Here is a 106,723-nt window from a genome sequence, read left to right on the forward strand (position 1 = left end):
AGCGGTGCGGCCAGCCGGGCGAGGCGCCGCGCGCGGCCCGCCCGCGCAACGGCCGGTACGAGCGCGGCTGCGGCGAAGAACGCCGTGCCGGGAAGCCCGAACAGGTAGACGCGGAACAGCATTTCGCCGCCGTAGTCGTTGACGGCGAACAGCGGTACGGGCGCCACCGCGGCCAGCAGCAGCGGCAGCGCGCTGTGGGTGAGCCTGCGCCGGAGCAGGACGGCGGCGCCCGCCAGCACCCCGAGGACCGCGACCATCAGGATGTTGGCGTGCCCCACCAACTCGGGCCCCGGCCCGGAGGGGTTGCCGGCGAATCCGGGGCGGGAGTTCTGGAGCAGGTCGCCGAGCGAGTTCCGCAGGGTGCCGAGCGTGTCCAGGAACAGCACACGCCCCATCGTCAGATCCCAGATGATCATGATGATGCCGGTGACCACCAGCAGCCCGATATTGCGGTAGCGGCGGGTGAGGCAGAGCGCCATCAGCGTCATGCAGAGCATGACGGGGGTCAGTTGGTGCGAGGCGTTGATGGCCGCGATGAGCGGAGCGAGGACCGCCACCCCGACCGCCCGCTGCCAGCGCCGGGTCGACGGCGGCACGGCGGCGGCCGCCGGGTCGAGCATCGCCCGCTCGCGCAGCCGTCCGGCGGAGCCGGGGCGCACGAAGTGCCGTACCAGCACGGCGAATACGGCCAGGAAGACCAGATAGGCGAAGGCCTGCGGGGCGAGGTAGTCCTGCCCCACCCAGTTGGCGAGCTGGAAGATCCAGACGGCGGTCCAGACGAGGCGCCAGTCGTCGGTGAAGGTGCGGTAGATCAGCACCAGGACCGGCAGCATCAGCAGACCGAAGGCGACGGGCGCCCAGTTGGTGTAGACGAACGCGCCCTCGATCCCGAAGGCCCTGATCAGCGCGGCGTTCAACGAGAAGAAGCCGGGCCACTGGTCGTACGCCGACATGCCGCCGGACAGGGTGAGATGGGGATGTACGGTCCCCTCCGACAGCAGTCGCGCGATCACGTCGTCGTGCTTCGAGGCCCAGGCGTAGCGCACGGAGTCGTACAGCAGCGCCGGTGGCGCCTTGAGCGCGAGCAGCATGGCGACGCAGTAGGTCAGGGGCCACCACGGGGCGGTGCCCGCGCGGCGGAGGGTGACGAGGAAGCCGGCGAGAAGGACGATCAGCGCGGCGTAGAAGGCGATCGGGAAGCGGTCGAGGAGTCCGTACTCCCCGATGTCACGGAACCCGATCCTCGGTAACGACCAGCCCCAGAGTGCTCCCGCCACCACCAACGGCAGCCAGCAGAAGAGCAGTTGGGGTCTCAGGAGCGAGAGGGGTCCGGCTCGGCGGCGCGCGGGCCCCGAGGCGTCGTCCGGCGCCTCGTCCACCTCCGCGCCCTCGGTCCGGGCGCCGGTCCCGTCCGCTGCCTCACGCACGGCCGGTGGTTCGCCGCTCTCCGTGACCGGCGTGGGCATACGCTGCTGCACCGTGCGACTCCCCCCACATATGTGGTCGCGGCCGTCACGCCGCTGTCCCCTGAAGCGAAGTATAAGAAATCTCGTCGTGTTTGCGTTGCTCTCGTACACCTCTGTTGCATAAGGGAGTTACGCCATGACCGGCCCTGGCCGATACCCACCGCTCCCGCCGCTCCTATCCGGCGAACTCGGTGCCGCGTACGCGGGCCCGCGCCCTGCGCAGCAACCGCCACCCCACCGTGGGCAGCGCGTCCGGGAACGGGGCGACCTTGGCCCGTTCCCCCCGCATCCATGCCTCGACGTCCGCCACGGTGTGGCCACGGCGCAGGATGAGCCGCGCGATGCGGTACGTGTCGTCCGCCGCCGAGCTGAACGCGTGCCGGACAGCGGCGGCCGAGGCGTATCCGGCCGCCGCCGCGGCCCGGCGTACCGCACGGTTGTTGTAGCCGTGCGGATAGGCGAGATGCGCCACCTCGTGGCCGAGCACGTCCTCCAACACCGCTTTGGACTCGTGGAGTTCGGCACGGAGCGCCCGGGCCGGGAGGGTGTCGAGCTGCGGATGGGTGACGGTGTGGGCGCCCACCTCGATGCCGTACGCCTCCAGTTGGCCTGCCTGCGCCAGCGTCATCATCGGGGCGGGCGGCAACAGGCTGGTACGGCCGGGGGTGATGGCTCCGGTGGTCAGATACGCCGTGGCGGGCAGCCCGCGCGCGGCGAGCGCGGCCGCCGTCGAGCGGGGCAGGTCGGCGAAGCCGTCGTCGAAGGTGAGAACGACGGGCCGAGGCGGCAGCGGGGCGCCGCCGGCGAGATGGTCGACAAGGGCGCTGATCGGGATCGCGGTGCGCCCGCCGGCCACGACGGCGTCGAGCTGGGCCTCGAAGTCCCTTGGTGTGACGGTGAATTCGGCGATCCAGGCCGGTGGGTCGTCCATCACGGCGTGGTAGAGGAGGACGGGCACTGGCGGGTCCGACGTCATGGCCGGCCTCCCCGTGACGTACCGCCCTCCGACGCCTGTGCCCCCTCCGACCCCTGTGGCCCGGCTCCCGCCGCGCGGCCACGGCGTACCCGGAGCCGGGCCCTGGCGTATCCGAGCGGTCCGTAGAGCATCCCGCGCCGTTCCAGCCGGGAGAGGCTGCGCGGCCAGGGGTAGGTCTGGGCGCCATGTGCCCCCGGTGTCCCTGGTGTCTGGGGTGCCCCGGGGGCGTCCGAGTCTTCCGGGCGGTGCTCCGTGATCGCGCGGGCGCGGGCGAGACCGGCCGGCAGCCTTCTGAGCAGGGCGGGCAGCAGCGCGGGGCGGCGGACGAGGATGGCGGTGAGGTACGCGGTCAGGCCGGCGCCGTATCCGTACGCCTGGTTCCGCAGGTCCTGCCACGTCTCGCGGTGGTGGTGCCAGACCAGCGCCTCCGGCGCGTACCGCAGCCGGTGTCCCCCGGCCAGGATCCGGACGAAGGCGTAGAGGTCGTCGCCGCCCTTGGCCGGGGTGCCGGTGCCGGTGGCGGGGTCGAAGCCGCCGACGGCGCGCAGGGCTCCGACGCGGAACGCCATGTTGGCGCCGGAGCCGAAACTCCCTGCCGTGAACGGGAAGAGCGGCTCGTCGGCGGGTGGTTGCGCCGGGTCGTACACCCGTGGCCGAAAGCCTTTGGCGAAGCCTCCGTGGCTCTCCAGCAGGATCTGCGCGGGGGTTGTCAGCCGGGCAGGCAGGATCAGGCCCGTGACGCAGCCGAGGCCGGGATCGGTCGCGAAGGGCGAGGTCAGGGCGGTGAGCCAGTGCGGATCGGCGATGACGTCGTCGTCGGTGAACGCGACGATCCCGTCCTCGCCTGCCGCCTCCACCCCCCGGTTGTGGGCGGTGGCGAGACCGGGCATGGGTTCGGGGACGTACGCGACGCGGCCTCCGTAGCGGCCTTCGACGAGGTCGCGGGTCGCGGTCGTGACGGGTGCGTTGTCCACGACGACCACGCGGAAGTCGGGGTGGTCCTGGGCGAGGAGCGAGTCGAGGGCGCGGGCGAGTTGGCCGGCGCGTTCGCGGGAGGCGACAACGACCGTCGTACGGGGCGGAGTCGTGGCGTCGACGGGGGCGACGGGTGCGACGGGTGCGACGGCCGGTTCCCGCGCTGAAGCGTTCTGTGCGCGGAAGGCCTCGGCGAGCACCTCGGCGGGCTCCTCGTCCGGTCCGACCGTGCCGAGCACGGTGGCCACCGGCCGGCCCCGGAGCCGTATCAGCGCGAAGACGACCCGCGAACGGCCGGGATCAGCCGGGCCGAGGGGCGGCCCTCCGGGCGCGGGCGTGAGCGAGAGCACCGCCCCGTCCTCGCCTTCTTCGAGGTCGAGTTGGGCGATGCCGATGGCTTCGGCCCGTAACGGTTCCCCCTGGTGCGCTTCCGTACCTGTCGCTGCTCCCGCGTCCACCATCAGCCTTCCCCCCACTCACCGCCGACTCCGGCCGCCCCCCACCCGCCACGTCACTTGCCGACGCGCAGCCGCCCCACCGTGCTGAGCGTCCGCTGCGCGAGCCCCGCCAGCCTCGGCCGGTCCCGTACGAAACTGTGGGCCCTGCGGCTCGGCTCGCGGCTCGCCCGGTAGAGCGCGCCGCGCGCGCCCGGACGTATCGCCGTGCCCTCGTACACCGCCAGATCGCCGGTCTTCAGCGAGTCCTTGTACTCGGCGGCCCCGCGCCCGAGATCGAGCATGCCGATCCCTGCCGCCGCAGCCGACTCGGCCATCCGCAGATGCAGGATCAGGCCCGGTGAGAACTTGGCGAACTCCGGTTCGTACGCGGGGAACCAGCAGGACAGGACCGTGCGGGAGCGCAACCCGAAATGCGCGGCGACGGGCCGGTCGGCGACGTACAGCACGGAGAGCACGCCCGAGCACCCCGGCGTGCGCGTCGCCGCCAACTGCCGTACCAGCGCCCGGATCCACGGCTTGGCGAACCGGTCGCTGCGGCCCGTACGCCGGTACTGCGCGGACTTCCACTCCATGAGCGTGCTCAGCGCGGCCGGATCGCGTTCGTCGAAGACGAAGCGCACCTCGCCGGCCTGGCGTCCGAGCTTGCGCTCCTTGGCCGTTGTCGTCCTCAGGAACTTCGGCGAGCGCTCGCGCAGAGCCGCCACATACGCCTCGTACCCCTCCCCCACGTCGATGACCGGGGAGGCGAACTTCTCGGCGGCGGCCGGGACGAAGAGCTTCTGCCCCGACTCCAGATTGTCGAACTCCCAGGAGGACAGCGCGCAGGCCTTCAGCAGCTCCCGCGCCGTGAGCCGCGATCCGGTGCGGAGCACCGCGCCCTGGCTGTCGGACACGCCGAGGCCGATCGCCCTGCCGTGCCCCAACGGGCCTGCCTCATAAGGAAAGAAGCCGACCGGCTCGTGCTCGCCGGCCCGGCCGTCCCGCACGACGGCGACGCGCGCCCTGGGACGTACGAGGCCGACGGCGCGGGTGAACTCCGGCTCCATGAAGGCGTTCGCCGGCGCCCCTGACGTCGCCCGCAGCTCCCGCCAGGCCTCGGTCTCCGCTTCAGTCAACTCCCCCGGTGCGACGACCCGGATGCGGGCGGACTCGCGTACATCACTCAACTCGACCCCCCGGTCAATCCACGCGCTCGACAGGACGGTACCGGCCCAAAACGCTCCGGGACAGGGCGCGTCGGACCTGCGGGGCGGCGGAGGAGGCGGAAGGAGCGGGAGCGCTACGAGGAGGCGCCGGTCAGGGCCTTCTGGTAGCAGAGGGCGTACTTGTCCTGGTCGTGCGGCGGGTAGATCGGGATCGGCTGATAGCCGGCTCCCTCGTACATCCGGATCGCGGCCGTCTGCCTGATGCCCGTCTCCAGCCGCATGGACGTCCCGCCGAGACTCCGTACGAGGTCCTCGGCGCGCGCCAGCAGCCCGGTGGCGATGCGCGCGCCCCGGCCGGCCGGGGACACGTACATGCGATTCAGCTCCCAGAGGCCGTCGCGTCCGGTGTCGCGTATGGGCTGTACGGCGCAGCAGCCGACGGCCTGCCCCGCGCGCCGGGCCAGCAGATACCGGGCGCCGGGGGCGAGCGGCGAGAGCCGCGCCTCGGGCCCCAGCTCGTAGAGCGCGACCACTTCCACGGTCATCGCCTCGATCAACGACAGCAGCTCGGGATCGTCGGCGGCGCAGGCGGAGGCAGTGAACATGACCTCCATCCTGGCCGATCTCCCCGGCGGACGGCGACCATTCCCTCCAGGGAATGGCCGAGCCCGGACGGCGGGGGTAGAACAGGCCGGGTGGACTTCCCCCAGGCTCTCCGGGAGCGCCGGACCCGCCGCCGGCTCAGCCAGCTCGACCTCGCGCTGCGAGCCGGTACCACCCAGCGGCATGTCAGCTTCCTGGAGAGCGGCCGGTCGGAGCCCGGCCGGGCGATCGTCGTACGCCTGGCGGAGTCGCTGGACCTGCCGCTGCGGGAGCGCAACAGCCTGCTGCTCGCCGCCGGTTACGCTCCCGCCTACCCGCGGACCCCGCTGAACGACCCGGCGCTGGCGCCCGTAGGGACCGCACTGCGGCACGTCCTGGCGGGGCACCTGCCCTATCCGGCGGTCGTCGTCGACCGCCATGGCGACCTGGTCGCCGCCAACGCGGCGTTCGGCGTCGTCACCGACGGCGCGGCGCCCGATCTGCTCGAACCGCCGGTGAACGTCTACCGCCTCGCGCTGCACCCCAGGGGTCTGGCGCCACGGATCGTGAACTTCGGCGAGTGGGCGCAGCACGTCCTTGAGCGGCTCCACGCCGAGATCCTGCGCAACCCCGACGAGCGGCTCGCCGCCCTCCACGCCGAACTCAGGGAGTACGTGCCGGACCGCCCGCTGGACCCCGGCCATCTCGGCTTCGCCGTCCCGCTGCGGCTCCGCTCGGCGGAGGGCGAGCTGAACCTCATCACGACCATCACGACCTTCGCCACCGCCGTCGACATCACCCTGGCCGAACTGAAGCTGGAGGCGTTCCTCCCGACGGACGAGACGACCGCCTCGATCCTGTCGCGCAGGGCGCGGCGACCGGACCACCCGGACACCCCTCAGGGCTTCGGGCCTTCAGGTGACAAGAACCAGTCCTGAGTTCGCGGATCGCCCGCTCAGGATTCCGTCCCTTCCCGGACCAGGATCCGCGCCAGCTCGCGCGGCTGGGAGAACATCGGCCAGTGGCCGGTGTCCATCTCGACCAGCCGCCACCGCTCGCCCTTCAGCAACTCGGCCACGTCCTCGGCGGGTTCGTCCCCGTCGAGCAGGCACTTGATGTACGTCGCCGGAAGGTCGGCGAGCGAGCCGGCCAGCTTCGCGGGCTCGGTCAGCGAGGCACCGGGGTGCGGCGTCGAACCGTTCACGAGCCGGGTGATCTGCTCGTCGGTGAGGCCCTGGCCCGCGAAGTCGTCCGCGGCCAGGGGCGGCCAGCGGCCGTCGTTCTCGGCTATGGCCGCCTCCGCCATCGCCCGGCCTGACGGCCAGGCCGAGACGAACGACTCGCCGTCGGCCGGGACGTTGGAGTCGACGAACACCACGCGCGCCAGCCGGTCGCCGATCCGCTCGGCGGCCTGACCGGTCGGGATGCCCGCGTAGCTGTGCCCGACCAGGACGACATCCCGCAGGTCGAGGCGCTCGATCTCGCCCACGATGTCCTGTACGTGGGTCCCCTGGCCCGCCGGCACGTTGCCTTTCTCGGCGAGGCCGGACAGCGTCAGCGGGTGGGCGCCGTGCCCGGCCGCACGCAGCTCGGGCACCACCTCGTCCCACGCCCGCGCTCCGAGCCATGCCCCCGCCACCAGTACGAATTCAGTCATGGGCGAGAAGGTAGCGCGGGGGTCTGACAATCGGCCTCGGGCCGACGCGGCGGCGGTACCCGGGTCTCTATGCGCCACGAGGGGCGCCGTACCAGCGCCAGGTCGTGAGCCGGGGGTGTCCCGGCAGGTCGGCGCGTCCGGTGGCCCACAGCAGCGTGGCCCAGGGGTCCGTCCCGTCAGGGGCATCAGGGAAGAGACGCCCGAGCACCCGCGCGCAGATGTCCGGGGGCGGGGCCCAGCGGAGGCTGAGTCCTCCGGCCAGGTCGTGGGTGTGCACCAGGGTCTCGACGATGCCCATCGCCGCGAAGCCCTCGGGGTCCGACACGCCGTAGCTGTGGTACGCGCGGACCCGCGCCGGTGTCGTACGCGCCATGGCGACCAGCAGCGCGCCGCTCGCTTCGAGCACCCGCAACAGCCCGGCGGGGCCCGCGGCGCGGTCGGCGTGGATGGCGTTCGCCGGGCCGCCCGGCCGTCTGCTCTCCCAGACGAACGGGACTTCGCCGGTCAGCGGCGGGGTCCTCGGGCCGAGTTGGGCCGCGTACGCGAACAAGTCGTCACTGAGGTGCTCGACGGTCTCCCAGCAGTCCCACTCCAGCGAACCGGCCTTTCGGTCCCAGGCGTCCGGGGGCGCCTCGCCGAGCGTGGCGACGGCGAGCTGGACCGCCCGGTCGAGGTCGTCAGGGGTGACGGGGGCCGGCTGGGCTTGTGCTGAGGGGGACATGGCCGGAACCGTAACGCGCGCCGGGGGCCATCGCCCGATCATTTCGGCGCACGCCCACGCACATCGGCTCGGCTCTGCTCAGCTCAGCGCACGCGCTCGCCGCCCCTCCAGACCGCCGAGACCAGCGGGACCCCGGGGCGGTAGGCGAGGTGGACATGGCTCGGGGCGTCGATGAGCGCGAGGTCGGCGCGCGCGCCCGGGGTGATCCGGCCGATGTCGTCGCGGCGCAGGGCCTCGGCGCCGCCCGCCGTCGCCGACCAGATCGCCTCGTCGGGGGTCATGCCCATGTCCCGTACGGCGAGGGCGATACAGAACGGCATCGACGAGGTGAAGGACGAGCCGGGGTTGCAGTCGGTGGACAGCGCGACGGTCGCGCCCGCGTCGAGGAGGCGGCGGGCGTCGGGCCACTCGGCGCGGGTGGAGAACTCCGCGCCGGGCAGCAGCGTGGCCACCGTACGGCCCTGGGCCAGCGCGTCGACGTCGGCGTCGGCGAGGTGGGTGCAGTGGTCGGCGGAGGCCGCGTCGAGTTCGACGGCGAGCCGCACGCCGGGGCCGTACGAGAGCTGGTTGGCGTGGATCCGGGGGTGCAGGCCCCTGGCCTTGCCCGCGGTGAGGATCGCGCGGGCCTGGTCCCCGTCGAAGGCGCCCTTCTCGCAGAAGACGTCGATCCAACGGGCGTACGGGGCGGCGGCGTCGAGCATCTCGCCGGTGACCAGGGCGACATAGGCGGCCGGGTCGGCGGCGTGCTCGGGCGGGACGATGTGCGCGCCGAGGTAGGTGACCTCGTCGGTGTGCTCGCGCGCGATACGCAGGGCGCGGGCCTCGTCGGCGGTGGTCAGGCCGTAACCCGACTTGGTCTCCAGGGTGGTGGTGCCCTGGCTCAGCGCCTCGGCCATGTAGCGCGCCACGTTGGCGCTCAGCTCGGCGTCGGTCGCCGCGCGGGTGGCGGCGACGGTGGTGCGGATGCCACCGGCCGAGTAGGAGCGGCCCGACATCCGGGCGTTGAACTCCTGGGTCCTGTCACCGGCGAAGATGAGGTGGGAGTGGGAGTCGACGAAGCCGGGGATCGCGGCTCTGCCGCCCGCGTCGACGGCGTTGTCAGTGGCGGGTGCTTTGCTTGATTCACCGACCCAGGCGATGCGGTCGCCGTCGATGACGACGGCCGCGTCCTGGATCAGACCGATGGGGGATCCGTCACCGAGGGAGGGGTCGTTGGTGACCAGAGCGGCGATGTTGGTGAGGACAGTGGTCGCGTTCGTGCTGCGTGCGTTCGTGCTGCTCGCGTTCGCGGTCATCGCTGGGGTGCTCTCCTTCAGCCGCGCGGGCGGGGGCGGTGGGGGTGGCGGCGTCAGCCGCGCAGGGCACCGATCGAGTCGGCGAGTGCGGCGGGGACATCGGGGACCAGGGTATGGACCCCGTCGCGTACGACATGACGGCCGCCGACGACGGTGTGCCGCACATCCGCTGCCGAGGCGGCGAATACGGCGGTCTCGGCTCCGAGCCGGGGCAGCGGTCCCGCTGTTCTGACGGAGTCGAGGGCGATCGTGACGAGGTCGGCGAGCGCGCCCTGCTCGATCCGGCCGGCGTCGGGGCGGCCGAGCGCCTCGTGACCCGCGGCGGACGCCGCGTGGAGCAGCGCTGCGGCGGTCCAGTGGCCCCGGGTGCGAGAGCGCAGCCGTTCGTCGAGTTCCATGGCGCGGGCCTCTTCGAGGATGTCGATCACGGCGTGGCTGTCGCTGCCGAGCGACAGCGGGGAGCCCGCCTTCTGGAGGCGGGTGGCCGGGCCGATGCCGTCGGCGAGATCGCGTTCCGTGGTGGGGCACATGCACGTGCCGGTACGGGTGGAGCCCAGCAGGGCGATGTCGTCGTCGGTGAGGTGCGTGTTGTGGACGCCGGTGGCGCGGGCGCCCAGGACACCGTGGTCGGCGAGGAGGCGGGTGGGGGTGCGGCCGTGGACGGCGAGACAGGCGTCGTTCTCGGCGGTCTGTTCGGAGAGGTGCACATGGAGGGGGGCGTGGCGGGCCTCGGCCCATTCGGCGACGGTGGTGAGCTGATCGGCCGGCACGGCGCGTACGGAGTGGATGGCGGCGCCGATCCGGGCGTGGGGGCTCTCCTTGAGCGCCGAGACGCGTTCGGCCCAGGCCTGGGCCGAGCCGTCGGAGAAGCGGACCTGGTGCCGGTCGGGCGGGGCGCCGCCGGGGCGGTCGGAGATGCCGGAGGCCAGATAGGCGGTGTCGAGGAGGGTGATCCTGATCCCGGCCTCGGCCGCCGCGGAGATCAGGGCTTCGCCCATCGCGTTCGGATTCGCGTAGGGCACCCCGCCGGGCGCGTGGTGCAGATAGTGGAACTCACCGACGGAGGTGATCCCTGCGAGTGCCATCTCGGCGTAGGTGGCGCGGGCGAGGTCGTGGTACGAGTCGGGGGTGAGCTGGGAGGCGACGCGGTACATGACGTCGCGCCAGGTCCAGAAAGTGCCGGAGCCGAGCTGGACGGTGGAGCGCAGGGCCCGGTGGAAGGCGTGCGAGTGCGCGTTCGCCAGGCCGGGGAGGGTGAGGCCGCGCAGGGTCGTCGCCCCGGGCGGCGGGGTCGGCACCTCGGTGCGGACGGCGCTGACGCGCTCGCCCGTGACCTCTACGGCCACGCCGGGCTCGACGTGGGTGCCGAGCCAGGCGTGCTCCAGCCAGTACGTGCGGTCCGCACGGTCCGCGCCCTCGGTCATGCGCACGCCAGCCCTTCCAGTACGTCGGCGAGTGCCAGGATCCCCGCCACGCAGTCGTCCTCGGCGGCGGATTCGGCCGGGGAGTGCGAGATGCCGGTGGGGTTCCGTACGAACATCATGGCGGTGGGGATGGAGGCGGACAAAATACCCGCGTCATGGCCGGCGCCGGTGCCGAGCACGGGGACCCGGTGACCGTCGCTTCCGGCCGACAGGATGCCGGCCACTTCGTCGCGCAGGGCGTGCTGGAACTCGACCACGGGGGTGAACGATTCGCGTACGACCCGCACATCGACGCCGTCGCGCTCGCCGCGCTCGGTGGCCGCTGCCTCGATCGCGGAGACCACGGTGTCCAGGGAGGTCTGGTCGGCGGCCCGTGAGTCCAGCCAGCCACGGACGAGGGATGGGATGGCGTTGACGCCGTTGGGCTCGACGGAGATCTTGCCGAAGGTGGCGAGAGCACCGGCGAGTTCGGCCTCGCGGCGGGCGGCGAGGACGGTCTCGGCGTAGGTGAGCATCGGGTCGCGGCGGTCGGCGAGACGGGTGGTGCCGGCGTGGTTGGCCTCGCCCTGGAAGTCGAACCGCCAGCGGCCGTGCGGCCAGATCGCGGACGCGATGCCGACGGCGTCGCCGGACAGGTCGAGGGCGCGGCCCTGCTCGACGTGGAGTTCGACGAAGGCGCCGATGCGCGCGAGGCGTTCGGGGTCGGGGCCGATGGCGGCCGGGTCGTGGCCGGCCGCCTCCATCGCCTGGGGCAGCGAGACGCCGTCGCCGTCGCGCAGTTCGCGCGCCCGGTCGGCCGTGAGCTGTCCCGAGGCCAGCCGGGAGCCGACGCACGCGAGACCGAAGCGGGCGCCCTCCTCGTCGCCGAAGTTGCTGATGGCGAAGGGCTTGGTGAACCGCGCTCCCCTGCGGCGCAGTTCGTCGAGCGCCGCGAAGGACGACACGATGCCCAGAGGTCCGTCGAAGGCCCCGCCGTCGGGTACGGAGTCCAGGTGCGACCCGGAGACGACGGCGTCACCGGCGAGGGGGTCGCCGAGCCAGGCCCACTGGTTGCCGTTGCGGTCGACCTCGTAGGCCAGCCCCCGGGTCTCGGCCTGCGCGCGGAACCAGGCGCGGCAGTCGGAGTCGGCGGCCGTCCAGGCGTAGCGGCGGTAGCCCTGGGTGCGCGCGTCGCGCCCGACGGGTCCGAGATCGCGCCACATCTCGTGGAACGACACCGAACCCGTGCGCGCGGCCGGCCGGGAGTCCTCGGTCGCCGTCACGCCGCACCGCCCGCGCCCGTACCCGTACCCGTACCCGTACCGGCGCCCGTACCCGTTCCCGTACCTTCGGGCTTCTCCTCGCCCTCCCGCATCGGCACCCGCACCCCGCGCTCCGCCGCCACGTTCTCCGCGATCTCGTAGCCCGCGTCGACATGGCGGATGACGCCCATCCCGGGGTCGTTCGTCAGTACGCGGCGGATCTTCTCGCCCGCCAGCTTCGTGCCGTCGGCCACCGTCACCTGCCCCGCGTGGATCGAGCGGCCCATGCCGACCCCGCCGCCGTGGTGGATCGAGACCCATGAGGCACCGGAAGCGACGTTGACCATGGCGTTCAGCAGCGGCCAGTCGGCGATCGCGTCGGAGCCGTCGAGCATCGCCTCCGTCTCGCGGTACGGGGACGCCACCGACCCCGCGTCCAGGTGGTCACGCCCGATGACCAGCGGCGCGGCCAGTTCGCCGCTCGCCACCATGTCGTTGAAGCGGTCGCCCGCCTTGTCGCGCTCGCCGTAACCGAGCCAGCAGATACGGGCCGGCAGGCCCTGGAAGTGGACGCGTTCGCCGGCCATCTTGATCCACCGGTGCAATGACTCGTTCTCCGGGAAGAGTTCGAGGATCGCCTTGTCCGTCTTGTGGATGTCGGACGCCTCGCCGGACAGCGCCGCCCAGCGGAACGGCCCCTTCCCCTCCGAGAACAGCGGCCTGATGTACGCGGGCACAAAGCCGGGGAAGTCGAACGCCCGCTCGTACCCGGCGAGTTGGGCCTCGCCCCGGATCGAGTTGCCGTAGTCGAAGACCTCGGCGCCCGCGTCCATGAAGCCGACCATCGCCTCGACGTGCCGCGCCATCGCCTCCCGCGCGCGCAGCGTGAAGTCGGCGGGCTTCTCGGCCGCGTACGACGCCATGTCGTCGAAGTCGACGCCCAGCGGCAGGTAGGCGAGCGGATCGTGCGCGGACGTCTGGTCGGTGACGATGTCGACCGGCGCGCCCTCGGCGAGCATGCGCGGCAGGAGTTCGGCTGCGTTGCCGAGCAGCCCGATCGACAGCGGACGGCGCGCGTCGCGCGCCTCGACCGCGAGGCGCAGCGCGTGCTCCAGGCTGTCGGCGCGCACATCGAGGAAGCGATGCTCGATCCGGCGCTCGATCGCGCGCGGGTCGCAGTCGATACAGATCGCCACGCCGTCGTTCATCGTCACGGCGAGCGGCTGCGCGCCGCCCATCCCGCCGAGCCCGGCGGTGAGGGTGATGGTCCCGGCCAGCGTTCCGCCGAACTTCTTGGCGGCCACGGCGGCGAACGTCTCGTACGTGCCCTGGAGGATGCCCTGCGTGCCGATGTAGATCCAGGAGCCGGCGGTCATCTGGCCGTACATGGTCAGGCCGAGGGCCTCCAGCCGCCGGAACTCCTCCCAGTTCGCCCAGTCGCCCACCAGGTTGGAGTTGGCGAGCAGCACGCGCGGCGCCCACTCGTGGGTCTGCATCACACCGACGGGCCGGCCGGACTGGACGAGCATCGTCTCGTCCTGCTTGAGGGTGCGCAGCGTACGGACCATGGCGTCGAACGAGCGCCAGTCACGCGCCGCCTTGCCGGTGCCGCCGTAGACGACCAGCTTGTCGGGGTGTTCGGCGACCTCGGGGTCCAGGTTGTTCTGGAGCATGCGCAGGGCGGCTTCCTGCTGCCATCCCAGGGCGCTCAGTTCCGTACCGCGCGGTGCCCGTACGGGGCGGGGTCCTGACATGGCGGAGCCTCCTCGGCAGTGTTGGGGAATCTATTCACATCCTGACTTGATGAATAGAACTAGTCAACCACTGGGTGGCCGCACCCCGGCCGTTCGAGGGTGATTGGCTGGTACGCATGGTGAGCACGGAGAACGCCGGAAAGCCAGGAAGCACAGGAACCAGCGGAACCGGGAACGCGGAAACCGGGGACACAGGAGCCGGGGACACAGTGAGCGAAACAGCCAGGCACGCGGGGGCGCGGCGGGACCAGGCCGTACGCGCGGCCGTCGAGCAGGGCCTGATCAGCGAGGCGCGGCCGGTCGTCGGCCTGCTGGACGTGGCCGGCATCCGTTCCTCGGCGGCCGAGCTGCGCGCCGCCTTCGCCGAGGTCACCCCGCCGGGGACGGCCGTCCTGCACGCGTTCGCGGTGAAGGCGGCGTCGCTCGTACCCGTACTGCGGCTGCTCTACGCCCAGGGCATCGGCGCCGAGGTCGCGAGCCCGGGCGAATCGGCGCTCGCGCGCGCCGCCGGCGTACGCCCCGAGTACACCGTCCTCGACTCGCCCGCCAAGACCGCGGCCGAGCTGCGCGAGGCACTGGCCCTCGGGGTCTCCGTCAACGCGGACAATCCGCAGGAGCTGCACCGGATCGACGCCCTGATCCGGTCGGCGGCGAGCCGTTCCCCGCTCGGGCTGCGGGTCAACCCGCAGATCGGCGGCGGCTCGATCGGGGCGCTGTCGACCGCGACGGCGACCTCCAAGTTCGGTGTGGCGCTGCGCGACGAGGGCGCCAGGGCCTGGGTCGTACAGGCGTATCTGGACCGCCCCTGGCTGACCCGGCTGCACACCCACTCCGGCTCCCAGGGCCTCCCGCTCGCGCTGATGGCCGAGGGGGTGCGCGAGGTGTACGAGCTGGCCGAGGAGATCAACGCGGCCGTCGGCCACCGGCAGATCGACACGATCGACATCGGCGGCGGGCTCCCGGTCAACTTCGCTTCGGACGACCATTCCCCGACGTACGCGGCGTATGCCGCGCTGCTCAAGGAGACCGTTCCGGGGCTGCTCGACGGGCGCTACGGCCTGGTCACCGAGTTCGGCCGCTCGCTGCTCGCCAAGCACGGCACGATCCTCGCCCGGGTGGAGTACACCAAGGTCTCCGGCGGCCGGCCGATCGCGGTGACGCACGCGGGCGCGCAGGTGGCGACCCGTACGGTCTACGACCCCGCGTCCTGGCCGCTGCGCATCGCGCCGTACGACGCCGAAGGCCGGCCGAGGACCGGCCCCGGGATCGCCCAGGACGTCGCGGGACCCGCCTGCTTCGCCGGTGACCTGCTCGCCGAGAACCGGACGCTGCCGCTGATCGAGCAGGGCGATGTCGTGGCCGCGCTGGACACCGGCGCGTACTACTTCTCCAACCACTACGCGTACAACAGCCTGGTGCGGCCCGGCATCCACGGCTTCTCGGCCGGTACGGGAGACGGGGACCGGGTGCGTTTCGCGACGGTACGGGCGCCGGGAACCGTCGAGGAGATCGTCACCGAATCCGGCGGCGGCCTGGCGGACGGGCTGCTGAAGCTGAACGTCTGACTCCCCGCCCGTCCGACTCCCCGCCCGTCTGACTCCCCGCCCGATCGACTCCCCGCCCGATCGCGAACGGACACAGCCGGTCATTTTGAGGCTGCGAATCTGTCACTACCGGGCATGTTCCGCTGGAACATGCCAGAGCCTCCGCCGGCCACCGAACCTTACGTAGCCTCTCGCTCACCGCCGCACAACCGTGCAGCATCCGCACACCCGGCTGGTGGGAGGGGAGTCCGCGTGCCCGGTATCGACGCCTGCCTCCAGGAGGCCATGGCCCTACCGGGAGCGCGTGGAGCGGCGATCGTCGACTGGACGAGCGGACTCGCCCTCGGCACGGCGGGCGAGTCACCGAGCGGCGATCACGAGACGGCGGCGGCGGAGACTGCGGAGCTGGCGCGGGCCGCCGCGGAGTACGAGGGGTTCGGCGCGGGCGCCGACAGCACCGGCCACACGGACAGCGCCGACGGGGGCGCCGGGGACGCAGAGAAGCGCCCGCCCGTCGAGGACCTCATCGTCACCACCCGTACCGACTACCACATCCTGTGCTTCGTCGAGACGACCTTCGACAGCAGCGTCTTCCTGCACCTGTGGCTCGCCCGCGACACCGGCAATCTCGCGCTCGCCCGGCTGCGGCTGCGGCAGCTCGCCGAACGACTGGTGCTCGGATGACCACAGTCCCACCGCCGCCCTCAGGCATACCGCCGGCCCCTGCCGGGCCCCCCGCCGTCTCCCCGATGCTCGTACGGCTGGCGGCGGAGCGCGCCACCGGCGCACTGCTGCGCGACCACGGCACGCTCTACCTCGCCGAGGGACGCGTCGTGCACGCCGAGAGCCCGGCCGCGCCGGGACTCGACGTACTGCTGACCGCGAGCGGCCGGCTGGAGCGCGCGGGCTGGGAGGAGGCCGTCGACCGGGCGGGGGCGCGCCGTGAGGTCGGCCGGTATCTGGTCGACAGCGGCGGGATGGCCGACGGGGAGCTGGAGATATGCCACCTCGGCGCGCTGTTCGACGCCGCGTTCTTCGCGCTGGCACCGGGCAGCGGCCCCACCCGCTTCCGCTACGGCGTGGGGCACTGGATAGGCCCCGTACGCCCCGTGTCCGCAGCCGCCGTCGAACGGGAGACGCGGCGCCGCCGCGCACTGCTCGACCATGTCTGGCCGTACGCCGCCGTCGACACCGCGCCCGTGGTGGCGCGCCCGCCCGCCGCCGGTCAGACCCTCACCCGCAGACAGCGCGCCCTGCTCGCCTCGGCCGACGGTACGAGGACCCCCGCCGGCATCGCCTGGGCGCTCGGCCGCCCGGCCTTCCACACCCTCCTCGACATCCGGCGGCTGGCCGCCGCCGGATTGGTCGAGACACCCCAGGAGCCGCCGGCTGTCACGTCGGGCGCGGTCCCCTCCTGGATCGCGACGGTCGCGGCCGATCCGGACATCGCCCTGCTGCGCCGGCTCCGCGACGCACTGGAGGCAAGTCTGTGACAGCCCGTTTTCCGCGCCGGGCGGACCGCCGCCCGGCCACCCGCCGGGACCGCCGCCCGGCCACCCGTACGGCCACCCGTACGGCCATCCGCCCGGCACTCCCCACGGCGTCATGAGACGCGCTCTGCGGCAGCGCGCCGAGAGGAGACAGCTCATGACGGCGGAAGCCGGCGTACTCAGTGAACTCAGGCGGCTGCGGGCCCGGTTGCCCCAGCTCACCGGCGCGCTCGCGGCCAGCGCCGACGGTCTCGTCCTCGCGCAGGACACCGCGGGCGCCGAGACCGAGTCGGTCGCCGCGCTCACGGCGGCGGCGCTGGGGGTCGCGCAGCGGCTGACGGACGTCACCGGGCAGGGCGGGTTCATGGAGCTGCTGGTACGGGGCGAGTCGGGCTATGTCGCGACGTACGCGGCGGGCTCGTCGGCCGTACTGACCCTGCTGGCCGAGCCCCGGATCAATGTCGGCCGGCTCCATCTGGAGGCCCGTCGCTCCAGCACGCGCATCGGCGAACTGGTCGACAGCGCCCTCGACCGATCGGAGAGCGCCTGACCCATGAACCAGCCACCTCTGTCACCCGCGCCACCCCCGCCGTCCTCTCCACGCACCGCCCGCTCCCCCAGGGCATCAACGAGACGAAAAGGAAGTGCGACATTCATGGCCAACACCGAAGCGGCTCTCAAGGAAGCAACGACCCTCATCGACGGTGCCATCGGGGCCGCCCTCGTCGACTACACCAGCGGCATGGCGCTGGGCACGGTCGGCGGCGGCAAGGACCTCGATCTGACGGTCGCGGCGGCGGGCAACACCGACGTGGTCAGAGCGAAGGTCCGCACGATGGAGATGCTCGGTCTGAAGGACGAGATCGAGGACATCCTGATCACCCTCGGCTCCCAGTACCACCTGATCCGGCTGCTCAAGGGGCGCGGGAACAACGGTCTGTTCCTGTACGTGGCGCTGGACAAGGCGCGGGCGAACCTGGCGATGGCACGCCATCAGCTCTCGAAGATCGAGGGTGAGTTGGAGGTCTGAGGAGCAGCGGAAGCAAGAGGCACGGGAGCAGCCGGGCCCGTCCCGCCCGTCTGCCCGCCCCTCAGCGACCGCTCGCGCTGCCGCTCAGGCTCCGGCGGCGCCGTGCCCCGCCGGGCACGGCGTCGCCGGCCCCGGTCCCGGTCGTCCGGTACCCCTTGATCTGCTTGCCGACCGGCCGTCCGGTCCCGGCCCAGTCCGTCCGTACCCACAGCAGCACCTCGTCGCGGTGCTCCCGGCGGCCCAGCCACACGGCCTTCAGCCACAGCCCGGCGCCGGCGCCCGCCAGTACGGCGCCGCCCGCCCCCGGCATCGCGAACGAACTCGCCACGGCCACGACGAACCCCGCCAGCAGCCACCAGCGGTGCGCCCTGCGCCAGTTGCGCGTCGTCAGGGACCGGTCCTGGAGGAAGTCGAACTTGCCCGCGCGCGAAGCCGCGTCCGCCCACGCCGTATAGCGGCGGCGGCGCGCGAGCGCGACCACGGCGGCGGACACCACGAACAGCACCACTCCGGCGTACGCGCCGATCCTGCGCCCCGTAAGTCCCGGGACCAGCGCCCCGATGGCGGCCGCGAGCACCCCGAGCCACCACAACGGAACCGCACCGGCCCGCACGATCACTGCCACCCGAGCCAGAGACTGCCCACCGCGCCCCACGACCCGCCTCCTCACCCCTGTGTACGGCGTACCGCCCGTGTCCGGGTCCGGCAGCTCCGCCTGCGTGTTGGGCGGGAGAGTAATAGCGCTCTCTGAACTTTTCCTGAGAGCACCCCGAGAGCATCCCGGCGCTGGCGGACATCGGGCCACTTCCAGGCCCCCCTTGACCCGAGCACCTCAGGCAACTACTTTCCTTACAGGAAAGTAGTTCTACCGAGAAAAGCTCTTGCCTCGAAGGGGCAAAGGCTCAAGGAGGTCGACTGTGTCCACTCAACCCACTCGCCCGACGCCCGCCGAGGCGGCCCGCGCACTCGACAGCGTCGGCCGGCGCGAAGACCAGGCCCTCGACTCCGTACGCGACTCCCGCTGGGTCCACGTGGTCTTCGGGATCGTGATCTTCGCCTTCCTCGCGGCACCCGACTTCCTCGGCGCCGACGCCTCGACCTGGACATCCCTGGGATTCACGGTGCTGGTTGTCGGGTACGCCGTGATGCTGCGTACGCGGCGAGGGGCCGCGATGCTGGGCCGTCCCGCCAAGGTGCGCCCGGCGGCCGTACCCCGGAAGTTCGCCCGCTACGCGCGGCTGGTGATCCTCGCGGTCGCAGCGGTCGGCCTGGTCGGCCTCTTCGTGCCCCACCCGGACCTGGGCTTCTCGTACTGGGGCACCGCCACGGGCGCTGTGCTGGGCCTGCTGCTGATCTTCTTCGGCCGGCAGCTCCAGAACTCCCTTCTGCACCTCGCCAGGTACAGCCGTGACGACCGCACCGGCAGCCTCCATGGCACACGCTGACTTCGACCCCCTCCTGCTGGACCCCACGCGCCTGTCGGTGGTGTCACTGCTCGCGGCCACGGACTGGGCCGAGTTCGGTTGGGTGAGGGACTCGGTGAGCGTCTCGGACTCGGCCCTCTCCAAGCAGGTAGCGACCCTGGACAAGCAGGGGTACGTGGAGGTCAGGAAGGGGTACGTGGGCAAGCGGCCGCGTACCTGGCTGAACCTGAGCGAGTCGGGGCGCGAGGCGTTGGGCAATCACGTGGCCGCCCTGCAACGCATCGTCGACGACTCACGGCAGACCGGCGAGGCGCACCGCAGGGAGCAGGCCGAGAAGCAGGATCTGGATCCGGCTCGGGATCCGGCGGAGAAATCCCCCAACGGCGCGTGAGCGCGCGAGTGAACGGTTCTCGGCAGGGCCCCGCCCCAGGCGGGGCCCTCCGCCGCGCAAGCCCCGCACCCCGAAGGTCACCGCACCCGCGAGGTCACTCCACGAACAGCCCCCGCGCCACCGCCCCCGCGTCGAACTCCTCCAACCGGGCCTGCGCGTCCGGCAGGTCGTCGCACATGGCCTCCAGCAGCACCCGCCCCAGCAGCATCGGCGCGCACACCGTGTCGAAGGCGAGCCCCGTACCGACGGCGGCCGGGAGCAGCAGATCACTGTGGGCGGCGACGGGCGCGAAGGCGGAGTCGGCGACGGTCACCACGGTCAGCCCGCAGGACCGCGCGTACGCCAGCCCGTCCACGACCTCCCGGGGATGCCGGGGCAGCGCGAAGCAGAGCAGGGCACTCGCGCCGGCCCGCCGGGCGGCGTCGACGCGGTCGGCGAGCATGGTGCCGCCCTCGTCGAGCAGCCGTACGTCGGGGTGCACCTTGGCGGCGAAGTACGCGAAGCCGCGCGCCTGCGAGGAAGCGGCGCGCAGTCCGAGGACGGGCAGCGGGCGGGAGGCGGCGAGCAGCCGCCCGGCCCGTTCGACGGGGGCGGGGTCGGCGAGCAGTTCGGCGAGCTGCCGCAGGTTCTCGATCTCGCCGAGTACGGCCTGCTGGTACTCGTTGAGCGCGGACTCCTCCCCCGCCGCCGCGCCGCCGGGCGCGACCTCACGCAAGTGCTTGCGCAGCGCCGGGTAGCCGTCGAAGCCGAGGGCCACGGCGAAGCGGGTGACGGACGGCTGGCTCACCCCGGCGAGTTCGGCCAGCTCGACGCTGGACAGGAACGGCGCGTCGGCGGCGCGGCGCACCATGCTGTGCGCGATGCGCCGCTGGGTGGGGGTGAGCCGGTGCCCCTCGAAAAGCCGCTGGAGCCGGGCGGCAGGGCTGTCGCTCATGCGATCCCCCTCATCGATTCGGTGATGGTGCTGCGGTCGCTGGTCCGATCCATGATCCGTGCAGCGGAGGGGTCCCAGGACCGCCCGTCGGGCAGGGGGTCCACCATGCGGGACGACATACCACCCGTACCCCCGCCATCCAGACACTCCATGCCGCTCCTCGACCATCCGTAACGAGTGTTTTACGCCAGACCATTGACAATCTATTCAATTACCCAGAACTCTGCATGACTATATGCAAGAGCGCCAGGGACAGACCGGCAGGTTCCGTGCGCGAGTAGCGCGAGAAGACGTGACAGGCGCGAGAAGGCAGTGGAAGGAAGGCAGCAGCATGGCGGAGTCCCTGATCGAACGCCGGTCCATCGACGTCGTACCCGACAGCGAGCGGCACGGCACCGCCTTCAGCCAGTTCACGCTCTGGCTCGGCGCGAACCTCCAGATCACCGCCGTGGTGACGGGCGCGCTCGCGGTCGTCCTCGGCGGCGGCGCCTTCTGGTCGGTGGTGGCTCTGGCGCTCGGCAATCTGGTCGGCGGCGCCGTGATGGCGCTGCACTCCGCGCAGGGGCCGCGCCTCGGGCTGCCGCAGATGATCCAGTCCCGGGCCCAGTTCGGCGTCAGGGGCGCGGTCGTACCGCTGGTGCTGGTCGTCGTGATGTACGTCGGCTTCTTCGCCAGCGGCAGCGTGCTGGCCGGTCAGGCGGTCGGCGATCTCACCCATCTCGGTGACACGACGGGGATCGTGATCTTCGCGGTGGTCACCGCGGTCACGGCGGCGATCGGCTACCGGGTCATCCACACCCTCGGCCGGTTCGCGAGCGTCGTCTGCGCCCTGGCGTTCATCTATCTGGGTGTCCGGCTGCTGGACCGCATCGACCTCGGCACCGTCTTCCACGACCGCGCCTTCGACCTGCCGATGTTCCTGCTGGCCATGTCGCTCGCCGCGTCCTGGCAGCTCGCCTTCGGCCCGTACGTGGCGGACTACTCCCGCTATCTGCCCCGTACGACCAGCGCCCGCGCGACCTTCTGGTGGACGCTCGGCGGCACCGCGATCGGCTCGCAGTGGTCGATGGTGTTCGGCGTCCTGGTGGCGGCCACGGCGGGCGGCGCGTTTCTGGACAACCAGGTCGGGTACGTCGTCTCGCTCGGCGGGGTGGGGCTGATCGCGTCGTTCCTGTACTTCGTGATCGCCCTCGGCAAGCTCACGATCAATGTGCTCAACACGTACGGCGGCTTCATGTCGATGGTGACGAGCGTCAGCGGCTTCCGTGGCCAGAAGGTGCTGTCGCAGCGCGGCCGGGGGTTCTACATCGCGGGCATCATGGTGGCCGGCACGGTCGTGGCGCTGCTCGGCAAGGACAGCTTCCTCTCCTCGTTCGCGGACTTCCTGCTCTTCCTGCTGACCTTCTTCACCCCGTGGTCGGCGATCAACCTGGTCGACTACTACCTGGTGTCGCGCGAGCGCTACGACATCCCCGCGCTGTCGGACCCGAACGGCCGCTACGGCGCCTGGCGGTGGGACGCGCTCGTGGTGTACGTGGTCGGCGTACTCGCCCAACTGCCCTTCCTTTCCTCGGACTTCTACACGGGCCCGATGGTCGGGGTGCTGGGCGGCGCCGACATCTCCTGGATGATCGGCCTGGCGCTGCCGGCCCTGCTGTACTGGCTGCTGGGCCGCCGCGACACCAGCCACATCCCGGACACGACGATCCTCGCCGCCGCCCCGCGTCCGGAGCCGGACATGAGCGAGGCCACACAGCCGCGCTGAGCACCCCCGGGCGCAAGCGGCATCCGGACCGGCCGGTGTTCCGCCGCCCGGACGTGGTGCCGGGCGACCTCGGATGCGCACTCATCCGCCGGCGACGCCAGAAGTCGTCGCGCCGGCAGTCATCACCGCATGTCGGAGCAGTCGGAATCAGGGTTCCGCGCGATGGCGATCACGTTGTCGAGCCGGTCGGTCGAGATCGCGGTGGCTCAGGGCGCCACCGTGATCGGGACGGCCGGCGAGCGCAACCACGGGTCCCTCAGCTCTCTCGGAGCCACTCCCACCACCTACGGCACCGGCCTCGCTGAGCGTCTCGCCACCCTGGCTCCGGACGGTGTCGACATCGCGCTCGACACCGCGGCCTCCGCTTCCCTGGCCGACCTCGTCGCGATCGTGGGCGACCCCGCTCACGTGTCGACCATCGCCGACCACACCAACGCGCAGCGGCTGGGTGTGCGTCTGGTCAACGCGGAGAACGACTCCACGCTCCTCGCCGAAGCGGGCGAACTCGGCCGGCAGGGCCGCTACACACCGCGCGTCGAGCGGGCCTACCCCTTCGAACAGATCGCGGAAGCGCACGCGTACGCCGAGCAGGGACACACCCGGGGGAAGATCGTGGTCCGCATCTGAGCCCGTACCTTCGGATCACCGGTCCCGGAGTGACCGGAGTGATCCGACCGCCTCGAAGATCATTTCCTCAGGAGTCGTACACGTCACGAGTCGCAAAGAGGGGGGCTAGCACCAATGTCCGCGGCGCGGCCCCCTTCGTACCGTTACGCGCATGGAAGCCCGTGACCCTGAGCTCAAGAAAGACCTCGACGCCACACTGAAGGCCCGCAGCGAACTGGGCGCGGAGTACGAGTCCGCACTCATCGAATCGTTCCTGGAAAAGGTCGAACAGCGCCTGGACGTCACGGTTGACCGCCGCCTGCGCCGTCAGCTCGCCGAACAGCAGATGATCATCGCCCGCGGCGCCGACGGCCCGGCCGGGGCCGAGGGGTTCGGGGAGCGCTTCGGGTTCGGGATCATCTCCCTGATCCTCGCCATCCCGCTCTCGGCCATCGCCGCCACCCAGACCAACTTCGCCGGACTGCTCGTCTGCTGGGTGGGCGTCGTCGGCGTCAACGCCGTCCACGCGGCCAGATACTGGCCCTGGTCCGCCCGCCGCTCGGCCCGCGAGGCCGCGTCCGACTGGGAGAGCTGAACCCACTCCCGCCCGGGCCCACGCGGGCCCACTACCGCCCGGCCTCAATCAGGCCTGCCTGGTGGGCAGTACGACCACCTGGCGCAGGTTGATGTGGCGCGCGCGGCTCGTCGTGTACGCGATGAGGTCGGCGATCTCCTCCGAGGCCGGGGCGCCCGTGGCCGCGACCATGCCGTCCAGTTGTGCCGTCAGGTCGGAGTTGTCGACGTGTTGGGCCAACTCGCTCTCGGTGAGGCCCGGTTCGATGTTCGTCACCCGTACGTCGCGGGCACCCAGCTCGCTGCGCAGTGACTCCGAGAGGAACGTGAGCGCCGCCTTGGTCGCGCCGTACACCGCGTAGTTCGGGAAGATCCGGTGCGCGCCGATCGAGGAGATGTTGACCAGGTCGGCCCTCCCGCCCCCGTCGGCGGCGGCCAGCAGGTCGGGAACGAAGGCGCGGATGACGCGCAGCGCCCCGGTCACATTGGTGTCGATCATGCGCGCCCACTCGTCGGTACGACCGTCCTCGATGGGGTTCGGCAGCATCACGCCCGCCGACTTGACCACCAGGTCGACCGGCCCGTACGCCTCGCGCACCCGCGCCGCCACGGCGGCCACCGACCGCTCGTCCGTAACGCGCTCGTCGGCGAACTGTCGCCGAAGGACGAGGATTTCGGGCGGCTGTGGGCCGATCACGAGGTCAAGGAGAAGTCGTACGGCGTCAAGCGCATAGCCCATCCGGTGGTCGGCGCGCTGGTCCTGCCGTACGAGACGCTCACGCTGCCCGGAGACCCGGACCAGCACCTTGTGGTCTACACCCCGGAGCCGGGATCGGCGACGGCCGAGCGGATCGCCGTGCTGGGGAGCTGGTCGGCGGCCCCGGCCGGCTAGGGCCTGTCCGGCGGATCACGTGGCTGTCGGACTGCCAGCTCGTTATACACAGCATGGGGCGGGGTGATCTGACGCATGCCGAGTGGGTCCGGCTGGAGCCGTACTTGCCGGCGTCTGGACAGCGTGGCGGACGGTGGAACGACCACCGCAAGGTGATCAACGGCATCTTGTTCCGGGTCCGGACGGGCATACCGTGGCGGGATCTTCCGAAGCGTTTCGGCAGATGGAAGACCGTCTATGAACGGCATCGACGCTGGTCAGCGGACGCCACGTGGGACCGGATCCTGCGGGCCGTCCAAGCCGACGCTGACCTTGCGGGGCGGATCGACTGGAGTATGGTCAGCGTCGACTCGACATCCTGCCGGGCCCATCAGCACGCGGCCGGCGCCCGGAAGAAAAAGCCGAGTGTTCCGAAAAAAAGGACAACGCCCCGTCACCATCGACCCGACGAAGGACTCGGACGATCCCGTGGCGGCCTGACGTGCAAGATCCACCTTGCCGGTGAGGGCGGATGCCGACCCATGGCCTTCCTGATCACGCCCGGCCAATGGGGCGACGCGCCGCAGATGATCGGCGTCATCGAACGCATCCGCGTTCCCCGCCCGGAGGGCGGTCACCCCCGGACTCGACCCGACCACCTGGGCGGCGATAAGGCATACAGCTCACGTCGTAACCGCCGCTACCTGCGAAGACGGAAGATCAAGCACACCATCCCCGAGCCGAAGGACCAGCGAGCCAACCGTAAACGACGCGGCAGCAAGGGTGGTCGGCCCACCAGTTTCGACAGCGCGAAATACAAGCGCCGCAACGAAGTCGAGCGTACGATCAACCGGCTCAAGAACTTCCGGGCCGTCGCTACCCGCTACGACAAGAGGGTCTACATCTTCCACGGCACCGTCGCGGCCGCGGCGATTCGGCTCTGGCTCAGGCCCTGACCATCAAGGTCATGGAACAGCGCAGGCGCCGCCTCACCGCGTGCGGTTCAGAGTCCGGCGAAAACAAGGCTCCCCGCCCCGACGAGAGCGAAAACGCCCCCCATCACTCTGCACGTCATGACACTCCCAGGCCATGATCGGTAGGCGTAGGACATCGCCTGGAACCGGTCGGCTGCCCCTCGGACATTGGCAGCCAGGAGCCCCCCACCCACGAGAGCGACACCTCCCCACATCAGCTCGAACGCGTGACTGTTCACAACAAAAGGATAGTTGCCTCTGTCGTCGGCGGGAGCTCTCTCAGTGATCCGCCGGACAGGACCTAGTGCTCTGACCGGATGGGTTCGCCGGGTTGGAGGGCTGGTCGGTTGGATGGTGACATCCGTTCCGACCGCTGGAGGGTGCGGTGGCCGACCTGTCGGTGTGCTCAGACCGACCAGGGGTGGCACCCGCCCAACCATGCCTCAATCGAACGAGGAAGAGTTCCCGCAGGCGGCTTGAGGCGGCGCAGCAGCCTTGAGGCTGTCCCGCAACTACTGGAAGACCGTGCCTCGAAGAGGGTGGGAGATTGAGGAACGATCGTTCTTGACTGGTCGTTCCTTAACTGTCTACTCTAGTGGCCATGGGCAGGCCAAGAGCATTTGACGAGGACGAAGCAGTGCGTGCCGCTGTGGATCTGTTCGGCGGACGCGCGTATGACGGTGTGTCCGTTGACGATCTCGTCAGCCACCTCGGCGTGCACCGCAACAGCCTGTACAAGACGTTCGGCAGCAAGCGCGGCCTCTACCTGATCGCTCTGCGCCGCCACCTCACCGACGACGTCCGCCCTTTGCTCGACGCCCTCGCCGGCGCATCGGATGCCGCGGCCGCGCTGCGGCTCGTCACGTCGGCCGACCTCCGCCTGCTGCTGCTCGCGGCGATCGAACGCGCACCGGCCGACGAGGAGGTCGCCTGCGAGGTGAAGGCCGCGTTGGCCGCCGTCGACCAGGCGATCGCCGACGCCCTCGGCGTTCCCGCCGACCTGGCCGCCGCCCTCACCGCCGCCGCGCTGGGCATCCTCCTGCGTGGCAACCCCGACAACGCCACCACCGCGCTGAGCCGACACCTCGACCCACTCCCCTGAGACGGAGACCGACATGGCACTGATACGTATCGACGGCGAGGACCTCGTCGTCGTGATCGAGGGTCTCGACAAGCTCTGGTCCTTCAAGGGCAGCCTGACCATCCCGCTGGCCAACGTCCGTGGCGCGACCGCCGACCCCGGTATCGCCGCCGACCCCAAGGGAATCCGCGCGCCGGGCTCCCACGTACCCCGTGTGATCACCGCCGGCACCTTCCATCAGGATGGCGAAAAGGTCTTCTGGGACGTCAGAGATCCATCGAAGGCTGTCGTGGTGGAACTCGCCGACGAGACGTACTCACGCCTCGTCCTCCAGGTCGACGACCCGCGCGCCACTGTCGCCCTGGTCGAAAACGCCCTTGCCTGAAAGGAGGTAGCCCAATGTTTCGCCACTTGGCAGCGGCTCTGATGGCACTGGCCGTCGTCACCGCCACCCCGGCCGCGGCGACGCCCGGTCTCGTCCCTGCCGCCGACCGCGAGATCGTCTTCACGGCCGACGGTACGACCGTGTACGGCACCCTGCACGTTCCCGAGCATCGTGCCGGGCAACGGCTTCGGGCGGCACTGCTGCTGCCCGGCAGCGGACCCACCGACCGCGACGGGAACCAACCGCCCGCGTCCACACCGGGCACCCTGGCACAGGTGGCCGACGCGCTCGACGGGGACAAAATCGCCACGCTGCGGTTCGACAAGTACGGCACCGGCCGCACCGGACTCGGCGCCTACCAGGACCACCCGGAAGGACTCGACTACCCAGCATTCGTCCGCCAGGCACGGGCCGCCTACGAATCGTTGCGCGATCAGCCGGAGACCGACCCGCGCGGGCTGCTGCTCGTCGGGCACAGCGAGGGCGCGATGACGGCACTGCTGCTGGGTGGCACCGTCCGCCCGCGCCCGGCCGGCGTGGCGCTTCTGCAACCGCAGGCGATCCGCATGCTGGACCTGGTCACGCTCCAACTCAAGGCCCAGATCGCCGAAGCGACACGGCAGGGCCAGTTGACACCGGAGCAGCAACGCGCGGTCAACACGGCCGTCGACGCTGCCGTCACCTCCCTGCGCGAACACCGACCGGTCGACACCACCGACCTGCCCCCCGCGGTCGCCCAGCTCTTCGAGGCGTTCCAAGGCCCCAACGGCCGGTTCGTGCTGAGCGACGACGCCGTCTACCCACCGGACACCGCCGCCGCACTCCGGCCGGGAACCAAGGTGCTGCTGACATGCGGCACGAACGACGCGCAGGTCCCCTGCGTCACAACGAACGCCCTGACGACCGCCCTGCGTCACGCGCATGCCGGTGGACCGGGCCGAGTGACGCTGCCGGGAGTGGACCATCTGCTGCACGACGCCGACCACCCGGACACGCTCGCGCCGCCCGTACTCGACGCCCTGCGCCGGTTCGCTCGACACTGACGCCGGCCGAGGACGTCCCCCTGGAAGGCTTGGACGGGCGAAGCCTTTCAGGGCCCTGTCCGGCGGAACACAGAAAAGTCGCGGGGACCGCCGCACCCCCGTTTCCGGGGGGCGGGACGACGGCGGTCCCCGCGAGAGACACGTTCCGGGTCAGGGCCGGCTTGCGTGTCCTGGGCGTCAATGGAGGTCCGGGAGCCGCTCCGTTGTCCGTGACGCCGACAACAACCAATGTGCCTGACGCGTGTTAAGCGTGTGCTGCGTCGACGTGTCGCCCTCGTACCACTTTCACGAATCGGCGAAACCACGACCGGCGGCCCCCGGCGGCCCTCAGCGACCATGCCACCGTCATGCCACCACCCCGCACACCACCACGCGCCGGCTCACGCCGTCGTACGAACCTGCTTCACGCCCGTCGACAGGAACGCCAGCAGATCCTGCCTGCTCACCACACCCGTCGGCTTGCCCTCGATCAGTACGATCGCCGCGTCCGCCCCGCCAGGACCACTCAGCGCCGTCATCAGATCCGCCACCGGCTCCCCCGAACCGACCTGCGGCAGCGGGGCCGACATGTGCTTCTCCAGCGAGTCGGTGAGCGAGGCGCGCCCGCTGAAGAGCGCGTCCAGCAGTTCGCGCTCCACGACCGATCCGGTGACCTCGGCCGCCATCACGTCCGGGTGTCCCGCGCCCGGCTTCACGATCGGCATCTGGGACACGCCGTACTCGCGCAGGACGTCGATGGCCTCGCCGACGGTCTCCTCCGGGTGCATATGGACAAGGTGCGGCATGGTGCCGCCCTCCTTGTGCTTCAGCACGTCGATGACCGCCGCCGCGTCGCCGCCGTGGTCCAGGAAGCCGTAGTCGTTCATCCACTCGTCGTTGAAGATCTTGCTGAGGTAGCCGCGTCCGCTGTCCGGCAGCAGCACCACGACCACGTCGTCGGGGCCGAGCCCCTCGGCGACCTTCAGCGCCGCCATCACCGCCATCCCGCAGGAGCCGCCGACGAGCAGCCCCTCCTCCTTGGCGAGCCGGCGCGTCATCCGGAACGAGTCCTTGTCGGACACGGCGACGATGTCGTCCGTGACCGTGGCGTCGTACGCCGTCGGCCAGAAGTCCTCGCCGACGCCCTCGACCAGGTACGGCCGACCCGAACCGCCCGAGTAGACCGACCCCTCGGGGTCGGCGCCCACCACCCGTACCCGCCCGTCGCTGACGTCCTTCAGATAGCGGCCGGTGCCCGAGATGGTGCCGCCGGTGCCGATGCCCGCCACGAAGTGGGTGATCTTCCCGTCCGTCTGCTCCCACAACTCGGGACCGGTCGTCTCGTAGTGCGAGCGCGGGTTGTTCGGGTTGCTGTACTGGTCCGGCTTCCAGGCGCCCGGCGTCTCACGCACCAGCCGGTCGGACACGTTGTAGTACGAGTCCGGGTGGTCGGGGTCGACGGCGGTCGGGCAGACCACGACCTCGGCGCCGTAGGCGCGCAGCACATTGATCTTGTCGGTCGAGACCTTGTCGGGGCAGACGAAGAGGCACTTGTAGCCCTTCTGCTGCGCCACGATCGCGAGGCCGACCCCGGTGTTCCCGCTCGTCGGTTCGACGATCGTGCCGCCGGGGCGCAGTTCACCGCTCTCCTCGGCCGCCTCGATCATGCGCAGCGCGATCCGGTCCTTCACCGAACCGCCGGGGTTGAAATATTCGACCTTGGCCAGGACTGTCGCCTGGATGCCCGCGGTCACATTGTTCAGCTTCAGCAGCGGGGTGTTGCCGACGAGGCTGATCATCGAGTCGTGGAATTGCACCGTATGTCTCCGGGGTCTCCGTGATGGTCCGGTCAGCGTATGCGTAACCGGGCAAGATTGGGTGACAGTCCTTTCGGGGCAGTTAGCTCGTGTACGCGGGGACGCACTGCGCGGCGCGGACGTACGGCTAGGAGGAGGTGGCTCGGACTGTGTCGAGAGCGAGGGTGGCACGCCGGATCGCGGCGGGTGCCGCGTACGGCGGGGGGAGCATCGGCCTGATCGGGGCTGCGGGCGTCGGCATTCTGCTGGCCGAGGTCCAGCTCGCGAAGCGGTCGGTGGGCAACGGCGACGCGCCGGTGCCACCCAACGGGGACGGATGGTACGGCCTGGCCTTCGGCCGTACGGAACCACTGCGCATGGGCATGCTCGGCGATTCACTCGCCGCAGGACAGGGAGTACGCCGTACGGGCCAGACCCCGGGCGCGCTGCTCGCCTCGGGACTCGCCGCGGTCGCCGAGCGCCCCGTCGACCTGCGGAACGTGGCGCTGCCCGGCGCCACCTCCGACGACCTGGACCGGCAGGTGACGCTCCTGCTGGCGGAGTCCGGCCGTACGCCCGACGTCTGCGCGATCATGATCGGTGCCAACGATGTCACCCACCGGATGCCGGCCACCGAATCCGTGCGCTGCCTCTCGTCCGCCGTGCGCAGGCTACGGACGGCGGGCGCCGAGGTGATCGTGGCGACCTGTCCCGACCTGGGCACGATCGAGCCCGTGTACCAGCCGCTGCGCTGGCTGGCCCGGCGTACGAGCCGGCAGCTCGCCGCCGCGCAGACGATCGTCACGGTGGAGCAGGGCGGCCGTACGATCTCGCTCGGCGACCTGCTGGGGCCCGAGTTCGAGGCGCATCCGAGGGAACTGTTCGGGCCCGACAACTACCACCCCTCGGTCGAGGGGTACGCGACGGCGGCGATGGCGGTCCTGCCGACGCTCTGCGCGGCGCTCGGCCTGTGGCCGGAGACGGACCACCTGGACGTGTCGCGCGACGAGGACATGCTGCCGGTCGCGAAGGCCGCTTCGGCCGCCGCTTCCGAGCCGGGTACGGAGGTCTCCGCCGCGCGGGCGCCCTGGGCGCTCCTCAAGCACCGCAGGCGCAGGCACCCCGTGCCGGGCGAGACGGGCGAGTCGGGGGAGGCCACCCCGTCGGAGGCGCACCAGATCTGACGGCGGACGGCGGACGGCAGGCGCGGGGGTACGGGGGCGATACGACGGGGGCACTACGCGGGACGGGGTCCGCCGTACCCCGCACCCGCGATGAGCAAGCGCTTAGAATAGAGGCCCGCATCACACGTCGGGCCCGGTGACCCAGGCGCTACGTGCGGGTAACTTCCCAGGGAGTCCTGTCCCCACCACACCCGTTCCGCACCCGTTCCGCACCCGCCTCACCTCAGCCTCTTGGAGCCGTGATGCCCGAAGCCGTGATCGTCTCAGCCGCCCGCTCCCCCATCGGCCGGGCCTTCAAGGGCTCCCTCAAGGAGCTGCGCCCCGACGACCTGACTGCCACGATCATTCAGGCCGCGCTCGACAAGATCCCCGCCCTCGACCCCGCCGACATCGAGGACCTGATGCTCGGCTGCGGCCTGCCCGGCGGAGAGCAGGGCCACAACCTCGGCCGGATCGTCGCCGTGCAGATGGGGATGGACCACCTCCCCGGCTGCACCATCACCCGTTACTGTTCCTCGTCGCTCCAGACCTCCCGGATGGCACTGCATGCCATCAAGGCGGGCGAGGGTGACGTCTTCATCTCGGCCGGTGTCGAGATGGTGTCCCGCCAGACCAAGGGGTCGAGCGACGGCATGCCCGACACCCACAACCCGGTCTTCGCCGACGCGGAGGCGCGTACCGCCGCCGTCGCGACGAGCGAGGGCGCGGGCTGGCACGACCCGCGCGAGGACGGGCTGCTGCCCGACGCGTACATCGCGATGGGGCAGACCGCCGAGAACCTGGCCCGGCTCAAGGGCGTCACGCGCCGGGACATGGACGAGTTCGGCGTACGTTCCCAGAACCTCGCCGAGGAAGCCATCAAGAACGGCTTCTGGGAGCGCGAGATCACTCCCGTGACGACCCCGGACGGCACGGTGGTCGCCAAGGACGACGGACCGCGTGCGGGGGTCACCATGGAGGGTGTGGAGGGCCTCAAGCCCGTCTTCCGCCCCGACGGTCTGGTGACGGCGGGCAACTGCTGCCCGTTGAACGACGGCGCCGCCGCGCTCGTGATCATGTCCGACACCAAGGCGCGGGAGCTGGGCCTGACCCCGCTGGCGCGGATCGTCTCCACCGGCGTGACCGCCCTCTCGCCGGAGATCATGGGCTACGGCCCCGTCGAGGCGTCACGGCAGGCGCTCTCGCGCGCCGGTCTGACGATCGACGACATCGACCTCGTCGAGATCAACGAGGCGTTCGCCGCGCAGGTCATCCCGTCCTACCGGGACCTGAACATCCCGCTGGAGAAGCTGAACGTCAACGGCGGCGCGATCGCGGTCGGCCACCCCTTCGGCATGACCGGCGCGCGGATCACCGGCACGCTGATCAACAGCCTCCAGTTCCACGACAAGCAGTTCGGCCTCGAAACGATGTGCGTCGGCGGCGGCCAGGGCATGGCGATGGTGATCGAACGCCTGAGCTGAGCCGCGCGGCGGCCTGCGGACCCGAGCCGCACCTCACCGCACCGCACCGCACGCGACTCGACCAAATCAGCCCGCACCAGGCCCGGTTGGGGCGGACCGGCACAGACCGGCCGACCCGAAGGGTGGACGGTAACCGCCCGTAGCCGAAGTTAACCCTTCCGATCTCCAGTCGTGACTGAATCTCCCCCAGGATGTGACCTCAACCAGGGGGAGATTCGTTTGCCCAGGTCAAGCCGTTGCGACGAAAAACCTAAGGTCGAAAGACCTGTCCAATTCATGACGTAATGCACTGACGGCAGGCGCGCGCCCGCGACAAGCTGAGGTAGGAAGTCGGGGGATCGAAATGCAATCGGGAGTAGTCAGTGAGCGCCATGTCTCTTGCCCTGCTGCTGACCACGGCCGCCGCCACGGCCGTGGGCGCCGCTGCCCTGCACGCCGCTCACGGGCTGCGTACGCAGGTCAGCGCACTGCGCAGCGAACTGGCCGCGGCGAACCCGAGCGGCGTCACCGCCGCCGTACCGGGCGCCAGAAACGCCTCGCAGACCGAGGAAATACGCATCGCCGTCTCCGAGGCACTCGCCGAGGAGCGCGAGCGGGAGCTGGCCGAGGCGCGCGCCTTCTGGGCCGCCCAGGAAGCCCGTGACGCGGCGGACACCCCGTCGCTGCTGGGCGGCCTCGGCGCACCCGGTGTCGACGAGGGCCCGTTCTACGTGCCGCGCCAGGCGGACTTCGCCGGCTTCGAGGCGCTGGCCTTCAACGGGCACGACGGGACCGACGGCTACGACGGGATCGACGGCTACGACGACTTCGCCACGCTTCCCGACCTCTCCGAGGTCAGTGAGGTGAGCGAGATCAGGAGCGAGGCCTCAGATGCCTCCGAGATCTCCGAGACCGGCGAGGTCAGTGAGGTCAACGAGTTCGCCGAGGACTCGCCCGAACTGGCCGCCGCCCGCCGCCGCCACCCCTCGCACCCGGACTTCGTGCCGGTCCGGACGCCGGTCGTCACCGACCACGAGCGTACGGTCGCGCGCCTCGAAGAGCTGGCCGAGACCCGTACGACACTCTCCGACGTGCGTCCCGGCCCGCTGGGCACGCTCGACGTGTACGTCTTCGCCGACGGCACGACGCTCTGCATGACCCCCGGCCACCGCGAGACCGCCGAGCGGCTCGCCGAGGCCCTGCGCGAGGGCGGCGCGCCGTACCTGCTGGGCGGATCCGGTGTCTCGGGCGCGTACACGCTGACCTTCGCGTGCGGCGGCGACGCCGCGACCGGCACCGGAGCCGACGCCGACGACAGCGCGGCCGACCCGGGCTCAGGCAGCGGCGAGCACGTCTACATCCTCGCCGACCGCGTCATAGCCTCGATGTAGTCGCGACCCGCTCGACCGATCTGACGGCCTCGTCCAGTTCCACCACGGACGGGGCCGTTCGCAGTGCCTCGGCCAGATCGACGGCCGCGACGGTGAGCTGGTCGGCGACGGCGAAGACCCCCGCGTCCGGCATGATCCGCGGCTCGCCGTCCGAAGCGCTCGCGCCGCCCCCACCACTCGCGGTGTCGGCCGCCTCCAGCCGCTGGGCCCGTACGGAAAGTTCCCTGGCCAGCGCCAGCGCCTGCGCCGCCACGCCCCGCTGGAGCTTGCTCTGCGGGGCGCCCCGCAGCCGGTCGGCGAGTCGGTCCACGGCGGCCGTCAGAGGCGTTGTATCGAGCACGCCGCGACCCTACGCGCCTGTCCGTGACTGTTGCCAACGGGCCGACGCTGATGCACGGTGGCGGGAAGGACCAGTACGCGCGACATATGTCCGGAGGCGCCGATGTCCCTTGTCTTCTCCGAGGAGACCCATCGCAATCTGCTCTCCCGAATCCCGAAACGCACCGGTCGTGAGATCTCCGACTGGCTCCGCGCCGTCGATGACGGCCCCGGCCTCCTCCGCTTCGAGGACAAGGTCAGTTGGCTGAGGAGCGAGTACGACCTCGCGTACGGCCACGCGAAAGCCATCGTCCACGAGTACGACCTGAGGCGCGCCGCGCGCCGGCTCGGCTGAGCGCCGGCAGCAGGCCACCCTCCGCCACCCGCACGACGCGGCCCGGCACGCCGAAGGGGTCCGTGGGCTGACCGCCCACGGACCCCTTCGCGTTCGCGCACCGCCCCGCCGGGTCACCCCGGCCGGGGGTCAGGTCAGTTGTTGCCCTGGAGGAGCGAGAGCAGACGCAGCACCTCGGTGTAGATCCAGACCAGGGTCACCGTGAGCCCGAAGGCGGCGAGCCAGGACTGCTCGCGCGGAGCGCCGTACGCCACGCCGTCCTCGACCTGCTTGAAGTCGAGCGCCAGGAAGCACGCGCCGAGCACGATCCCGATGACACCGAAGAGGATGCCGAGCCCGCCGCTGCGGAAGCCGAGGCCGTCGCCGCCGCCGAAGACCGCGAAGAGCAGGTTGACCGCCATCAGCAGGACGAAGCCCATCGCCGCTGCCATCACGAAGCCGTAGAAGCGACGGGTCACGCGGATCCAGCGCATCTTGTACGCGATCAGCACACCGGCGAACACCGCCATCGTGCCGAGCACCGCCTGCACCACCACACCGGGCGAGATGTAGGTGCTGACGGTGTTGCTGAGCGTGCCGAGGAAAACGCCCTCGAAGGCCGCGTACGCCAGGATCAGCGCGGGTACGGGCTTGCGCTTGAAGGACTGGATCATCGCGAAGACGAACGCCACCAGCGCGGCGCCGACGGCGATGCCGTACGACTTGCCCAGGTTGGCCTGGTCGACCGGCAGCAGCACCCACGACAGGACAGCGGTCACCACGACCGTGCCGAGCGTGAGAGCCGTGCGTGAGACGACGTCGTCGATCGTCATCGCTCCGCCGCGCGCCGGCGCCTGCGGAGCGCCCTGCTGCGGCGCGTACGGGTTCGTCGCGTACGGGTTGGCCCCTGCGGTACCAACGGCGGGGCCCCCGGCCTGTGGCGCCGCGTTGAAGCCCGCGTAACCGTTGTCGCGGCTGAAGCCCCGTCGCGAGAAGACCGGGTTGCTGCTCCTCATCTCACTCCTCCATGGCCACCCTGCGCGGCCTTGGGTAAAGAGTAATGCGGGCGCAAAGGGAAGACCCTAGTGCTCGGGGAGGATCTTTCCAGGATCGTGACGCACCGGGACTATTCCGAGACCGCGACATAGAAGTGCTCCGCGCCGCCCGAGTCCGTCCATGATTCGCCCCGCGCCGACTCGATCCGCACCCCGTTGGGCTCCAGTGCGCTCCGGAGCTGTTCCTCGACCGGGGCGGTCAGGTAGTTGTGGCGCAGGTCGAGCAGGGCCAGATGGGTCAGCGACTCGCCGTCGCGGAGGGATTCCGCGCCGGCGTCGGTCAGCAACCCCATGGAGAGCGACAGCGATTCGAGCCGCGCGACAACGGGCGCGGCGGCGACCGCGGCGGCTATCGCGTCCTGTGACGCGCTGTTCTGGAGGCCCAGATGGCGGAGCCGGGGGAAGCGGTCCCCGGACAGCAGAGGAGCGAGATCCTCGATGGTGGAGTCACCGCCGTACTCGTCGATACCGAGCCAGAGCTCCAGGTGCTCCAGGGCGGGCAGTTCGCTCGCCCCCACCGCCTGGACCACGCCGCGCGGCAGTCCGCCCGACTCGAAACGCAGCACCCGCAGATGGTCGTGGCGCACCGGACTCAACCGCAGACCGGCGTCTTCGTAGTGGCCACCGCCCCGGACGCCCAGTTCCTCCAGCAACGGGAAGGCCTTCAACACGGGGGTGATGTCACTCATTTCGAGCCAGGACAACTCACATTCCTCGCTGATCACGTCGGCGATGAACAGCGCGCGCAGGCCCGGGAAACGATCCGCGTCCGCGACGATCAGCCGCAGCGTCGCTTCTATGTCCTCGTATTCGTCTTCCCACCAGGGCCCGATGATCAGCGCACGAACCTCCGCCGTGTCGACGGCCTCGACGAACTCGCCCCACACCATGGGGAAGGGTCGGTCTTCCTGCCACCCGGCATCCAGCCGCCACGCGACCGAGCCGGACCGGGGCAGCTCGAGATCCGCCAGCGGTTCGTCCCCGACGGTATGCACGGGCAGCCCGTACAGCTCCTCGAGGTGGCGGACGTCGAGCAGCAGGTCCGCCGCCCCCGCGCGGTCCTCCTCCGGCGCACCGACCGGTCCCGGTGCGTCAACGTTCTCGAACTCCACGCGCTTCTCCCCTTGTGCCGCGCCCCGGACGGTTCCGGAGACATGATCCGGAGCAGGGCACCACCGTGCCGCCTTCTCGGCGGGACCACTGGTCCGAAGGCGGGAAGCCTATCCAGGCCCACCGACAACGCCCCCTGGGGCAGGAACCGGTGACGGTCCCGGATTGACGGGGTCGGTGACCCAGCGGCGACGGGGCCGCGCACCCACGACGTATCCACGCAGACAGAAAGCGAAAGCGAGAAACGGTCGTTTCCGCTGTCGACATGTGTGCAGCAATATGTGCCCGGAGCCGGACTTGAACCGGCACGCCCGCTAAGGGCAGCGAGGTTTAAGCTCGCCGTGTCTGCATTCCACCATCCGGGCGTGGCGCGCGGCTCCGCGTTGGCACACGAGCCTATCGGGACGCGCCTCCCCAACAGCGGCGGTGTAACCCGATGTTGTCTTATTTTATTGGCGTCTGAGGGGTCGTCAGCACTCGGGGGACGCCATCGGCACATGCCGGAGGCGGGCCGTGGCGCTGTACCGAGTGGTACAGGAATGACGAAAAGTCGCCGTCCGATCACGCATCCGGACCTTCACTCCCTCTTCCAGCCCTCTTTCCCGCCCCCCGGGGTGGCTCGCGGGGTGGCCCGCGGGGTGGCGCGGCGGCGGCTCCGGCGGCGGTCATCCCCTCGGCGGCGCCCGTCATACCGGAGGAGGAGAGCGGGGCCCTCCGGTCAGCCCCAAGAGGGCCCCGCGAACGGGCAGCGGGAGTGACGACTCAGGTGGCCCCCGGGATGAACGATGAGGCCGTCCCCCCGTACCTCTCCCGTACGCCGCGTGAGCCGCGTACGTCCGACAGGAGCACCCACCCGTGACCACCATCACCCCGATCGTCCGCCGCACCCCCACGACCGGGGTGGCGGCCCGCGCCCACGAACTGTCGAAGGTCTACGGACAGGGCGAGACCCAGGTGGTCGCCCTCGACCGCGTCTCCGTGGACTTCCGGCGGGGGGAGTTCACCGCGATCATGGGCCCTTCGGGGTCCGGCAAGTCGACCCTGATGCACTGCGTGGCGGGCCTGGACAGCTTCAGCAGCGGCTCCGTACAGCTCGGCGACACCGAGCTGGGCTCGCTGAAGGACAAGCAGCTCACGCAGTTGCGCCGCGACAAGATCGGCTTCATCTTCCAGGCCTTCAACCTGCTCCCGACGCTGTCGGCCCTGGAGAACATCACGCTGCCCATGGACATAGCGGGCCGTAAGCCCGACAAGGAGTGGCTGGAGCAGGTCATCTCCCTCATCGGCCTCTCCGACCGGCTCAGCCACCGGCCGACGCAGCTCTCGGGCGGGCAGCAGCAGCGGGTGGCCGTGGCCCGCGCCCTCGCCTCCCGTCCCGAGATCATCTTCGGTGACGAGCCGACCGGGAACCTGGACTCGCGCGCCGGGGCCGAGGTGCTCGGCTTCCTGCGCAACTCCGTACGCGAGCTGGGGCAGACCGTCGTGATGGTGACGCACGACGCGACGGCCGCCGCGTACGCGGACCGGGTGATCTTCCTCGCCGACGGCCGGATCGTCGACGAGATGGTCGGCCCGACCGCCGACGGGGTGTTCGACCGGATGAAGGCCTTCGACGCCAGGGGCCGCACGAGCTGACGGCAGCCGCCGCGCCGCGCACCCCCTGCCGCCACCCCACCCACCACCCCAGGACTCCCACCATGTTCCGTACCGCCCTGCGCACGGTGCTCGCGCACAAGGCCAGGCTGCTGATGACCGTGCTCGCCGTCATGCTCGGCGTCGCCTTCGTCTCCGGCACCCTGGTCTTCACCGACACCCTGGGCAACGCCTTCCACAACCAGTCGGAGAAGAGCTACAAGGACGTCGCCGTCGCCGTGTCGTCCTACGACGAGACCCTGAACCCCGCGAACACCGTGAACTCCGGTACGGGTACGGGCGACGGAAAGGACGCCGCCGGCGCCAAGAAGCCGTCACCCGGCATCGACAAGCCGACCTTCGACCGGATCGCCGCAGTCCAAGGCGTCGCCTCGGTCACCGGACGCGTCGACGGCTTCGCCGGTGTCGCCGACCGTAAGGGCAAGCTGATCGGCGAGGGCTGGTCCACCAGGGGCGGCAACTTCGCGCCGGGCAAGGACGGCAAGGACCTCTCGTACGCGTTCACCGCTGGCTCCGGGCCCGCGAGGGCCGGACAGATCGCGCTCGACAAGGACTCGGCGGCCAAGGGCGCGTACAAGGTCGGTGACCGGGTGCGCGTGGCGACCAACGGCCCGGTGAAGACGTACACCCTGACCGGGATCTTCAGCACCGAAGAGGGGTCGGTCAACTCCGGCGGCAGCCTGGTCCTCTTCGACACGCCGACCGCGCAGAAGCTCTTCCTCCAGCCCGGCTACTTCCAGGACGTCACGGTAGTGGCGGCGCCCGGCTCAGCGCGCTCCGACGCCGCGATCCTCACCGACGTCAAGAAGGTGCTGCCGGAGAACGCGGACGCGCGGACCGGCAGGCAACTCGCCGACAAGCAGGCCAAGGACATCGAGGCCGGTCTCTCGGGTCTCAACGAGATGCTGCTCGCCTTCGCGGGAATCGCCCTGTTCGTCGGGGTCTTCCTGATCTCCAACACGTTCACCATGCTGGTCGCCCAGCGCACCAGGGAACTGGCGCTGCTGCGCGCCGTCGGCGCCTCCCGGCGCCAGATCAAGCGCTCGGTGCTGACCGAGGCCGCCGTGGTCGGGGTCATCGCCTCGCTCATCGGCTTCGTCCTCGGTGTCGGACTCGCGACGGGGCTGCGTTCGGCGATCGGCTCGTTCGGCGCCAAGATGCCCGCGGGACCGCTGATCGTCTCGCCGACCGCGGTGGGTGCCGCCTTCGGTGTCGGCGTGCTGATCACCGTCATCGCCGCCTGGCTGCCCGCGCGCCGCGCCGCGAAGATCCCGCCGATCGCCGCGATGAGCAGCGTGCACGGTCTGGCCACCGTCAAGTCCCTCGTCGTACGGAACTCGATCGGCGCCGTCCTGACGCTCGCGGGCGCCGCCCTCATCGTCGGGGGCGCCTCGGCCGGCGGCGACAACGGCCGGGTGATGATCGCGGCCGGCGCCTTCCTGGCGCTGGTCGGCATCATCGTGCTGATCCCGCTGCTGTCGCGCCCGGCCATCGCGCTCGTACGTCCGCTGCTGGAGCGGGTCTTCGGGGTGGCGGGCAAGCTGGCGGGACAGAACGCGGTGCGCAATCCGCGGCGTACCGGAGCCACCGCTTCCGCGCTGGCCATCGGTCTCACCCTCGTCACCGGTCTCACGGTGCTCGGCGTCACCATCGGCCAGGCCGTCGACAAGTCGACCACCGACAACATCAAGGCCGACTACATGGTCACGATGGCGAGCGGCGACGGTCTCGACACCTCGGCGCTGGAGGCGCTGGAGAAGGCGCCCGGCATGACCGCGGTCTCCCCGCAGCAGGACGCGAGCATCCGGGTCAAGGGGGAGTTCCACTCCGCCTCCGGGGTCACCCCCGGCGATGTGGCGAAGGTGCTCAGCTTCAGGACGGTCACGGGATCGCTGGACTCGCTCGGCAAGGGGCAGCTCGCCGTCGCCGAGAAGACCGCCGCTTCCAACAAGTGGAAGGTCGGCGACGTCATCGAAGTGACCTACGACGACGGGAAGCAGGGCCGGCTGAAGGTCGGCGCCACCTACCAGGACAACGAGTTCCTGTCGCCCCTGGTGGTCTCCACGGACGTGATCGCCCCGCACGAGGCGAAGGCGTACATCCCCCAGGTGTTCGTGAAGGCGGACGGCGGCCCGAGCCAGGTCAGGGAACAGGCCCTGGTGGACGCGCTGGGCGACAACCCGGCGGTCAGCGTCAGCGATCAGCAGGACATCAGGAACACCTACGGCGGCACCATCAACACCGCGCTGAACATCATGTACGGCCTGCTGGCGATGGCCCTGCTCATCGCGGTCCTCGGGGTCGTCAACACGCTCGCGATGTCCGTCTTCGAGCGGCAGCAGGAGATCGGCATGCTGCGGGCGATCGGCCTCGACCGCGGGAAGGTCAAGCGGATGATCCGGCTCGAAGCGGTGGTCATCTCGCTCTTCGGAGCGGTGGTCGGGGTGGCGCTCGGCACGTTCCTGGCCTGGGCGATCGGCCAGACGCTGAGGACGCAGATCCCGCAGTACGTACTGGTCATCCCGTGGGACCGGATCGCGGTCTTCCTGGTGCTGGCGGGGCTGGTGGGGGTGCTGGCCGCGATGTGGCCGGCGCGGAGCGCGGCGCGGCTGAACATGCTGACCGCGATCAAGACGGAGTGACCGAGTGACAGCGTGAGGGGACAGCAGGACGCGGCGTGGGCCCCGTAACCGATGCGGTTACGGGGCCCACGCCGCGTTCAGTTCACCTCAGCGCCAGTCGCGGGCGCGCAGCGGGACCCCCGACCCGCCGCCCTCCGGGGTCTTCACGGCCAGGATCTGGTTGACGCCGATCCGGTTGCGTTCGAAGGAGAGCGCGGACGCCGCCATGTAGAGCCGCCACACGCGGGCGCGCCCGGGCGAGGTCGCCCGTACCGCCTCGGTCCAGTGGGCCTCCAGGTTCGCCACCCAGCGGCGCAGGGTCAGCGCGTAGTGCTCCCTGATCGACTCGACGTCCCTGGCCTCGAAGCCCGCCTCCTCCAGCGTGGCGACGGTCCGGCCGAGCGGGGCCAGTTCGCCGTCCGGGAAGACGTACGCGTCGATGAAGTCGTCGATCTTGTACGCGTCCTCGTCCTTCTCGGGGCGCCGGGCGATCTGGTGGTTCAGCAGCCGGCCGCCGGGCTTGAGCAGGGCGTACAGATCGTCCGCGTACTCCCGGTACCGGACGGAGCCGACGTGCTCGGCCATGCCGATGGACGAGATCGCGTCGTACGGTCCGTCCCTGACGTCGCGGTAGTCCTGGACCCGGATCTCGATCCGGTCGGTGAGGCCTTCCTCGGCGATCCGCTTACGGGCGTACGCGGCCTGCTCGCGCGAGAGCGTGACACCGGTGACGCTCACCCCGTACTCGCGGGCGGCGTGCATGGCCATCGAGCCCCAGCCGCATCCGACGTCGAGGAGCCGGTCGCCCTCCTTGAGGGCGAGCTTGCGGCAGACGAGGTCGAGCTTGTCGCGCTGGGCGTCCTCCAGACTGAAGCCGGAGGCGTCGTCCCAGTAGGCGCACGAGTAGACCATGGAGGGGCCGAGCACCATCTCGTAGAAGTCGTTGCCGACGTCGTAGTGGTGGCTGATGGCCTGCTTGTCGCGGCGCCTGGTGTGCAGCGCGCCGGTCCGGCGCCTGATCTCCTCGGCGGGCGGAGCCGGGGGCGGCCAGGGTCCCGCGATCTGGGCGATCCCGCGCGCGACGGCGCGCATACGGGGGTCGAGTACGGGGTGCACCGCCTCCTTGCCCGGGTCGCCGCGCTCCCAGATGAGGGCGGCGAGGCGGTCGAGCACGGCGTAGAGGTCGCCCTCGACGTCGATCTCACCGGCCACCCAGGCGCGCGCGAGGCCGAGTTCGCCGGGCTTCCACAGGAGGCGGCGCAGGGCACGACGGTTGCGGATGATCAGGGTCGGCGCGTCCGGAGGACCCGATTCGCTACCGTCCCAGGCGCGAAGTCGCACCGGGAGCGGGGCCCCCAGCAGCTCTTCGGCAAGAGTGGTCAGCCGCAGCGCGGCGTCGGCCATGGCGCACACCTCCGTCAATGGTGAATCCCAGAATGCTCAGCACCACGTAAACACCCGGCGGGTCGTGATGCAGTCCCGACGGCGCGCAACGGTACGGCAAAATACCTGCATCCACCACGCATTTTGGCTTCCAGGTGGCCCATCTCTCCCCTGCGGAAGCTTCAGCTCCGGGGGTCGGCGACGGTGGCCCGCGAGCAGTGCCACGGGCCGCCAAAGGCGCACAACGCACCGTGACCTGTTGAGCCGTCAGGGCGACGGCGTTCGGTGCGGATACGCGGGTACGTAGTGGGCCTACGCAGACGAGAGGGCCGCCCGCACCACGGATGGCGGGCGGCCCTCTCGGGACGTACGGGTCGTGCGCGGCCGAGCGGCCCGGGATGAGGCGATCAGGCCGTCGGCCGGTCGGCCGGTCAAGCAGTCGTGCGGTCAAGCCGTCGTGCGGTCAGGAAGCCTTGGCCTTCTCGGGCTCGTGCCGCGGCTCCGCCTGGGCGACCACGGCGGCGGCCGGACGGGGCGGCCTGGCGGCCTCGTAGAACTCCTCGCGCGGCGTCTCCATGGCACCGAGCGAGACGACCTCACGCTTGAGGAACATCGCGAGGGTCCAGTCGGCGAAGACGCGGATCTTGCGGTTGAAGGTCGGCATCGCCATGCCGTGGTAGCCGCGGTGGGCGTACCAGGCGAGACGGCCCTTGAGCCTGATCTTCATCTTGCCCATGACGATCATCGCGACGCCCTTGTGCAGGCCCAGACCGGCGACCGCACCCTTGTTCGCGTGGCTGTATTCCTTCTGCGGGAAGCCCCGCATGCCGGACATCACGTTGTCGCCGAGGACCTTGGCCTGGCGCAGCGCGTGCTGGGCGTTCGGCGGGCACCAGGCGTTCTCGACGCCGGCCTTGCGGGCGGCCATGTCCGGGACCTGGGCGTTGTCGCCGGCGGCCCAGATGTAGTCGGTGCCCTGCACCTGGAGCTTCTCGCTGGTGTCCACGTGACCGCGCGGGCCGAGCGGCAGACCGTAGCGGGCGAGCGCCGGGTTCGGCTTGACGCCGGCGGTCCAGACGATCGTGTTGGAGTCGACCTCAAGGCCGTTGTTGAGCTTCACGTGACCGTCGACGCAGGAGTCCATGCCGGTCTTCAGGTAGACCTCGACACCGCGGCCCTCAAGGTGCTCCTTGCCCCAGGCGCCCAGCTTCGGGCCGACCTCGGGGAGGATCTTGTCGGCGACGTCGACGAGGACGAAGCGCATGTCCTCGCGCTTGACGTTCGTGTAGTACTTGGCGGCGTCCCGCGCCAGGTCCTCGACCTCACCGATGGTCTCGGCGCCCGCGAAGCCACCACCGACGAAGACGAAGGTCAACGCCTTGCGGCGGACGTCCTCGTCGGTCGTCGAGTCGGCCTTGTCGAGCTGCTCAAGGACGTGGTTGCGCAGGCCGATGGCCTCCTCGATGCCCTTCATACCGATGCCCTGCTCGGCGAGGCCGGGGATCGGGAAGGTACGGGAGACCGCGCCGAGCGCGACGACGAGGTAGTCGAAAGGCAGCTCGTAGGCCTCGCCGACGAGCGGCGCGACCGTGGCGACCTTGCGGTCCTGGTCGATGGTCGTGACCCGGCCGGTGAGAACCTCGGCCCTGGGCAGTACGCGTCGCAGCGGGACGACGACATGCCGAGGCGAGATGCTGCCGGCAGCAGCTTCGGGGAGGAAGGGTTGGTACGTCATGTACGAGCGAGGGTCGACAACCGTGACGGTCGCCTCCCCGTAGCGCATCTTCTTCAGAATGCGACGAGCTGCGTACAGGCCTACGTACCCACCGCCTACAACGAGGATCCTGGGACGCTCCGTGGTGCTCATGAGATCGAGTATCCACCCCTTGGGGAGGGGGTCCTAGTGAGCCCCTTCACAAGAACTTGGGCACGTGGTGTTATACTGCCCGGCGCTCTTCGGGCCGAGGGTGGTCGATCAAGGAGACCAGTCGCCGGAAGAACCCCCCTCCCACCCCCTGTGAGCTGGCACTCAACCTCAGCACCCCGGGTGGACCACTTACGGGGTTCACACCCCCGTAACGCCCCCGGAACTGCCCGGGTGAGCACCCCCGGAGACCGTCTGAGCCCTCTGAGGAGACGGTCTTACAACGACCGGACCCAAGCGGGCCATTTTCCTTGTGAAGAAGTTCACGAAGTTTCCCGCGAGGGGTGCGCGGGAGGGCCCGGCGGGGGCCCCGAGAGGGGGTCCGGAGGGGTTCCGGAGGAGGTTCCGGAGGGGTCGTCGGCGCGGCGGTGGAGGGCCCCCCGCGAAGCCCTTTTCAGGGGGCAGGGACGAGAACACTCCCGTCACCCCGCTCCACCGTCCCCTGCCGGCGCCCCCGTCACGCTCGGTCCGGAACCTCGGTCGGCACACGGCCTGTTCGCGGTCGCGGATACGCGCGGAAACACCGACAGGGGGTTGTCGCCGGCGCCCTCGAAGGTGGTGAAGCGCCGGGACGCTCCCGGCGGCGACACGAGCGCGACACGAGAGGGACGACATGCCTGGATTCAACGGCATCGGCTGGTTCGAGATCGGCACCGCCGACCCGGCGGCCGCCGAGCGCTTCTACGGAGACGTGTTCGGCTGGTCGGTCGCGCACGACGACACGAAGAGCACCGACCCGGCGTACCAGATCTTCACCACGGGTGACCCGGAGGGACTGCGCGGCGGGCTCTTCGCGACCGAGGGAAGGATGCCCGACTACGCGGTCTTCACCGTGCTGGTCGAGGACGTCGAGGCCGCGTGCCGACGGGCCGAAGAGGCGGGCGGCCAGGTCCAGCGCCCGCCGCAGGTCAACCCGGCGGGGGTGACCTTCGCCCACCTGCTCGACCCGGCCGGTAACCACTTCGCGGTGTTCAAGCCGCCGTTCGCCCGGACCTGAGTCATCGCGCCGGAGGGGGTCCGGCCGTCAGCTCAGGGTGAGTTGGCGGAGGACCCCCTGCGGGATGTGGAGATCCTCCTCGCGCAGCGAGCGCGGTACGGGCACCTCGGCGGTGACCGAGACCGAGGTGATCCGGTCGGTACGGAAGGCGCGCAGGCCGTCGCGCAGCCGGCACCAGGCCATCAGGTACCAGTGGTACGGCGAGCCGGCGTAGCCGAGCGGCTCGATCTCTCGCGTCGTGGTGACGCCCTCGCGGTCGCCGTAGCCGATACGCAGGACCCGGCGGGTGTCCAGCGCGTCGGCCACCATGCGCGGCATCGGCGGCAGGCCGCCGCCCTTGCCGCCCTTGCCGCCCTCGTCGTCGTCGTCGTCGAGCAGGAGGATGCGGCCCGCCAAGGCCTGGGCGGCTGCGGCATCGTCCCCCTGCATGGCGGCGAGCAGCTTGCGCAGCGCCGTGCCGGCCGTCGCCCGGAACGGCGTGCCCTCCAGCCCCCGCAGCGCCACCGCCATCGCGACGGCCTCGCCCGGCGTGAGATTGACCGGCGGCAGCGTGCGCGCCTTGTCGAGGCAGTAGCCGCCCGTGCGGCCCGGCTCGGCGTAGATCGGCACCCCCGACTGCTGCAAGGCGCTGATGTCCCGCTCGACCGTGCGCACACTGACCTCGAAGCGGCCGGCCAGCCGGCGCGCGCTGCACGGACGGGGGGCGACCGCCCGCAACTCCTCGACCAGGGCATAGAGACGATCAGTACGGTTCACACCCGCCAACCTAGACGGCGGGTACGACAACAGCGGATACGACAACCACGGATACGACAGGAGCGGGTACGCCAGGAGCGGGCCGGGGACAGAGCCGCGCCGTCCGTTACCGTGAGACGGGAACGGAAAGGACTCCATGACCAGCCTTCCCCCCACACCGGCCGCACCCGGCGGGCCCGCGCGTCGCCTCCGTATCGGTACGCGCAGCTCGCCCATGGCGCTCGCCCAGGTCGAGCGGGTCTCGGCGCTGCTCCGTAAGCACGAGCCCGAGCTGCGGATCGAGGTGGTGCCCGTCACGACCGAGGCCGACCTCTGGCAGGGCGATCTGAGCGAGCTGGACGGCAAGGGGTCGTTCGTCAAGCAGATCGACCGGATGGTGCAGCGCGGCGACGTCGACCTGGCGGTGCACTGCGTCAAGGACGTCCCCGGCGACGTACCCATGCCCGACGGGCTGTTCTTCGCCGCCCATCTCCCCCGGGACGATGTGCGCGACGTCCTGCTCTTCCCCGAAAGTTCGACCCGGCGGAAGCTGGACGACCTGCCCCGGGGCGCCGTCGTCGCGACCTCCGCCGTGCGGCGGAAGGCGCAGCTCAAGCGGGTACGGCCGGATCTCTCGGTGGTTCGTGTCCGGGGCGCCGTGGGCAGCCGGGTGGAAAAGCTCGACGGCAGAAGGCCTGCCGACCCGGCGCCCGACGCGATGGTCCTCGCCGTCTCCGGGCTCGAACGGCTCGGCATCCAGGACCGCGGCCGGCACATCTTCTCGCTCGACGAGCTGCTGCCCGCCGTCGGCGCGGGCGCGCTCGGGCTCGAATGCCGCACGGACGACCGGCCGACCGCCGCTCTGCTCGCCCTCCTCGACGACGAGCGCACCACCACCGAGGTCGGTGCCGAGCGCGCCATGCTGCGTGGTCTGCGCGGGCACTGCAACAGCCCGATCGCCGGGCACTGCCACACCCTTCCCGACGGGCGGCTCAGCCTGCGCGGGATCGTCTTCGACGCGGACGGCTCGGCCTTCGTGGCGTCGCACCTGGTGAGCGAGGACCCGGACCACTCCGGCGAGGCGCTCGGCCGCCGCGTCTGCGACGACCTGCTGCGGCAGGGCGCCGACCGGATCATCGCGAGCATTCCGCACTGACTGTTCTGTCCGCGGAGGTTGGCTAGGGTGGCCCGATGGCACGGACGGACACAGCTTCCCGGGTGATCGCGGCCTCAACTGACCGTGTCTACGCGGCCCTCGTCGATCCGGACGCGCTCGCGGCATGGCTGCCACCGGACGGCATGAGTGGCCGATTCGAACGGTACGACGCGCGGCCCGGCGGGTCGTACCGGCTGGTCCTGACCTACGCGGACGCCTCGAAGGCGCCGGGCAAGGCCACAGCGGATTCCGACATCGTCGAGGCGCGCTTCGTCGACCTCGTCCCTGGCGTGCGCGTCGTGCAGGCCGTGGACTTCGTCTCCGCGGACCCGGCCTACGCCGGCACGATGACGATGACCTGGGAGGTCGGTCCGGCCGACACGGGGACGCGCGTGGAGATCCGCGCCGAGGACGTCCCCGCCGGTGTCTCGGCGGAGGACCACGCCGCCGGTCTCGCCTCCTCGCTGGCGAACCTCGCCGCCTACCTGGAGCAATGACCGGCCGCAGTACGCGGCTTCCCCCCGGTAAGCGACCTCAGCGCGCGTCTCACCGCGCGGTCGGCCCGCCCGGCGGTTCCCAGCCGTTCGTGAGGATGTCGAAGACCGCCTCGACGGCGGCTCGGCGGTCCTCCCGGCCGCGAGCGAGAGTCGGGATCTCAAGCACGAACCGGGCAAGGGCCACACACGCGAAGTTGTCGTGTTCCACGCCCGTCTCGTCGGCGATGGCCGCGCTGAGACCCTCGGTGTGCCGGGTCCACCTGCGTTCCGCGTACGCGCGTAGCTCCGGCGTGGAGTCCACCAGGTTGGTGTAGTCGGCCATCTGTGGGTGCGCCGCGAGCGGCAGCCAGATGTCGAGGACGTGCTGCCGGAGGGCATCGAGAATGCTCCGACCGGCGGCTCGCTGCCGTACCGCGGCGATCAGTTCCGACTCGCGGTCCTCGTCCTGGTCGAACACCAGCGCTTCCTTGCCGGTGAAGTGCTTGAACACCGTGGCGGCCGACACGTCGGCCGCGTCGGCGATGTCACGGATGCTCACCCGGTCGTAGCCGTGTTCCAGGAAGAGCCGCAGTGCGGCGTCGGCGATCGCTTGGCGAGTGGCCGCCTTCTTGCGTTCGCGGCGGCCGACAGGGGGCGTGGTCATGAGGTGACCATATCCGACAGTTGCATCAACATCCTAGTTGCATCAATATCTAAGTTGACTCGTTCTACTTTTCTACCTACTCTGCTTTTCGTCCGAGTGTTCCAACTGCGCGCCCCATGCGCTCTCTCTTCGTCAGCGAAGGAACAACCATGAACTCCCCAGCACCCGCCCGCGCCAGAATCAGCGTCATCGGCGCCGGACCCGGCGGACTGACCTGCGCCCGCATCCTTCAGCGGCGCGGCATCGCGGTCACCGTCCACGACCGCGACCCGGGCCCCGACGCGCGCGATCAGGGCGGCACCCTCGACCTGCACGCCGACAACGGCCAGATCGCCTTGCGCGAAGCCGGCCTGCTCGACGAGTTCTTCGAGCTGGCCCGCCCCGAAGGCCAGGAAATGCGCTGGATGGATCCGACCGGCAAGGTCATGTCCCACAAAGTCCCGGAGGCCGGCGAGCGCTTCAAGCCGGAAATCGACCGCGGCCAACTGCGCGGCCTGCTGCTCGACTCCCTGGAGCCGGGAACCGTACGGTGGGGCCGCACCCTCGACAAGATCAGCGGGCCCGCCGACGGTCCACGGCGGTTGCACTTCGCCGACGGCACGACCGTCGAGACCGATCTGGTCATCGGCGCGGACGGCGCCTTCTCCCGGGTACGACCGGCCGTGTCGCCCGCCGTTCCCGAGTACACCGGCGTGAGCTTCCTGGAAGCGTGGTTCTCCGACGTCGAGAACCAACACCCCGACCTCGCCAAGCTGGTCGGCCCCGGCAGCGCCGCCGCGGCCGACGGCGACCGCGGCCTGTTCGCCCAGCGCAACAGCGGAAATCACCTGCGCGTCCACATCATCCGACGTGTCCCGGTCGACTGGATCACCAAGAACGGCCTCACCCCCGACGACACCGACGGCATCCGCGCCCTGCTCCTCGACGAGTACGCCCACTGGTCGCCCCGGCTGCGCCGGATGATCGCCGACAACGACGGCCTCTACGTCGACCGGCCCATCCTCGCCCTCCCGGTCCCGCACACCTGGGAACACAACCCGACGGTGACCCTGGTCGGCGACGCCGCCCACCTCATGCCCCCGCTCGGCGTCGGCGTCAACCTCGCCATGCTCGACGCCGCCGAACTCGCCCTCGCTCTCGCGAACGCGGCCACTCTCGATGACGCCGTCCGCGTCTACGAGAAGACCATGCTTCCCCGCTCCGCCGAGATGGCCCACGTCCTCGAAGGCGGCGCCGAACACCTGCTGTCCGCCGACGTACCGGACTTCATGGACGACGACGCCCAGTCCTGACCGCGTCCGTCGTGAAAGTCCCGCCTACCCGGCGACGCCCGGGCGGCGGCCCGCGGCGGTCAGGGCGATCTTTCCGCGCCGTGGGCCTCGCGCGGCCAACGCGTGGGCGCGGTCCGCCTGTTCCATGGGGAACACCTGCCGCAAGGGGACGCGGAAGCGGCCCTGTTCGAAGAGCGCGGCAGCGACGGCGAGGCCGTGGCGTCCATGCGGTTGGCCGCCGAGGTCGCCGACCGAGAGGCGGACGCCGCGTCCGGGGCCTGTGAAGTCCGCGATGGTGACGACTGAGTCCGCCGTGCCGGTGAGCGCGACGAGTTCGGACAGCGAGCCGGCACCGGCGACGTCGAGCGCGCGGTCGACCCGCCCGGCGTGAAGCGCGCCGACCCGCTCGGGCAGCCCCTCGCCGTACGTGGTGGGGATCGCGCCGAGCCCGGCGAGGAAGGTCTGGTTCTCCGGGCCGCCCGTCCCGATCACACGTGCGCCCCGCGCGATCGCGAGCTGCACGGCGACGCTGCCGACGCCGCCCGCGGCGCCGTCGATCAGCAGGGTCGTTCCTACGCGTACGTCGAGCAGGTCGAGCACCCGGGTCGCCGTCTCGATGCTCGTACCGCCCGCGCCGGCCTCGTCCCAGGGCATCGACGCCGGTTTAGGGGCCCAGAACCGCAGAACGGCGAACTCGGCGCTCGCCCCGCCGAGCAGCGAGACATCGACCGCGCCGAACACCTCGTCCCCGACCGCGACACCGGTGACGTCCGGCCCCACTTCGTCGACCACCCCGGCCGCGTCGACGCCCGGGACATGCGGCAGGGCGATCTTCGCGGCCGACGGGGACTCTCCGGCGCGGAGCACGACATCGACCGGCGAGACTCCGGCGGCTCTGACCGCGATGCGTATGTCCCCCCGGCCCGCGTGCGGCTCGGGATACGGACCGACGGTGAGCACCTCGGGAGGACCGAACCGGTCGAACTGGACTGCGAACACGATGACCCCTCTGACCTGGACGACAAGCTGGACGACATGACCGTGCGCCTTGGCACAGAGGCAGACTAGGAACGGCCGTTCCGGACAACGGCGAAGCGAGAGAGGGGCGGGGCAGAGTGACTCGGAAGCGCCGTACGGATGCCGAGGACAACCACCGGCACATCCTCGGAGTGGCGCGGGCCGCGTTCGCCGCGGACGGTCTTGAGCTGCCGGTACGTGAGATCGCGCGGCGCGCCGGTATGGGCGTCGCCACGGTCTACCGGCACTTCCCGTCGCGTCAGGACCTCATCTCGGCCGTACTCGCCGAGCATGTCGCCCGGTGCGGGGCGGAGATGCGGGCGGCCCTCGCCGACCCGGACGCGCGGCGCGCGCTGCGCGGCACCATCCGCCGCTTCAGCGAGCGGCAGACGCGCGACCGGGCCATCAACGAAGCGCTGCTCGGTTCGCACAGCGCGGGAGCGGCCTTCGCCGACGAACGCCGCGCGCACGCCGAGGCGTTCGCCCTGCTGGTACGCCGCGCCCGCGAGGCCGGCGCCCTCCGGGACGACGTATCGGTCACTGACGCGCGCGTGGCCCTGCTGGCGATCACCTCTTTCCGGGCGCTCCCGGCCGAGCGGGCGTCGTCAGCGATCGAAAGGCTGACGGATCTGCTGCTCAGGGGCGTACTGAACGAGGAAGCGGCCTGATCCCCCGAAGGCCACACGCCCGTACTTGGCCACCGCTGTAAGCGATGTCGTGCACACTCTCTGTGTGGCTGAGAGCGTCGCGACCGCCCGGGAAGCCCGCGCACACCTGGCCGACCACATCGACCACGCCGAGCAGGGCAGGCCCACCGTGATCACCCGCGACGGCGTGCAGGTGGCCGCCCTGGTGCCGATCGCGGACTTCGTGGCCCTGGAGGAGGCAGCAGACCGGTTGCCGGCCCGGGAGGCGGAAGCGGTACTTGCGGCGGACGGCCCCACCGTGAGCATGGCCGAGCTACTGGGGGCCTGTTCGCCGAGCCCGCCAACGACGCGAAGTGACGCGCCGGTTCCGGTCACGGCGCGGACCTCACCCGGCGTCGCGTGCCGCCTGCCACGCGATGCCGTCCAGGATGTCGTGCTCGCTCACCACGACCTCGTTCGCGCCCGTCCGCTCCATGATCGCGAGCAGTATCAGGGACCCCACCCCGATCACGTCCACCCGCCCCGGGTGCATGATCGGGATCGCCGCCCGCTCCGCGTGTGTGGCCATCAGCAGGCGGCCGGTGATCTCCCTCACCCGTTCCAGCGGGATCCGGCTGTGGTGGATGGCCTCCGAGTCGTACGTCCCCAGGTCCAGCGCGATCCCCGCCACCGTCGTCACCGTGCCCGCCAGGCCCACCAGCGTGCGCGACTCGCGCAGCGGGACCGTCTCCTCCGCCAGGTCCAGCGCCGCTTCGATGTCCAGCCGGACCGCGGTGACCTGTTCCGGGGTCGGCGGGTCGGTGAGGACGCCGTCGTGCAGCAGGTGGCGTTCCGTCAGGCGTACGCAGCCGATGTTCACCGACTTGCCGGCCCTGACCTCGTCCTCACCGACGACGAACTCCGTCGAGCCGCCCCCGATGTCCACCACCAGATAGCTGTCGTGCCCCGGGAGTTCCTTCGTCGCGCCCGTGAAGGAGAGTTCCGCCTCCTGGTCGCCGCTGATCACCTCGGGCTCCACGCCCAGGATCTCCACGACCCCCCGCACGAACTCGTCGCGGTTCTCCGCGTCACGCGTGGCGGAGGTCGCGACGAACAACAGGTTGTCCGGCGCCCGCACCCCGTGGGACGCGATGATCTCCGCGTACTCGCGGCACGCGGCGAACGTACGCTCCAGCGCCTCCGGCGCCAGCCGGCCCGTCCTGTCCACGCCCTGGCCCAGCCTGACGATCTTCATCCGCCGGTCGAGGTCGACCAGTTCGCCCGTGGCGAGGTCCACGTCCGCGACCAGGAGACGGATGGAGTTCGTACCGCAGTCAACAGCAGCGACCCTGGTCATTCGGCGCCTTCCTTTGTGAACGGAGTCACACACGCACCCTTGCGCCACCACTCCGGCAGCATCGCCAACGCCTCGTCACCCAGCGGGTTCACCCCGGGCCCGGCGGCCAGCGAGTGGCCGACGAGGACGTGCAGGCACTTCACCCGGTCCGGCATCCCGCCCGCGCTCGGGAAACCGGCCAGCACCTCGATGGCGTCACGGCGCGCGATGTAGTCCTCGTGCGCCTTGCGGTACGCGGCGGCCAGCTCGGGGTCGGTCGCGAGGCGTTCCGTCATCTCCTTCATGACGCCGTTCGCCTCCAGCGTGCCGATGGCCGAGGCCGCGCGCGGGCAGGTCAGGTAGTACAGCGTCGGGAAGGGCGTCGAGTCGGGGAGCCGGGGCGCGGTCTCCACCACGTCCGGCTCGCCGCACGGGCAGCGGTGCGCGATGGCGCGCAGCCCGCGCGGCGGGCGGCCGAGCTGTTGCTTGAAGGCCGCGACGTCCGCCTCGGTGGGCTCTGTGCGCTCGGTCTGGGGAGGGGGCGTGTCCATGCCTGCCTTGGTTCTGCCGTTCGAAAAGTTCGGGGCGAAGGTTCGGGGCGGAAGTTGGGTGTTCCTGTCGCTACTTGTCCGGGCGGTCCGCGTTGTCCACGCCGTCCATCAGGTTCGAGTACCAGGCGCGGTCCGCCGCCCCCTCGTCGTCCTTGGTCTGCTTCCGCGCACCCGGATCGATCATGGTGTAGCCGGTCTCCCCCGGCTTCACGTAGTGCAGATGCTCGCGCGCCAGCCGCTCGATGTAGACGTCGTCCTGGAGCCGCGCCTTCTCGTCGCGCAACTGCTCGACCCGCTGCTTCGCGTCGCGCGCCGTCCGCTCCTGGTCGGCGATGTCGTTGCGCTGCGACACGTACTGCCGCATCGGGTACGCGAGCGCCACGACCAGTGTGCAGACGATCAGCGCGAGGAAGGCGGCGCGGCCGGTGAGCCGGGAGCGGCGGGCCTGCCTGCGGCTCTGCGAGCGGTAGACCCTGGCGGCGGTCTGCTCGCCGAGCAGCCGCAGCCTGGTCGAAGTGGAGAACCGGTCCCGGTTCCCGGCCATCGCTCTCGCCTCCGCTGTCCCGTTCCCGGTACGTCTGGTCCGGTACGTCTCCCCGGCACGCCTGTCCGCCGCGCCGTCACGTACGTACGTCCCCGAACACGGTACGGGACCGGGGACGAGGACGTACGTACGACGGGCTGGCCGGCCTGCTCGGTCCGGCCGTGCCCGGCCCTACTCGGCCGAGCGGAAGCGCGGGAACGCGCTGCGCCCCGCGTACACCGCCGCGTCGTCGAGGATCTCCTCGATGCGCAGGAGCTGGTTGTACTTCGCGACGCGCTCGGACCGGGCCGGGGCGCCGGTCTTGATCTGGCCGCAGTTGGTGGCGACGGCGAGGTCCGCGATGGTGACGTCCTCGGTCTCGCCCGAGCGGTGGGACATCATGCACTTGAAGCCGCTGCGCTGCGCCAGCTCGACGGCGTCCAGCGTCTCGGTCAGCGACCCGATCTGGTTGACCTTGACGAGCAGCGCGTTGGCGGCGCCCTCCTCGATGCCGCGCGCGAGGCGCTCCGGGTTGGTGACGAACAGGTCGTCGCCGACGATCTGCACCTGGCTGCCCAGCTTGTCGGTGAGGACCTTCCAGCCCGCCCAGTCGTCCTCGTACAGCGGGTCCTCGATGGAGACCAGCGGGTACGCGGCGACAAGCTCCTCGTAGTACTCGGTCAGCTCGGCGGCCGAGAGCGACTTGCCCTCGAACTCGTACTTGCCGTCCTTGTAGAACTCGGAGGCGGCGACGTCCAGCGCGAGCGCGATGTCGCGGCCGGGCACATAGCCCGCTTCCTTGATGGCCACCAGGATCAGGTCGAGCGCGGCGCGGTTCGAGTCCAGGTTCGGCGCGAAGCCGCCCTCGTCGCCCAGGCCGGTCGAGAGACCCTTCTCCTTCAGGACCTTCTTGAGCGTGTGGTAGATCTCGGCGCCCCAGCGCAGCGCCTCGGAGAAGGACTCCGCGCCGATCGGGGCGATCATGAACTCCTGGATGTCCACGTTGGAGTCGGCGTGCGAGCCGCCGTTCAGGATGTTCATCATCGGAACGGGCAGCAGGTGCGCGTTCGGGCCGCCGAGGTAGCGGAACAGCGGCAGGTCGGAGGCCTCCGAGGCGGCGTGCGCCACCGCGAGGGAGACGCCGAGGATGGCATTGGCACCCAGCGACGACTTGTCCGGCGTGGCGTCCAGGTCGAACATCGCCTGGTCGATCAGGCGCTGCTCGGTGGCGTCGTAGCCGACCAGCTCGGGGCCGATCTGCTCGATGACGGCGAGGACGGCCTTCTCGACACCCTTGCCCTGGTAGCGGTTCTGGTCACCGTCGCGGAGCTCAAGGGCCTCGAACGCACCGGTGGAGGCACCGGAGGGGACAGCAGCACGACCCGTGCTGCCGTCGTCGAGGCCGACCTCGACCTCGACCGTTGGGTTGCCTCGGGAGTCGAGGATTTCCCGGGCTACGACGACGTCGATGGACGGCACGAGCATCTCCTTCTGGGATGTGACGCTTGGAACGCAGGGTCTTATTGGCCTTGCGCCCTGAGCCTAACCGGCTCCCGGCGCTCGACCCGCCCCGCGCCCGCTTCCTGGGACGGAATGGCGACGGAACACCGGCCGATCCCTGCCCGCCCCCCGCCCTCACCTCCGCCGTCACGCCTTTTGTACGGACAGAACCCCGGCCCGGCGCGTACGGGGGAGCGCGCCGGACCGGGGTGGTCCTGGCCGGATCGGCCGACGGGGCGGTCGGCCGATCCGGCACGGAGATGCCCCTGCCCGCGAACGGGCCGGGGATGGGTCAGGGACGCGTCGGGGACGCGTCGGTCAGCTCAGGTGGAGCTGCTGGCCCGGGAAGATCACATCGGCGTCGCGGACGATGTCCTTGTTCAGGGAGAAGACCTTCTTCCAGCCACCCTTGACGTGGTGGGCGGTGGCGATCTTCGAAAGGGAGTCGCCGGCCTTGACCTTGTACTCTCCGTCACCCTTCTTGACCGGGGCGGAGCGGGTCTCGCCGCGCGAGGCGTGCTGCTCGCCGCTGCGCGAGGACCCCGACGGCCGCGACTGCGACTGCGACGGCTGGGCCTGGGACCGCGACGGCTGAGCCTGCTGCGGCTGGGACTGCTGCGGGGTGCTGGAGCCGCCGCCGCTGGACGAGGACGCGCCGGACAGGTTCACGCCACAGCTCGGCCAGGCGCCCTTGCCCTGACCCGCCAGGACCTTCTCGGCGACCGATATCTGCTGGGACTTGGAGGCCTGGTTCGCCTGCGGGGCGTACGCGGTGCCGCCGTAAGCGGCCCAGGTCGAGTTGGTGAACTGGAGGCCGCCGTAGAAGCCGTTGCCGGTGTCGATCTGCCAGTTGCCGCCGGACTCGCACTGGGCGACCTGGTCCCACTCGGAGCTGGAAGCGGCGGACGCGGACGTCGCGCTCAGCAGCGGTACGGCCACGGCCGCACCGGTGACTCCGGCGAGCGTGGCGTAGCGGACGGCCTTGGACGGGCGACGGTGCTTGTGCTTGTTCGAACGCAGCATGGAGCATCTCCTCACCGACGCCTACGAGGTGAGCTGTCGGGTTCGGGCCAAGTGAGTTGCCCGGCCACGCGCGCTTGGCACGTGGCTCCACCCCAGCCGGTCGTCAGCCGTCTCTCGACGGCCGGGAACGGCGCTTACCTTGGGTCCCCCGCTCCTGCCTTCGGCGCTTTACGCGACGACTTTCCCGGCGACCGACGGCAGGATTCGGCGTGACGATCGACGGGGCCCGCGGTGCGAGCGGCTCAGACCGTAACCACAGTCATCCCCTGAGTTCAAAGGGGCGCATTGGAGGAATACGCCCCTTCCGCCCCTTCCAACGGGCCTATTTCCGCAGGTGAGAGGCGAAAGGGACGAACCTGACGGGCAAAGTGCGTCACTTGAGGCAAAGAGACGCTTGTCTCACTTGAACAGATGTGGACATACGGCGCCGAACCGCCCCGCGAGAGCGCCTACTTGGCGCTCAGATCCAGGCTCTGGCCAGGAAGGATGAGATCGGGGTCGGAGCCGACGGTCGCCTTGTTGGCCTCGTAGATCGAATTCCAACCGCCGGCGACGTGATGGGTCTCAGCGATGTCCCAGAGGTTGTCGCCGGGCCGGACCTTGTACGCGTCGTGTGCCGCGTCCGTACCGCCCGCCCCACCCGCGTCTCCGGCGACGTCACCCGAGCGGGGCTCGGGCCCGTCGCTGCGCGAGGCGTGGCGGCCGGAGTCCCGGTCCGCGTCCGCTCCGGCGTGCGCCGTGTCCGCCGGGTCAACTCCGCCGCGGTGCTTGCCCGTGACCGGGTCGGTGGACGCCGAGGCGCCGGGGGCCGGTGTGGTGGAGGTGTCGGACGAGGAGGGTGAGGCGGACGGGTCGCCGGAGGGGGTGCCGGACGGCGCACCCGCACCCTCGCCGGTGTCCGTGCCGGGCCCGGCCTGGCCGCTGTCCGCCCCGTCACCGTCCGGACCGGGGTCCGGCGCGTCCGAACTCCCCGGAGCCGACGCGGAGGACGACGGCGAGGGGGACGAAGAGGGCGAGGACGACGGTGACGTGTGCGACGGAGACGCGTGCGACGGCTTCGCCGACGTGTCACCGCCACTCTTCACCGGCCCACCGGGGTCGACGTCCGGCGCGGGCCCGCCGTCCGTCAGTCCGGCGATCGGCGCGCAGCTCGACCACACACCGGGACCCTGCGAGTCGAGCACCTTCTCGGCGATCGCGATCTGCTGCGAGCGGCTCGCGAGGTCGGGGCGCGGCGCGTAGTCGTCACCGCCGTACTGGTCCCAGACGATCTGCGAAAGCTGCAACCCGCCGTAGAACCCGTTGCCGAGGTCGGCGCTCCACACGCCACCGCTCTCGCACTCGGCGACGCTGTCCCAGGTGGAGGCATCGGCTGCGCTGGCGCCCGAGGCGGCGAACAGCGGGATGGCGAGGGCCGATCCGGTCACCCCTGCCGCGACGATGAGAGCGGGGGCCTGGCGGGGGCGGCGGTGTCGACCGTTGGCGGACAAATGCGTTTGCCTTCCGTGTGATGCGTGACGCGGGAGGCGCCACGCATGAAACGTGAGATCGGCTACAGCGTGTGGCTGCTGAGTTGTCGGTGAAGGTAGCGGTACAAGAACGCTTGTCACAAGTCGATGCAGCGGAGATCACGTGAAAGTCACATTACTGACGATCCGTCAGGTACGCGGTCGGCTCCCGGGGGCGTGAACTGCACCGGAAGCGTGCGCAATCCACGCATGATGAGCCCTCCACGCCAGCGCAAATCGGCAGGATCTTGCGCAAGCCGCACATCCGGAAGCCGCGTCAGAAGCGTGCCCAGCGCGATCTGTCCTTCGAGGCGCGCGAGCGGCGCGCCGAGGCAGTAGTGGATTCCGTGCCCGTACCCGAGGTGTTGATTGTCACGCCGAGCGAGGTCGAGGGTGTCGGGCCCGGTGAAGCGTTCGGGGTCCCTGTCCGCCGCCGCCAGTACGACGAGAACCGGCTCGCCGGTCGCGATCCGCTGCCCGCCCAGGGTCAGCGGCTCGGTGGCGTACCGCCAGGTCGCCAGCTCCACCGGCCCGTCGTAGCGCAGGAGTTCCTCGACGCCCGTCGCCAGCAGATCCGTCTCCCTCGCGGCGAGTGAGGCTTGCAGGAGGGCGCGCTGCTCCGGGTTCCGCATGAGGGTGTACGTCCCGTTACCGACCAGATTGACGGTCGTTTCGAACCCCGCGAACAGAATGATGAAGGCCATGGCGGCGGCCTCGTTCTCGCTGAGGTGTTCCCCGTCGTCACTGGCCCTGATCAGCCCGGAGATCAGGTCGTCGCCGGGCCGCAGCCGCTTGCGGTGGATGAGGTCGGCGAGGTACGTCCGTATCTTCTTCACCGACCGCCCGACCCCGCCGCGCGGACCGCCGCCGTGGCGGATCATCATCCCCGCCCAGTCCCGGAAGTCGTCCTGGTCCTCGCTCGGTACCCCGAGCAGGTCGCAGATCGCATAGATAGGGAGAGGGAACGCGAAATCGTGGATCAGGTCGGCCGTGCCGTCGGCGGCGAAGTTGTCGATCAGACGGTCGGTCAGCTCCTGTACGCGGGGCGCGAACTCGGCGATACGCCGGGGCGTGAACGCCTTGGACACGAGCCGGCGCAGCCGGGTGTGGTCCGGCGGATCGATGTTCAGGAGATGCGTCATCAGATCCGCCCCGCGCTCGCCGGGGATCCCGGTCTTGCCCTTCGCGTGCGCGGACCCGGCGTGGTTCACCGGGTTCTTGGAGAGCCGCGCGTCGGCGAGAGCGACCTTCGCGTCCGCGTACCGCGTCACAAGCCACGCTTCCACACCGCTGGGGAGCGCGGTCCGGTGTACGGGTGAGTGCTCGCGCAGCCACGCGTACGCGGGGTAGGGGTCGGTCGCGAACTCCCACGTGAAGAGTTCCGGTGCGGTGGGCGCGGTGCCGGGGGCGGGGGCAGGGGTGGGGACGGCGGGGTGCTGGTCGGGCATGTCCCGACAGTAACCGTCGCGCCGCCCGTCCCCTCTCTCCCATGTCTCTCCCCCTGTACCCCTGTACACGGGACATAGCGGGAAGGGCGCCTGCGGACCTCAGCCCACCGCGGGCACGCAGCACTCCGGAGTGTCCAGCCACGCCCGGTGAACGCCCTCGGGGGTCACGCTGAGACCGAATCGCTCGAATCCGGGCCGCCCCTGCTCCTCCCACCAGCGATGAGCGGCCACGAGTTCGCCCCACAGATCGCGCGGACCCGACGTACAGACCTCGAATTCCCTGGCTCCCGGCACAAAGTCCGCCGTGGCCCAGGAGGTCACCTCCGTGTCCCGGAGCCAGAGGGTGTACGAACCGTCCGCGTACCGCTCCGCCCAGGGGAACATCCCGTGCGTCTGGAGGCCGATGGCGAACATGGGGAGCCAGCCGCCCACTTCCTCCGGGGACAGCGTAGTGAGCGTCCTGCGGCCGTTCGCGGGCCACGGCTTTCCGCCGAGGTACTCCCTGGTGTGCCGTTGGTACGAGCGCTGCTGCCGAAGCCGCATAAAGGCGGAGGACCCGACGAACGGGCCCGCCGCGCCCCCGTCCTCGGCCACGGTCAGCCGGACGATGCCTTCTCCTCCGTACGTGGTGGCGTACGGCGAGACGATGACTCCCCCGGCGCGGGTCTGGCGGATGATCTCCGCCGGGATCTCGCGCAGCGAGGCCGTGACGATCGCCCTGTCATAAGGGGCGCCGTCCTTCCAGCCCTGAGATCCGTCCCCGACGACGGTGACCGGGTCGTATCCCGCCGCGTCCAGCCGCGAGCGAGCGGTGGCCGCGTTCTCCGGGTCGAACTCGACGGTCACCACGTTGGCGGAGCCAACCCGCTCGGAGAGCAGCGCCGCGTTCCAACCCGTCCCTGTCCCCACCTCCAGGACAGTTGACCCCGGCTGCACATCCAGGGCCGCCAGCATGGAGAACACCATGGAGGGCTGGGAGTTGGAGCATGTCGGATTGGTACCCGTGCCGGGTCCGGTATGGGTTCCGTCGTCCCACTGGGTGGTGAGTGACACATCCGAGTACACGGCTCGGAGCCATGAGCCCGGGTCGGCCCGACGATCGACTGCCCGGACCGACCCGCCGCTCCGGGTGACGCCCGGCCACATGACGTCGGGAACGAAGTCCTCGCGGGGCACGGCGTAATAGGCGGAGATCCACTCGGACGTCAAGGCACCCTGCTCGACGAGCAGGGAGGCCAGCCCTTCCGGGCCGGCCTCCCCTTCATGCCGTGCCCTCACTTGGCGGGGTCCTTCGTGTCGTCGCGGCCGACGGACCCGTCTCCGGAACCTCCGCCGCCGTGCTTGGCGCCGGAGTTGCTGTCGTCCTGCTGTTGTCCGCCCTGGCCGTCGCCGTTACCGCCATCGTGCTTCGCTGCCATGAGTGCCCTCCCTCGAAACGACTGGTCATGGCGATTCTGTCCTTCACAGTCATCCGATCAACCGTGCGGAAGGGGGAAATGGAGTCACTGGGGGAGGCGCGAGGGGGGCGCGAAGTGCGCCGTGTTCGCCAGGTGCACGCAAGCGCGAGGGGGCGTCAGCGGTCGGCGGACCCCTGGCTGACGGGCTTCTCCGAGAACTGCCCGGTCCAGGCCGCCTTCGCACCCGAGTCACCGATCCGGACAAGCGTCACGATGGAACCCGCGGCCACCACGACGGACAGCACGATCGCGACCGTCCGCACCGGCGTGCCCAGAGCGATGGAGCCCCGAACCGGGGGCCGGCCCCCGTGCCCGCCCGTGCGCACCTCCGCCGCGGACTTCAACATGGCTCGGCGGCCGAACCACCACACCACCACAGTGACGGCGAACAACGCGGCCACCCAGGGCAGCAGGGTGTCCCCGAGGTTCGTGTGCTTCACGACCAGAGGGGTATCGGCGACGCGGTCCTGCAGCCACTCACCGGCGTGGGTGGTGATCGGCACGGTGATCAGAGTGAGCAGGGCGAACAGCGGCAGCACCACACCCAGCCTGCGGAGCCACGTGGTCGACACAACGCAGACCACCAGCGCGATCGCGGCGAGCGGCACCGCCACGACGACGAAGTGCAAGATCAGCACATGGGCCGGGAGGCCGTTGATCATTGTGGGGCCCACGGGATGGCTCCTTCACGAGCGGACATTAGGAGTGGCGACCTGCGCTGCCCGATACGCATAATATGAACGCATATCAGCAACCTACGGATACTTCTACCCCATATCGCCGAAAAGGTCGGGTCAGCACGTCCGGTGCGTCGAGAGCCCTCCCGCCCACACCGGGCCGGGCGCCCCGGTCGGGCGCCCCCGCCCGCCGGCCCCACGCTTCCGGTGTCAGCGCGCTCGGCGGGAAGCCAGATCCTCGGCCAGCCCTTTCCGGCGGAGTCTGTGCAGAGCGCCTATGGCGCGCAACTGGCGCTGCTCGTACGGGGTTCCCTGCCGTACCGAGAACCACCGGGTCTGCCAGGTGAGCCCCGTGGGGCGGCTCAGGTACACCAGTTGGCCGACAAAGGCATCAACGACGCCGACCATCTCGTACGTCTTGTCATAGACGACCATGCCGACGCAGAGACCGGGCGGCTTCACCGCGCGTCCCCGGAACGACGGTGTGGATGGTTCGACAGCTCCCGGTTCGAGTACCGCACCGTCAGACTGTCCCCCGCCCGCCGCGCCTCCTCCCGCTGTGCGACCAGGGCCGTACATACGTCACACTCGGGCGCCACGTAGTCAGGACACTTGACCGCCCCGCACGTGCACGGCGGCCACCGCAGCGCCGACCCGGCGGCGGAGTCGCCCTCCCACTCCCGCTTCTCGCTCATACCAACTCCTTCAGGCCACGAAGCACCCGCGACAACAGCTCGCCGGTCGCCGGGGCGTACGTCGCGTAGTGGCTGATACCTGACGGCGCCCGCCAGACGCCCCACCCGTGGACGGTGCCCCCAGGTTCGAACAAAGGTGCAGGGAAGGTCTGGTTCGGGGCTCGTTCGCACATGGGGGGTGTGCCTTCCGTCAGGTCTCAATTACTGTCTGTGTTCAAGAATCGGCGCGACGGCGCCTGTCCAAAAGGGGCGGGCCGTAGTCGACCATTGACGGACCACCAGGAGCTGGCAGTGGCAACACGCAAGGCAGTTTCCGGGCCAAAACCCTCGGCGCGTCAGATGCTCGCCCGCGAGCTGACGCGACTCCGGGAGCAGTCCGGTAAGACGCTGGCCGCACTCGGCGAGGACACAACGTACGACCGGGCCTACCTGCACAAGTTGGAGACGGGAGGACGCATTGGGTCACCGGCGGTGATCGCGGCGCTGGAGGCCGTGTACAAGACCGGTGGCCAGTTGGAGATGCTGTGGGAGATGGCGCGGAATGACGCGTTTCCCGACAAGTACAAGCGGTTCATGAAGCTGGAGCCCACGGCCACCGTCCAGTACGCGTACTCGGTCGGGCCCATTCACGGTCTGCTTCAGACCGAGGGGTATGCACGTGAAGTGCTTAAGGTCGAGCGCGGCCGCGACGAACACGATCTCGAAGAGCAGGTCGCGGCGCGGCTCGGACGGCAGGAAATCCTGCGACGGGATGACCCGCCGCACTTCCGCGCCGTCCTTGACGAATCCGTACTGCGGCGCGGAGCGCACGATCCGAAGGTGTGGGAAGGACAACTGGAACATCTGCTGGCGGTAAGCGAGTTGCCAAACGTCACGCTTCAGGTGTTGCCTTTTAGCGCAGGGCCGCACTGTCTCATGGGCACCTCGCTCACGATCCTGTGGCTTCCGGACGGCACGTCTGTCGCGTACACAGAAGACCAGCACTCGGGCCAGTTGATCGAGAGCGCGGCAGACGTCGACGATCTACGCCTGGCCTACGATCTAATGAGGGACCAAGCCCTTTCGCCCCGGGACTCCGTGGCGTTCATCGAGCGATTGTTGGAGGACGGCAGAGAATGCGCTCCCGACCCGATCTGCGCGCCGCGCAGTGGCGCAAGTCCAGCTACAGCAACTCAGAAGGGGGCCAGTGCGTCGAGGTAGCTGACGGCTACGCCGACGTCGTCCCCGTCCGCGACAGCAAAGTGCCTGCCGGACCGGCCCTCTTCCTCACCCCGACCGCTTGGACCGGCTTCGTCACCTTCGCCGCCACCCACGCCCATGGCTGACCAGCGCCCGGACCTCAACGCCGCGCAGTGGCGCAAGTCCAGCTACAGCAACGGCGACGGAGGCCAGTGCGTCGAAGTAGCCGACGGCTACCCCGGCGTCATCCCCGTCCGCGACAGCAAAGTGCCCACCGGACCCGCCCTCCTCCTCACCCCCACCGCCTGGACCGGCTTCGTCACCTTCGCCGCCACCCACGCCCAGGGGTAAGTACTGCCCGTCAGTACCACCAGTGCGAACCGGGCGGGCCTTTGCCCCGCTCGGTCACACTGCTCGCTCTCCCCATATGGGGCTCCTGGCGCCATAGTTGGCTCTTGTCGATCCAGTGAGGCGCGCCATACGCTGACGCGCGGTTCGCACGATCTCCGTTTCCGGAGTTGGACGCCTCTTCCAGGAGCGCACATGCCCTCTCGCCGCCTGCCCGTCCGTTCCGTTTTCCTCCGCACCGGCGCCGCGCTCCTCGCGCTGGCCGCTGTCACCGTGACGACCGACGGCAGCGCCGCCGCGGCCGTGGCCGGTCAGCACCGGGGCTCGTCGGGGGCAGGTGATCCGTACTTCCCTCTCGCGGGCAACGGCGGATACGACGTACGGCACTACGATCTCGGCCTCTCCTACGACCCCGTCTCCCGGAAGCTGGCCGGCAACGCGGTCGTGTCCGCGCGTACCACCCAGAGTCTGGCGAGCTTCGACCTCGACCTGTCAGGGCTGACGGTCAACAGCGTGCGCGTGGACGGGAGATCGGCGCGCTGGAGCCGCGAGGGCCAGGAGTTGGTCATCACGCCGAAGAAGGCGCTGCGCAAGGGCGCGGCCTTCCGGGTGGAGATCGCGTACGGCGGTGTCCCGCAGGAGGTGACCGACCCCGACGGATCGCCCGACGGGTGGATCGCCACGGACGACGGCGCGTTCGTAGCCGGGGAGCCGCAGGGCGCCATGTCGTGGTTCCCCGCCGACAACTACCCGGCCGACAAGGCTTCTTACTCCTTCGAGATCACCGTGCCCAAGGGGTACACCGCCGTGTCGAACGGTGTGCTGAAGGCGCAGCGGACGAGCCACGGGAAGACGACGTTCCGCTGGGACCAGGCGCAGCCGATGGCCTCGTACCTCGCCACCGCCACGATCGGGAAGTTCGACGTCCAGACGTACAGGACGCCTTCGGGAGTTCCGGTCTACACCGCCGTGGACCCGCGCGAGGCCGCGAAGGCCGCTCCCGCGCTGGCGAAGATCCCCGACATTCTCGCCTGGGAGACGCAGCTCTTCGGGCCGTACCCGTTCTCGGCGACGGGCGCGATCGTCGACCACGCGCCGGATGTGGGCTACGCGCTGGAGACGCAGACGCGGCCGCTGTACGACTCGGCGCCGAGCGTCGGCACAGTGGTGCATGAGATGGCGCACCAGTGGTTCGGTGACTCGGTGAGCCTGACCAGTTGGAAGGACATCTGGCTGAACGAGGGCTTCGCGACGTACGCCGAGTGGCTGTGGGAGGAGCAGCACGGCGGAACGACCGCGCAGGCCGAATTCGACCACTACTACGCGCTTCCCGCGACGAACGGTGTCTGGGCGTTCCCGACGGCCAACCCCGGAAGTGGTGCCAACATCTTCGCCTCGCCGGTCTACACGCGGGGCGCGATGGCGCTGCAGAAGCTCCGTACGGCCGTCGGTGACCGGGACTTCTTCACCATCCTGCGCACCTGGGCGCGGCAGCACCGCCATGAGACCGGCACCACCGCCCAGTTCATCGCGCTCAGTGAGCACGTGTCGGGGGACAACCTCGGGCCGCTGTTCCGTACGTGGATCTACGGCACGGGCAAGCCCGCCCAGCCGTAGTCATCGTGCACCACGCGGGGCGGGCGGGGAGCGCCGAGGTCAGACTCGCGCCCCCGACCGCCGTGCGCGGAGTATGCGGAGTCCGTCGATCGAGCGGATGACGGCCGCGATGCCCACCACGGCGAGAATGGCCTGAAGCACGGCCTGGGCCGTGCTGCGGTCGGCGCCGATGGCCAGGTAGACGATCTCCTGGACGATGAAGAAGATTCCCAGGAAGAGTTCGAGGTAGCCCAGCGCGGGCGACTTCGGGACGAAGCGCCACCACGGGCCGCCGGCGGGCTTGCCCCATTCGCCGTACGTTCCAGTCGGCACTGTGCACCTCCGAGTTGATCATCCTTGCGATGATGATGTTGTTCCGTGTGCCCAGCGCCTGCCCGTGTAAAAGCCCGGCGGGCGCGGATGTGCCGTCGCGGAGGTGCCGTTGGGGCTCACCCCACCGTGACATGCCGGAACCGGCGGAGCGCCAGTGCCATGAAGACGCCGGTGATGACCACCGCGCAGAGCGACGCGTACGGCAGCGCGTGGACGACCGGCCACGCGTTCCCCACGGCGATGCCGCCGGGCGGCGGGTTGCCGAGGAGGTGGCGTACGGCTGTCGCCGTGGCCGATACGGGGTTCCATTCGGCGACCGCCCGGAGCGGACCCGGCATCGTGGCCGTCGACACGAAGGCGGACGAGATGAAGGTGACGGGGAAGAGCCAGATCAGCCCGGCGCTCTGGGCGACTTCGACGCTGCGCGCGAGCAGACCGATCGCCGCTCCGACCCAGGACATGGCGAAGGCGAACAGCAGGATGAGGAGGTAGGCGAGGACGGCCTCCCCCGCGGATGTGCCGATGCGCCAGCCGACCAGCAGCCCGCACAGGGAGGTGGTGAGCAGCGTGACCATACTCATGATCAGGTCGGAGAGGGTGCGGCCGAGGATCACCGCCATCCTCGGCATGGGCAGTGAGCGGAACCGGTCGATGATGCCCTTGTCCATGTCGTTGGCGAGGCCCAGCGCGGTGAAGGCGGCGTTGAACGTGACGGCCTGCGCGAAGATCCCGCCCATCAGGAACGTGCGGTAGGCGCCACCGCCGAGGCTGCCTCCGAAGACGTAGGCCAGCAGGAGCACGAACATCACCGGCTGGACGAGCGCGGTGATCACGGAGCCGGGTGTGCGGCGGAGGTTGAGCAGGTTGCGCCAGGCGATGATGGAGGCGTCGCGGGCCACGCGCTTGACGGAGGTCATGCGGCCTCACGTACCGGTGACTCCTGGGGCCGCTCGCGGCGCGGCCCTTGCTCCTGGCGCCGCTCCGGCTGTCCGGTGAGGGCCAGGAAGGCGTCGTCGAGCGTGGGCGGCGCGAGTTCCACGTCGTGCACGGCGACCCCCGCCATCCGGAAGCGGCTCAGCGCGTATTCGAGGGTTTCGGCGCCGTCGTCGGTGGTGACGGTGATCCGGCCGGTACGGAGGTCCAGGTCGGGGGTGTGCGGGCCGAGACCGTTCAGCAGGTCGAGGGCGAAGCGGTGGGCCTCCGGGTCGCGCACGGTCAGGGCGAGGCGCTCGCCGCCGACGCGCGCCTTCAGTTCGGCCGCCGAACCACGGGCGATCACACTGCCGTGGTCGATGACGACGATGGTGTCGGCCAGTTGGTCGGCCTCTTCGAGGTACTGCGTGGTCAGCAGGACGGTGGTGCCCGCCGCCACCAGTTCCTGGATGGACCGCCAGGTGTCGGCCCTGCCGCGCGGGTCGAGGCCGGTGGTGGGCTCGTCCAGGACGACGACGGGCGGCCGGGCGACGAGCGCGCCCGCCAGGTCCAGCCTGCGGCGCATCCCGCCGGAGTACGTCCTGCTCAACCGGTCGGCGGCGTCTTCGAGTTGGAAGCTCTCCAGGAGCTGTGCGGCCCGGCGGCGGGCGGCGTGGCGTCCCATGCCGTAGAGGCGGGCGACCAGATACAGGTTCTCGCGTCCGGTGAGCTTCTCGTCGACCGCCGCGTACTGGCCGGAGAGGCCGAGGTTGCTCCGTACCCCTTCGGGGTCGGCCGCCACGTCGTGCCCGGCCACCCACGCCCGACCGCTGTCCGGCCGCAGCAGCGTGGAGAGCACCCGGACCGCCGTGGTCTTGCCCGCGCCGTTGGGGCCGAGCAGCCCGAGCACGGTGCCGGGGCGCGCTTCGAGGTCGATCCCGGCCAGGGCCTGCTTGTCACCGAATCGCTTGGTGAGTCCTTCGGCGCGTATCGCGAAGGTGTCGCGCTCTGCGGTTGTCGTCACTGCGTCTTCCTCTCCCCTGTCTGGCGGCCTGTTGTCGTCGGCTCAACTCACCGCGATGCGGGCGCTCCTGGGGGTGAGGTCCGTCCAGTTGCGGTCGACGTACTCCAGGCAGGAGCCGTGGTCGGCGGGGCCGAAGACCTCGCTCCAGCCGGCCGGGATCTCGGCGAAGGAGGGCCACAGGGCGTGCTGGTCCTCGTCGTTGACGACCACGCGGTGCTGGGTCCTGGGGTCGTCGAAGGGGTTGGTCATGAGGGATCTCCTTGGGCTGTCGTGTGATGGATGGCGCGCAGGGCCGCCGCCACGGTGGCGCCGATCAGCGCCCTGGCGGGCGGCTGCATCATCTGGGCGTGCGCGCAGGCGACTTCGTGGTTCTCGATGTGTCCGGTGATGTACGGGGACCACATCGCGGGCGTGAACGTGTCGGCGGGGCGGCCCTCGGCGGCGGTGAAGAAGAGCGCGGGGCCCTGGAACGTACGGGGGGTGTACGCCCTCATCAGCCGTGCCTGGCCCGCGAAGTTGTCCACCATCGCGTCGATGGTGGCGGGCTCCAGGGAGCCGAGGGGGCTGCCGTTCCGGCGGAACTCGTCGCGGGCCGTCGTGGCGTCGACGGGCGCCTCGCCGTCCAGAATCCCGCCTGCAACACCCCTGTTGGAGAGCAGCGCGCGGAACACCGTGTCGCGGTCCGCGCTGTCCAGGTCGTCCAGCGGGGCGACGGGGAACGCGTCGAGGATGGTGAGCAGGGCGACGCTCTCCCCGGCCTCCTGGAGCTGGACCGCCACCTCCTGCACGACGTTGCCGCCGAACGACCAGCCGAACAGGTGGTAGGGGCCGTGCGGTTGGACGGTGCGCAGCTCGGCGACGTAGATCGCGGCCATCGCCTCGATGGAGTCGGGGAAGGGCGCCGAGCCGTCGAGGTTCGGGGTCTGGAGGCCGTACATCGGCTGATCGTTGTCGAGATGGGGCAGCAGGCCCGCGTACGACCAGGCGAGGCCGCCGGCCGGGTGGACACAGAACAGCGGGGGTTTGTCGCCGCTGGTGCGCAGCGGGAGGAGCGTCGACAGCGCGTTGTCGTCGGCGCCGTCGAGGAGCCGTTCGGCCAGCGCGGCGACGGTCGGTGCCTCGAAGAGGGCCCTGATGCTGACGTCCACGCCGAGGGCCGCGCGGATGCGTCCGATGAGGCGGGTGGCGAGCAGGGAGTGGCCGCCGAGCGCGAAGAAGTCGTCGTCGATGCGGATCTGGGCGACCCCGAGGACGTCGGCGAACAGTGTGCAGAGCACGTCCTCGCGCGGGTTACGGGGTGCGCGTCCGCCGGGCCGGGCGGTGCCGGATCGCGGTGTCAGGTCCGGGTCCTGGCCCGGGTCGGGCAGCGCGGCCCGGTCGAGTTTGCCGCTGGGGGTGAGCGGGATCCGGTCCAGGGCGCGGATCCCGGACGGGACCATGTACGCGGGGAGTTGGCGGGCCGCGTGGTCGCGCAGGGACGCGAGGTCGTCGGGGCCGGGGGCGGTGTGTCCGGGGTCGGTGCGGCCGGGGTCGGTGCGGCCGCCGGTGTGTCCCGGCGCCGGGACGACGTACGCCGTGAGGCGCGTACCCGTGCCGTCGGGGTCGTGCGCGACGACGGCGGCCCGGCCGACCGCCGGATGGGTTTCGAGGACGGCGGCGATCTCGTCGAGTTCGACGCGGAAGCCGCGCACCTTGACCTGGCCGTCGGACCGGCCGGCGAATTCGAGGGCACCGTCGGAGGCGCGGCGGGCCCGGTCGCCGGTGCGGTACATCCGCTGTCCTGGCGGCCCGTACGGGTCCGGGAGGAACGAGTCCGCCGTCTCCCCCGGCCGGCCGTGGTAGCCGAGGGCCAGGCTGTCACCGGCGAGATACAGGTCACCGGTCACGCCCAGCGGGACCGGGCGCAGTGCCGCGTCGAGGACGTAGGCGCGCGTGCCGGTGACGGGTGCGCCGAGCACCGGGCGGTCCGTGGCGTCGAGGGACGCTTCGAGGGTGTCGACGGTCGCTTCGGTGGGGCCGTAGAGGTTCCAGCAGCGGACGGCGGGGACGGCGCGGAGCGCGGTCCAGAGCGCTGCGGGGACGGCCTCGCCGCCGAGGAGGAGGACGGCGGGGCGGTGCGGGGTTCCGGGGCCGGATGTCACCCCCGAGGTCTCCGGGTCCGGCGGGCCGGCGTCGAGGAGCCCGGCGTCGAGAAGGCCCGCGTCGAGGAGTTGGGCGGCGTGCGTCGGGGTGGTCTCCACGACGTCGACGCGCTGCTCGCGTACCCGTTCCACCAGGGCCTCGGGGTCGCGCCGGGTGAGGTCGTCCACAAGGTGCAGGTGGTGTCCGTCGATCATCCAGAGGAACGGGTCGAGGGACGCGTCGAAGGACAGCGCGGCCGTCAGGGCGACGGTCAGCCGCCGCCGGCCGGTGTCGCGTACGGCGGGGGCGAAGAGCGCCCGGCGGTGGTGGTCGAGCAGCCGCGCCAGCGAACGGTGGCCGACGAGGACGCCCTTGGGCCGGCCTGTGGAACCCGAGGTGTGCAGGAGATAGGCGGCGTCGGCGGCGCCCGGCCGCCGGGCCTGGGGCGACGCCGACAGCGGTATCACGCCCGGGATCTCCGGGGGCGCCGTCGCGTCGGAGCCGTCCAGGACCAGTGTCGGCCGGTCGCCGGGGATGCGGGTGGCGGTGGCCCGCGCGGTGATGACGACCCGGGGGCGGGCGTCGGCGAGGATCGCGGCGATCCTCGCGTCGGGCAGGCTCTCGTCCAGGGGCGCGTAGACGGCGCCCGCCTTCAGTACGCCGAGGATCGCGGCGATCGAGTCGGTGGAGCGGGGCAGCAGGACGGCGACGGTCTCGCCGGGCCGGGTGCCGGAGGCGGCGAGGAGGGCGGCGATGTGGTCGGAGCGCAGGTCGAGTTCGGCGAAGGACAGCCGCCGGACGTACGGGCCGTCGGGCGCGGTGACCGCGATGTCACCGCTGCGGGCCCCGGCGACGGTTTCGGCGAAGCGGTCGAGGACGGTGGCGTGTCCCACCGCGCTCTGTCCGCCCGCGGTCTGGCCGCCGTCGCCGAGTTCAAGGATCCGGGCCTCGTCGTCGGGACCGAGCAGGGGCAGGCGCGAGAGGGGCGTACCGGGTTCGGTGACGGCCCGGGTGATGAGCCGGCCGAACCAGTCCACGATCCGGTGCGCGGTGGCGGTGTCGAAGAGGTCCTGGCTGAACTCCAGGGTGCCGTCGATGCCTTGGGCGTGGTGGGGCCGGTTGGCGTGGTGCGCTTCGGCGTGTTCGGTGAAGCTGAACGACAGGTCGAACTTGGCTCCTCCGGTGTCCACGCCGTCGAGCCGCGCGTGCAGTCCGGGCAGGTCGAGCCGGGGCCCCCGGGTGTTGTTGAGGGTCAGCATCACCTGGAAGAGCGGGTGGCGGCTCAGCGACCTGGCCGGCTGGAGCGCCTCCACGAGCCGTTCGAAGGGCAGCTCCTGGTGGGCGTACGCGGCGAGGTCCGTCTCCCGTACCCGCGCCAGCAGGTCACGGAAGGCCGGGTCGCCCGTCGTGTCGACGCGCAGCGCGAGGGTGTTGACGAAGAAGCCGACGAGCCCGTCGAGGGCCTCGTCCGTGCGCCCGGCGACCGGGGTGCCGAGGGTGATGTCGTCGCCGGAGCCCGTGCGGTGCAGGAGCGCGACGAGCGCGGTGTGGAGCACCATGAAGGTGCTGGTGGCCGACTCCCTGGCGAGCCGCCCGAGGGCTGCTGCCGTTTCGGCGGGCAGATGGAGCGCGACCGTGCCGCCCCGGCCGGTGGAGACGGCGGGGCGCGGCCGGTCGGCCGGCAGCGGGGTCTCCTCGGGGGCGCCCGCCATCTGGGCGCGCCAGTAGGCGAGTTGGCGGGCGGCGAGGGAGTCGGCGCTGTCCTCGGGCCCGAGCAGGCCGGCCTGCCACTGCGCGTAGTCGGCGTACTGGACAGGCAGCGGCGACCAGTTGGGCGCGCGGCCCGCGCTGCGCGCCGTATAGGCCCCGGCGAGATCCTGCGCGAGCGGTCCCATGGACCAGCCGTCGGCGGCGATGTGGTGCACGGTGACGAGCAACACGTGCCGGTCCGAGGCGAGTTGGAACAGCTCGGCGCGCAGGGGCAACTGCCGGGCCAGGTCGAACGTAACGGTGGCGGCGGTGCGCAGCACCTGCGCGAGGTCACTCTCCTCGACGCGGGACACGGGTAGTTCGGGGCGGGCGTCGCCCGGGTCCAGTACGGCCTGGAACGGCTCGTCGCCGCTCTCCTGGATCAGCGTGCGCAGGCTCTCGTGCCGGGCGACCACGTCGGCGAGGGCGCTGTGCAGCGCGTACTGGTCGAGGTCGCCGGTCAGTTCGACGGCGATGGGGATGTGATAGGCAGCGTCGTCCGGGTCCATCCGGTGCAGGAACCAGAGCCGCTGCTGCGCCGCCGAGAGCGGCGGGCGCGCGGGCCGGGTCGTACGGCGGAGCGCGGGGCGCCCGGCCGCTGCCTCGTCGAGGCGCTCGGCGAGGGCTGCGGGGGTGGTCGACTCGAAGAGGGTGCGGACCGGCAGTTCCACGCCGAAAGCGGCCCTGATCCGGCCGACCAGCCGGGTGGCGAGCAGCGAGTGCCCGCCGAGTTCGAAGAAGTCGCCGGTACGGGCGACCCGTTCGTGCCCGAGGCTCTCGGCGAACAGCGCGCAGAGGATCTCCTCGCGGGCCGACCTGGGCGGGTCCCCGGCGCTGTCCCGCGTACCGCCGCCCGGCGCGGGATCCGCCGACAGGGGCAGCGAGTCGAAGTCCACCTTGCCGTGCACGGTGAGCGGGATGCGCGCGACGGGGACGACCGTCGAGGGGACCATGTAGCCGGGCAGCCGGTCGGCGGCGAAGGCGCGGACCGAGGGGACGGACAGTACCTGTCCGTCGCAGGCGACCACCCAGGCGACGAGTTTCCCGGCGCCCTCGGTGTCGGGCCGTACGGCGACGGCGGCCTGGACCACGTCGGGGTGGCCGGTCAGGGCCGCCTCGACCTCGCCGGTCTCGACGCGGAAGCCGCGTACCTTGATCTGCCCGTCCGCGCGCCCGACGTACTCCAGGCGGCCTTCCCTGCGCCGGACGAGGTCGCCGGTGCGGTACATCCGGGTGCCGGGCGTGCCGTACGGATCGGGCAGGAAGCGAGCCGCTGTCGCCGAGGTGCGGTTCTCGTAACCACGGGCGAGTCCGGCGCCGGAGAGGTACAGCTCACCGGTCGCGCCGGGGGCGGCGGGCAGCAGCCTGGCGTCGAGGACGCGGGCGCGGGTGGCGGACACCGCGCGGCCGAGGTGCGGGCGGGTGCCGGGGGTGACGCGGCCCATGACGCTGTCGACGGTGACTTCTGTCGGCCCGTACAGATTCCACACGGCGATGTCGCTCAGTGCGCCGAGTTCCTTCCACAGCGTCTCGTTGAGCGGTTCGCCGCCGAGCGCGAGCACCCGGGGGCGCGGGCGTCCGGGGGCGAGGAGGCCGCAGGCGCGCAGTTGGTCGAGGAAGGACGGGGTGGTTTCGACGACGTCGACGGCGTGCCGGTGCAGGAAGGCCGTGAGGGCTTCCGGGTCGCGCCGGGTCTCGTTGTCGACCAGGTGGAGTTCATGGCCGCCGACCATCCAGAGCAGCGGGTCCCAGGACGCGTCGAAGGTGGTGGCGGCGGTCAGGGCGACGCGCAGCGGCAGACCGTTGTTGCCGGCCTCGGCGGGGGCCATCATCTTCTCGCTGTGGCTGCTGTAGAGGTTCGCGAGGGCGCGGTGCTCGACCACGACTCCCTTGGGGCGGCCGGTGGATCCCGAGGTGTAGAGGACGTAGGCGGCTTCGTGGGCGTGCGGCGGGTCGGGGAGTTCGTCCGGTGTGGATTCGGCCGGGGGGCTTTCCTGGAGGGTGAGTTCGTCGAGGGTGAGTTCGCCGCCGAGCGGGGGCAGGGACTCCTTGGCCCCGGCCGTGGTGAGGACGAGGCGGGGTGCGGCGCTGTCGAGGATGAGTTCGTTGCGGGCGCGCGGGTGGGAGGGGTCGAGCGGTACGTAGACGGCTCCGGCGCGCAGCACGCCGAGGATCGCGACGACATGCAGCGACGTACGGGGCAGCGCGACGGCGACCCGGTCGCCCCGGCGGACGCCGGATCCCGCCAGGACGGCGGCCAGGCGTTCGGCGCGCTCCAGCAGGTCGCCGAAGGTCAGCCGGCCGTCGGGGGCGACGACGGCGGTGCGGCCGGGGGTGACGATGGCGCGGGTCGTCAGGACGTCCACGATGGTCCAGTCGGGGCGGCCGGGGGTGGGGCCCGATGCGGCGGGGAGCGCTTTGGTGGGGAGGACGCTGGGCAGCTCGTCCAGTGCGCCCCGGCGCTGGTCGGTGGTGAGGAAGTCCGCGTCGGTGAAGGGTTGTTCGGGATCCGCGAGCAGGGCGGTCAGCAGCCGTCCGAAGTGCTCGGTGAACCGCTCGGCCGTCGCACGGTCGAAGAGATCCTGGCTGAACTCCAGTTCGCCGCTGATGCCGGTGGGCGCACCGGCGCCGTCATGGTGCTCGGTGAGGTCCCAGGTGAGGTCGAACTTGGCTCCCGAGCGGCCGACGGTCGGGTCGTGGCGGACGGTGAGTCCGGTGAACGCCCCGTGCGGAGCAGGGGTGTTGTTGAGGCTGAGCATGACCTGGAAGAGCGGGTGCCGGGAGAGCGAACGGGAGGGCGCCAGCTCCTCCACGACCTGCTCGAAGGGCAGCTCCTGGTGGGCGTACGCGGCCAGGTCGGCGTCACGTACCCGCTCGACCAGCTCACGGAAGCCGGGGGCACCGGCCGTATCGGCGCGCAGCACAAGGGTGTTGACGAAGTAGCCGACCACATCGGCCAGGCTCTCGTCGCCCCGGCCCGCCACGGGGGTGCCGATGGCGATGTCGTCACCGGCACCGAGCCGGGCCATCAGGGCGGCGAGCGCGGCGTGCAGCACCATGAAGCCGCTGGCCCCGGTCCGCCCGGCGAGTTTCGCCAGCGCCCGGTGGGCGGGCGCGCCGATCCGCAGCGGCACGGTGTCGCCACGGCCCGAGTGCCGGGCGGGGCGCGGATGGTCGGCGGGGAAGGTCACCTCGGGCGGCAGGCCGTCGAGTGCGCCTGCCCAGTGGGCGAGTTGGCGGCCGGACAGGCTGTCGGGATGGCTCGGGTCCCCCAACAGGGCGCGCTGCCAGAGCGCGTAGTCGGCGTACTGCACGGGGAGCGGCTCCCAGGCGGGGGCCGCGCCGTGGCGGGTTCTCGCGGCGTAGGCGTGGGAGAGGTCGCGCATCAGGGGGGCCAGCGACCAGCCGTCGACGGCTATGTGATGGAGCGTCAGCACGAGAACGTGCTCGGCGTGGTCGGCGTACTCGCCGGGGTCGGCCTGGGCGGCGTGGTCGGTGTGGTCCTGGTCGTGGGCGGGGAACAGCTCGGCGCGCAGCGGCAGATCGCGGTCGAGCGCGAAGGGCGCGGTGTCGGGCCGTACCGGCCGGCCCCCGGTCGCCGCCCTGACCACCAGCGGCACCATGGCCGTCTCCGGGGGCAGAACGCGCTGGTGAGCGCCCTCCTCGTCCTCGGCGATGACCGTACGCAGGATCTCGTGACGCCCGACGAGGTCACTCAGCGCGGCACCGAGCGCGTCCCGATCGAGGGGGCCCGACAGGCGCAGCGCGATCGGCAGGTGGTAGGCGGTGCCGGCTTCGCCCATGGTCTCCAGCAGCCACAGTCCGCGCTGGCCGGAGGAGAGCGGTATCCGCTCCGGCCGGGGCACGACCGCGTCGACGCGCGGGCGGGCGGGTGAGGCGGCGGCGAGGAGGGGCACCAGCCCAGCCGGGGTCGGGGACGCGAAGAGCGAGCGGATGGTGATCTCGGCGCCGAACGCGCCGCGTATCCGGCTGACCAGTTGCGTAGCCAGCAGTGAATGGCCGCCCAGCAGAAAGAAGTTGTCGTCGCGGCCGACGCGCGGCACCCCGAGGCACGCGGCGAAGACCGAACACATCAGCTCTTCTTCGGCCGTACGCGGCTCCCCGCCGGAGGCCGAGACGGGCCGGGCTTCCGGGAGTTGGCCGGTGTCCAGCTTGCCGTTGGGGGTGAGCGGCAGGCTCTCGACCGTCGCGTAGGCCGTGGGCACCATGTGCTCGGGGAGGGCGGCCGCGAGGGCGTCGCGTACGGCGGCGGGGTCGGTGTCCGTCGCCGATACGAGGTACGCGGCGAGCCGCGGCGTACCGTCGGGCCCGGGGGTGAGTACGACGGCGGCTCCCGCGATGCCCGGCAGGGAGCGCAGGACGGCCTCGATCTCGGCGGTCTCGACGCGGTAGCCCCGGACCTTGATCTGCCGGTCGCCGCGACCGAGGAACTCCAGCGCGCCTTCCTCGCTCCAGCGCGCCAGATCGCCCGTGCGGTACATGCGGGTGCCGGGAAGCCCGAACGGGTCGGGCAGGAAGCGTTCGGCGGTCAGTCCCGGCTGCCCGGCGTACCCACGGGCCACGCCTTCGCCCGACAGGTACAGCTCACCGGCGCCGCCCTGGGGCATCGGGTGCAGCGCGGGGTCGAGTACGTAGGCGTGCGCGCCGGAGACGGGCCGGCCGATGGAGGGGGCGGAGCCGGTGACGCGGGTGGTGACCGCGTCGACGGTGGCTTCCGTGGGCCCGTAGAAGTTGAAGACCAACAGGTCGGGGTGGGCGGCGAGTTCGTGCCACAGCGCGTCGTCGACCGCCTCGCCGCCGAGGGCGATGACCCGGGGGCGGTGGGCGGGAGAGTCGAGGAGTCCGGCGGCGAGCATCTGCCGCAGGTAGGTGGGGGTGGTCTCGATGGCGTCGATGCGCCAGTCAACGAGGTACTCGACCAGCGCCTCGGGGTCGCGGCGGGTGTCGTCGCCGACGATGTGGAGTTCATGTCCGGCGACCATCCACAGGACCGGGTCCCAGGACGCGTCGAAGGAGGTGGCGGCGGTGAGGGCGACCTTGAGGCCCCGGCCGAGCGAGCGCTCGGCGAGCGCGTACGCCTCCTGGCGGTGGTGGTCGAGGAGGTTGCTCAGCGAACGGTGTTCCACGACGACGCCCTTGGGCACGCCTGTGGAGCCGGAGGTGTAGATGACGTAGGCGGCGTCGCGGGGGCCGGGGTGTGCGGGGAGTTGGGTGCGGGGTCGCGTACGAGGCCCGGTGCCGGGCCCGGATCGTACGGCGGCGGGATCGACCAGCGCCGGATCTACGAGTGCCGGGTCAACGAGTGCCGGGTCAACGAGTGGGAGAGCGCCGGTGGGGTCCATCCGGGGTGCGGTCTCCGGGGTGGCGACCAGGACGGCGGGGCGTGAGTCCTCGACCATGTAGGCCACGCGGTCGGCGGGGTACGAGGGGTCGACCGGCAGGTAGGCGGCCCCCGTACGCATCGCGGCGAGCATCGCGACGACCAGGTCGGTGGAGCGGGGCAGCCCGACGGCCACCCGTTCGCCGGGCCCGGCGCCCCGGTCGGCGAGCACGGAGGCGAGCGCGGTGACCCGCTCGTCGAGCCGGGCGAACGTCAGCCGGTCGGCGCCGGAGACCACGGCGGTGGCGTGGGGCGTACGGCGGGCCTGGCGGCTGAGCTGTTCGGGAAGGGTGAGCGCCCGGTCGGCCTCGTCGCCGCGCGGCGCGCTTCCCGCGCCGAGCCCGATGATCCGGCGCTGTTCGTCGTCGCCGACGATCCGCAGCGAGCCGATGAGTTGGTCGGGGTCGGCGGCGAACGCCTCGATCAGGCGGCAGAGATGCTCGTGGTGCCGCACCAGCTCGGGCCGGGTGTGGCGGGCCGGGTTGCCAAGGAGGTCGACGCGCAGCCCGCCGTCGGCGTACGAGGCGTGAACGGCCACGGCCAGGTCCTCGACGGGACCGACCGACAGGTTGTGCAGCGTCGCCGTGTGCGCGCCGAAGCTGAGCCGGTCGTCGAAGGCGAGCACATTGACGGAGGGCCCGGCCAGCGGCTCCCCCACTTCGGCGATCCCGAGGTCGCGGCGCAGGTCCTCCGACGGGTAACGCTGGTGCCGCAGCACCTTCCTGGCCTGCGCCGAGGCGCGTTTGGCCACATCGGCGACCCGGTCGGAGGGCGAGATCTCCAGCCGCATCGGCAGGACGTTGGAGAGCATGGCGGGCGTGGCGCGCGCCACCGGCGTACGCCGTCCGGTGACGGGGAGCCCGAGCAGGACTTCACCGAGGCCGGTGGCGCGGTGCAGATAGACGCCCATGGCGGCCATGAAGAACGTGGGCCACGCCACCCCGGCCCGTTTGGCGGACGCGCGGAGCCGCTCCGTATCGGCCGGGGTGAACTCCCGCCGTACGGAGTGGAATCCGCGCCCGGTCCGGCCCGGGCCCGCCGGGCCCTCGGTGTCGCCGGCCGGGGTCGGGATCGGGGTCGGCGTCAGGCCGGTGGGGGCGGGGGCGCCGGCCAGATAGTCCGTCCAGAACGCGCGGTCGGCGGTGTGCTGGGCGGACGCCTGATAGGCCGCGTCCTCCTCGATGACCGGTCCGAGGGGGCCGAACGGGAGGTCACGCGGTGCCGTGGGACCGGCGGGGGGCGGCAGCACGGACTCGGTGTAGATCTCGGCGATCCGGGCGAGGGCGAGCGCGGCGCCGTATCCGTCGAGCGCGAGGTGGTGCACCTGCTGGTGGAAGAGGTGACGGTCCTCCGCGAGGCGGTACAGGGTCAGTTGGACCAGCGGCCCCGCGCTGACGTCGGCGGGCCGGGCGAGGTGGCGCTCCATACGGCGTACGGCCTCGCCGTACGGGTCCTCATGGCCGGAGAGATCGATCAGCGGCACACCGATCTCGGTGTCGGCGCGCACATGCTGCACGGGTATCCCGTCGCGCTCCCCGAACGTGACGCGCAGCGCTTCCATCTCCGTCGCGGTCCGCCGTACGGCTTCGGTGAGTTGGGCGGGGTCCAGCCTGCCGTGGATGTCGGCGAATTCGGCGATGTTGTAGGAAGGGTTCCCGGGATCGATCAATTGGGCGAACCACAGGCCCCGTTGCGCCGCCGTCAGCGGAAGAACCCGGAGCGGCGCCGGGCCGTGCGCGGTCCCGGTCACGCCACATCACCCCGGGGGCCCTGTTCCAGCCGTCGCGTTCGCGAACCGCACCGTACGCCGCCGAAATCCACGGATACCGCCTCCGATAACGACTCGGCCCCAAATAGGCCGCTCTGGGAAGCCATTCGAAGTGAGAGCACGCACGGATTGCCCATGTGACCCAGCACACAAGCGATGCGCACGCCTTCTTCACACTTCGCAATCGCACGCGGAGCGGCTCGCGCCACATCGCGAGTTGCCACCAATCCGCGAGCCGGACGGCTCCGAAAGCAGGGCGACACTCCTGTGCCGTACGAGACTTGGAGACGCCTTGAGGATTCCCGTTTCACTGACCCGCTGGGGCGCGGCCACAGCCATCGCCGCCGCGCTGCTGGCCTCGGCCGCCACGAGCGCGGGGGCGACCACCCGTACCGCAGCGCCCGCACCCGTTCCCGCGGCGCAACCAGCCTGGTCGATAGGCGATTACCACGGTGTCCAGGGAGGAAATCTCTGCCTGCTGTCCCGCTGCACGGTCGGCACGTCGGACAACGCGAGCGGCTCGACGGGCCCCAGCAACACCCAGGGCTTCAACCTCTGCCTACTGGCGCTGTGCACCGTACGCCCCTGAACCACCGGCCCACCTGACGACGGACCACGCCGGCGGTAGGGCAACGACGGCCGGCGTGGTCCGGCGGGGACTACTGGGGGCGGGTGTCTTCGAGTCGGCGGCGGAAGGGGAGCAGGTGCTGCTCGGCCGAGGGGAAAAGGGTGATCAGGCTTCCCGTTTCGGAGATCATTTCGTCGATATCTCCACGGCTCGGACCGCTGCTCAGGAAGCCCGACAGGCACTGTTCAGCCTCTTCCCAGCGCGACATCAGACAATGAGCGAGAAAGAAGGCCTGTTCCTTCTCCGTCTCCTTCTCCGTGTCTGTCCCGGCGAGAGCGGACGTGATCAGCGCGACAGCGCGCGTCAGATGATCTTCATAGCCCGGATTCCCCAGAGCACGCAGGACCACTGCCATCTCGTAGTGCGTCCAGGCCACATCAGGGGCCAATTCCAGGGCCCGACTGAGGTCGACGAGGGACTCGTCGGGGCGGTTCAGGAACCGGTAGGCCTGTCCGCGGCTGCCGATGGCCCAGGCGTACTCCGAGTCGATCTCGATCGCGGAGGAGAAATCGGAAAGGGCCTCCTCGTACCGGCCCATGAGACGACAGACATCCCCCCGGCTGGCGAGGGCCCAGGCGTTCCGCGGTTCGATCTCGACCGCGTGGGTGTAGTCCGTAAGAGCCTCCTCAAGCCGATCCGCCGCCTCATGGTTTCGTCCGCGGCGGACCATGGCCCAGACGTAGGTGGGATCGATCTCGATGGCGCGGTTGTAGTCCGCGAGAGCCTCCTCGAAACGGCCCACCGCCTGGTAGGCCACTCCACGGCTGGCGAGGGTCCAGGAGTCATCGGCGTCGATCCGGAGGGCGTGGTCGTAGTCGGCGAGAGCCTCCTCGAAACGGCCCATCGCCCGATAGGCCTCTCCACGGCTGGCGAGGGTCCAGGAGTCATCGGCGTCGATCCGGAGGGAGCGGTTGTAGTCGGCGAGAGCCTCCTCGAGACGGCCCGCCGCCTGATAGGCCCCTCCACGGCAGGTAAGAGGCCAGGAGTCATGGGGGGAGAGCTGGACGGCGCGGCTGTAATCGGCGAGCGCCTCGTCGTAACGCTCCATTGCCTCATGGACCCGGCCACGGCTGGCAAGGGGCCAGGCATCATCGGGCGAGAGCTGCACAGCGCGGCTGTAATCGGCGAGGGCCTCCTCGTTACGGCCCATCACCTCATGGACCCGGCCACGGCCGATCATCGCCCAGACGTATTCGGGACCGATCTGAAGGGCCCGGCTGTAGTCGGCGAGAGCCTCGTCGTAACGGCCCATCGCCTGATAGGTCTGCCCGCGACTGGCGATGGCCCAGGAGTCGTCGGGGTCGATTTCGATCCCACGATCGAAATCGGCGAGGGCTTCATCGTGACGACCCATGAGCCGGTAGGTTTCCCCCCGGCCCACGTGTCCTCGTGCCGCTTCCGGAGCCATTCGGGCGACTGTCGCGTAGTCGGCCAGAGCGGCCTCGTAGTTGCCCACGAACCGGTGGTCGCGGGCGCGGACGGTGTAGGCCAAGGCTCGGGCGGCGGTGCCGAGTTCGGGTGCGGTCAGGAGCAGCGCCAGTACGGCGATACTCGCGGCCTCCTCTTCACCGCTCTGCTCTCCCGTGGCTTCCAGGCGCACGCCCCAGGAGGTGAGGGCAGCCGTGTCGGTATCGCGGCCTGCCTGGCTCAGGACCTGGGCCCAACGGCGCAGGGTGGCCATGTCGTGGTCGGTCGCGTGCACCGCTCGTAGAAGGGCGTCGGGCAGAGCGGCGCGAGGATCCGCGCACAGGCGGTGGTACGTCTCGTTGAGCCGGTGTTCGCGCCACGTCCCGTCATCCCAGTAGTCGTCCTCGCGGGTGCCCAGTCCCGCTTCGACGTCCTCCGCCCACTGCTGGAAGGTGTCGGCGAGGCGTGTGTGCTCTCGCTGCCACCGCGCGGGCGACCTGGTGCGCTGCAAACGCAGCATCGTGCCCCGGACGACGTCGTGGTAACGGCAGCGCCCGGCCTGCTGCGACACGAACGCCAAGGTCCGCAGCCACGCGTAGTCGTCGGCGGCCTCTTCCGGAACGACGGTGCGGTAGATGTCCTCGTTCAACTGCATGGGGAGCGCGCAGGCTTGCGCCGCCTCGCGGCGATGGGAGTCCGGCACCCATTTGAGGAAACGCTCGACCGCGGTCTCGGAGGGGTCCTCGATGCCCTCGCCGGTGCCCGGCTCGCTCCGGGCGAGCATGTCCACCAGAAGCGGGAGCCGCCCGGACAGGCGCAGGATCTCCTCGACCCGCTGCCCGTCGGTGACGCCGTGGGAAGCGAGCAGCGTACGAGCCTCCTCCTCGGTGAACACGTCCAGACCCACCGTGGTGACCTGACCCGACCAGTCGCCCCAAACGCGGGCGTTGAGACGTAGCTGACCCGACAGCACGATCTGCACGTTGACCGGGAGACTCCCGTGATCCTCGGTGAAGATGATGCTCTGGAGCCACGCGTCGAGCACCGGCCCTGTCCGCTCGTACACGTCGAAGAACAGCACCACCCGCTCGCACCGCGCCGCCACCTCGGCGAGGTCGTCGAGGAACACCGGTGTCAGATACGCCACCGGATTCATCACCAGTTGTACGTCGTCGGGGCTGCCCAGCCGCATGTTCAGCATGGCCCGCACCATCCGGTCCGTACCCAGCGCGGCCTGCTGCGGATTGACCGCCTGGACGAACGGCCCCACACCGGGCACCATCGCCAGCCCGGCCAGCCCGACCTGCGTCACCACGGTGCTGGCGGGCGATGCCGAAGGGGGCTCCGCCGTACCCGGCTCGCCTGGGGCCGACTGCTGTGCGGGGACCGTGCTTTCGGCCTGATGGCGGCGCTGGCGGTAGGTCGACAACTGCTTGTCGAACTTCTTCAGCGGATGCCCCTGCCGGCCGAGCCGAGCACTCACCGTCTCCATCGCCTCAAGCGCGTCATGCACTTCGTCGTCCAGGAACGCCGTCACCACCGAGGCCTGCTCGCGCGCCGTGGCCTCCCACTGCCGCACGAGCGTCGACTTCCCGACCCCGCCGTTGCCGTGCACATGGAACAGGAAGGGGAAATCGACATCTTCCGGGTCGCGCGCGAACGTCTCCCGGAACAGGGCCAGTTCACCGCGCCGGCCCACCAACCCCGTACGGCCGCCCCGCCGGTTGATCTCCTGCCGGGACGGCCTCCGCACAGCAGCCACAACCCCACCCCCCTGGATACGGATTCATGATGCCCCGTCATCGGGGCCAGGGACCCGAGAACGGCGAGGTGGAGTCGGCGGGTCGGCGGGTCGGGTGGTTCTACTTCGCGTTCCCGCCCGCGCGCCGGTCCGCCTCCGCCGCTTTGATCGCGTCGCGGTAGGCGCGGGCTGTGGCGCGCAGGGCGGTTTCCGGGTCTACGCCGGTTTTCTCCGCCCGTACCGCCGTCGCCAGCAGTTCGTGGCCGATGCCCTCGCCCGGCGGCGGGGCCACATCGAGGCCCGCCGTCCGTACGCGGCTCGCGAGCTTCGACGCGAGGGCCAGGCCCGGCTGGCCGAGGGGGACGCCGTCCGTCACCGAGTCGCGCTGCTTCTCCTCCGCCTTGGTGCGCAGCCAGTGCGCCTTGACCTCCTCGGCGGTCTCGGCCTTCTCGTCGCCGAAGACATGCGGGTGGCGGTGGATGAGCTTGTCGACGATGGTGCCTGCCACGTCGTCGATGGAGAACGGCTCCCGGTCCTCGTCAAGCCCGTCCTGGGCGATCCGCGCGTGGAAGACGACCTGGAGGAGTACGTCGCCCAGCTCCTCGCGGAGGTCGTCCTCGTCGCCGTCCTCGATCGCCTCGACCAGCTCGTACGCCTCCTCGATGGCGTACTTGGCGAGACCTTCGTGCGTCTGGACGGACGACCAGGGGCACTCGGCGCGGATGCGGTCCATGACCTGGACGAGGTCGAGGAGGCGGGCGCCCGGCAGGTCGTACGAGCCCGGGAGCAGCTCCAGGTCCGGCATCTCGACACGGCCCGATCCTGCCAGCCGGGCCAAGCCGTCGGTGAGGGCCGCGTCGGTGCCGTCGCCGTCGGCGGCGGGGACGACCACGACCGTACGGCCTCCGGCGCACGCCTCGACCAGCTCTTCGGCCGGGGGCGCCGCCTGCTCCACGGTGATGCCGGCCTCCCGCAGGTACGGAAGCTGCGGGTGGCCGGGGTCGGCGCACAGGACACGGTCGGCGGCGTGCAGCGTCTGCCAGGCGGGCCACGACAGGAGGCCGGGGGCGACCCGGTGGCTGGCGGTCAGCAGAACGATACGGCCGGTGGCGGCGGGAGCTTCATCAGTCACCCTTCGAACCTACCCGGGGCGCCGAACCGCTGCCGGGGCGGTCCGGCGGGCGCCGAGATCAGGGGGTCGGGGGCGGGAGGGGTCAGACGTCGGAGGGCTCCTGCTGCGGTACCTGCTGGGTGACCTGGGTGATCCAGGGGGTCTTGGTCGCGCCGAGGGTGACCTGCTTGTCGTCCCACGAGCCGTAGCGCGGGTTCACGTCGACATGGAGCTGCTTCGACGTCTTGGACAGCTCGGCGAGGATCTTCTGCTGGCCGGCCGGCGTCGAGATGTCGCCGCCGACCGCCTGCGCGACCTTGGCCAGCAGCACGTCCCTGCGGATCGCGTCATCGATCTGGCCCGGTGTGATCGCGCGCTGCTGGAGCAGCAGCGCGGCGAACTGCTTCTCGCCGCCCGACTGCGCTGCGGCCTGCGTCCGCGCGGTCTGGACCTCCTTGCGGCTGACCTTGACGTCGTTGTTGTCGGCGGCCTTCTGGAGGACCCGGTCGAAGACCAGGTTGTTCAGCTTGTCCTGGCTGAGCTGGCCGGTGTTCTTGATGAGCTGGGCGGCGTCCGGGGAGGCCTCCTGCGCGGTGCGGACCTGCCGTACCTGCGTCTGGAGCGTGGTCACCTCGATCCGCTGGCCGCCGACGACCGCGGCGGCTCCCGGATGGGCTTCGCCGCCGCAGGCGGTGAGGAGGGGTGCCCCGGCGAGGAGCGCGACGGAGATGGAGAGCGCGGTGCGACGGCGGCGGTGCAAAGGGAGCCTCCCGGCGTGATTGTGCGGCGATGCACAAGGCCTTGCAATGATCGATGTTAGGCAGTCGGAGTGGCCTGGGCCACTGATTCGACCAACGATTCGCGCCCAGTTGAGGTCTCGGCGCATTTCATGATCGTCGGCGGAGGCCCCGGTACGGGTGCCGAGGGGGCGCTACGGGGGTGCCGTACGGGGCTGCCGGAGGTCCGGCCGAGGTCCCGCGGATGGGCTCAAAGCCTTGCCCACACCGGTAGTTCATCCGACAGCCACCTCAGCCGAACCCTTGTTCACCGTTCGGATGCCAGGTCGTTCACCGGCCGCCTCCTAGCGTCTTTTTACTGGAGGCTGCTACCGCTGTGCGTCCGCGACCACGTCCCTGACCACGCGAACCCGAACGCGCTCCCGTAATCCCACCGGCCTCATCCGCCATCCGCCATCCCGCCGTAGCAGGAACGATCGGAACGAACGGAATGACTCAAGCGACCCTGGCCCGCCCACCGGAGCCTCTCCCCGAGCCTGTGCCGGAGAGCCCTGCCGCCGCGGCGGCGCCCGCCCAGAAGCACACCCGCCTCCGGGCCCTGGACGGGCTGCGCCTGTTGGCCGCCCTGATGGTCTGCCTCTACCACTACTCGGGACGGGGCGGCCAGATCACCAACTCCTGGGGCGAGTCACCGAGGGAGCTGTTCCCCGGCCTCTCGGCCATCGCCTCGTACGGCTGCCTGGGGGTGCAACTCTTCTTCGTCATCAGCGGTTTCGTCATCTGCATGAGTAGCTGGGGCCGCACGCTCGGGGACTTCTTCCGCTCCCGTGTCTCGCGCCTGTACCCGGCGTACTGGGTGGCGATCGTGATCGTGACGGCCGCGTGTGTCGTACTTCCCTCGGTCAGTCAGCCGCTGCGGCTGCACGAGATCCTGGTGAACTTCACCATGCTCCAGCAGCCGACCGGTGTGAACCGCGTGCTCGGCGTGTGCTGGACGCTGTGGATCGAGGCCCGCTTCTACCTGCTGTTCGCGCTCTTCGTCGTATGGCGGGGCGTCACCTACCGCCGTGTTGTCATCTTCTGCTGCCTGTGGACGGTGGCCACGGGCCTCGCGCAGGTCGCCGACAACTCGCTGCTGACCGAGATAGTGATGCAGGACAGCGCACCGTTCTTCATCGGCGGCCTCGCCCTCTACCTGATCCACAAGTACGGCAGCGACCTGCTGCTCTGGGGCATCGTCGCCACGAGCTGGCTGCTCGGCCAGCACTACTCGACGATCGCCCTGTGGAGCCCGCACGCCGGCAACGTCTTCTACCACCGCTCGCCGTACGTGATCCTGCTGTTCGTCACCTTCGCGTTCGCGGCGGTGGCCGCCGTGGCCCTGGGCTGGCTGAGCTGGGCGAAGTGGCGCTGGCTGCCGATCGCGGGCGCGCTCACGTACCCCTTCTACCTGGTGCACGAACACCTCGGCTGGTTCGCGATCGACATCTACCACCGGAAGTTCGGCCTGAACCCGTGGCTGACGCTGGTCGTGACGATCGCCACGATGCTGATACTGGCCTGGTTCATCCACCGCTTCGTGGAGCGGCCGTTCGGCCCCCGCCTCAAACGAACGATGAAACTCCAGTCCACCCGCCTGCGAACCCTGTAGGCGGTACGAGCGGCCTCCGTCTCCCGTCCGTCTGCCGGTCGTCTGCCGGCGCGTCAGCCCCAGCAGGTTGCCCACAGGTGGGTCACGGTGTGCCAGTGCGGATCGATTCTTCCGTCGTTCCACTGGTACACCGAGCCCTTCCACCGGACGAAGTCGATGCCCGACCACAGATGGCCGGAGCCGCCGGCGCCACCCGCCAGCCATTCCGGGGGTCTTCGCCTCACCCTTGTGCATGCACCTCTTCCGAGTCCGCACACTTCATGGTGGCCCGAGCTACGCGCAAGGAGTCCGCCACCAGGTCGGTAAACCCGCTACGAACACCCTCCTGCTCCTCCTCGGGGAATCCCCTCCCATCAACACTGACCACAACAATCCCCGGCAATTTCGATGTCGAGCAATCCAAGGTGATTCCGGCGCTGTGTGATCCGGAATATCCGTGCGCGTTCCCGAGGTCCAGGGGACGGAACCCAGGCTGTTTTGACCGCTGTTCATACTTCGACGGCAAGTCAGTTAGGAACTCTTCACCCAAAAGCCTGAAATAGTTAATTGTGATACCTCGACCGCCTGCACTGAGGAGACATGAGGGACCTTGGCCGCTGGGTGTCGGCTCGAATCTGTAGTCGACATCCTCGTGAAAAGCCTTCCCAGTTCTGGGAAGCAGATCAGAAACCAACTTCCCCGGGATCTTCTCCGCGCACACGAACCGAGGCACGGCGACCGGAGGCGGTCCTTCGGAAGGCCATAACTGCCAGGCAGCAAGCCCGCCTGCCACGAGTGCTGCCACGACGGCAGATACGACCCACACCCTACTTCTAGATACGTTCCGGTCCGCCGATATGGAGGATTTCATTGGCATTACGCTTCCACCTACTGTCGCCCCTGGCCATAACTGTCATGAACCGCATTGCTGGCAGTATTAGCAAGACTATCCGCGTTGGGAGAGCTTATCCCGGCAAGCCTTGCGGCTTCATGTGTTGCATCATAGGCAGCACCGGCCGAACCCTTTCGTTGCTGAGCGAGGAATTCCCCCTTATCCATCGCGGCGTCTTCGCTGGAATCCCGAGTATAATGGGCGACAACGGCCTCCCTGATTTCACCCGTAACACTGCTGACGATATCTCCGCCCACGGGAATCTTTCCGATTCCCTTGTCGATGGCGAATCCCACCCACTTGTCCGCCCTATTGATTCCTTCGTTAAAATCGGTGTCCGACTTTATCTTTTCATCGTATACAGCCTGGGCGCGGGACTCAGCCATGATTCCGGATATCTCTCCCCCGGGAGCCACCATGTCGGCCACCTCGGCAGAAAGTTCGTCGTATTTTTCCCTATTCACAAAGGTCTCGTTGATGAGCTCAGTCGTGACCGCCTGTTGGGAGTTGAGGATGGCGCCGTAGGCGTCGGGGTCCCTGCCCACTCCTGCCAGGAAATTATGCAGCGCCGCAGGGTCTTCGCCCAGCATCGCGTTGCTGCCGAACGTCGGGAGTACTCGCTCGCCGTTCAGGCCGTCCTGGACATCACGCATGTATTCGGCGGTGATATTGCCCAGGCTGGTGCTCATCGGGTACTCGTCGATGAGTTTGGGGTCGGATCCCATTTTGTTGACGATCTCCTGCACCAGCAGGGCGCTGGCGGCGCTGTGCTTTCCCGGGAGGGCGTCGCTGTCGTACGGGACGCCGCGGGTCGCGGATTCCAGGGCGTGGCCCACGCTGCCGTAGAGGTCCTTCTTCTGTCCCTCGTCCGTCGGCCACTTGCGGGCGCTGTCGTCGTCGCTGATCAGGTAGTCGAAGTTGCTCAGCCTGTCATCGCCCGTGCCCGTCGAGTCGTCGAAGAACTCCAGCGACGCCTCAGGGTTGTGGCCGAGCGCCTCCATGAAGCCGGCCATGGGGTCGTTCACACCGTCAGGGTTGGGCGGGTAATTCAGTTGGCTGTTCCGCAGGGTCTGGCCCCAGAGGCCACCCTCGTCCGCCCTTCCGCTGTGCTCGGTGTAATCCCGCTCGAAATTCACCAGCTTGTTGCCGTAGGAGTCGAGGAACTTCGTGTCAAAATCCCCCTTCCCCATCAGGCTGCTCATGATCTGGAAGCCGAACGGCTTGAGCAGGACGCCCTCATGTCCGAACTGCTTGCCGCCGTCGGCGATGACGCCCTTCTTCCACGCCTCCATCTCCGGTGTACGGCTGTGCGTGGCATTGGCGAGCGACATGCTCAGGTTGTCCTGAACCTGGCCCAGGAGTTTCGCCCTGTCTCCCTCCGGAGTTCTTCCCTGTCCGGGATCCGAGAGGTCGCGCCAGAACTGGAGGGTCCCGTCGGGCCCCAGTGTGGTGGCCAGGGTCTCGGTGAAGGCGGGGTTGTCGTGCTGATTCTCGAGAGTCTCGTTGAAGGCAGCCAGTTCCTTGTCGCTCCACTTGTCGACATCTCCCTGAGCTATCTTCTTGCTCCACTTCGCCGCGTCTTCCTGGCCTTGCCGGCGGTCGGCCTCCTTCAGGCTGGTGGGGCCCTGGTCGGAGAATCCGTACTTCCCCTTTGCCAGCGAGCGGAGAGCACGGTCGGCGATACGGTCCACCTCGTCGGCCTGCGCGAGGATACGCGCGATATTCCGCTCCGCGACCCCCAGTTCCTCTTCCTTCGGCTGAGGGATCTTCGCATCGCCTGCGGCGGCTCCGGACGGCACGGTGACGATGGCTTTGCCTTGCGCGGTGATGTAGATGTTATTCTTTACCGCCTCGTCCACCGCTGCTATCAACTGTTTCCGCTGCTCGATCAGTTGGTCACGCGTGTCGTTCAACAGGTCGTGGATGGAGGTGGCCTGAAGCACGGCATCACTGAACTCGACCGCCGTCTTGCCGATGAACTCCCTGGACACAGTGGCGTTGACACCCGACCAACTGGCCTTGTCGGCCTTGGCCTTCATGTCGTCACGTGCGTCCTTTGCGAGCCGGGTGAGACTCTTGACCACCGAGGCCCAGTCCCTGATGTTCTCGGCCAGTGAAGCGAAGTTCGCGGACTGCAATGTTTCGAATTCCATCAGCTCTTACGCCCGTCACTTTCGAATCCCTTGTCCAGGGTCGAAATGCTGCTGACGGTGTCGCTGATGAAGTACTCGTCCCCCTGGTGGATCTTTTTGGTGAAATCCATGTGGTTCGATATGTGCGCGCACGCGTCCAGCAGCGATTTCAGTTGTATCTCCCACTGCGCCTGCACGACATGGAGCCCGCCCCCGGTCTCGAACTTCTGCGTGGTGAGGTCCCTGGCGGCCGTCTGGCTGCTGGACCAGGCGTCCCGCCCGTACCGGCCGAGGCTCTCGAACAGCTTGAACGCGCTGTCCCCGACGGCGGCCAGATCCTGCTGGTTGGCCGTCAGGTCACCCTGTTGGCCCCCGTCGCCCCCGCCTGTCCCGTCCGGCGGTAAGTGATTGAGCTGCATGTGGTCCAAGTGCTTCTGAGCCGCATCGGCCTTGAGCTGTTCCCAGTGGTCCCACGTCATGAAGGTTCCCTCCCCGGTGTTCGCCATCCAAGAATCGCGCTGAGTAACTTCACGCTACACACAGATGCACCGAGGGAGGACATGGTCCCGATTACCGGGTGGGGCGAGGGAGTTGAGCGGTGGGCAAGGCTGTACGGGGTGGGCTGTCCGGGGCGGCGGTCGGCCGTCAGGACACCGGGGCCGGGTCTTCCATGGTGGTGGCCGGGCGCTCGTCCTCTTCCAGGGGGGCGGGGCGTTCCGGTCGCAGCATGATCGCGCGGGAGAGCACGAAAGTGATCGGGATGGCGACGACCGCCGCGATCAGCGGCGCGTAGTGGCTGCTGAGGCGCATCACATGCACCAGCAGATAGACGCCCCCGGTGGTGATCAGGAAGTTCGCGGCATTGCTGAGCGGGAAGAGCAGGAACTTACGGAGCGTGGGGCGGGTCCGGTAGGTGAACCTGCTGTGCAGGAAGAAGGACCCCGTCATGCTCAGCAGGAACGCCACCACATGCGCGACCACATACGAGAGCCGCGTCAGCAGCAGCAGGTAACAGACGTAGTACGTCCCCGTGTTGACCGCGCCCACCATGGCGAACCGCACCATCTGCCCGCTGATCACCTGGCCCTTGGCCGTTATCGTCGGGCGCATGCGTCAGGCTCCCCTGAACTGCCGCCGGCGCTCAAGACCTCTGCGCAGCTCGACGGGGAGCGGGTGGTAGGGACCGTAGACCAGCTCGGTGTCGTACAGCAGCGCCTGCAACTGCTGGTGCGCCGCCGCGTGATCGCCCATGGCGAGCAGCAGGTGCCCGATGCGGTGCCGGATGTCGAAGGCCCGTGAACGGTCGGCGCCCGGCCACTGCGGATTCTCGTAGTACGGGAGGACCGCGCGGTACTCGGCGACGGCGGCCGCCGCGTCGCCGAGCTGCTCCAGGCAGAGCGCGGCGTCGTAACGGAACTCCAGCGTCTGCGTGTCGCCGGGCCCCGCCTCCGCCGCCCTGTCGTCGGCGAGCCTGCGCAGTTCGGGGAGGGCGCGGCGGTACTGGCCGTCGTCCATCAGCGTCGACGCGTACTGCTTGCGCAGGATACGGACGACGGGCGACCGCTCCCCGTGCTCCCTGGCCGCCGTGGGCAGGATGGAGCCGAGGATGTCGACGGCCTGGGTGATGCTGCCCTCCCCCAGGAGGCGCTTCACCTCGTCGACGGCGGCGGCGACATCCGTGCGGTTCGCGGCGGGGACGGGGGTCTGCTGCGTCTGCTGGGCGTGGCTGCCGGGCGGGGTGGCCCGGCTGCCCGGGTCGTCCTGGCGGCTGTGGGTGGTCCGGGCCGCGGGTGTGCCCGGTGTCCCGGGTGTGCCCGGTGTCCCGGGTGTGCCCGGTGTCCCGGGTGTGCCCGGTGTCCCGGGTGTGCCCGGTGCCGTCGGTGCGGCGTACGGGTTCCGCGTGTCGTGACCCGGGTCCGGGGCGTGCTGCGGCATCCGCGGAACGGAGGCCGGCGACGTCGCCCGGTCCGGCCAGGGCGCGTGCGGCCGGCGGAAGGGCCGCGTCGGGTCGAGCGGCCCGGCGTCGCCTCCCCTGGCCGGCAGCAGCGGGGCGAGCTGCCCGTACACCTCCTGCGCGCCGGCCGGCCGGTCCTGCGGGTCCTTCGCCAGCATCCGCAGCACCAGCTCTTCGAGCTGCTCCGGGATCTCGGGCCGGAAACCGCGCAGCCGGGCGGGCGCCTCGTACAGATGGCGGTGCAGGACCCCGAGAGCGGTCGAGCCGGCGAACGGGACGTTCCCGCTGAGGAGTTCGTGGAGCAGCACGCCGAGCGCGTAGATGTCGGTGTACGGGCCGACAGCGCCGCCCATCGCCTGTTCGGGCGCCATGTACGCCGGGCTTCCGATGGGCGAGCCGGTGTGGGTGAGGCGGGTGGTGTCCATGTCGATGACGGAGGCGACGCCGAGGTCGAGGACGGTGAGTGTGCCGTCCGGCTTCACCATCACGTTCCGTGGTTTGAGGTCGCGGTGAACGATGGGGACGGCGTGTACGGCGGCGAGCACCGCGCACAGTTGAGCGGCGACGGAGACCGCCCAGGGCCAGGGGTACGGGTCGTGCTCGGCGAGGTGGTCGGCGAGGTCCGCGCCCTCGACGTACTGCATGACCAGGTAGAGGTCCTCGTCGTCACTGCCCGCGTCATGGACGGTGACCAGCCCCGGATGGTCGACCTGGGCCGTCACCCGGCACTCGCGGACGAAGCGGCGGCGCATCTCGTCGGCGCCGGTCGCCGCTGCCATCCGGTCGGGGCGCAGCAGCTTGACGGCGACGCGGCGGTCGAGGCGCTGGTCGTACGCCGTCCAGACCTGGCCCATGCCGCCCTGGCCGATGATGCTGGACAGCTCGTAACGGCTCGCGATCACACGGCCGTTCATCTGCTGCCCTGCCCTGTGCCCGAGCCGGAGCCGGAGCCGCCGTCAGGGCCGCCGTGGCCGTGGTCCGGTGCGTGGCCCTGGTCCGAGTTCTTGCGCAGGAGGTCGCTCAACTCGTCGAGTTCGGCGCGTACCTGGTCGATACGGGGGTGGCTCTGGTCGGGGGTCACCGGCGGCGCCATGGGCGGCGGAGTGTGGGTGGGCGTGTGGGTCGGTGTGTGCGTGGGAGCGTTGGCCGGTCCAGGCGGGTAGCCGTACCCGTACGGCCGCGGGGGCGTGGCTCCCGGCGGCACAGGAGACGCGTACGGGCCGTGGGCGATCAGCGGCCTGCTGGTGGCGGAGAAGTGCCTGATGTCAACTACCAGGTAGTAGAGGACGATCAGCGGCGCCAGGGCGAAGAGCACCCCGACGAGATACGTGTCGCTGTCCGACGGCTCGTTCGTGTCGCCCGAACCGATGATCATCACCACGACGATGGGCACAAGGAGAGTGAAGCCGAAGAGCACCCAGTCCAGCGTCCTGCGGCGCACGACGGCGATCCGCAGCGTCGCCGCCCAGCCGCCGAAACCGCAGGTGCAGACCGTGATGGCCACGAACAGCACGCGCAGCGCGACGAGCGCGCCGGTGCTCGGCTGCTGCGGGGTCCTCGACGCTGGGCCGGGGCCGGGGCCGTACATGGCTGCTCCTGAATGCCTGGTGAACTCGGTGAATCAGCGAACTCGACGAACTCAGCGAACCCGGTGGATTCGACGAGTCGGTGAACATGGGTGCGAACACCGATGAGCGTATACACCGACACGGACACCCGGCCCCGGGTTGTGCCGAACCGTTGTGGACCTGATCACATCCGTCGATCACATCGGAACGGTGCCGTCCGTCAGCCCGTCGTACAGCCCTTGGACCAACTGCTCGCCCTGCCGCCCCGCGAGACGCAGCGCCCCCTCGAACGCGGCGAGCCCGTGGAAGAGTTCACCGTACCTTCGCTGGTCTTCGAGCGGGATCCTGGGGAGCTGCAAACGGCGTACGTCGAGGCGCGTCGCCGTGGACGCGTAGCTGCTGGCCTGGCGGTTGTTGGCGGTGCCGCGCAGGAATCCGGTGAGGAACCACGGGTCGAGCACGGCCGGATCGGGACGCAGAAGCTGGAGGTTACGGCCGAGGGCGGCGCCGGCCGTGGTCTCGTCGACGACGCGGACGGCTGAGCCGCCGCCGAGTACGGGGACGATCACGTCGCCGGTCCGGACCACGACGGGCTCCTCGGCCTGACCCGAACTGTGGCCGTGGCTGTGGCCGTCGGGGAGGGTGCCTGAGGGAGGGCCACCCGTGAAGACGTCGTGCTCGGTGAGGACGCCGCCGGAGGCACCGCCGTGGGCCGTTCCCGAACCGCCGGCGTGCAGTTCCAGGGCTCCGGCGCGGACGAGTTCACCGACGGTGGTGAGCCTGCGTGCGGCGATCGTCGCGCCCTCGGATCCCCCGGATCCCCGGGATGCCGCGAGGCCCTCGACGCCCTTGATGCCCGCGACGCCCGGGACGCCCGCGATGCCCTCAAGTCCGTTGACGGCCGGCGTGAGTTCGACCGTGCGGCGCAGCGTCTCGGTCAAGCTCTCGCGTACGCGGCCCAGTTCGGCCACGCCTCCCTCGGCGGCCGGTGGCGGCAGGTGCCGGGCCGGGGCCAGGTCCACGTCGTCGTCCAGGAGGTCGATGACGGGGACGGCGCGGCTGACGCCGGGGCGTTCCTCGGCCGTACCGTGCCGGTCGAAGGGCCCCCAGGCGTCGAGGACCGTGCTGTGCACGGCCTCCCAGTCGAGGCCGTCGCGCCCGCCGCCCTGGGAGAGTTCGGCGGTGTCGACGAGCAGCAGCTCGGGCGAGAGCCGGGTTCCCGTACCCGCCCCCGCCGCGCCGCCCGCGCCGCCGCCGCCCGAACCCGCGTCCGGCTTGCGCAGGACCCAGAGGTGCAGCGGAACGCCGTACGGCGGCGCAGCCCCGGCGGGCAGGGCGATCACGGCGCGCAGCGCGCCCCGGCGCAGCAGATCCGCCCGTACACGACGGCCCGAGCGGCGGGAGGCGACGGCGGGCGGCATCAGCAGGACGGCGGTGCCGCCGGGGCGTAGCCGGGCCAACGCGTGCTGGACCCAGGCCAGTTCTGATTCGGTACGGGCGGGGAAGCCGTACTCCCAGCGCGGGTCGTACGCCAGCTCGTCATGGCCCCAGTTCCGCTCGTTGAACGGCGGGTGGCACAGCACGGCGTCGACAGCGAGCCGGGGGAACGCGTCGGCGCGCAGCGTGTCACCGGCGCGCACCCTGACCTCGGCGCCCGTGTGGAGGGCGAGCCGGAGCCCGGTGAGCGCGGCGAGTTCGGGCGAGGCGTCCTGCGCGTACAGCGCCCCGGCCCTCGGGACCGCGCGCAGCAGGGTGCCGGCGCCGGAGGCCGGGTCGAGGACGGTGACATCCCCGGCGGAGGCGTCGGCGACGGCGGCCATCAGCGTGGCGGCCTCGGGCGGAGTGAGCGTGTACTGCCGGGGGTTGGCGTCGAGATACCGGCCGAGCAGGAACTCGAAGGCCTGCCCAGCGCCCAGTTCGGCGGCCAGCTCGGCGACGCCGCGCAGCAGCGCGACGGAGGGCAGCAACTCCTCGGCGCCGGGCGGGTGAACAGCCCTCTCCGGCTCCGCGCCGAACCGGGCGGTCAGTACGTCGCCGACGGCGGAGGGGAGGAGCTGGGCGAGGCGTTCGTCCGTCGCCGCCGCCAACTCCAGCCAGTGCCTGTGCCGTTCGCGTACGAGGAGCAGCACGCAGCCCGCCCGCGCGAGGGCGGTGGCGGAGCCCGCCGGATCGCCGAGGACCTGTTGCCAGACGCGCTCGCGCAGCGGCACCTCGGCGAGCTTCCCCTGATCGCGCAGCCACAGCTCGACCTCGCCGAGCGCGAAGGACGGGCTGGCCTCCGTACCCCCGACGGGCTTGGGGAAATCGGCGTGCCGGCGCCGCCAGTTGCTGACCGCGGCGCGTCCCACGCCCGCGAGTCTGGCGATTCCGGCAGCCGTCACCTCTGGCATGTTCTCGGGCACCGTCGACTGCCTCCCTCACTGCACGACCACCGCACGACCGGCCAACGACTGCGCTTGCCGCACCGGCCCACCGTCACCCTGCGGCCACCCTGCGGCCACTGAAAATTGGCCCCGCCGTCGCCCTGCCGTCACCACGTCGGCTTCCGCGCCGCCGCGCTGCCGAGCATACAGACGCATGCAGACGCCATCGGTTCACAGATGTTCACACAAGGATTGAGGTCGTCCAATCATATTGCTGTTGACTCGGTTCACAGGCTCTGCTGTTATGAACACATCACCGCACGGGGCGCTCTCGAAGTCCCGTCGAAGGGGGGACCCAACCATGTCTCAGCACACGCAACCGCCGCAGTACCCGCAGAGCCCGGACCAGTTCCCGGCGCCCGACATGCCGGGAGCCCCCGTACGGCAGGCCCGCAACGGCCTGGGCGTCGCTTCCCTCATCCTCGGGATCATCGGTGCCCTTTCGGGCATCGTTCCGTTCCTCTTCTGGCTGGCCGGCACACTCGGTCTGCTCGCCCTGATCCTCGGCCTGGTGGGCCGGAGCCGTGCGAAGCGCGGGGACGCGACCAACAAGGGCGTGGCCGTCACCGGGGCGATCCTCGGCGTTCTCGGCCTGATCCTCTCGGTGGTCGGCGTCATCCTCACGTTCATGTTCGTGGGCGATGTGGTGAAGGACGTCGCCAAGTCCTCGACGCCGAAGCAGGGCCCCGTCGGCAAGCCGCTCGCCGCCGGGGACACCGCCGTCTACGACGACGGCCTGAGCGTCACGGTCTCCGCGCCGAAGAAGTACTCCCCCAGCGACACGGCCGTCGGCCACACCGCGGGCAACGTCGCGTACCAGGTCACGGTCACCCTGGAGAACACCGGCAAGAAGAAGGCCGACACCACGCTCTTCACCACCGACGCACGGGCCGGAGCGAAGGGGACCAAGGCGGAAGAGATCATCGACGGCAAGGTCGGCGGGAGCCCGAGCGGGCATATCCTGCCCGGCAAGACGGTGACGGTCACGCTCGCCTACGACACCCCGCCGGCGTCCAAGACGCTCGACGTGTCGGTGAGCCCCGACATCCTGCACGACGAGATCGAATGGGATCTCAAGCTCTGATCTCACACCGGCCGGCGGCCTCCTGTCCCCCCGCCCCCGCCGCCGTCCGCACCACGGAAGCCGCCCGTCAGGGGGCGGCTTTCCGCGTTCGCCCTGTCCCCTTCCTCAGCTTCCTCAGCTTCCTCAGCTTCCTCAGCCGCCGCAGAGGCTGAGCATCATCTTCTTGTCCGGCGCCGTCACCGGCAGTCCGTACTTCAGCGAGACCTGCGCGAACCGCACCGCGTACGAGCAGCGGATCTGCTTGTTCGGCGGCAGCCAGGACGCCGGGCCCGAGTCGCTCTTGGAGCCGTTGGTCGAGCCGTCGACGGGCAGCAGGTTCAGCGGGTCGTTGGCGATCTGCTCGCGCTTCGACTCGTTCCAGTGCGCCGCGCCCATCTGCCAGTCGTACGACAGCGGCATCACATGGTCGATCTGCACGGCCGTGGCCTTGGCCTTCTTCCACTCGATCGTCTTGGCCGTGTACGGGTCGTGCAGGGTCATCGAGGCGAGTACGCAGTCGGACCCCGAGCGGAACGTCACGCTCTGCCCGTCCCTCTTCAGCACGTCGTTCCGCGTGTCGCAGCCGTTCCTGGCCAGCGGCACCTTGTCTATGCCGTCCTTCCAGGCGTAGCCGAACTTGTCGCGCTCGTAACCCGTCTTGGGGCCGCGCCCCGCCGTCCGCACCTTGTCGATGATCCGGCGCCCGGCCTGCTGGTCGGCGGCCGAGGTGAGGGGCGCGAGGCCCCGCTTCGTACCGTCCGGGTTGTCCAGCGGGCTGACACCGTACGTACCGCTCGGCGCGTCCGCGTCCGCGCCCGCGCCCGTGTCTGTGTCCGCGCCGGACGTCCCCGACGCCCCGGGCGCGCCGGACAGGCCGCCGGGCTCCGCCTTGCAGCCGGCCAGCAGGCATACGGAGAGCGCGAGCGCCCCGCCGCCCAGCAACGTACGCGTGAACCGATCCCCAAGTCCGTGCACTTACCCGCCCCATGTCCCGCGCCACGTACCGCGCGTCTCCTGTGTCATGTCCCGGTCCTGGCCGGGCCCGACTACAAGATGTATGCCCCGTGGCGCGCGGCTCAGCGCCCGGGGTCGGCGCTCAGCCGCGAAAACACCCCGCCCAGGCCCTTCTTGAGCCATCGCGAGAGGGGCCGCTCGACCAGCCGGTGGATGAACCAGCTCAACAGCAGGGACGCCGCGATCAGTCCGACGACCAGCAGACGGGCGTCCACCCGGTCGTGCAGGTAGTGGATCGCGGTGACGCCGACGGCGTAGTGCACCAGATAGAACGGATACGTCAGTGAGCCGGCGACCGTCAGCCACTTCCACTGGATCCGGTCCGTCAGACCCAGCGCGATCGCCACCATCACGAGCAGGAACGCCGTGTAGAGGACCACCGAGCCGGTCCAGGTCGAAACCTGCTCAGTGGTGACCCGCGTCAGCACGTCGTGCTGCGACATCACCAGGGACAGCCCCAAGACGCACCAGAGCAGCAGGTCCTGGCCGAAGCGGTGCATCAGGTAGAGGGAGAGACCGGCGATGAAGAACCACGCGGAGTCGGGGTTGACGACCGTCACCAGCAGCGGGATGCCCGACTTCGCGGCGAACGCCGCAGCCGCGCCCCAGACACAGCAGAAGACGACGACCTTGCGGTAGGTCAGACCGGTGGCCACCACGATCAGGAAGATCAGGTAGAAGCGCAGTTCGGACCAGAGCGTCCAGTACACGCCGTCGACGTGCGGCGCCCCCAGGCCCGCCTGGAGCATGGAGAAGTTGAGGATCACCTGGGTGGGCTTCAGCGGCCGGAAGACCGCGGGCAGGAGCGTCAGGACGAGGGTCGTGAACAGTACGCCGAACCAGTACGCCGGGTAGAGCCGGATCACCCGGGACACGAAGAAGTCCCTGGGCCGCCTCCCCCAGGAGGACATGCAGATGACGAAGCCGCTGATGACGAAGAAGAACTCGACGCCGAGCCAGCCGTAGGTGGCGGCCTGGAAGACGTTCGGGAAGATGTCCGAGACGGAACGTCCCCAGATGACGTTGCCCGGCTGGTCGACGCGCGCCGTGCCCGCGTAGTGGTGGAGCGCCACCATCAGGGCGGCCACGAGGCGCAGCCCGTCGATGACGTACAGCCTGCTTCTCTTGCGGGTCCTGTCGCCGCCCGCACCGGTGGTGGCCGTCGTCGGCGTCCTCGGGTCTTGCGTCCTCGGGTCTTGCGTCCTCGGGCCCGGTATCGCGGCCGATATCCGGCCTTCCGGTGCGGCGCGCTGCTTCCAGCTCGGGATCCTCAGGGGGACAGTCGTCTCGGACTGCTCCCCGCTCAACGTCTGATCCATGTGGTGTCGTCTCGCCCATCTGGCCCTGGAGCCTCTGTCCGGGACCGCCGGCGGCGCCGGCGAGCGACAGCCGTCATGGATCGGCGTCAGCCACCGGCGGTCAGCAGTCAGCAAAGGGCACGCGAGGCCGCCCGGCCCGCCTCTGTCGAGTGGCCGGGCACAGACCTCGAAGCCGCCCCCCAGGCGGTTGAACCGCTGCTCCACTCAAGGGGGTCGGAGCAAACCCAAGATGTCCGGAAAGCGACAGGATGGGACCACATCACGCACATACATACGTTCACCTGCGGTTATGCGTTTGACCCAGTTTTTGCTGGATCATGGTGAACACGTCACGGACATGACACGCACGCACGAGGACCGCCGCAGGGGCCCGGCGGCTCCGCGACGGCCCCCCTCGGCGGCCTTGGCGATCCCGGCAGCCCTGGCGATCGCGATTCGTCAGGAGCCGAGGATCGTGGTGAGGAACTCCCCCGTCCACGACAGCAGTTCACGCCCGACCACCGGCTTGCCGCCGATCTTGCCCGCCGTCGGACGCGGTACGAGGATCTGGTGCGCGGCCGGCTTGATGACCGTACGCGGATGCAGCCGCGTCAGCCGCAGCTCCTGCGACTCGCGCAACTCCACCGGCGCGAAGCGGATGTTCGCGCCCTGGAGCACGATCTCGCCGACACCGCACGCGCGCGCCAGCATCCGCAGGCCCGCCACCAGCAGCAGGTTCTCCACCGGCTCCGGCAGCTTGCCGTACCGGTCGACCAGCTCCTCCCGTACGGCCCTGATGTCGTCCTCCGTGTTGGCGGAGGCGATGGAGCGGTACGCCTGGAGGCGCAGCCGCTCGCCCGGCGCGTAGTCGTGCGGGACGTGCGCGTCGACCGGCAGCTCGATCTTGACCTCCAGCGGCGCCACTTCCTCCACCCCGCCGTCGACGGCGGCGCGGTAGTCGGCGACGGCCTCGCCCACCATCCGTACGTACAGGTCGAATCCGACGCCCGCGATGTGCCCGGACTGCTCGCCGCCCAGCAGATTGCCGGCGCCCCGGATCTCCAGGTCCTTCATGGCGACGTACATGCCGGCGCCCATCTCCGTGTGCTGCGCGATCGTCGCGAGACGCTCGTGCGCGGTCTCGGTGAGCGGCTTCTCCGGCGGGTAGAGGAAGTACGCGTAGCCGCGGTCCCGGCCGCGGCCCACCCGGCCGCGGAGCTGGTGGAGCTGCGAGAGGCCGAAGTTGTCGCCGCGCTCCACGATCAGGGTGTTGGCGTTGGAGATGTCGATGCCGGACTCCACGATCGTCGTGGAGACGAGCACGTCGAACCTCTTCTCCCAGAAGTCCACCACGACCTGCTCCAGCGCGCTCTCGCCCATCTGGCCGTGCGCGGTGGCGATCCGGGCCTCAGGGACGATCTCGCGCAGCCGGGCCGCCGCGCGGTCGATCGACTCGACGCGGTTGTGGATGTAGAAGACCTGGCCCTCGCGCAGCAGTTCACGGCGGATGGCGGCGCCGATCTGCTTCTGCTCGTAAGGACCGACGAAGGTCAGCACCGGGTGGCGCTCCTCCGGCGGGGTGGTGATCGTCGACATCTCGCGGATGCCGGTGACGGCCATTTCGAGCGTACGGGGGATGGGGGTCGCCGACATCGTCAGCACGTCGACGTTGGCGCGGAGCTTCTTGAGCTGCTCCTTGTGCTCGACGCCGAAGCGCTGCTCCTCGTCGACGATGACCAGCCCGAGGTCCTTGAACTTCGTCTCGGATGAGAACAGCCGGTGCGTGCCGATGACCAGGTCGACCGAGCCCTCGCGGAGCCCCTGGAGCGTCGCCTTCGCCTCGGCGTCCGACTGGAAGCGGGACAGCGACTTGACGACGACGGGGAACTGCGCGTATCGCTCCGAGAACGTACCGAAGTGCTGCTGCACCAGCAGCGTCGTCGGTACGAGGACCGCGACCTGCTTCCCGTCCTGGACGGCCTTGAAGGCGGCCCGTACGGCGATCTCCGTCTTGCCGTAACCGACGTCGCCGCAGACCAGCCGGTCCATCGGGACCGTCTTCTCCATGTCCTCCTTGACCTCGGCGATGGTGGAGAGCTGGTCGGGCGTCTCCACGTACGGGAAGGCGTCCTCCAGCTCGCGCTGCCAGGGCGTGTCGGGGCCGAAGGCGTGTCCTGGGGCCGCCATGCGCGCCGAGTAGAGCTTGATCAGGTCGGCGGCGATCTCCTTGACGGCCTTCTTGGCGCGCTGCTTGGTCTTCGTCCAGTCGGCGCCGCCGAGGCGGTGCAGGGTGGGGGCCTCGCCGCCGACGTACTTGGTGACCTGTTCGAGCTGGTCGGTGGGGATGTAGAGGCGGTCGCCGGGCTGGCCGCGCTTGGCGGGCGCGTACTCGACCAGCAGGTATTCGCGGGTCGCGCCCTGGACGGTGCGCTGCACCATCTCGACGTACCGGCCGACGCCGTGCTGCTCGTGGACGATGTAGTCGCCCGCCTCCAGCGTGAGCGGGTCGATGCTCTTGCGGCGCTTGGTCGGCATCCGTACGCCGTCCTTGCCCGCCGCCTTCTGGCCCGACAGGTCGGTCTCCGTCAGGACGGCGAGCTTCAGCGCCGGGTCGACGAAGCCGTAGTCGATCGAGCCGCGCGCCACATGCACGACGGACGGCGAGAGGTCGACGAGCCCCCGGCCGTCACCGGCCTCCGGGGTGTCGAGCCGGGCGGGGATGCCCTCGCCGCCGAGGACCTCGACCGTACGGGCCGCGGTGCCCTGACCCTCGGTGACGAAGACGGTGCGCCAGCCGTCGGCGAGCCAGCCCTTGGTGTCGGCGAGTGCGCGGGCGGTGTCGCCGCGGTACGACTCGGGGGCGTGCATCCCCAGCGTGATCGTCTCCGGCGACAGCTCCTCGTCCACCGCGAACGGCGAGACGGACCACCACATCATGCCCAGCTCGCGGGCCCGCTCCCGTACGTCGGCGATGCCCCACAGGGAGGCGGCCCCGACGTCGATGGGCGCCTGGCCGCCCTCGGCGCTGGCGGCCCAGGAGGCCTGCAGGAACTCCTGGCTGGTGGCGACGAGGTCGGCGGCCCTGGTCCGTACCCGCTCGGGCTCGCAGACCAGCGCCATGGCGTTCTTGGGCAGCACGTCGAGCAGCAGCTCCATGTCGTCCACGAGGACGGGCGCGAGGGACTCCATGCCCTCGACGGCGATCCCCTCGGCGATCTTGTTGAGCAGTTCCCCCAGCTCGGGGTGTTCGACCGCGAGCGCGGCGGCCCGCTCCCGTACCTGGGGCGTGAGCAGCAGCTCCCGGCAGGGCGGGGCCCACAGGCCGTGCTCGGCGACTTCGAGCGAGCGCTGGTCGGCGATCTTGAAGTAACGGATCTCCTCGACGTCGTCACCCCAGAACTCCACCCGCAGGGGGTGCTCCTCGGTGGGCGGGAAGACGTCGAGGATCCCACCGCGTACGGCGAACTCGCCCCGCTTCTCGACCAGCTCCACGCGGGAGTACGCGGCGGCGGCGAGCGCCTCGGTGATCTCGTTCAGATCCGCGCTCTGCCCACTGCGCAGCGCCACCGGCTCCAGGTCCCCGAGCCCCTTGACCTGCGGCTGGAGCACGGACCGTACGGGCGAAACGACCACGCTGACCGGCCCGGCCGACGGATCGTCCATGGCGGGGTGCGCGAGCCGCCGCAGCACGGCGATCCGGCGGCCGACGGTGTCGGAGCGCGGCGAGAGCCGCTCGTGCGGCAGCGTCTCCCACGACGGGTACTCCACGACGGTGTCGGGATCGAGCAGCGTGCGCAGAGCCGCCGCGAGGTCCTCGGCCTCCCGCCCGGTAGCGGTCACGGCCAGCACGGGCCGCCCGGCCTCCCGGGCGAGCGCGGCGACGGCGAAGGGCCGCGCGGCCGGCGGCCCGACGAGGTCGACATGCATACGGTGACCGTCGGCGGCGGCCTTCACCGCTTCGGCGAGTGCCGGGTCCTTGGTGACGGCGTCGAGCAGACCGTGCAGGCTCATGAAGAGGGTTTCCGTCCGGATAAGCAGGTACAGGTACAGGAGGGCCGTGAGGGGCGCGTGCAACGCGAAGGACCCGACACGTCTCACGGGCCGGGGGTTTCCAGAGTACGACGCCCCACGGACACCGGGCGCCGGGGCGGTGCGGGGGCGGGGACGGCCGCGGGGGCGGGACGGGGCCGGGGCGGCCGTGGGGCCCGAGGATGGCGCGAAGGCGATCACACCGACTATTGCTCTGCGTAACCACGCCTCGTACGATGTGCGACATCCCGCGCCCGCCCGAACAGCTCACCCGGAGGTACGGATGACACGCCCGTGGGAAGCGGATTCAACCGCGTTGTTCGAGCGGCGCCTCGGCAGAACAGCACAGGAGCTCGGAAACTCCCGGGACGACGACGACTGCCCGGACATCTGGCAGCTCGACAACGGAGACATCGCGGTCATAGGACGCGACCTCACGGCGGCCTATTCGGGACACCTTCCGGCCAGAGTCACCCTGTCACCCGACGAACGGCTCGTAGTGATCCCCGGCAACATGCTGAGCGCCGCGAAAGCGGACATCCCCGATGCCTGAGTTCCTTCCTCCGACACTCACCCCCGAGTCGGGCGCGCGCCTCGCCGGCCGCTCGACCACTCGTGCGGGTCGGACTGATCGGACTGGTCGGTGACGGCGATACCGCTGTCGGGGCTGTCGGGCAATGTGATCCCCCTTTTCTGTGTCTGAGACATTCATTCCGCTGATCAAATACCGTGCGGTCAGCCTGAATTGGGATCTGTGGCGCAGCCGGCCCCGCGCTTGTGCACAGAGAACGACTCCCCGCCCAGGCCGCGTTTTTGGTGGCCTCGTACGCCTGCCGGCCCTCACCCTCGGCCCGGACACCGCCGTTCCGACGGTGGGCGCGGGCGGCTCGCCCCGGCACGTGAAGCGCGGATGAGAAGGTGGTCCCGGAAATACGTGCACAGGGAAGGGATCTCGTGAGCGGCACTGAGGACTCCGGTTCGACCGAGGCGATACCCGGAGCGATACCCGAGGCGGTGGCCGGGGCGATATCCGGCACTCCGCCCAAAGCCGTCGCACCGCCCGGGCGGGGACCCGTGGTCGCCGCGCTCATGCTGAGCATGGCGCTCGCCGCGCTGGACGGGACCATCGTCTCCACGGCCGTTCCGCAGATCGTCGGCGACCTCGGCGGGTTCTCGGTCTTCTCCTGGCTGTTCTCCGGCTATCTCCTCGCCGTGACCGTCACGCTGCCCGTGTACGGGAAGCTCTCCGACACCTTCGGCCGCAAACCCGTCCTGGTCACCGGCATCATCCTCTTCGTCATCGGCTCTCTGCTCTGCGCCACGGCCTGGAACATGGCGGCCCTCATCGCCTTCCGCGTCATCCAGGGCCTCGGCGGCGGCGCGCTCCAGGGCACGGTGCAGACCGTCGCCGCCGACCTGTACCCGCTCAAGGAACGCCCCAAGATCCAGGCCAAGCTGTCCACCGTCTGGGCCACCTCGTCGGTGGCGGGCCCCGCCATCGGGGGGCTGTTCGCCGGATACCTGGACTGGCGGTGGATCTTCCTCATCAACCTGCCGGTGGGCGCGGTCGCGCTGCTGCTGATCGTCCGTCACCTGCGGGAGCCGCACCGTGCGACGGTGCGGCGGCACGTACGGGTCGACTGGCAGGGCGCCCTCGGGGTCTTCGCCACCGGGGCGCTGCTGCTGACGGGCCTGGTCCAGGGCGGGGTGGCCTGGCCCTGGTTCTCGGCGCCCTCCTTCGCCTTCTTCGGCGCCGCGCTGATCCTCGCCGCGGTCACCGTCGTCATCGAGAGGCGGGCCGCCGAGCCGATCATCCCCGGCTGGGTGTGGCGGCGCCGTACGATCGCGTCCGTCAACCTGGCCCTCGGCGCGATGGGCCTGCTGATGGTCGCCCCGACCGTCTTCGTACCGACGTACGCCCAGTCGGTCCTGGGCCTCGGCCCGATCGCCGCCGGCTTCGTCCTCTCCACGATGACCCTGAGCTGGCCGGTCAGCGCCGCCCTCTCCAACCGCGTCTACAACCGGATAGGTTTCCGCTTCACCGCGGTGATCGGCATGTCCTGCGCGCTGGTCACGCTGCTGGTCTTCCCGTTCCTGCCCTTCCCCGGACAGGCCTGGCAGCCGGCGCTGATCATGCTGATACTCGGCGGCGCGCTCGGGCTCTTCCAACTCCCCCTGATCATCGGGGTGCAGTCCACCGTCGGCTGGTCGGAGCGCGGAACGGCCACCGCTTCCATCCTGTTCTGCCGCCAGGTCGGGCAGAGCGTCGGAGCCGCGCTGTTCGGGGCCGTGGCCAACGGCGTCCTGGCGGCGCGCCTCGCCAAGGCTCCCGGGCTCCCCGGCGACCTCGACTCCGTCTCGACCGCCCTGGAGAACCCCGCCACCCTCACCGCGCACGCGGCCGACTATCTGCGGCGCGCGGTGGACGCCGCGGTCGACAACGTGTTTCTGGGCGCGACAGTGGCGGCGGCGATCGCGCTCCTGGTGCTGCTGTTCATCGCACCCCGCCGCTTCCCGGTCATCCAGGACACGTCGCCGGACGAGTGAGGGGACGCGACCCTGTACGGAAGCGGCCGGGCTTCCTCGGTACGGACGCTGCCGGGCTTCCTCAGCCGTCCACCGTCGCGCGGCCCGTCAGCGCCGCCAGGCTGTTGCGTACGTGCGTCATGTGCGCGTTCATCTCCTCGCGCGCCTCCGTCTGCTCCCGCACCACCCGCTCGGCGTCCCGCTTCACCCGCTCGGCGCCCACCTCCGCCAGCGAGACCAACTCCGCGGCCCTGGCCTGCGCGTCCTCCAGGCTGTGCCGCGCCTGCTCACCGGTCTCGGCGAACGCCCGCTTCGCCTCCTCCAACTGCACCGTCGCGTACGCCGTGCGCTCCGCGTACGCCACCTCCGAGGCGGACTCCCGCCCCGTGATGTCACGCTCCGCCGCCGTCAGCCGCTCGGAGTGGGTCTTCTCCAGGTCGTCGATCAGCGCCGTCGTGCGCCCCCGGACCTCCGTGAGCGCGGCAAGTGCCTCTCCACGCCGGTCGTTCGCGTCCTCGCGCGCCGCGACACGCTCCGCCTCGGCCGTGGTCCTGGCGGCGAGCAGCACCTCCTGCGCGTACGCCTCCGCCTCGTCCCTGCGCGCGTCGGCCCCCTCACGCGCCGCGTCACGCGTCTGCCTGTCGAGAGCCTCGCCGGCGTCGCGCAGGGCGCTCGAAGCGTCGCGCGCCTCGCTCCGCATGGCCCCGCTCTCCTCGGCGGCCAGCGCGAGGATCTGCTGCGCGCGCGGGCTCAACGCCTTGTACGTCTGCGGCGCGAGCGAAGCGACACGCTCCCGCAACTGCTCGGCGTCGCCCTCCGTCCGCCGGACGAGGCCGGTGAGCTGCGCCGCGCGTTCCACCGCCGCGTCGCGGTCCTGGGACAGCTCGACGAGCCGCCTGTCGACCTGCTCGGGGTCGTAACCACGGCCCTTCGCGGGCATGAAGCCATGAGCCGACAACGGTTCAACACTCATCCTTGAAGCCCTCCTCCGACACGCAACGCACAACGCGATCCGGCGCACATCCTGCTGGGATGGGGCACATTGCGCGGAATGTGGCACTCCGCCCGCCCGTCCCGTCCAAGGATGCGCCATGAAACGGCTGAGGCGCCCCCCGCGCAGCGCAGGGGACGCCTCAGCCCCGTCCGTACCCGTCCTCGTGACTCGTCCGTGTGACCCGTCCGTGTGACCCGTCCGTGTGACTCGTCCGATCAGTTCGAGGTCAGAGCAACCCGTCCCACATCTGTTCCAGCAGCACCGACCACCAGCTCTCCGGCGACGACAGCGCCGCCGGGTCGAGCGCGGCGAGCTGCGCCTGGAAGTCGACCGTCCAGCGGCCCGCCTGCTCGGGGTTGAGCCCGAACCTGAGCCGCCACATACGGCCGAGCAGCCCCAGGCACCTGGCGAACTCCGGCAGCCCGCTGTTCACGAACTGCGGTGGCACCGCCTGCCCACCGGGGCCCGCCTCGACCGGTACGGCCATGATGTGCGCCGTTCCGTACTGGACGCAGATCGCGCGGCCGAAGTCCGTACCCATCACCAGGTACGAGCCGGCGTCCGGCGCCGCCCGTACCTGTCGCTGCGCGGCAAGTTCACCGAGCGTCGGCACCACGGGCTGCGCCGGCTGCGCCCAGAAGAACGGACCGAAGTCGGCCGGCAGACCCGCCCACACCAGCGTGCGCGCCACGATCTCCGGCACCCCCTGACGCGACACCGCCCGCTGGTCGAACCGGCAGATGCCCTGCGGCCCGAAAGCGCCCAGCAGCTCCTGCGCGATCCCCTCGGGCGGGATCGGCGGGGCCGGCGGCATCGGCGGGATCGGCGCGCGCATCGGCGCCGGGCGCGCGGGACCGTCGGCCACCTGGTGCAACTCGCCCTGGTGGGTGAGCAGATGCTGCATGCCCTGCTGACGGCTCGCGTGATCCTGACCGTACGGGGCGACGCTGGTGATCCGTACCTGCGGCCAGGTCTCCCGGATCATCCGCGCGCAGTAACCGCCGGGCAGCTCGCACGACTCCAGCTCCGTGTGCAGTTCGAGCACCTGCTGCGGCGGCACGTTCATGGCACGCAGCTCATGCAGGATCTGCCACTCGGGGTGCGGAGTGCCGGGCGCCGAACGGCGGATGAGCTGCGCCTCGGAACCGTCGGGCGCGCGGTAGCGCAGGACGGCCTGGTATCCGGGCCCGACGGTCGGGAGACCGGCGGGCGGATAACCGTACGAGGGCTGCTGTACGGCGCCACCCGGCATCCCGGGCCCGGGCGGCATGCCCGGCGGCATACCGGGAGGACCGGGCGGGCCGGGCCGGCCAGGAACCTGCGGCGGAGGGCCGACCACGTTCGGGCCGGCGAGCATCGTCGCCGCGTGGTGCACTCCGCCGGGAGGCGTACCGGGGCCTGGGCCGACGGGCGCGGCGGGGGGACCGGGCGGGCCCGGAGGAGGTCCCGGAGGTCCCGGAGGACCGCCAACGGGCGCGCCGGGAGGACCG

89 protein-coding genes, 1 tRNA gene, 3 pseudogenes and 1 riboswitch are annotated in these 106,723 nt (G+C 70.6%); of the genes and pseudogenes, 37 read left to right on the top strand and 56 right to left on the bottom strand.

The features are described 5' to 3' along the window. The 5 genes from QR77_RS13700 to QR77_RS13720 all read right to left on the bottom strand — a co-directional run. A partial coding sequence (locus tag QR77_RS13700) for a hypothetical protein (protein ID WP_078877799.1) occupies nucleotides 1-1,466 on the bottom strand: 1,466 nt, incomplete at its 3' end. A gap of 175 nt (nucleotides 1,467-1,641) precedes the next feature. Continuing rightward, complete coding sequence (locus QR77_RS13705; RefSeq protein ID WP_040021987.1) at nucleotides 1,642-2,442, bottom strand: polysaccharide deacetylase family protein; 801 nt, start codon at nucleotides 2,440-2,442, stop codon at nucleotides 1,642-1,644. Continuing rightward, nucleotides 2,439-3,878: a glycosyltransferase gene (locus QR77_RS13710; RefSeq protein ID WP_052488718.1), complete on the bottom strand. Its 1,440-nt coding sequence runs from the start codon at nucleotides 3,876-3,878 to the stop codon at nucleotides 2,439-2,441. Before QR77_RS13710 ends, QR77_RS13705 begins: the two co-directional genes overlap by 4 nt. A gap of 50 nt (nucleotides 3,879-3,928) precedes the next feature. Beyond that, nucleotides 3,929-5,041, bottom strand: coding sequence for a GNAT family N-acetyltransferase (locus QR77_RS13715; protein ID WP_040021988.1), 1,113 nt, complete (start codon nucleotides 5,039-5,041; stop codon nucleotides 3,929-3,931). 113 nt (nucleotides 5,042-5,154) lie between these two features. Further along, nucleotides 5,155-5,625 (bottom strand): GNAT family N-acetyltransferase, encoded by a 471-nt coding sequence (locus QR77_RS13720; RefSeq protein WP_160310907.1) that lies wholly within the window; start codon nucleotides 5,623-5,625, stop codon nucleotides 5,155-5,157. A 90-nt stretch (nucleotides 5,626-5,715) separates the two neighbouring features. Here QR77_RS13720 and QR77_RS13725 point away from each other — a divergent pair, with 90 nt between their 5' ends. Continuing rightward, nucleotides 5,716-6,540 carry a helix-turn-helix domain-containing protein gene (locus QR77_RS13725; protein WP_052488720.1) on the top strand — a complete coding sequence of 275 codons (825 nt, stop codon included), beginning with the start codon at nucleotides 5,716-5,718 and terminating at the stop codon, nucleotides 6,538-6,540. 17 nt (nucleotides 6,541-6,557) lie between these two features. On the opposite strand, the gene QR77_RS13730 is transcribed toward QR77_RS13725, so the two are convergent. From QR77_RS13730 to hutU, 6 genes are all read right to left on the bottom strand, one after another. Continuing rightward, the gene (locus tag QR77_RS13730) at nucleotides 6,558-7,259 is read right to left on the bottom strand and encodes an alpha/beta hydrolase (protein ID WP_040021990.1); all 702 of its coding nucleotides are present in this window, start codon (nucleotides 7,257-7,259) and stop codon (nucleotides 6,558-6,560) included. Between the two features lie 67 nt (nucleotides 7,260-7,326). Then, nucleotides 7,327-7,980, bottom strand: coding sequence for a maleylpyruvate isomerase N-terminal domain-containing protein (locus tag QR77_RS13735; RefSeq protein ID WP_040021992.1), 654 nt, complete (start codon nucleotides 7,978-7,980; stop codon nucleotides 7,327-7,329). A gap of 83 nt (nucleotides 7,981-8,063) precedes the next feature. Further along, nucleotides 8,064-9,275, bottom strand: a complete 1,212-nt coding sequence (hutI, locus tag QR77_RS13740; RefSeq protein ID WP_107068929.1) for an imidazolonepropionase — start codon at nucleotides 9,273-9,275, stop codon at nucleotides 8,064-8,066. Nucleotides 9,276-9,328: 53 nt separating this feature from the next. Beyond that, nucleotides 9,329-10,699 carry a formimidoylglutamate deiminase gene (locus QR77_RS13745; RefSeq protein ID WP_040027872.1) on the bottom strand — a complete coding sequence of 457 codons (1,371 nt, stop codon included), beginning with the start codon at nucleotides 10,697-10,699 and terminating at the stop codon, nucleotides 9,329-9,331. Beyond that, a complete protein-coding gene (locus tag QR77_RS13750; protein ID WP_040027873.1) occupies nucleotides 10,696-11,901 on the bottom strand; it encodes an allantoate amidohydrolase in 1,206 nt (401 codons plus the stop codon). The genes QR77_RS13745 and QR77_RS13750 overlap by 4 nt, the downstream gene beginning before the upstream one ends. Before the next feature lie 56 nt (nucleotides 11,902-11,957). Further along, nucleotides 11,958-13,694 carry a urocanate hydratase gene (hutU, locus tag QR77_RS13755; RefSeq protein WP_078876653.1) on the bottom strand — a complete coding sequence of 579 codons (1,737 nt, stop codon included), beginning with the start codon at nucleotides 13,692-13,694 and terminating at the stop codon, nucleotides 11,958-11,960. A 116-nt stretch (nucleotides 13,695-13,810) separates the two neighbouring features. Between hutU and QR77_RS13760 the strand changes: the two genes are divergently transcribed. The 5 genes from QR77_RS13760 (at nucleotide 13,811) to QR77_RS13780 (ending at nucleotide 17,758) form a co-directional block, all read left to right on the top strand. Next, entirely contained in the window at nucleotides 13,811-15,259 is a 1,449-nt protein-coding gene (locus tag QR77_RS13760; protein WP_078877801.1) for a diaminopimelate decarboxylase, read from the top strand. Between the two features lie 231 nt (nucleotides 15,260-15,490). After that, complete coding sequence (locus QR77_RS13765; RefSeq protein WP_040021996.1) at nucleotides 15,491-15,922, top strand: hypothetical protein; 432 nt, start codon at nucleotides 15,491-15,493, stop codon at nucleotides 15,920-15,922. Further along, nucleotides 15,919-16,731, top strand: coding sequence for a hypothetical protein (locus QR77_RS13770; protein ID WP_063798029.1), 813 nt, complete (start codon nucleotides 15,919-15,921; stop codon nucleotides 16,729-16,731). Before QR77_RS13765 ends, QR77_RS13770 begins: the two co-directional genes overlap by 4 nt. A gap of 112 nt (nucleotides 16,732-16,843) precedes the next feature. Beyond that, the gene (locus tag QR77_RS13775) at nucleotides 16,844-17,278 is read left to right on the top strand and encodes a roadblock/LC7 domain-containing protein (RefSeq protein ID WP_078876654.1); all 435 of its coding nucleotides are present in this window, start codon (nucleotides 16,844-16,846) and stop codon (nucleotides 17,276-17,278) included. A 105-nt stretch (nucleotides 17,279-17,383) separates the two neighbouring features. Continuing rightward, nucleotides 17,384-17,758: a hypothetical protein gene (locus QR77_RS13780; RefSeq protein ID WP_040022001.1), complete on the top strand. Its 375-nt coding sequence runs from the start codon at nucleotides 17,384-17,386 to the stop codon at nucleotides 17,756-17,758. Nucleotides 17,759-17,819: 61 nt separating this feature from the next. Here the strand turns inward: QR77_RS13780 and QR77_RS13785 are convergent, their stop codons facing one another. Then, nucleotides 17,820-18,413 (bottom strand): hypothetical protein, encoded by a 594-nt coding sequence (locus QR77_RS13785; protein ID WP_040022003.1) that lies wholly within the window; start codon nucleotides 18,411-18,413, stop codon nucleotides 17,820-17,822. A 262-nt stretch (nucleotides 18,414-18,675) separates the two neighbouring features. On the opposite strand from QR77_RS13785, the gene QR77_RS13790 reads away from it, so the two are divergent. Then, nucleotides 18,676-19,203 carry a hypothetical protein gene (locus QR77_RS13790; protein WP_040022005.1) on the top strand — a complete coding sequence of 176 codons (528 nt, stop codon included), beginning with the start codon at nucleotides 18,676-18,678 and terminating at the stop codon, nucleotides 19,201-19,203. Further along, nucleotides 19,190-19,573, top strand: a complete 384-nt coding sequence (locus tag QR77_RS13795; protein WP_078876655.1) for a transcriptional regulator — start codon at nucleotides 19,190-19,192, stop codon at nucleotides 19,571-19,573. Before QR77_RS13790 ends, QR77_RS13795 begins: the two co-directional genes overlap by 14 nt. A 94-nt stretch (nucleotides 19,574-19,667) precedes the next feature. Here QR77_RS13795 and QR77_RS13800 read toward each other — a convergent pair whose 3' ends face one another. After that, nucleotides 19,668-20,507, bottom strand: coding sequence for a MurR/RpiR family transcriptional regulator (locus QR77_RS13800; protein ID WP_040022007.1), 840 nt, complete (start codon nucleotides 20,505-20,507; stop codon nucleotides 19,668-19,670). 331 nt (nucleotides 20,508-20,838) lie between these two features. On the opposite strand from QR77_RS13800, the gene QR77_RS13805 reads away from it, so the two are divergent. The 3 genes and pseudogenes from QR77_RS13805 to QR77_RS13815 all read left to right on the top strand — a co-directional run bounded on the left by QR77_RS13805 (nucleotide 20,839) and on the right by QR77_RS13815 (nucleotide 23,473). Then, entirely contained in the window at nucleotides 20,839-22,272 is a 1,434-nt protein-coding gene (locus QR77_RS13805) for a cytosine permease (RefSeq protein WP_040022009.1), read from the top strand. A 174-nt stretch (nucleotides 22,273-22,446) separates the two neighbouring features. Next, nucleotides 22,447-22,899 (top strand): annotated as a pseudogene (locus QR77_RS13810) (zinc-binding dehydrogenase); the annotation flags it as partial. Between the two features lie 151 nt (nucleotides 22,900-23,050). Beyond that, the gene (locus tag QR77_RS13815) at nucleotides 23,051-23,473 is read left to right on the top strand and encodes a hypothetical protein (protein WP_040022011.1); all 423 of its coding nucleotides are present in this window, start codon (nucleotides 23,051-23,053) and stop codon (nucleotides 23,471-23,473) included. Between the two features lie 48 nt (nucleotides 23,474-23,521). On the opposite strand, the gene QR77_RS13820 is transcribed toward QR77_RS13815, so the two are convergent. Next, nucleotides 23,522-24,148, bottom strand: coding sequence for an SDR family NAD(P)-dependent oxidoreductase (locus QR77_RS13820; RefSeq protein WP_236711106.1), 627 nt, complete (start codon nucleotides 24,146-24,148; stop codon nucleotides 23,522-23,524). Here QR77_RS13820 and QR77_RS43505 point away from each other — a divergent pair. The 5 genes and pseudogenes from QR77_RS43505 to QR77_RS13840 all read left to right on the top strand — a co-directional run. After that, nucleotides 24,089-24,343, top strand: a pseudogene (locus tag QR77_RS43505) (transcriptional regulator); the annotation flags it as partial. The gene QR77_RS13820 and the pseudogene QR77_RS43505 sit on opposite strands and share 60 nt — an antisense overlap. Nucleotides 24,344-24,396: 53 nt before the next feature. Next, a complete protein-coding gene (locus QR77_RS43510; RefSeq protein ID WP_078876656.1) occupies nucleotides 24,397-25,278 on the top strand; it encodes an IS5 family transposase in 882 nt (293 codons plus the stop codon). Nucleotides 25,279-25,897: 619 nt separating this feature from the next. Next, a complete protein-coding gene (locus tag QR77_RS13830) occupies nucleotides 25,898-26,398 on the top strand; it encodes a helix-turn-helix domain-containing protein (protein ID WP_040022015.1) in 501 nt (166 codons plus the stop codon). A 13-nt stretch (nucleotides 26,399-26,411) separates the two neighbouring features. Continuing rightward, a complete protein-coding gene (locus tag QR77_RS13835) occupies nucleotides 26,412-26,762 on the top strand; it encodes a hypothetical protein (RefSeq protein WP_040022017.1) in 351 nt (116 codons plus the stop codon). Between the two features lie 14 nt (nucleotides 26,763-26,776). Continuing rightward, nucleotides 26,777-27,805: an alpha/beta fold hydrolase gene (locus QR77_RS13840; RefSeq protein WP_040022018.1), complete on the top strand. Its 1,029-nt coding sequence runs from the start codon at nucleotides 26,777-26,779 to the stop codon at nucleotides 27,803-27,805. A 380-nt stretch (nucleotides 27,806-28,185) separates the two neighbouring features. Here QR77_RS13840 and QR77_RS13845 read toward each other — a convergent pair whose 3' ends face one another. Continuing rightward, nucleotides 28,186-29,601, bottom strand: coding sequence for a cystathionine beta-synthase (locus tag QR77_RS13845; protein WP_040022019.1), 1,416 nt, complete (start codon nucleotides 29,599-29,601; stop codon nucleotides 28,186-28,188). A gap of 164 nt (nucleotides 29,602-29,765) precedes the next feature. On the opposite strand from QR77_RS13845, the gene QR77_RS13850 reads away from it, so the two are divergent. From QR77_RS13850 to QR77_RS13860, 3 genes are all read left to right on the top strand, one after another. Continuing rightward, a complete protein-coding gene (locus QR77_RS13850) occupies nucleotides 29,766-30,764 on the top strand; it encodes an SGNH/GDSL hydrolase family protein (RefSeq protein WP_040022020.1) in 999 nt (332 codons plus the stop codon). A gap of 242 nt (nucleotides 30,765-31,006) precedes the next feature. Then, the gene (locus tag QR77_RS13855; RefSeq protein ID WP_040022021.1) at nucleotides 31,007-32,227 is read left to right on the top strand and encodes an acetyl-CoA C-acetyltransferase; all 1,221 of its coding nucleotides are present in this window, start codon (nucleotides 31,007-31,009) and stop codon (nucleotides 32,225-32,227) included. 371 nt (nucleotides 32,228-32,598) lie between these two features. Next, nucleotides 32,599-33,597, top strand: coding sequence for a hypothetical protein (locus QR77_RS13860; protein ID WP_236711107.1), 999 nt, complete (start codon nucleotides 32,599-32,601; stop codon nucleotides 33,595-33,597). Here the strand turns inward: QR77_RS13860 and QR77_RS13865 are convergent. Next, on the bottom strand, nucleotides 33,581-33,937 hold the full coding sequence (locus QR77_RS13865) for a hypothetical protein (RefSeq protein WP_040022023.1): 357 nt from the start codon (nucleotides 33,935-33,937) through the stop codon (nucleotides 33,581-33,583). The two genes, QR77_RS13860 and QR77_RS13865, sit on opposite strands and share 17 nt — an antisense overlap. Before the next feature lie 102 nt (nucleotides 33,938-34,039). On the opposite strand from QR77_RS13865, the gene QR77_RS13870 reads away from it, so the two are divergent. Next, nucleotides 34,040-34,270, top strand: coding sequence for a DUF4287 domain-containing protein (locus QR77_RS13870; protein WP_040022024.1), 231 nt, complete (start codon nucleotides 34,040-34,042; stop codon nucleotides 34,268-34,270). A 134-nt stretch (nucleotides 34,271-34,404) separates the two neighbouring features. On the opposite strand, the gene QR77_RS13875 is transcribed toward QR77_RS13870, so the two are convergent. The 3 genes from QR77_RS13875 to QR77_RS13885 form a co-directional block, all read right to left on the bottom strand. Then, complete coding sequence (locus tag QR77_RS13875; protein ID WP_040022029.1) at nucleotides 34,405-35,265, bottom strand: Bax inhibitor-1/YccA family protein; 861 nt, start codon at nucleotides 35,263-35,265, stop codon at nucleotides 34,405-34,407. A gap of 110 nt (nucleotides 35,266-35,375) precedes the next feature. Further along, entirely contained in the window at nucleotides 35,376-36,341 is a 966-nt protein-coding gene (locus tag QR77_RS13880; protein WP_040027880.1) for an STM4015 family protein, read from the bottom strand. 355 nt (nucleotides 36,342-36,696) lie between these two features. Continuing rightward, a tRNA-Leu gene (locus tag QR77_RS13885) sits at nucleotides 36,697-36,779 on the bottom strand. Nucleotides 36,780-37,278: 499 nt separating this feature from the next. Between QR77_RS13885 and QR77_RS13890 the strand changes: the two genes are divergently transcribed. Continuing rightward, entirely contained in the window at nucleotides 37,279-38,049 is a 771-nt protein-coding gene (locus QR77_RS13890) for an ABC transporter ATP-binding protein (protein WP_052489600.1), read from the top strand. 62 nt (nucleotides 38,050-38,111) lie between these two features. Then, nucleotides 38,112-40,709, top strand: coding sequence for an ABC transporter permease (locus QR77_RS13895; RefSeq protein WP_040022030.1), 2,598 nt, complete (start codon nucleotides 38,112-38,114; stop codon nucleotides 40,707-40,709). Between the two features lie 87 nt (nucleotides 40,710-40,796). On the opposite strand, the gene QR77_RS13900 is transcribed toward QR77_RS13895, so the two are convergent. Together QR77_RS13900 and QR77_RS13905 are read right to left on the bottom strand one after the other, a co-directional pair. Next, nucleotides 40,797-42,092: a cyclopropane-fatty-acyl-phospholipid synthase family protein gene (locus tag QR77_RS13900; protein WP_040022031.1), complete on the bottom strand. Its 1,296-nt coding sequence runs from the start codon at nucleotides 42,090-42,092 to the stop codon at nucleotides 40,797-40,799. A gap of 442 nt (nucleotides 42,093-42,534) precedes the next feature. After that, entirely contained in the window at nucleotides 42,535-43,938 is a 1,404-nt protein-coding gene (locus QR77_RS13905; RefSeq protein ID WP_040022032.1) for an NAD(P)/FAD-dependent oxidoreductase, read from the bottom strand. A gap of 670 nt (nucleotides 43,939-44,608) precedes the next feature. Here QR77_RS13905 and QR77_RS13910 point away from each other — a divergent pair. Continuing rightward, nucleotides 44,609-44,992 carry a VOC family protein gene (locus QR77_RS13910; protein WP_040022033.1) on the top strand — a complete coding sequence of 128 codons (384 nt, stop codon included), beginning with the start codon at nucleotides 44,609-44,611 and terminating at the stop codon, nucleotides 44,990-44,992. A gap of 27 nt (nucleotides 44,993-45,019) precedes the next feature. Here the strand turns inward: QR77_RS13910 and QR77_RS13915 are convergent, their stop codons facing one another. After that, the gene (locus tag QR77_RS13915; protein WP_040022034.1) at nucleotides 45,020-45,748 is read right to left on the bottom strand and encodes a WYL domain-containing protein; all 729 of its coding nucleotides are present in this window, start codon (nucleotides 45,746-45,748) and stop codon (nucleotides 45,020-45,022) included. A gap of 136 nt (nucleotides 45,749-45,884) precedes the next feature. Between QR77_RS13915 and hemC the strand changes: the two genes are divergently transcribed. Together hemC and QR77_RS13925 are read left to right on the top strand one after the other, a co-directional pair. Next, entirely contained in the window at nucleotides 45,885-46,883 is a 999-nt protein-coding gene (gene hemC / locus QR77_RS13920; protein WP_052488721.1) for a hydroxymethylbilane synthase, read from the top strand. A 35-nt stretch (nucleotides 46,884-46,918) separates the two neighbouring features. Further along, nucleotides 46,919-47,380, top strand: a complete 462-nt coding sequence (locus QR77_RS13925; protein WP_040022035.1) for an SRPBCC family protein — start codon at nucleotides 46,919-46,921, stop codon at nucleotides 47,378-47,380. 49 nt (nucleotides 47,381-47,429) lie between these two features. On the opposite strand, the gene QR77_RS13930 is transcribed toward QR77_RS13925, so the two are convergent. Then, nucleotides 47,430-48,023 carry a TetR/AcrR family transcriptional regulator gene (locus QR77_RS13930; protein WP_040022036.1) on the bottom strand — a complete coding sequence of 198 codons (594 nt, stop codon included), beginning with the start codon at nucleotides 48,021-48,023 and terminating at the stop codon, nucleotides 47,430-47,432. A gap of 149 nt (nucleotides 48,024-48,172) precedes the next feature. Between QR77_RS13930 and QR77_RS13935 the strand changes: the two genes are divergently transcribed. After that, on the top strand, nucleotides 48,173-49,315 hold the full coding sequence (locus QR77_RS13935; protein ID WP_040022037.1) for an NAD(P)/FAD-dependent oxidoreductase: 1,143 nt from the start codon (nucleotides 48,173-48,175) through the stop codon (nucleotides 49,313-49,315). Nucleotides 49,316-49,339: 24 nt separating this feature from the next. On the opposite strand, the gene QR77_RS13940 is transcribed toward QR77_RS13935, so the two are convergent. After that, nucleotides 49,340-50,293 carry an NADP-dependent oxidoreductase gene (locus QR77_RS13940; protein ID WP_040022039.1) on the bottom strand — a complete coding sequence of 318 codons (954 nt, stop codon included), beginning with the start codon at nucleotides 50,291-50,293 and terminating at the stop codon, nucleotides 49,340-49,342. Nucleotides 50,294-50,409: 116 nt separating this feature from the next. On the opposite strand from QR77_RS13940, the gene QR77_RS13945 reads away from it, so the two are divergent. Both QR77_RS13945 and QR77_RS43520 read left to right on the top strand, forming a co-directional pair. Beyond that, on the top strand, nucleotides 50,410-50,979 hold the full coding sequence (locus QR77_RS13945) for a TetR/AcrR family transcriptional regulator (RefSeq protein ID WP_040022041.1): 570 nt from the start codon (nucleotides 50,410-50,412) through the stop codon (nucleotides 50,977-50,979). 64 nt (nucleotides 50,980-51,043) lie between these two features. Next, a pseudogene (locus tag QR77_RS43520) lies at nucleotides 51,044-51,315 on the top strand (type II toxin-antitoxin system Phd/YefM family antitoxin). Nucleotides 51,316-51,343: 28 nt separating this feature from the next. Here the strand turns inward: QR77_RS43520 and QR77_RS13950 are convergent. From QR77_RS13950 to QR77_RS14000, 12 genes are all read right to left on the bottom strand, one after another. Next, nucleotides 51,344-52,294 (bottom strand): Ppx/GppA phosphatase family protein, encoded by a 951-nt coding sequence (locus QR77_RS13950; protein WP_040022043.1) that lies wholly within the window; start codon nucleotides 52,292-52,294, stop codon nucleotides 51,344-51,346. Further along, complete coding sequence (locus QR77_RS13955; RefSeq protein ID WP_040022044.1) at nucleotides 52,291-52,824, bottom strand: DUF501 domain-containing protein; 534 nt, start codon at nucleotides 52,822-52,824, stop codon at nucleotides 52,291-52,293. The genes QR77_RS13950 and QR77_RS13955 overlap by 4 nt, the downstream gene beginning before the upstream one ends. Before the next feature lie 70 nt (nucleotides 52,825-52,894). Next, complete coding sequence (locus tag QR77_RS13960) at nucleotides 52,895-53,368, bottom strand: septum formation initiator family protein (RefSeq protein ID WP_040022045.1); 474 nt, start codon at nucleotides 53,366-53,368, stop codon at nucleotides 52,895-52,897. A 171-nt stretch (nucleotides 53,369-53,539) separates the two neighbouring features. Next, the gene (eno, locus tag QR77_RS13965; RefSeq protein ID WP_040022046.1) at nucleotides 53,540-54,832 is read right to left on the bottom strand and encodes a phosphopyruvate hydratase; all 1,293 of its coding nucleotides are present in this window, start codon (nucleotides 54,830-54,832) and stop codon (nucleotides 53,540-53,542) included. Between the two features lie 333 nt (nucleotides 54,833-55,165). Continuing rightward, on the bottom strand, nucleotides 55,166-55,870 hold the full coding sequence (locus tag QR77_RS13970; RefSeq protein ID WP_040022048.1) for a transglycosylase family protein: 705 nt from the start codon (nucleotides 55,868-55,870) through the stop codon (nucleotides 55,166-55,168). 3 nt (nucleotides 55,871-55,873) lie between these two features. Then, a riboswitch (cyclic di-AMP (ydaO/yuaA leader) is annotated at nucleotides 55,874-56,046 on the bottom strand. A 273-nt stretch (nucleotides 56,047-56,319) separates the two neighbouring features. After that, entirely contained in the window at nucleotides 56,320-57,297 is a 978-nt protein-coding gene (locus QR77_RS13975) for a transglycosylase family protein (protein WP_236710641.1), read from the bottom strand. Between the two features lie 212 nt (nucleotides 57,298-57,509). Next, entirely contained in the window at nucleotides 57,510-58,826 is a 1,317-nt protein-coding gene (locus QR77_RS13980) for a cytochrome P450 (protein ID WP_040022051.1), read from the bottom strand. Nucleotides 58,827-58,925: 99 nt separating this feature from the next. Then, complete coding sequence (locus tag QR77_RS13985) at nucleotides 58,926-60,104, bottom strand: methyltransferase domain-containing protein (protein WP_236710643.1); 1,179 nt, start codon at nucleotides 60,102-60,104, stop codon at nucleotides 58,926-58,928. Further along, nucleotides 60,101-60,244 carry a hypothetical protein gene (locus tag QR77_RS47400; protein ID WP_173476300.1) on the bottom strand — a complete coding sequence of 48 codons (144 nt, stop codon included), beginning with the start codon at nucleotides 60,242-60,244 and terminating at the stop codon, nucleotides 60,101-60,103. Before QR77_RS47400 ends, QR77_RS13985 begins: the two co-directional genes overlap by 4 nt. Before the next feature lie 155 nt (nucleotides 60,245-60,399). Beyond that, a complete protein-coding gene (locus QR77_RS13990) occupies nucleotides 60,400-60,957 on the bottom strand; it encodes a DUF2231 domain-containing protein (RefSeq protein ID WP_173476301.1) in 558 nt (185 codons plus the stop codon). A gap of 213 nt (nucleotides 60,958-61,170) precedes the next feature. Continuing rightward, a complete protein-coding gene (locus tag QR77_RS13995; RefSeq protein ID WP_236710644.1) occupies nucleotides 61,171-61,422 on the bottom strand; it encodes a hypothetical protein in 252 nt (83 codons plus the stop codon). Further along, nucleotides 61,419-61,655 carry a hypothetical protein gene (locus QR77_RS14000; RefSeq protein WP_040022056.1) on the bottom strand — a complete coding sequence of 79 codons (237 nt, stop codon included), beginning with the start codon at nucleotides 61,653-61,655 and terminating at the stop codon, nucleotides 61,419-61,421. Before QR77_RS14000 ends, QR77_RS13995 begins: the two co-directional genes overlap by 4 nt. Before the next feature lie 291 nt (nucleotides 61,656-61,946). On the opposite strand from QR77_RS14000, the gene QR77_RS14005 reads away from it, so the two are divergent. From QR77_RS14005 to QR77_RS14015, 4 genes are all read left to right on the top strand, one after another. Then, nucleotides 61,947-62,855 carry a helix-turn-helix transcriptional regulator gene (locus tag QR77_RS14005; protein ID WP_236710646.1) on the top strand — a complete coding sequence of 303 codons (909 nt, stop codon included), beginning with the start codon at nucleotides 61,947-61,949 and terminating at the stop codon, nucleotides 62,853-62,855. Then, nucleotides 62,771-62,980 carry a DUF397 domain-containing protein gene (locus QR77_RS43525; protein WP_078876661.1) on the top strand — a complete coding sequence of 70 codons (210 nt, stop codon included), beginning with the start codon at nucleotides 62,771-62,773 and terminating at the stop codon, nucleotides 62,978-62,980. The genes QR77_RS14005 and QR77_RS43525 overlap by 85 nt, the downstream gene beginning before the upstream one ends. Then, nucleotides 62,973-63,185, top strand: coding sequence for a DUF397 domain-containing protein (locus QR77_RS14010; protein ID WP_040022057.1), 213 nt, complete (start codon nucleotides 62,973-62,975; stop codon nucleotides 63,183-63,185). The genes QR77_RS43525 and QR77_RS14010 overlap by 8 nt, the downstream gene beginning before the upstream one ends. A 192-nt stretch (nucleotides 63,186-63,377) precedes the next feature. Beyond that, nucleotides 63,378-64,799, top strand: a complete 1,422-nt coding sequence (locus QR77_RS14015) for a M1 family metallopeptidase (protein ID WP_040022059.1) — start codon at nucleotides 63,378-63,380, stop codon at nucleotides 64,797-64,799. 39 nt (nucleotides 64,800-64,838) lie between these two features. Here QR77_RS14015 and QR77_RS14020 read toward each other — a convergent pair whose 3' ends face one another. The 5 genes from QR77_RS14020 to QR77_RS14040 form a co-directional block, all read right to left on the bottom strand. Further along, complete coding sequence (locus tag QR77_RS14020) at nucleotides 64,839-65,111, bottom strand: hypothetical protein (protein WP_040022061.1); 273 nt, start codon at nucleotides 65,109-65,111, stop codon at nucleotides 64,839-64,841. A 116-nt stretch (nucleotides 65,112-65,227) separates the two neighbouring features. Then, nucleotides 65,228-66,028: an ABC transporter permease gene (locus QR77_RS14025; protein WP_040022065.1), complete on the bottom strand. Its 801-nt coding sequence runs from the start codon at nucleotides 66,026-66,028 to the stop codon at nucleotides 65,228-65,230. After that, nucleotides 66,025-67,047, bottom strand: coding sequence for a daunorubicin resistance protein DrrA family ABC transporter ATP-binding protein (locus tag QR77_RS14030; protein WP_040022067.1), 1,023 nt, complete (start codon nucleotides 67,045-67,047; stop codon nucleotides 66,025-66,027). The genes QR77_RS14025 and QR77_RS14030 overlap by 4 nt, the downstream gene beginning before the upstream one ends. A gap of 42 nt (nucleotides 67,048-67,089) precedes the next feature. After that, entirely contained in the window at nucleotides 67,090-67,296 is a 207-nt protein-coding gene (locus QR77_RS14035; protein ID WP_040022069.1) for an MbtH family protein, read from the bottom strand. Next, nucleotides 67,293-78,068: a non-ribosomal peptide synthetase gene (locus tag QR77_RS14040; RefSeq protein WP_052488722.1), complete on the bottom strand. Its 10,776-nt coding sequence runs from the start codon at nucleotides 78,066-78,068 to the stop codon at nucleotides 67,293-67,295. Before QR77_RS14040 ends, QR77_RS14035 begins: the two co-directional genes overlap by 4 nt. A 310-nt stretch (nucleotides 78,069-78,378) precedes the next feature. On the opposite strand from QR77_RS14040, the gene QR77_RS43530 reads away from it, so the two are divergent. Then, the gene (locus tag QR77_RS43530) at nucleotides 78,379-78,675 is read left to right on the top strand and encodes a hypothetical protein (protein WP_078876662.1); all 297 of its coding nucleotides are present in this window, start codon (nucleotides 78,379-78,381) and stop codon (nucleotides 78,673-78,675) included. Between the two features lie 70 nt (nucleotides 78,676-78,745). On the opposite strand, the gene QR77_RS14045 is transcribed toward QR77_RS43530, so the two are convergent. The 3 genes from QR77_RS14045 to QR77_RS14055 form a co-directional block, all read right to left on the bottom strand. Next, nucleotides 78,746-81,883, bottom strand: coding sequence for a tetratricopeptide repeat protein (locus QR77_RS14045; protein ID WP_150130373.1), 3,138 nt, complete (start codon nucleotides 81,881-81,883; stop codon nucleotides 78,746-78,748). Nucleotides 81,884-81,983: 100 nt separating this feature from the next. After that, nucleotides 81,984-82,994: a nucleoside triphosphate pyrophosphohydrolase gene (locus tag QR77_RS14050; RefSeq protein WP_040022071.1), complete on the bottom strand. Its 1,011-nt coding sequence runs from the start codon at nucleotides 82,992-82,994 to the stop codon at nucleotides 81,984-81,986. Nucleotides 82,995-83,076: 82 nt separating this feature from the next. After that, nucleotides 83,077-83,733 carry a SurA N-terminal domain-containing protein gene (locus QR77_RS14055; protein WP_040022072.1) on the bottom strand — a complete coding sequence of 219 codons (657 nt, stop codon included), beginning with the start codon at nucleotides 83,731-83,733 and terminating at the stop codon, nucleotides 83,077-83,079. 467 nt (nucleotides 83,734-84,200) lie between these two features. Between QR77_RS14055 and QR77_RS14060 the strand changes: the two genes are divergently transcribed. Continuing rightward, nucleotides 84,201-85,361 (top strand): acyltransferase, encoded by a 1,161-nt coding sequence (locus QR77_RS14060; RefSeq protein WP_173476302.1) that lies wholly within the window; start codon nucleotides 84,201-84,203, stop codon nucleotides 85,359-85,361. Between the two features lie 53 nt (nucleotides 85,362-85,414). Here QR77_RS14060 and QR77_RS46635 read toward each other — a convergent pair whose 3' ends face one another. The 7 genes from QR77_RS46635 to QR77_RS14090 all read right to left on the bottom strand — a co-directional run bounded on the left by QR77_RS46635 (nucleotide 85,415) and on the right by QR77_RS14090 (nucleotide 94,288). Continuing rightward, complete coding sequence (locus tag QR77_RS46635; protein WP_160310908.1) at nucleotides 85,415-85,585, bottom strand: hypothetical protein; 171 nt, start codon at nucleotides 85,583-85,585, stop codon at nucleotides 85,415-85,417. A 643-nt stretch (nucleotides 85,586-86,228) separates the two neighbouring features. Next, entirely contained in the window at nucleotides 86,229-88,385 is a 2,157-nt protein-coding gene (locus QR77_RS14065) for a DUF6571 family protein (RefSeq protein WP_150130374.1), read from the bottom strand. Beyond that, on the bottom strand, nucleotides 88,385-88,843 hold the full coding sequence (locus QR77_RS14070) for a hypothetical protein (RefSeq protein ID WP_040027893.1): 459 nt from the start codon (nucleotides 88,841-88,843) through the stop codon (nucleotides 88,385-88,387). Before QR77_RS14070 ends, QR77_RS14065 begins: the two co-directional genes overlap by 1 nt. A 166-nt stretch (nucleotides 88,844-89,009) precedes the next feature. Continuing rightward, a complete protein-coding gene (locus QR77_RS14075) occupies nucleotides 89,010-89,474 on the bottom strand; it encodes a GtrA family protein (RefSeq protein WP_236710647.1) in 465 nt (154 codons plus the stop codon). A 3-nt stretch (nucleotides 89,475-89,477) separates the two neighbouring features. Continuing rightward, complete coding sequence (locus tag QR77_RS14080) at nucleotides 89,478-91,232, bottom strand: serine/threonine-protein kinase (protein ID WP_040022075.1); 1,755 nt, start codon at nucleotides 91,230-91,232, stop codon at nucleotides 89,478-89,480. After that, a complete protein-coding gene (locus tag QR77_RS14085) occupies nucleotides 91,229-91,906 on the bottom strand; it encodes a hypothetical protein (RefSeq protein WP_052488724.1) in 678 nt (225 codons plus the stop codon). Before QR77_RS14085 ends, QR77_RS14080 begins: the two co-directional genes overlap by 4 nt. Before the next feature lie 177 nt (nucleotides 91,907-92,083). Further along, nucleotides 92,084-94,288, bottom strand: a complete 2,205-nt coding sequence (locus tag QR77_RS14090) for an N-6 DNA methylase (protein ID WP_236710649.1) — start codon at nucleotides 94,286-94,288, stop codon at nucleotides 92,084-92,086. Nucleotides 94,289-94,610: 322 nt separating this feature from the next. Here QR77_RS14090 and QR77_RS14095 point away from each other — a divergent pair, with 322 nt between their 5' ends. Beyond that, a complete protein-coding gene (locus tag QR77_RS14095; protein ID WP_040022077.1) occupies nucleotides 94,611-95,393 on the top strand; it encodes a DUF4190 domain-containing protein in 783 nt (260 codons plus the stop codon). A 132-nt stretch (nucleotides 95,394-95,525) separates the two neighbouring features. Here the strand turns inward: QR77_RS14095 and QR77_RS14100 are convergent, their stop codons facing one another. From QR77_RS14100 to mfd, 3 genes are all read right to left on the bottom strand, one after another. Further along, a complete protein-coding gene (locus QR77_RS14100; RefSeq protein WP_052489602.1) occupies nucleotides 95,526-96,278 on the bottom strand; it encodes an HNH endonuclease family protein in 753 nt (250 codons plus the stop codon). Between the two features lie 170 nt (nucleotides 96,279-96,448). Then, entirely contained in the window at nucleotides 96,449-97,705 is a 1,257-nt protein-coding gene (locus tag QR77_RS14105; protein WP_078876663.1) for an acyltransferase, read from the bottom strand. Between the two features lie 438 nt (nucleotides 97,706-98,143). Next, nucleotides 98,144-101,695, bottom strand: coding sequence for a transcription-repair coupling factor (mfd, locus tag QR77_RS14115; RefSeq protein WP_040027902.1), 3,552 nt, complete (start codon nucleotides 101,693-101,695; stop codon nucleotides 98,144-98,146). Nucleotides 101,696-101,996: 301 nt separating this feature from the next. Here mfd and QR77_RS14120 point away from each other — a divergent pair, with 301 nt between their 5' ends. Further along, nucleotides 101,997-102,266 carry a hypothetical protein gene (locus tag QR77_RS14120; RefSeq protein ID WP_040022083.1) on the top strand — a complete coding sequence of 90 codons (270 nt, stop codon included), beginning with the start codon at nucleotides 101,997-101,999 and terminating at the stop codon, nucleotides 102,264-102,266. 461 nt (nucleotides 102,267-102,727) lie between these two features. Next, nucleotides 102,728-104,260: an MFS transporter gene (locus QR77_RS14125; RefSeq protein WP_236711109.1), complete on the top strand. Its 1,533-nt coding sequence runs from the start codon at nucleotides 102,728-102,730 to the stop codon at nucleotides 104,258-104,260. Nucleotides 104,261-104,321: 61 nt separating this feature from the next. Here the strand turns inward: QR77_RS14125 and QR77_RS14130 are convergent, their stop codons facing one another. Beyond that, nucleotides 104,322-105,212, bottom strand: a complete 891-nt coding sequence (locus tag QR77_RS14130; RefSeq protein WP_040022086.1) for a hypothetical protein — start codon at nucleotides 105,210-105,212, stop codon at nucleotides 104,322-104,324. Between the two features lie 247 nt (nucleotides 105,213-105,459). Further along, the coding region (locus tag QR77_RS14135) for an SUKH-4 family immunity protein (RefSeq protein WP_173476303.1) at nucleotides 105,460-106,723 on the bottom strand (1,264 nt) is incomplete at its 5' end.

It is taken from the genome of Streptomyces sp. 150FB, assembly GCF_000818195.1.
In the GTDB taxonomy this organism is placed as follows: Bacteria; Actinomycetota; Actinomycetes; order Streptomycetales; family Streptomycetaceae; genus Streptomyces.

Coding starts and splice junctions, on each gene's coding strand:
- QR77_RS13705 (WP_040021987.1), bottom strand. CDS start 2,442: ATGACGTCGGACCCGCCAGTGCCCGTCCTCCTCTACCACGCCGTGATG.
- QR77_RS13710 (WP_052488718.1), bottom strand. CDS start 3,878: ATGGTGGACGCGGGAGCAGCGACAGGTACGGAAGCGCACCAGGGGGAA.
- QR77_RS13720 (WP_160310907.1), bottom strand. CDS start 5,625: ATGTTCACTGCCTCCGCCTGCGCCGCCGACGATCCCGAGCTGCTGTCG.
- QR77_RS13730 (WP_040021990.1), bottom strand. CDS start 7,259: ATGACTGAATTCGTACTGGTGGCGGGGGCATGGCTCGGAGCGCGGGCG.
- QR77_RS13735 (WP_040021992.1), bottom strand. CDS start 7,980: ATGTCCCCCTCAGCACAAGCCCAGCCGGCCCCCGTCACCCCTGACGAC.
- hutI (WP_107068929.1), bottom strand. CDS start 9,275: ATGACCGCGAACGCGAGCAGCACGAACGCACGCAGCACGAACGCGACC.
- QR77_RS13745 (WP_040027872.1), bottom strand. CDS start 10,699: ATGACCGAGGGCGCGGACCGTGCGGACCGCACGTACTGGCTGGAGCAC.
- QR77_RS13750 (WP_040027873.1), bottom strand. CDS start 11,901: ATGTGGCGCGATCTCGGACCCGTCGGGCGCGACGCGCGCACCCAGGGC.
- hutU (WP_078876653.1), bottom strand. CDS start 13,694: ATGTCAGGACCCCGCCCCGTACGGGCACCGCGCGGTACGGAACTGAGC.
- QR77_RS13760 (WP_078877801.1), top strand. CDS start 13,811: ATGGTGAGCACGGAGAACGCCGGAAAGCCAGGAAGCACAGGAACCAGC.
- QR77_RS13770 (WP_063798029.1), top strand. CDS start 15,919: ATGACCACAGTCCCACCGCCGCCCTCAGGCATACCGCCGGCCCCTGCC.
- QR77_RS13775 (WP_078876654.1), top strand. CDS start 16,844: ATGAGACGCGCTCTGCGGCAGCGCGCCGAGAGGAGACAGCTCATGACG.
- QR77_RS13780 (WP_040022001.1), top strand. CDS start 17,384: ATGGCCAACACCGAAGCGGCTCTCAAGGAAGCAACGACCCTCATCGAC.
- QR77_RS13795 (WP_078876655.1), top strand. CDS start 19,190: ATGGCACACGCTGACTTCGACCCCCTCCTGCTGGACCCCACGCGCCTG.
- QR77_RS13800 (WP_040022007.1), bottom strand. CDS start 20,507: ATGAGCGACAGCCCTGCCGCCCGGCTCCAGCGGCTTTTCGAGGGGCAC.
- QR77_RS13805 (WP_040022009.1), top strand. CDS start 20,839: ATGGCGGAGTCCCTGATCGAACGCCGGTCCATCGACGTCGTACCCGAC.
- QR77_RS13815 (WP_040022011.1), top strand. CDS start 23,051: ATGGAAGCCCGTGACCCTGAGCTCAAGAAAGACCTCGACGCCACACTG.
- QR77_RS43510 (WP_078876656.1), top strand. CDS start 24,397: ATGGGGCGGGGTGATCTGACGCATGCCGAGTGGGTCCGGCTGGAGCCG.
- QR77_RS13830 (WP_040022015.1), top strand. CDS start 25,898: ATGGGCAGGCCAAGAGCATTTGACGAGGACGAAGCAGTGCGTGCCGCT.
- QR77_RS13835 (WP_040022017.1), top strand. CDS start 26,412: ATGGCACTGATACGTATCGACGGCGAGGACCTCGTCGTCGTGATCGAG.
- QR77_RS13840 (WP_040022018.1), top strand. CDS start 26,777: ATGTTTCGCCACTTGGCAGCGGCTCTGATGGCACTGGCCGTCGTCACC.
- QR77_RS13855 (WP_040022021.1), top strand. CDS start 31,007: ATGCCCGAAGCCGTGATCGTCTCAGCCGCCCGCTCCCCCATCGGCCGG.
- QR77_RS13860 (WP_236711107.1), top strand. CDS start 32,599: ATGTCTCTTGCCCTGCTGCTGACCACGGCCGCCGCCACGGCCGTGGGC.
- QR77_RS13870 (WP_040022024.1), top strand. CDS start 34,040: ATGTCCCTTGTCTTCTCCGAGGAGACCCATCGCAATCTGCTCTCCCGA.
- QR77_RS13875 (WP_040022029.1), bottom strand. CDS start 35,265: ATGAGGAGCAGCAACCCGGTCTTCTCGCGACGGGGCTTCAGCCGCGAC.
- QR77_RS13895 (WP_040022030.1), top strand. CDS start 38,112: ATGTTCCGTACCGCCCTGCGCACGGTGCTCGCGCACAAGGCCAGGCTG.
- QR77_RS13900 (WP_040022031.1), bottom strand. CDS start 42,092: ATGGCCGACGCCGCGCTGCGGCTGACCACTCTTGCCGAAGAGCTGCTG.
- QR77_RS13905 (WP_040022032.1), bottom strand. CDS start 43,938: ATGAGCACCACGGAGCGTCCCAGGATCCTCGTTGTAGGCGGTGGGTAC.
- QR77_RS13910 (WP_040022033.1), top strand. CDS start 44,609: ATGCCTGGATTCAACGGCATCGGCTGGTTCGAGATCGGCACCGCCGAC.
- hemC (WP_052488721.1), top strand. CDS start 45,885: ATGACCAGCCTTCCCCCCACACCGGCCGCACCCGGCGGGCCCGCGCGT.
- QR77_RS13925 (WP_040022035.1), top strand. CDS start 46,919: ATGGCACGGACGGACACAGCTTCCCGGGTGATCGCGGCCTCAACTGAC.
- QR77_RS13930 (WP_040022036.1), bottom strand. CDS start 48,023: ATGACCACGCCCCCTGTCGGCCGCCGCGAACGCAAGAAGGCGGCCACT.
- QR77_RS13935 (WP_040022037.1), top strand. CDS start 48,173: ATGAACTCCCCAGCACCCGCCCGCGCCAGAATCAGCGTCATCGGCGCC.
- QR77_RS13950 (WP_040022043.1), bottom strand. CDS start 52,294: ATGACCAGGGTCGCTGCTGTTGACTGCGGTACGAACTCCATCCGTCTC.
- QR77_RS13955 (WP_040022044.1), bottom strand. CDS start 52,824: ATGGACACGCCCCCTCCCCAGACCGAGCGCACAGAGCCCACCGAGGCG.
- QR77_RS13960 (WP_040022045.1), bottom strand. CDS start 53,368: ATGGCCGGGAACCGGGACCGGTTCTCCACTTCGACCAGGCTGCGGCTG.
- eno (WP_040022046.1), bottom strand. CDS start 54,832: ATGCTCGTGCCGTCCATCGACGTCGTCGTAGCCCGGGAAATCCTCGAC.
- QR77_RS13970 (WP_040022048.1), bottom strand. CDS start 55,870: ATGCTGCGTTCGAACAAGCACAAGCACCGTCGCCCGTCCAAGGCCGTC.
- QR77_RS13980 (WP_040022051.1), bottom strand. CDS start 58,826: ATGCCCGACCAGCACCCCGCCGTCCCCACCCCTGCCCCCGCCCCCGGC.
- QR77_RS47400 (WP_173476300.1), bottom strand. CDS start 60,244: ATGGCAGCGAAGCACGATGGCGGTAACGGCGACGGCCAGGGCGGACAA.
- QR77_RS14000 (WP_040022056.1), bottom strand. CDS start 61,655: ATGAGCGAGAAGCGGGAGTGGGAGGGCGACTCCGCCGCCGGGTCGGCG.
- QR77_RS43525 (WP_078876661.1), top strand. CDS start 62,771: ATGCGCTCCCGACCCGATCTGCGCGCCGCGCAGTGGCGCAAGTCCAGC.
- QR77_RS14010 (WP_040022057.1), top strand. CDS start 62,973: ATGGCTGACCAGCGCCCGGACCTCAACGCCGCGCAGTGGCGCAAGTCC.
- QR77_RS14015 (WP_040022059.1), top strand. CDS start 63,378: ATGCCCTCTCGCCGCCTGCCCGTCCGTTCCGTTTTCCTCCGCACCGGC.
- QR77_RS14025 (WP_040022065.1), bottom strand. CDS start 66,028: ATGACCTCCGTCAAGCGCGTGGCCCGCGACGCCTCCATCATCGCCTGG.
- QR77_RS14035 (WP_040022069.1), bottom strand. CDS start 67,296: ATGACCAACCCCTTCGACGACCCCAGGACCCAGCACCGCGTGGTCGTC.
- QR77_RS14060 (WP_173476302.1), top strand. CDS start 84,201: ATGACTCAAGCGACCCTGGCCCGCCCACCGGAGCCTCTCCCCGAGCCT.
- QR77_RS14065 (WP_150130374.1), bottom strand. CDS start 88,385: ATGGAATTCGAAACATTGCAGTCCGCGAACTTCGCTTCACTGGCCGAG.
- QR77_RS14070 (WP_040027893.1), bottom strand. CDS start 88,843: ATGACGTGGGACCACTGGGAACAGCTCAAGGCCGATGCGGCTCAGAAG.
- QR77_RS14075 (WP_236710647.1), bottom strand. CDS start 89,474: ATGCGCCCGACGATAACGGCCAAGGGCCAGGTGATCAGCGGGCAGATG.
- QR77_RS14080 (WP_040022075.1), bottom strand. CDS start 91,232: ATGAACGGCCGTGTGATCGCGAGCCGTTACGAGCTGTCCAGCATCATC.
- QR77_RS14085 (WP_052488724.1), bottom strand. CDS start 91,906: ATGTACGGCCCCGGCCCCGGCCCAGCGTCGAGGACCCCGCAGCAGCCG.
- QR77_RS14095 (WP_040022077.1), top strand. CDS start 94,611: ATGTCTCAGCACACGCAACCGCCGCAGTACCCGCAGAGCCCGGACCAG.
- QR77_RS14105 (WP_078876663.1), bottom strand. CDS start 97,705: ATGGATCAGACGTTGAGCGGGGAGCAGTCCGAGACGACTGTCCCCCTG.
- mfd (WP_040027902.1), bottom strand. CDS start 101,695: ATGAGCCTGCACGGTCTGCTCGACGCCGTCACCAAGGACCCGGCACTC.
- QR77_RS14120 (WP_040022083.1), top strand. CDS start 101,997: ATGACACGCCCGTGGGAAGCGGATTCAACCGCGTTGTTCGAGCGGCGC.
- QR77_RS14130 (WP_040022086.1), bottom strand. CDS start 105,212: ATGAGTGTTGAACCGTTGTCGGCTCATGGCTTCATGCCCGCGAAGGGC.